We start from the raw sequence: 114,887 nt of genomic DNA, 5'->3' as shown, positions 1-114,887 counted from the left end.
CCGGCGGGCGCCCACCACGACCTTTGGGACGTGGTGGGCGCTTTGCGTATGTCGTACCCCCCGGGCGGGGGATCACCGGGCCGGCGCGTGGTCGGCAGATGGTGCCGGCTCGCGGTCGGTGGCCCGGCGCAGTGCGGCGACGTGGCGCTCCCGGGGAGGCCCGGCGAGCAGGTGGCCGAACGCGGCCAGCAGGCCGAGCCCGCCGATGATCAACCAGTGCCGGTCGCCGAGGTACTGCAGGCTCACCCCGCCGAGCGTGGGTGCCACGAACGCCGCGGCCGGGAACGTCAGGTAGAAGACCGACTGGTACCGCGCACGCAGCTGCGGCGGTGCCAGATCCGCGTTGATCTGCGCGTTGGGCGGGGCGGCGAGCATCGAGCCGACCGTCCAGACGACCGCCGCTCCCAGGTAGACGGCCAGTTCGTCGGCGACGGCGAGCACGCCGAAGCCCAGCGCGAGCAGGGCGGTGGAGGCGGCCAGCACGACGTGCTTGCGGTGCCGGTCGATCAGCCGGGGCACGAACAGTTGCCCGAGCACGATCAGCGCTCCGCCGAGCGCCACCACCAGCCCGTACGCCGACGGGCCCAGACCGTCCGCGCGCATGGCCAACGGCATGATCGTGGAGGTCTGCAGCGTGAGCACGGCCAGTACGAAGGTGAGCCCGACGAAGACCAGGAAGGTCCGGTCGGTGAGCGCCGTGTGCAGGCCCGGTCGCCGGGGCCGGACCGCACCTGACGCCGTCCGGGTAGGCGGGGGCAGGTCGACCGTCGGCGCGGTCCGCCGCAGGGTCTCCGGGACCTTCCAGGCGATCACGGCGGCAGCGGCCAGGGTGGCGCCCGCGTCGACCAGGAAGAGTGCGGTGAAGCTCGCCTCGGCCAGCACCCCGGCGAGCAGCGAGGCGACCGCCATGCCCAGGTTGAACGCCCAGAACTGGAGGTTGAACGCGCGTGAGCGGCGCTCGGCGGGCACCACGTCGACGATCGCCGCGACGAAGGCGGGGCTCGGCATCGAGTGCACCACGCCGACCAGCGCGGAGAGCACCGCGATCAGCACGAGGTGTCGGCTGAAGGCCAGCGCCACCATCAGACCGGCGGTGACCAGGTGCGCGGCGAGCAGGGTCGCCCGACGACCCCACCGGTCGGCCAGCACCCCACCGAGCAGCACACCAGCCGCCCCGCCAGCCCCGTACGCGCCGACCACCGTGCCGGCCAGTGACTCGCTGGCCCCGCGGGCGTCGGTGAGGTACAGCGACAGGAACAACATGGCGAACGCGCCGGCCCGGTTGATGAGAAGGCCGGCCCAGAGGTACCAGAAGGTGGCGGGGAGCCCACCCGCGGTGTCGTGCCACCAGCGCCGCAGGGCGTGCACCCGACCTCCCGACAGTTCGGTTTCCTAACCGTTTCTCCTGAACGGTAGGAACTCGGGCCCGGTCCCGCCAGTCGATTACCTGATCATGGGCGGTTCGTCACAGCGACGGGGCCACCGGTCAGGCGGTGGCCTCGGCGGGCTGCGACGCCGACGGACGGGTGGTGCTCACCGGTGCCAGTGCCTCGCCGGAGCGACGCAGCGCGGTCGCGCGACGCTCGCGCGCCGGGCCGGACACCAGGTGGGCCACCGCGGTCAGGACGCCGATGGCGGCGCACCCGTACCAGAGGGTGTCGTTGCCGGCGTGCTCGCGCACCAGGCCGCCGAGGATCGGCGCGCCCGCCCCGGCGATCTGCCAGGAGAGGGAGAAGACGCCCTGGTAGCGGCCGCGCAGCTCGGCGGGGGACAGTTCGGCGATCAGGGTGGAGTTGGACGGCGAGTTCAGCATCTCGCCGACCGTCCAGATCAGCACGGTCAGCCCGTAGAACCAGGGGGTGCCGGCGAAGGCGGTCAGCCCGAACCCGACGCCCATCACCACGGCGGCCAGGGCGAGCACGTGCGAGCGGCTCCGGCCCCGGATCAGTCGGGGCACGAAGAGCTGACCGACCACGATCAGCACCCCGTTGAGCGCGATCACCGTGCCGTAGGTGGCCGGGCTGAGGCCGTCGTCGGCCATGGCGATCGGCAGCATCGAGATGTGCTGGAGGAACACCAGTGCGGCGAACAGGTTCAGCGCCACGAAGCCGAGATAGACCCGGTCGGTGAGGATGGTGCGCAGGGCGCCGCGCGGGGCGTTCGCCCCGGGGGTGACGGCGATCCCGTTCTGCCGGGTCTCCGGCACCTTCACGAAGATGATCAGCGCGGTGACCAGCATGGTGGCCGCGTCGACCACGAACAGCAGCAGGTAGTCGGCCTGGGCGGCGAGGCCGGCGAGGATGGCGGCGCAGGCGAAGCCCAGGTTGATCGCCCAGTAGTTGAGCGAGAAGGCGCGCAGGCGGTCCTTCGCCGGCACCACGTCGATCATCATGGCGCCGAACGCCGGCCGGGCGGCCTCGGCGAACATGCCGAGCAGGAACGCACCCAGCGCCACGGCCCAGAGCTCCCGGGCCAGTCCGAGGCCCAGCATCATGGCGGCCGCGCCCACGTGGGCGGTGAGCAACGTGGGTCGCCGACCCCACCGGTCGGCCAGTGTGCCGCCCGCGGTGGTACCGATCGCGCCACCCACGCCCCACAGGCCGAGCACCAGGCCGGCCTGGGAGGCGGAGAAGCCACGTTCCTGGGTCAGGTAGATGGCGAGGAAGACGAGGACGAACGAGCCGAGCCGGTTGATCAGGGTGCCGGTCCACAGGTACCAGAAGGTGGTCGGCAGGCCGCCGGTGGTGTCCCGGAACCAACTCCGCATCGTCCGCACGTGGCGCCCCCGCTTGCAAGTAATGACCGATGTGACTACAGCGCCTTACAACCCTAGTGGTGGGCGGATCCGCAGGTCACCCGCTTTTTCACGTGGTGGTCGTCACGACGGGTGCCCGCGTGTTCCGTCTCCGGGTGGGGCAGGATGATCGGCATGACTGCGAGCGAGGGGCCCACCGTCGGGACGCTGGTCCTGCTGCGACACGGTGAGAGCGACTGGAACGCCAAGAACCTCTTCACCGGCTGGGTGGACGTCGACCTGACCGAGAAGGGCGAGGGTGAGGCACGCCGCGGTGGCGAGCTGATGCGCGAGCACAGCCTGCTGCCGGACGTCGTGCACACCAGCGTGATGCGCCGGGCGATCCGCACGGCCGAGCTGGCGCTCAACGCCGCCGACCGGCACTGGATCGCGGTGCGCCGGTCGTGGCGGCTCAACGAGCGGCACTACGGCGCCCTGCAGGGCAAGAACAAGAAGCAGACCCTGGACGAGTACGGCGAGGAGCAGTTCATGCTCTGGCGCCGGTCGTACGACACCCCGCCGCCGCCGATCGCCGACGACGACGAGTGGTCGCAGGTGGGCGACCCGCGGTACGCGCTGCTGCCGACCGAGCTGATGCCGCGCACCGAGTGCCTCAAGGACGTCGTCGAGCGGATGCTGCCGTACTGGTACGACTCCATCGTGCCGGACATCCTGGCCGGCCGGACGGTGCTGGTGGCCGCGCACGGCAACTCGCTGCGCGCCCTGGTCAAGCACCTCGACCAGATCTCCGACGAGGCGATCGCCAAGCTGAACATCCCGACCGGCATCCCGCTGCGCTACGACCTCGACCCGCAACTGCGTCCGCTCACCCTGGGCGGCACGTACCTTGACCCGACCGCCGCCAAGGCGGCCGCCGCCGCCGTGGCCAACCAGGGCCGCTGAGGCGAAAACGACGGCCCCCGGGGATCCCGGGGGCCGTCGTTCTGCCTGGATCAGCTCGCCGAGGGCGAGGTCTGTCCGGTGATCAGGTAGACCACGTGCTCGCCGGCGTTGACCGCGTGGTCGGCGAAGCGCTCGTAGAAGCGCCCCAGCAGGGTGGCGTCGATGGCGGTCTCCACCCCGTACGGCCAGTCGTCGCCGAGCAGCACCGCGAACAGGTTCTTGTGCAGCTCGTCCATCGCGTCGTCGTCGCGGTCCAGCTCGCCGGCGAGGTCGGCGTCGGGCTTCGCCAGCACCGACCCGATCTTCACGGCCATCCGGTCGGCGATGTCCGCCATCTCGGTGAAGATCGACCGCAGCTCCGCCGGTACGGCCGGCGAGGGGTGCCGGCGCAGCGCGGTCTTGGCCACGTGGTCGGCGAGGTCACCCATCCGCTCCAGGTCGGCGGCCACGTGCAGTGCGGTGATCATGGCCCGCAGGTCGGAGGCGACCGGCGCCTGCCGCGCGAGCAGGTCACAGACCCGCTCCTCCACGTGCCGGTAGAGGTCGTCGATCTCGGCGTCCCGCTCGATGACCGTCTCGGCGGCCTGCCGGTCGGCGGTGAGCAGGGCCCGCGTGGCCTGGCGCATGGCGGCGCGGACGCCCTCCGCCATGTCCACCAGCAGTTGGCTGACGATCTGGAGGTCGGCCCGGAACTCGTCGCGCATCATCACGTCCTGTGGTCGGTCGCCGCCGGCGGGTGCCGGCGCAGGGGTTGTGCAGGTGCGACGCCAACGGTAGGTGGCGCGGAACGGACCCCGGATGAACCCCGGTGAACGACGCCAGACGCAAGGGTGAACATTCGCGAAAGTGAGGGTGATTCGTCCCGGTCTGTGTGGTAGCCAGGTTAACAATGACCCTACGATCGCCGGGTGGAGTGGGCGGTGGCGGTCGTGGTGGCCGTGGCGTTGGTGGCCGGGTTGGCCGCCGGTCTCCTGCTGCCCCGGTTCCTGCCGACGCGGGACGGTCGCTCCACGTCATCGGGGAGCGCACGCTCCCGCTGGAGCAGGGGGAGGCCCGCGATAGCCGACGAGCAGCAGGCCGGGCTCGGCCGCCGGACGATCGACTCGCTCCGGGCCGGTGTCGTGGTGCTGGACAACGACGACGAGCCGGTGCTGATCAACCCGGCCGCACGCGCGATGGGTCTGCTGCGCACCGGCAGCACGCCAGGTTCGATCGCCGCGCACCCGTTGATCCGTACTCTCGCCGGCCAGGTGCGGCGCACCGGGGTGCGGCGCGAGATCGAGCTGGACCTGCCCCGGGGTCGCGACAGCGCGGGGGAGAACCCGCTCGGCGTGCACCTGCGGGCCATGGGTCTCGGCAGCGGCTTCATCGCCGTGGAGGCGGTCGACGTGACCGAGTCGCACCGGCTGGCCCGGGTGCGACGTGACTTCGTGGCCAACGTCAGTCACGAGCTCAAGACCCCCATCGGGGCACTCCAGCTGCTCGCCGAGGCGCTGCTGGACGCCACCGAGCCGGCCGACGCCTCGACGCCCGACCTCTCCGAGGACCTGGTCGCCGCCCGCCGGTTCGCCGAACGGATCCAGCACGAGTCGACCCGGCTGGGCCGGCTGGTGCAGGAGTTGCTGGAGCTGACCCGGTTGCAGGGCGCCGAGCCGCAGCCGCCACCGGAGCCGGTCGCGCTGGACTGGGTGATCGCCGAGGTGGTCGACCGGACCCGCACCGCCGCCTCGGCCCGGGGCGTCGAGGTGACGGTGACCGGCGAGCGCGGCCTCACCGCGTACGGCAGCGACACCCAACTCGCCACTGCGGTGGCGAACCTGGTGGAGAACGCCATCAACTACTCGGGCGAGGACACCACGGTACGGGTCACCACCCGTGGCGACGACGAGCACGTCGAGATCGCCGTCGCCGACCAGGGCATCGGCATCGCCCCGACGGACGTGGACCGGGTCTTCGAACGGTTCTACCGGGCCGACCAGGCCCGCTCGCGTGCCACCGGCGGCACCGGGCTCGGCCTGGCCATCGTCAAACACATCGCGAGCAACCATGGCGGACGGGTGGAGGTGTCGAGCACTCTTGGTGGTGGATCGACGTTCACCCTCCGGCTGCCCGCCAGTCCACCGGACGACCTGCTGGCGACACTGCCGCCGGCTGGGATCGATGCCGGTCCGGCCGAGCTACGGCAGGTCTGACAGCTATGAAAGGAACCCCCCGTTGAGCCGCGTTCTGGTGGTCGAGGACGAGGAGTCGTTCTCCGACGCCCTGTCGTACATGCTCCGTAAGGAGGGCTTCGAGGTCTCGGTCGCTGCTACCGGCACCGACGCCCTCACCGAGTTCGACCGAACCGGCGCGGACATCGTCCTGCTCGACCTGATGTTGCCCGAGATGTCGGGCACCGAGGTCTGCCGGCAGCTCCGGCAGCGCTCGGCCGTACCCATCATCATGGTCACCGCCCGGGACAGCGAGATCGACAAGGTGGTCGGGCTGGAGATCGGCGCCGACGACTACGTCACCAAGCCGTACTCGCCGCGGGAGTTGGTGGCCCGGATCCGAGCGGTGCTGCGCCGGCAGAGCCCCGAGGTGGCCGAAGCGGGTGCCCCCACGCTGGCCGCCGGGCCGGTGCGGATGGACATCGAGCGGCACGTGGTGACCGTCGAGGGCGGCGCCGTGCAGTTGCCGCTCAAGGAGTTCGAGCTGCTGGAGCTGCTGCTGCGTAACGCCGGTCGGGTGCTGACCCGGGGTCAGCTCATCGACCGGGTCTGGGGCGCCGACTACGTCGGTGACACCAAGACGCTGGACGTGCACGTCAAGCGGCTGCGCTCCAAGATCGAGCCGGAGCCGTCCGCGCCGCGCTTCATCGTGACCGTCCGGGGTCTGGGCTACAAGTTCGAGCCGTGATCGGCGTAACCGAAGGGGCCCGCGCTCAGCGTGGGCCCCTTCGGTGTTTCCGTCTGGGCAGGCTTTCAGGCGCCGTCGGCGGGGTGCGGGGCGACCATGCCCTGCTTCGTGCGCGCCGCACACAGCTCGGCCAGCCGCTCGTAGGCGGGCGCGCCGATCAACGCCGTCAGCTCGGGCCCGTACGACAGGTACATCGGCTCGGCGCCGACGTGCGCGTCCGTCGAGGAGGTGCACCACCAGTCCAGGTCGTGCCCGCCGGCGCCCCAGCCTCGCCGGTCGAACTCCGACAGCGTCGAGACCAGGACCTTGGTGTTGTCCGGTCGCTTGACCCAGTCCTGGTCCCGCCGGATCGGCAACTGCCAGCAGACGTCCGGCTTGTACTCCAGCGGGTGCACCCCGTCGCGCAGCGCCTGGGCGTGCAGCGCGCAGCCACCCCCGCCGGCGAAGTCGGCGTCGTTGAGGAACACGCACGGCCCGTCGGCGTTCTGGGTGGCGGTCCGGCGGGCCGGGTTCTTGCCGTCGATGGTGTCCTCGTCGGTCCAGTTCCTGAACCCGCGCCGGAAGTGCTGCCAGGTCGACGGGGTGAGCCGCTTGACGGCGTTGCGGACCCGCTTCTCGTCGTCGGAGTCGGTGAAGAACGCTCCGTGCGAGCAGCAGCCGTCCGCGGACCGGCCGGCGATGATGCCGTGGCAACCTCGGCCGAAGATGCAGGTCCAGCGGGAGAGCAGCCAGGTCAGGTCGGCTCGGATCAGGTGGGTCTCGTCAGCCGGGTCGGCGAACTCGATCCACTCCCGGGGAAAGTCCAGCGGCACCTCGCGGCTGCGCGGGTCGCCCGGGTCGTCCACCAGCACGCGGAGCTCCATCGTCACCCGGCCCAGCGTACGCCCGGTGACCTCCACGGGCCGGCGAGCCGCGCAATCATCTTGCACCTAGTGTCTTCACCATGCGACTGGGTGTCCTCGACGTCGGATCCAACACCGTGCACCTGCTGGTGGTGGACGCACACCACGGCGCGCACCCGTGGCCGGCGCACTCCGAGAAGGTGGTGCTCCGGCTCGCCGAGCAGATCGGCCCGGATGGCGCGCTGACCGACGCGGGCGCGGACGGCCTGGTCAAGGCGGTCGGCATGGCCAAGGCGGCGGCCGCCGGGCTGGAGGCTGACGACCTGATCGCGTTCGCCACCTCCGCGGTCCGCGACGCCACCAACGCGGCCGAGGTGCTGGCCCGGGTCCGCGAGGAGACCGGCGTACGCCTGGCGGTCCTCTCCGGAGCCGACGAGGCACGGATGACGTTCCTTGCCGTGCGGCGCTGGTTCGGCTGGTCGGCGGGGCGCCTGCTGGTGCTGGACATCGGCGGCGGCTCGCTGGAGATCGCCGCCGGGATCGACGAGGACCCGGACGTCGCGGTCTCCCAGCCGCTCGGTGCCGGCCGGCTGACGCGGGAGCGGCTGCGGGTCGACCCGGACAGCGCGGCGCCTCCGTCCGCGGAGGCCGTCGAGAAGCTGCGGGAGTACGTGGACGGCCGGCTGGACAAGGTGGTCGACCAGATGACCGAGGTGGGTTGGGACCGGGCGGTGGGCACGTCGAAGACGTTCCGCACCCTGGCCCGACTGGCCGGGGCGGCGCCCTCGGGGGCCGGGCTCTGGGTGCGGCGCAGTTTGACCCGCGCCGGGTTGCGGCAGGTCATCGGCTTCATCCGGCACATCCCACCGGCGCAGTTGATGGAGCTGGAGGGGGTCAGCGCGGGCCGTGCCCACCAGTTGCTGGCGGGCGCGGTGGTCGCCGAAGCGGTGATGCGCCGCCTCGATCTGGACTCACTGGACATCTGCCCGTGGGCGCTGCGGGAGGGGGTCATCCTCCGCCGGCTCGATCAACTCGAACCGATGTGATCGCCTCGGGCGGTTACGGGTGGTTTGCCAGCGCTCGTCACGTTGGCCCTTCGTCCGCCGGGCTACCCTGGCTGATGTGACTTCCCGCGTTCCGGTGCTCCTGTCCAGCTCGTCGGTCTTCCCCGAGCCGACCGCGGCGGCGTTCCAACTGGCCGCGGCGCTCGGCTACGACGGCGTCGAGGTGATGGTCTGGACCGACGTGGTCAGCCAGGACTCCGGCGCGCTGCGCGGCCTCTCCGCGCACTACGGCGTGCCGGTGCTCTCGGTGCACGCGCCCTGCCTGCTGGTCACCCAGCGGGTCTGGAGCCCGGACCCGTGGGCGAGGCTGCGCAAGGCCGCCGAGCTGGCCGAGACACTGGGTGCCCCGACCGTGGTGGTGCACCCACCGTTCACCTGGCAGCGCGACTACGCGCGCAACTTCACCGAGGGCCTCGCGACGGTCGCGGACCGGTTCCCCGGGCTGCGCTTCGCGGTCGAGAACATGTACCCGGTGCGGATGGCGGGCCGGCAGTTCGTCCCGTACGTGCCCGGATGGGACCCGACCGACACCGGCTACCCGTCGTACACCCTGGATCTGTCGCACTGCGCCGCCTCGCACAGCGACCCGCTGGAGATGGCCGACCGGATGGGTGCCGGGCTGGCCCACGTGCACCTGGGCGACGGCACCGGCGAGGGCCGCGACGAGCACCTGGTGCCCGGGCGGGGCACCCAGCCCTGCGCCGAACTGCTCTCGTCGCTCGCCGGGCGGGGCTTCACCGGTGCGGTGGCGGTGGAGGTGGCCACCCGGGGCGCCAAGAGCCGCGCGGTCCGTGAGGCGGACCTGCGCGCCGCGTTGGAGTTCGCCCGCCAGCACCTGACCGCGCCGTCGCCGGTCGACGCCTGACCCCACGCCGGCGGCGGATCGGGGTCGGACGTCGAGGTGGTTGGGCTAGCTGACCGGGGTGAGCGAATCGGCGCCCGCGGTGGGTTGCGGAGCGACCGTCACCTGCTCGCCGACCGCGGCCCGCTTGCGGGCTCGGTGCGCTGCCACGTGCGAGCGAGTGGCGCAGCGCTCGGAGCAGAACCGCCGGCAGCAGTTCGACGACGTGTCCAGGTAGACGTTGCCGCACCGCTCGTCGGCGCAGACACCGAACCGGGCACTGCCGTACTCGCAGAGCCAGACCGAGAGCCCCCAGACGGCGCCGGCCAGGTACTCGGCGCTGACCGACGCGCCCCGGCTGGTCACGTGCATGTGCCAGTCGCTGGAGTCGTGCCCGGAGATGCGCGGCTGGACCGGGAACGCCTCCAGCAGGGCGTTCAGCTCGGTCACCGCCTGGGCGTCCCGCCCCGAGGTGCCGTACTCGAAGACGTCACGCAGCCGCTTCTGCGCCCGCCGGAAGATCGCGACATCCCGGTCCGCGACCTCGTCGCGCATCCAGGCGTTGTCGTCGGGGAAGATGGCCCGCAGGTCGTCGAGGTCGTCCAGGCGGGCGTTGACCAGGTCAACGCCGGTCCGGGCGTACGCGTCGAAGTTCACGCCCCCAACGGTAGACGACTCAGGGGGCGCGCGGCGCGTCGATGTAGTGCGGCAGGAACCGCGCGTAGCCGTCGGTGATCAGGCTGGCGCTCTCCCGTACCCCCACTCCTGCCGACTCGCCGTCGACGATCCAGCTGCCCAACACCATCCGATTGCCGTCGAACTGCGGCAACGCCCGGAATTCCTGGTAGCACCAGCCCTCGTCGCCGTAGATCCCCGGGTTGGTGATCTCCTGCTCTCCGGTGACGATGCGTACCGAGCCGCCCTCCCGGCCGAGCAGCGGCTTCGCCACGTACCGCGACATTCCGCGCGGCGAGTCGAGGTACGCCGGGAGCAGGTACTCGTGGCCGGGGTACAGCTCCCACAGGACCGCGAGCAGCGCCTTGTTCGACAGCAGCAGCTTCCAGGCCGGTTCGATCCAGGTGGTCGGAGTCCCCGGGTCCAGCGCGGGCCGCCCGTACGGCTCGGCCAGCATCCACTCCCACGGGTAGAGCTTGAAACAGGTCGTCACCGGGCGGTCGGCGGCGTCGACGAACCGGCGGCCGTCCCAGCCGATCTCCTGGATGGGCAGCAGCTCGACGGTCAGCCCGGCCTGCCGGGCGGTCTCGGCGAGGTAGCCGGCGGTCATGTGGTCCTCGCCCGACTCCTCCTCGCTCGACCAGAGCACGTGCACCCGGGGGTCGTGCAGCCCGGCCCCGACCTTCGCCCAGGCGCCGACCAGCCGCTCGTGCAGGCTGTTCCACTGGTCCAGCTCCGGCCGGGTCTGCTCCAGCCAGTACCACTGGATGATGCTCGCCTCGACCAGCGCGGTGGGGGTGTCCGCGTTGTACTCCAGCATCTTCGGCGGCCAGCTGCCGTCGTAGACGAGGTCGAAGCGCCCGTAGAGGGTGGGCGGGGCCTCCCGCAGCGACCGGGCCACCGCCTCGGCCGCCCACTCCGGAATGCCGAACTCGGCGTACCGGTGGTGGGCCACCACGTGCTCGGCGGCGGCCACCGACATCCGGTGCAGTTCCTCGGTGGCCTCCTCCAGCCGCAGCACCTCGTCGAGGTCGAAGGCGTACGCGGCGGTCTCGTCCCAGTACGACATGATCCCGCCGTCGGGCAGCTCGGTGTCGACGTAGACCAGCCCCTGGGCGCGGATGGTGGCGTCCCAGTCGGGCCGTGGTGTGACCGTCTCGCGGCGCACCTCAGCCCCCGCAGGAGGCGAGGTGGGTGCCGAACCCGCCCCGCTCGGGCAGGGCCGCGGCCGTCGGCTCCGGGGCGGCGCGACCGGCGGCCGGGTCGGTGACCCGCATCGCCAGGGCCACCGTGTCACCGCCGCCGGCCGGCCCGAGGGCGCAGTCGTCGTCATCGTCGTCGTCCGAGGTCATGTTGCAGCCGGAGAGGGCGAGCGCGAGGGCGGTGAGCGCGCCGAGCTGCACGGAGGCCGACCGGAGCCGGCGGCGGGGGCGTTGGTCCACGGCATCGTTGTAGCCGATGGACGCCACCGCCGCCGCCCCGCCCCGGAAGAAGTGTCGGTGCGGCGGCTCCCGGCTGCCCCTCGGCGGGGGTCCCAGCAGGGGCGATACGCTCGGCTCATGCTCCGTTCCGTCATCCTCGCCGCCTCCCGGTCATCCCAGGTCGAGCGGCTCGTCGCGACCGCCCCGTTCACCCGGGACGTCGTCCGCCGGTTCGTCGCCGGCGCCGCCACCGACGACGCGTTGCGCGCGACCCGCGAACTCGTCGACGACGGTCTGGCGGTCACCCTCGACCACCTGGGTGAGGACACCGTCACCCCCGAGCAGGCCATCGCCACCCGGGACGAATACCTGAAGCTGCTGAAGATGCTCGCCGGTGCGGGGCTCACCCCGGCCGCCGAGGTGAGCGTGAAGCTGTCGGCCCTCGGCCAGATGTTCGACGAGCAGTTGGCGTACGACAACGCGCGGGCGATCTGCGCGGCGGCCGACGCGGCGGGCACCACGGTCACCCTGGACATGGAGGACCACACCACCACCGACTCGACGCTGGAGGTGCTGGGCAGGCTGCGCAAGGACTTCCCGTCGACCGGCGCGGTGCTCCAGGCGTACCTGCGCCGGACCGAGTCGGACTGCCGGGAGCTGGCTCACGCCGGGTCGCGGGTGCGGCTGTGCAAGGGCGCGTACAAGGAGCCGGAGTCGGTGGCGTACCAGTCCACCCGTGAGGTGGACAAGTCCTACGTCCGCTGCATGAACATCCTGATGTCCGGCGACGGCTACCCGATGCTGGCCACCCACGACCCTCGGATGATCGCGATCGGCGAGGACCGGGCCCGCTGGTTCGACCGGGGGCCGGAGCGCTTCGAGTTCCAGATGCTCTACGGCATCCGCCCGGAGGAGCAGGCCCGGCTCGCCGGTGAGGGCTACACGGTGCGCACGTACGTGCCCTACGGCGACGAGTGGTACGGCTACCTGATGCGCCGGCTCGCCGAGCGCCCGGCGAACCTGGTCTTCTTCGGCCGCGCCCTGATCTCCAAGAAGTAACCGCGCGAACCGGCCGACGGGCCGGCGGCGACCCACTGCGGTCCCGCCGGCCCGTTCGCGTATCCGGCTTGACGGCGTTGGCTAATAGGGTTAGCTTTATGGCTATGACAACTAGCCAGGTGCGGCGGGACGGCGGACACATCGCGTACGAGGTGCACGGGGAGGGCCCACTGGTCGTCCTCTCGCACGGCATGGGGGAGAACCGGGCGAGCTTCCGGCACCTCGTGCCGCTGCTGGTCGCGGCCGGTCACCGGGTCGCCTCGGTCGACGTTCGGGGCCACGGACAGTCCAGCGTCGGCTGGCCCACGTACACCCCGGCGGAGGTCGGGGCCGACCTGCTGGCCGTGGTCCGCGACATCGACGCCGGCCCGGCGGTTCTGGTCGGCAGTTCCTCCAGCGCGGCGGCGGTGGTCTTCGCCGCGGCCGAGGCACCCGACCTGGTCTCCGGCATCGTGCAGATCGGCGCCTTCGTCAGCCAGCCGAAGCTCAACCCGCTGATGCGGATGGCGCTGGGGGCCGTGGTCCGCAGCCCCCGACTGTTCGGGATGTTCCACAAGACGCTCTTCCCGGTGCACCGGCCCGCCGACGATGCCGCGTACCGCCGGTCGATGGTGGCCAACCTGCGCGAGCCCGGCCGGATGGCCGCGACGCGCGGCGTGGCCGAGCCGGTCGACCCGCACTGGACCACCCGGGCCCGGGAGGTCCGGCAGCCGGTGCTGGTGCTGATGGGTACCAAGGACCCGGACTTCCCCGACCCGGCGGCGGAGGCGCGGGCGGCCCGCCGGCTCTTCGGCACCGCCGAGGCGAGGATGATCGAGGAGTCCGGGCACTACCCGCACGCCGACCGGCCGCAGCGGACCGCCGAGGAACTGCTCGGCTTCGTGGCGGTGTGCACCGGTGCCTAGGGTCGGTCTCAACCAGCGGGCCGTGGTGGCCGAGGCCGCCCGGCTGGCCGACGAGGTCGGTCTCCAGCAGCTCACCCTGGCCGCGCTCGCCGGCCGGCTCGGCGTCGCGCTACCCAGCCTCTACAAGCACGTCCGGGGCGCGGACGCGCTGATCCAGAAGCTGTCCGCGCTGGCCACCGCCGAGCTGGCCACCGAGCTGACCACCGCCGCCGCCGGCCGGGCCGGCGGTGACGCGCTCCGGGCGATGGCCGACGCCTACCGCGACTACGCCCGCCGGCACCCCGGCCGCTACCCGGCCACCCAGCGGGTGCCCGATCCCGCCGACCCCGAGCACGTCGTGGCGGGCGAGCGGGCGGTCGGCGCCATCTACGCGGTGCTGCGCGGGTACGGGCTCACCGGCGACGACGCGGTGGACGCCACCCGGGCGTTGCGCAGTGCCCTGCACGGGTTCGTCTCGCTGGAGGCCGCCGGCGGCTTCGGCCTGCCCCGCGAGGTGGACCGCTCGTACCACCAACTGGTCGCCGGCCTGGACGTCTCGTTCCGCTCCTGGCCGGTCGACGCTCCGTGACCAGGTCGTCCGGTCCGCGCAACGGTTCGACCGGCCGGGTCGGCCTCGCCCGATCGACCGAATGGTCGTACCCTTCGGCGGGTGATTGACGGGGTGCAGCAGCCGGCACCGCGGCGGCTCTGGCCGCTGTGGACGGTGCTCGTGGTGGTCGTCCTGCTGCTCGGCTGCGGCCTGCCGGCGCTGCTCGTGGTCGGCGTGGTCCGCGAATCCGGCGGCCGTCCCACGGTCAGCCGGATCGACGCCGCGGCGAGCGACGACCCGGCCACCGCCGTCGCGCGAGGGTTGGCCGACCGGATGACCGCCCAGCTCCAGCGGCAGTCCACGGCACTCCTCGGTGGCGACCGGGCGGGCTTCCTCGCCGTCGCCGACCCGGCCGCGCACACCGACCTGCGCCGGCGCTTCGCCGCGCTGCGCGCGCTGAAGCTGACCGTCTGGCGGGCCGAGCCGAGCGGCCTGCCCGCGCCGGTCGTCGGCAAGCCGGGGGAGTGGCGGCTGCTGGTGCGCTTCCAGTACTGCTTCGTGACGCCGGACTGCCGGCCCAGCCCGGTGCTGATCGGCACCCGCTGGCGGGAGAACGGCGACCAGCCACGACTGGTTGCCCTGGAAGAGTCCCGATCGGCGGAGACCGGCACCCGCCCGTGGGAGATCAGCGACCTCGCCGTGGCGATCGGCCCGCGGACCATCGTGGCCACCACCCCGGCGCTGCGCGGCAAGCTGCCCGGCCTGCTCGCACAGGCCGAGGCGGCGGCGAAGGTCGCCGACGGGTACGTGGTGGCCGGGTCCCCACCGGACCGGTACCGGATCTTCTACGCCGGCCGCGCCGAATGGCAGCGCTGGTACGGCGGCGGCAGACCACAATGGACCGGAGGCTACGCGGTGACCGTCGGTGGCGGCCACCACGAGGTGGTGCTCAACGCCGAAGGGCTCGCCAGCAGCAGCGCCGACGACCTGCTCCGGCACGAGCTGACCCACGCCGCCTCGCTGCCCGAGCGCGGCTACCCGGGCAGGATGACCTGGTGGCTGGTGGAAGGGCTGGCCGAGCTCGCGGGCGCCGGCGGGCAGCCGGTCGACCGGTACGAAGGGCTCGCCGAGGTGCGGAAGCTGGTCCGGGGCGGTTGGGACGGCCGGCTGGAGGGCGTCACGCCCGCCGACGACGCGCCCGCCGAGCGGGTCGGCGGCAGCTACGGCGTCGGCTACCTCGCCGTCCGGCACCTCGTCGACCGGTACGGGCCGCAGCGGCTGCTCACCTTCTTCGAGGCCGTGGTGCACGAGCGCAAGGCCCTCGACGTCGCCGCCGGGGAGGCGTTCGGCGAGCGGTGGTCGACGTTGCACGACGAGTGCGTGGCGTACGTCCGCGCCGCCGCCGGCTGAGGGCACCTGGTCGCCTACCGGGTGCGCCGTACGATCGATGGGTGCGCCGCCCCACGTCGCCGCGTCCCGTCAGCGCCACGCGGCCCCGCCTGCTCGTCGCCCTGACCGCCGTCGCCGTCCTCACCGCCACCACCGCCGCCTCGTGCGGGGACGAGCAGCCGCCCGTCGCGCTCGCCTCGGCCGCCCGCAGTCCCGTCGCCGAGGTGATCGACGCGCCGGCGACGGTGACCGCCCGGGCCGCTGCCACCCTGACCGCTCCCGCCGACGGCACGCTGTCCGACCTGCGCGTCCAACCCGGACAGCGGGTGAAGCGCGGCCAGGTTCTCGCCACGGTCGACTCGCCCTCCGCCCAGCAGCGGCTTCGCCAGGCGAGGGAGGCGCTCACGACCGCGAAACGAGCCGGTCGGGGTGTCTCCACCGGTGACCTGACCGGCAGCCGGCGCGGCACCGACAAGGCCGCCGACGAGGCGTTCGACGCCGCCCGGAAGGCCGCCGAGAAGATCGCCGACCCGCAGGTGCGTGACGCGCTGCTGACGCAGGTGACCTCCGCCCAACGGCAGTACGCGGCCGCCGCGCGCAGCGCCGACCAGGCCGTCCGCGCGGTGCAGCGGGGGCTCAGCGGACTGAACTCCGCCGTCGGCGCGCTGTCCGCGGCGCAACGACTCCAGGCCCAGCAGGCGTACGACCTGGCGAAGGCGACCGTCGACGCGCTGACCCTGCGGGCCCCGATCGCCGGGGTGGTGCAGCCGGGCGGCACCCGCGCCGGCGGCGGATCGACCGGTGACCTGGCCGGGCTGCTGGAGCAGGCCGGTGGCGCTCAGGCAGCGGGGATCGACCCGTCGGTGCTGGCGCCCGGCCAGGGCGGGCCGCCCGCCGGGGTGGACGACGCGGTCGTCGTCGGTGGCCGGGTCACCGCCGGCACGCCCGTGCTCACCGTGGTGGACACCGGTCAGCTGGGGCTGCTCGCCGAGGTGGACGAGACCGACGTGCTGCTGGTCCGAACCGGCGTGACCGCCACGGTCGAGCTGGACGCCGTGCCCGGCGCCACCTATGACGCCACGGTCCGCTCGGTCGACGTGCTCCCGACGAACTCGGCGCAGGGTGGGGTGACCTACCGGGTACGCCTGACGCTGGAAGCGGGCAGGCTCGCCGAGAACGAGCCGGCCCCGGTGCCGCGCCCGGGAATGAACGCGATCGTGCACCTGCGGGTACGCGAGGCCGCCGACGCGGTGACCGTCCCCGCCTCGGCGGTGTTCTCGGCCGACGGTCGGGACGCGGTCTGGGTGGTCCGCGACGGGAAGGCGGACCGGGCGCCGGTGACCGTGGGTGTGCAGGGGTCGGATCTGGTGCAGATCCTCGACGGCGTGCAGGCGGGCGACCGGATCGTGGTGCGCGGCACCGACCAGGTGCGTGACGGCCAGGAGGTGCGGTGACCCGACCCGCCGCGCCGGACGGCGAGGGCGTCCCCGCCATCGAGGCGGTGGACGTGTCCCGCACGTACCAGTTGGACGGCGTGTCCGTCGAGGCGCTGCGTGGGGTGTCGCTGGTGGTGCAGCCGGGTGACTACGTGGCGCTGGTCGGGCCGTCCGGCTCGGGCAAGTCCACCCTCATGCATCTGCTGGGCGGGCTCGACCGGCCCAGCGGCGGCCGGCTGGTGATCGGCGGGCGGGACGTGGGTGCCCTCTCCCCGCCGGAGATGGCCACCCTGCGCAACGAGACGATCGGCTTCGTCTTCCAGGCGTTCCACCTGCTGCCGAGGACCTCGGCGGTGGAGAACGTGGCGTTGCCGCTGGTCTACCGGGGCGTACCGGCCCGGCAGCGCCGGGAGCGGGCGGCGGCGATGCTCGGCCGGGTGGGTCTCGGGCATCGGCTGGACCACCGGCCCAACCAGATGTCCGGTGGTGAGCAGCAGCGGGTGGCCATCGCCCGCGCCCTGGTCACCGAGCCGACGGTGCTGCTGGCCGACGAACCCACCGGCAACCTCGACAGCGTCACCGGGGCGGCCGTGCTGGAGCTGCTGGAGCAGCTGAACGTCGAGTCCGGGGTGGCGCTGGTGATGGTCACCCACGACCAGGAGGTGGCCGCTCGGGCCCGTCGCCGGATCACCATGCGTGACGGCGTGGTGGTGGCGGACAGCGCCGGCGACGGCTCTACGGACCTCCATGATCTACCGCCGTTCGTTGATCACGGTCGACCTGCGACACTGGTCGCCGCTCCCAGCGCGGAGCCTCGGTCCGTGTCCGGAAGCGGCCCGGGGCACCCGTCCGGTGGCTCCGGTGGCGCCGCTGGAGCCACCGGGCGCCTTCCGCGCCCGCCGGCCACCGGCAGCGGCACCGACCACGCCGGCAGGGCGACCGGTGGCGGGAGCGGGTCGTGAGGGTCGCCGAGGCGTGGCGGGTGGCGCTGGACGCGTTACGGGCCAACCGGTTGCGCAGTGCGCTGACCATGCTCGGGGTGATCATCGGGGTGGCCTCGGTGGTGCTGCTCGTGGCCATCGGCACCGGCACCAAGCAGAAGGTGGAGCAGCAGGTCGAGGGGCTCGGCTCCAACCTGCTGCTGGTCGTCCCCGGCAGGATCGAGGTGGGCAACGCGCCGGTGGTCTCGCCGCTGACCCTCAAGGACGCGGACGCCGTCTCCCGGGTGGTCGGCGATCCCGAGCGGGTGGCGGTCACCGTCGCCTCCGGGGCGACCGCACGGGCCGGCGCCCGCTCCGACTTCACCACCGTGCAGGGCGTACTGGAGACCACGCCGGCGGTGTTCACCCGGTCGCTGGCCCGAGGCCGTTACCTCACCGGCACCGACGTGGACACCAGCCGGCGGGTGGCCGTGCTCGGCGACTCGGTGGCCCGCGCGCTCTTCCCCGACCGTGACCCGCTCGGGCAGCAGGTGACGCTGGCCGGCGTGCGGTTCCGGGTGATCGGCGTCTTCGCGCCGCTCGGCCAGAGCCTCGGCGTCGACCGGGACGACGAGGTGCACGTGCCGGTGACCGCCGCGCAGCGGCTCTGGGGCACCCAGCGGGTCGACGGCATCGCGGTGAAGGCGCCGGACCGGGAACGGATCGACGAGCTGGGCGAGCGGATCGTCGCCGAGCTGAGCCGCCGGCACCCGGACACCGAGTTCAGCGCGGTCACCCAGCAGCAGATCCTCGGCGTGCTCGGTGACATCCTCGGCGTACTCACCGGAGTGCTGGCCGCCATCGCCGGCATCTCGCTGCTCGTCGGCGGGGTCGGCGTCTCCAACATCATGCTGGTCAGCGTCCGGGAGCGGACCCGGGAGATCGGCCTGCGCAAGGCCGTCGGCGCGCGCCCCCGCGACATCGGGGTGCAGTTCCTGCTGGAGGCGGTGCTGCTCACCACGATCGGCGGCCTGACCGGGATGGCGCTCGGCGTGGGAACCGCGCTGCTAGTGGACGCGCTGTCACCGATTCCGGCGGCGATCACGTGGTGGTCGCTGGCGCTCGCCTTCGGCGTGTCGGCGGTGGTGGGCATCGTCTTCGGGGTGGTTCCCGCGCAGCGCGCCGGTCGGCTCGACCCGGTGGTCGCCCTGCGCGCCGAGTGAGCCCCGACCGCAAACGGACGGCCGGCGCAGGCGGGGAGATACCGGGAGCACGGATCGGGTGAACCAGCGGCCGAAACATGATCAGTTGTACGAAGGGATCGCGCCGGTCACAGCCGCCCCGCTACCGTACTGGTAACACGCGCGTCGCCGGCCCGGCCCGGAGCATCCGTCGGGTTGGCACGCGCCGGGCATGGGATGGGTCGGTGAGCCATGGCCGGGTCGCAGTCCGACGGACGGCTGTCGGAGGTCAAGTTCCTGACCGTCGCGGAGGTGGCGACGGTCATGCGGGTGTCGAAGATGACGGTCTACCGCCTGGTGCACAGCGGTGAGCTCACCGCTGTCCGGGTCGGCCGGTCATTCCGGGTGCCCGAGCACGCGGTGCACGAATATCTGCGGGGCGCTTTTCAGGAAACCGCCTGAGCCACCGCCCCGTCCGTCGAGCGTGACGTAACGGGCATCGGTAGGGCACCGGCGGGGCCGCGTTGGTCCGGCTGACCCTCTGCGGCTACCCTGGAGCCCGACCGAGACCCCACCGGTGCGCCCCGCCGCCCAGACTGGTCCGGTCCGTTGTCCGCATGCGGTCGCCGTCGCCACCTGCGTGGTGTCATCCGGTCCGCCCCGCACGTTGTATCGAAAGGCTGTCGTATGGGCTCGGTGGTCAAGAAGCGCCGCAAGCGCATGGCTAAGAAGAAGCACCGCAAGCTGCTGCGCAAGACCCGCGTCCAGCGTCGCCGTCTCGGCAAGTGACCTCCGCCGGGCCAGCGGCCCGGCATCCGGCGTCACTTGCCAAACTGTCGATCCCCGGAGGCTCAGGTGATCAGGCCGTGGTCGTCCCGGCTCGATCCCTCCTGCCGGGGTAGGTGCCTCAGATGACCCCCGGCAGCACCTCAGGTGCTCCGGGGGTTGTCGTCGTCACCGGGGTCGGCCGCTACCTGGGCGCCCACGTGGCTGCCCGACTGGCCGCCGACCCGCGTATCGAGCGGGTCATCGGGGTGGACGCTCCGGAGCCCGGCGCCGAGTTCACCGACCTGCTCGACCGGGTCGAACGGATCCGCGTCGACTCCGGCTCGCTCGGCGGGCTGCTCGCCGACCTGGACGTCGACGCGGTGGTGCACCTCGCGCTGGTCAGCGCTCCCGACCCGCAGCACGGTGGCCGCTCGGCGATGAAGGACCAGAACGTCATCGGCACCATGCAGCTGCTCGCCGCCTGCCAGCGCGCCCCCCGGCTGCGCAAGCTGGTGGTCCGCTCGTCGACCGCCGCGTACGGGGTGTCGTTCCGGGACCCGGCCGTGTTCACCGAGGAGACCGAGCCGCGCGAGGTGCCACGCGGCGGCTTCGGCCGCGACATCCTCGACGTCGAGGGGTACGTCCGCGGCTTCCGGCGCCGTCGGTCCGACGTCACCGCGACGGTGCTGCGCTTCGCCCCGTTCATCGGCTCCACCGCCGACACGACGTTGACCCGCTACTTCTCGCAGCCGCTGGTGCCCACCGTCTTCGGTCGTGATCCCCGGTTGCAGTTCCTGCACATCGACGACGCGTTGGAGGTGCTGCACCGGTCGATCGTGGAGGACCACCCCGGCACCTACAACGTCGCCGGCCCGGGGGTGCTGTCGCTGTCCCAGGCGATCCGGCGGGCCGGTCGGGTGGCCGTGCCGGTGCTGGAGCCGGGCCTCTCCGGTGCCGCCGCGCTGGCCCGCAGCATGGGCTTCGGTCGCTACGGCCTCGACCAGGTCGACCTGTTCGTGCACGGCCGGGTGGTCGACACGACCCGGTTGGAGCAGGAGTACGGCTTCACACCCCGCTCCACCGCCGCGGCCTTCGACGACTTCATCCGCGCCCACCACGGCGGTGTGGTGGTCACCCGGGGCCAGTTGGCCGCCGCCGAACAGCTCGTCCTGGACGGCATCCGGCAGGTCCGCGCCGCCGTGCGGGAGCGGTCGTGAGCGCGAGGAGTGAGCCGGTCCTGCGAGCCCCGCAGTCGGGAACCGAGGTGGCGTCGTGACCGGGCCGGGGGAGGGACGCGACCCGGCGGGTATCGGCCGGTTCGACGTACCACCGGGGCCGACCGCACCGGACGCGGAGCCGGCGCGGCGCAACGGACACCGACCGGCGGCCGGGGCCGCGCCGATCCCGCCGCAGGCCGACGAGCCCGACAGGCCGGCCGCCGACCAGCCCGACACCGCGTCCACCGACGGGACCGGCACCGGGAGCGGGCCGGGTGGCACCGCACCGGCCGTGCCGGACCGGCCGGGGGACCAATGGGACCGCAGGGTCGCGAACGGCCTGGCGTTCCTGCGTCGGCGACTCTCCGGCGACTACGAGGTCGACGAGTTCGGCTTCGACCCGGAGCTGACCGACGCGGTCTTCCACCCGCTGCTGCGGCTGCTCTACCGGGACTGGTTCCGCACCGAGGTCAGCGGCGTGGAGCACGTGCCCCTGGACGGGCCCGCCCTCGTGGTCGGCAACCACTCGGGCACCGTGGCGCTGGACGCGTTGATCCTCTCGGCGGCGTTGCACGACAAGCACCCCGCCCACCGCTACCTGCGCCTGCTCGGCGCCGATCTGGTCTTCCGGATGCCGGTGGTGTCGGAGATCGCCCGCAAGACCGGCGGCACGGTGGCCTGCAACCCCGACGCCGAGCGGTTGCTCGGCGGCGGCGACCTGGTCGGTGTGTTCCCCGAGGGCTTCAAGGGCATCGGCAAGCTCTACTCCGACCGGTACAAGCTGCAACGCTTCGGCCGGGGCGGGTTCGTCTCGGCGGCGCTGCGCACCGGCACCCCGATCGTGCCGGTCGCCATCGTCGGCGGCGAGGAGATCTACCCGATGCTCGCCGACATCAAGCCCCTCGCGAGGCTGCTCAAGCTGCCGTACTTCCCGGTCACGCCGACCTTCCCGTGGCTCGGGCCGCTGGGCATGGTGCCGCTGCCCAGCAAGTGGCTGATCCAGTTCTGCCCGCCGATCCCCACCGCGCACCTCACCGACTCGGCGGACGACCCGCTGGTGGTCTTCAACCTCGCCGACCAGGTGCGGGAGACCATCCAGCAGACCCTGCACACGCTGCTGGAGCGACGTCCCGACCCGTTCGGCCCCTGAGCCGGGTCAGCCGGGGCGACGGCGGCGCTGCAGCGCCAGGCCGGCGGTCACCGCGCCGGCCACCAGGCCGGCCGCTGCGGTCGACGGTACGGCGATCTTGACCGCGCGGCGGCCGGTACGGAAGTCCCGCACCTCCCAGCCGTGCTGCCGGGCCTGTCGCAGCAGGGTGCCGTCGGGGTTGACCGCCACCGCCCGGCCCACGGCGGAGAGCAACGGCAGGTCGTTGGCCGAGTCGCTGTAGGCCGCGCACCGGGTCAGGTCCAACCCTTCCACGGCGGCGAGCTGGGTGACCGCCTCGGCCTTCGCCGGCCCGTGCATCAGGTCACCCACCAGCCGTCCGGTGTACGCCCCGTCCAGCACCTCGGCCACCGTGCCGATCGCACCGGTCAGGCCGAGTCGAGCGGCGATCACCCGGCCGATCTCCACCGGGGCGGCGCTGACCAGCCAGACCCGCTGACCGGCGTCCAGGTGACGCTGGGCGAGCTGGTGGGTGCCGGCCCAGATCCGGGGAGCCATCAGCTCGTCGAAGATCTCCTCCGAGAGGCGCTCCACGTCGTCCACCCGCCAGCCCTCGACGAAGGCCAACGCGGCCTCCTTGGCCTGGGACATGTCACCGGCGTGCTCCCGTGCGAGCAGCCGGAACCGGAGCTGCTGCCAGGCGAACCGTGCGAGGTCGGTGGTGGTGAAGTAGTTCCGGGAGGCGAGCCCGCGCGCGAACCAGTAGATCGACGCGCCCTGCATCATCGTGTTGTCCACGTCGAAGAAGGCCGCGGCGGCCGGGTCCGGCACGGGTACTGTCGCCGGCGCCAGGTCGGTCTCCGCCCATCCGGCGGTGTGACCGTGCGCGTCGGTGCTGACCGTCACCTTGCGGCTGCGCGCCACGCGACTCCCCTCCCTCGCCGGATGCCTTCAGCGAGGGTAGCCGGCATGCGTGGTCGATCGGCCGGGCACAGAGCGAACTGTGCCACGGCCGACTGACCTGCGGTATGTGGAAAAGGCCGGGCTGGGTGCCGGTCGGTCAGCGGGCGCCGGGGCAGGTGGCCGGGACGGGGCCGAGGGCGTCACTGCCCGTCGGCGCCGGCAGGCCGCATGCGATCGCCGCGCGCAGCGCGTCCGAGCGCTCCCGGATGCTGTCCAGCAGCACCAGCGACCGCCCGGTCCGCTCCCGGTCGGCCCGGGTTGCCCCGTCGACCAGGTTGCCCACCGCCCGGCGCTGGCCGGTGACGAAGGTGTTGAGCGTGTCCAGGCTCGTCGGTTCTGCCCGCTGTACCGCCGCGGCGGTGAGCAGGCGGACGCCCTGCCGGGTGTCGGCGTCCATGTCGTCGAGGACCGCGCTGTAGCCGATCCGGTCACCGCGTAGCTTGGCGGCCTCGCCGAGCCTGGTCCGGGCGAAGTCCAGGAAGAGCTGACCGCGGCTGATGTCCGAGCTGGCCAGGGCGAGCTGGGCGCGTTCGGTCGAGCGCTTCATGCCGTACAGGGCGTCGCCGGGAACCGCGTTCTCGCTGGCGGCGGAGATGCCGGAGACGGCGATGGCTCCGGCGGCGACGCCGATCAGGATCGCGCCCCGGGCGCGGGCCCGCCGGGCGGTGACCGCCGGCAGGAGCGAGCCACGCGTGCTGGCCGGACGCGTGGCGGCCGGTTCGGCGGCCGCCGGGGTGCCCAGCCCTTCCCGCTCGGCGGTGGCGAGCAGCATCGCCCGCAGGCCGGTGCGGAAGTCGGGGTTCACCTCGACAGCCGGGGGATCGACGCTGAGTCGTTGACCCACTGCGACGAGCGGCGCGAGCTGGCCGTCGACCCGGGACCGGACATGGTGCCGCCGGCCGCCGTTGGCCTCGTCGAGAAGCTGCGCGAAGCGCTCGGCGCGCCGGCGGGAGAAGAGGATGTTGTCCACCGCAGGCACCTCCTCTCGCTGGTCACGGCCGGTCGGCCGCCGTCGTTGCCAGCGACCGGGCGGCAGTGTGACACCACGGAGGTGAGGCCCCGTCCGGCATGCCGGTCGGACCTCGGTGACCCGGGCCTGCCGGGGCAACCACCGGTCGCACCCGGAGAAACGCGGCGGACCGTGCACGGGTTACGGGCCTGGCGGGGCGGAAATCACAGAAAGTGATCGTTGTCACCGGCGGGACCGACCTGGACTGCCCGGACGTCCATCGACGTCCATCGGTCCCGCCGAAAGAAACTACGGCTGGAAACCGTCGGGCAGGAGTCGGGCCAGCGCGCGGACCGCCCGGTACTGGAGGGCCTTGATGGCGCCCTCGTTCTTGCCCATCGCACGGGCCGTCTCGGCGACCGAGAAGCCCTGGAGGAACCGGAGCACGATGCACTCCTGCTGCTCCGGGTTGAGCTGCTTCACGGCGGTGAGCAGCGCGACGTTGGTGATGTGCTCGACCACCGCCGCCTCCGGGCTGCCCTCGGGGCCCCGGTCCTCCCGGTCGGCGTCGAGGACGTCGCCGGTGGTGACCTCCAGCCGGTACCGGCCGGACTTGAAGTGGTCCGCGACGAGGTTGCGGGCGATGGTCACCAGCCAGGCGCCGAGGTCACGGCCCTGCCAGGTGAAGCTGCCGATGCGCTTGAGCGCCCGCAGGAAGGTGTCGGAGGTGAGGTCCTCGGCGAGTTGGCGGTTGCCGACCCGGAAGTAGACGAACCGGAAGACGGTGTCCACGTACCGGTCGTAGATCAGGCCGAACGCCTCGGACTCGCCGGCCTGCGCCCGCTCGACGAGCGTCCAGACCTCGGTGGCCGGGTCGGACGGGTCCGGTCGACTCGGGAAGCCGGTCGGGGTCGTGGTGGACGGCACCGCCGGGATCACCGCCGTCTCGCCCGCCGACGGATCCGTGGTCGCCGCCGGTGTGTCGTCAACCCGACGGCCCTGGACCGGCATGGTCGGACGGGCCGGGACGGCGACCCGGCCGCCGGCCGGTTTCGCGTTCCCACCGGGCACCGCCGGTCGTGGCGGTGGCTCGTTGTGGTGCGGCCGGTTGCGGATCCGCTGGGCCGCGCCGTCGCCCCGTACGGCGGTGCCGTGTGGTTCGTCGAGCGGAGCGCGCGCGGCTGGCCGCTCGTTGACCTGGGCGCGTGGCGTCGGACCGGTCAGGCCGACCGGGCGTTCCGCGTAACCGAAGGTGGTCACCGCGACGCCCCCGTTTCGTCGGTCGCCGGACGGGCCGGTCTGCGGGTCGTTGGTGCGGACCGACCGGGCTTCCGGTCGGGCAGGACGGTTCCGGGGTGTGCCGACGGGCGGCAGTTCCCCTTGAGGTGCTGGTCCAATGCGCTCACAGGCACGGGGGCCTCCTCGGGCTGAGGGGTGTCGACTCACGGCAAATGGGGTGAGCCGACCCGAGTGATGATAGGGCCAACGTCACCCGCGCGTGGCAAGTCCGTTACACAGGGCGGAAGTATTTCCCCGTCTGTCGCACCGTCGGCGGACCGGTTGTCCGTCGTGTGCGATTGACTTTGGATCGGCTCGGTGATCCAGGATGGATCCCCTGGTTGGGGGCGCGATGCCCGTTCGGCCGACCCGACCCGACGGGTCGGCGGTGGGTGCCCGGCCGAACCGCCGGCAGGCGGGGTCATCCGTCCCATCCGTGGGACCTGATCGGATCGTCGGCGGCACAGTGGTCGGTCCCGCAGACGGGACTGGGGAGGCGTCGTTGTGCGGCCCCTGCCCCGACCGTCGGGCGTGGCCTGTCGCCGCCCGCTGTGCCAGACTCGATCACCGTGCAGGACGCAGCGGAGAACCCCGCGCCGAACCTCGCCGACCGGGTCCACCGGGCGGCTCTCGACCACGGTGACCGGGCCGCGCTGCACTGGCGCGACCAGACTCTCAGTTGGTCCGAACTGGACGCCGCGGTCGACGCCGCCGCCCGCGGCCTGGCCGCTGCCGCGCCACCCACCGACCCCGGCGGTACGCCACCCCGCGTCGCACTCGCCCTGCCCAACAGCCCCGACTTCGTGGTCGGCTGGCTCGGCGCCCTGCGCGCCGGGCTGATCGCGGTGCCGGTCAACCCCGGCTTCACCGCGCCGGAGTTGCGGCACGTGCTGGCCGACTCCGGTGCGTCGGTGCTGATCGGCACCGACCGGGTCCGGGAGCTGGTCGCCGAGGTGGCCGCCGAACTGCCCGCGCTCGCCGCCGTGCACGAGACGCCGCCGGGACCGGCCGCCGACACACCCGCTCCGGCGCTCGCGCACCGGGGCGGTGACGACCTGGCCGTACTGCTCTACACCTCCGGCACCGAGGGCCGACCCAAGGGCGCGATGCTCTCGCACCGCGCGCTGCTGGCCAATCACGAACAGGTCGACCGGATCGAGCCGCCGGTGGTCGGTCCCGAGGACACCGTGCTGCTGGCCCTGCCCCTGTTCCACGCGTACGGGCTCAACTCCGGGCTCGGCGCGGTCGTCAACCACGGCGCGACCGGCGTGCTGCTCGACGAGCTGGGACCGACGGCGGGGCTGGACGAGATCGCCCGGCACCGGGTCAGCGTGCTGGTCGGCGTACCGTCGATGTTCCTGGCCTGGGCCGGTGCCGACGGGGTCCGCGCGGCGACGGCGTCGGTGCGGGTGGCGGTCTGCGGAGCGGCGCCGTTGGAGCCCGCGGTCGCGGCGCGCTTCACCGAGGCGAGCGGTCACCCGGTGCACGTCGGGTACGGCCTCACCGAGACCGCGCCGGTGCTCACCTCCACCCTGGTCGGCCGGGTGGCCAAGCCCGGTTCGATCGGCCGGCCGCTGCCCGGTGTGCGGCTGCGCCTGGTCGGCGCGGACGGGGCGGACCTGTGGCGCGACGGCCTGGCCGTCCCCGAAGACGACCCGGATGAGCTGGACATCTCCGACGTGGCGCCCGGCACCGACCCGGGGCAGGTCGTGGTGTGCGGCCCCAACCTCTTCTCCGGCTACTGGCCCGACGGGCGGGACGGCCCCGACGGCGACGGCTGGTGGGGCACCGGCGACATCGCGTACGCCGACGAGGACGGGGACCTCTTCCTGGTCGACCGGCTCGGCGAGCTGATCCTGGTCAACGGTTTCAACGTCTATCCGCACGAGGTGGAGCTGGTGCTCGCCGGGCATCCCGGGGTGGCCGAGTCGGCGGTACTGGGTGTGCCGCACCCGCGGACCGGCGAGACTGTGCGGGCGTACGTGGTGCCGACGCCGGGGCGACCGGTGACCGGCGAGGACCTGCTCGCCCACTGCGCACGGAACCTGGCCCGGTTCAAGTGCCCGACCGCGGTCGAGTTCGTCGACGCCCTGCCGCACTCGGCGATCGGCAAGGTACGCAAGACCCAGCTCCGGTCGGCGACGCCGGCCGACGCCGACACCCGCACGGAGGTAACCGATGTCCACTGACGCCCGGCTCGCCCTGATCACCCGGCCCGGGTGCCACCTGTGCGACGACGCCAAGGCGGCGCTCGACCGGGTGGTGGCGGTCACCGGGGACAAGTGGGTCGAGTGGGACGTGACCGGCGACGACGAGCTGGAGCGGGAGTACGGGGACCGGCTGCCGGTGGTGATGCTCGACGGCAAGGAGCACGGCTACTGGCGTGTCGAGGAGGACCGGCTGCTGCGGGACCTGACCACGCCGCAGCTCTGAGTGGTGCCTATGGTGCTCTGATGACCCCTGCGCACCCCCACCTGGTGTGGGACTGGAACGGCACCCTGCTCAACGACCTCAGTCTGGTGGTGGCCGCCACCAACGCCGCGTTCGCCAGCGTGGGCGGGCCGGCCGTCACCTCCGACGAGCACCGGGTGCGGTTCCGCCGGCCGATCGCCGAGTACTACGCCGAGGTGCTCGGCCAGGCCGTGGACGACGACGAGTTCGGCCGGCTGGACCGGATCTTCCACGACGCGTACCGCAGCGGGTTGACGACCTGCGAGCTGGCAGCCGACGCGCGGACCGCCATGGCCGCCTGGACGGGCAGTCAGAGCCTGCTCTCCATGTGGTTCCACGAGGAACTGGTGCCCACCGTGCACACCTACGGGCTGACCGGCCACTTCACCCGGGTGGACGGGCTGCGGGCCGCCGTGGGCGGCGGCCGCAAGGCCGAGCCGCTCCAGCGGCACCTGGCCGAGCTGGGCGTCGACGGCGACTCGGTGGTGCTGATCGGCGACTCCATCGACGACGCGGACGCCGCGCTCGCGGTGGGTGGCCGTGCGGTGCTCTACACCGGCGGGTTCACCGACCCGGCCCGGCTGCGCGCCTCCGGTCACCCGGTGGCCGACACCCTCACCGACGCGGTCGCCCTGGCCCGGGAGGTCAGTTCCGCAGGTAGGTGAGGACGGCCAGCACCCGCCGGTGCTGCTCGGTGTCGGGCGGCAGCGTGAGCTTCGTGAAGATGTTGCGCACGTGCTTCTCCACGGCGCCGTCGCTGACGACCAGGGCGCGGGCGATGGCGATGTTCGACCGCCCCTCGGCCATCAGGGCGAGGACCTCGCGCTCGCGCGGGGTCAGCTCGCGCAGCGGGTCGTCCCGGCGGCGCCGGGCGAAGAGCTGGCCCACCACCTCCGGGTCGAGCACCGTGCCGCCGGCCGCCACCCGGCGCAGCGCGTCGAGGAACTCGTCGATCGCGGCGACCCGGTCCTTGAGCAGGTAACCGATCCCGCCGCCGGCGCCGCCGGTGGTGGCCAGCAGGTCGTCGGCGTACGAGACCTCGACGTACTGGGACAGCACCAGGATCGGCGTACGCGGCACCAGCCGACGCGCCTCCACCGCCGCCCGCAGCCCCTCGTCGGTGTGCGACGGCGGCATCCGGACGTCGACGATCGACACGTCGGGCCGGTGCTCGACGACCGCCTCCACCAGCGCGTCGCCGTCCCCGACGGCGGCCACCACGTGGTGCCCGCTCTCGGTCAGCAGCCGCACCAGCCCCTCCCGGAGCAGGACGGCGTCGTCGGCGATCACAATGCGCATGGCTGTGTTGTCTACCACGTCCGGCCCGCCTCGCGGGCTCGGTGCGGTGCCCAGCGGGCCTGCCGGCTCACAGGGGAAGGTCCGCGCGGATCTCGGTGGGCCCACCGACCGGGCTGATCACGGCGAGCTCGCCACCGGCGGCCCGGACCCGGTCGGCGATGCCGACCAGGCCGTGCCCCTTGGCCAGGTGCGCGCCGCCGTGCCCGTCGTCGCCCACCGACACCCGGAGCTGGCTGCCGTGCCGGGAGACGGCCACCACGGCTTCGGTGGCGCGGCTGTGTTTGGCGACGTTGGTCAGCGCCTCGGCCACCATGAAGTACGCGGTGTTCTCCACGGCCGGGTCGAGTCGCCCGCCGGGCGTGCCGAGCTGCGGGTCGACCTGTAGCTCGATCGGGATCAGCCCTCGGCCGGCGAGGGCGGCCAGCGCGCTGGGCAGCCCCCGGTCGACCAGGATCGGCGGGGCGATGCCCCGGGACAGCGCCCGCAGCTCGGCCAGCGTGTCGCGGGTCTGGGTGACCGCCTCGTCGATGGTCCGCCCGGCCGCCTCCGGGTCGGAGGCGAGTTGCAGCCGGGCCCGGCTGAGGTCCATGGCCAGCCGGACCAGGCGCTGCTGGGGGCCGTCGTGGATGTCGCGCTCCAGCCGGCGCAGCGCGGACGCCTCGGCGGAGACGGCCGCCCTCTTCTGCTCCTCCAGCACGGTGATCCGGTCCCGCATCTCAGCGACCCCGGTCAGCATGGCGCGGGCGAAGCTGGCCTGGAGCAGCGCGCAGCCCCGGACCACGATCGGCAGGGTGATCAGGAAGAACACGCCGACCGCGGTGGTCAGCCCGATCCGGGCGGTGGTCGAGTCGCCCAGGCCGAGCAGTTGGGCGAGGTCGCCGTCGCCGTCGCCCTGGCCGTGCGGCAGCGTCCAGTCGTACGCCCAGTAGAGCGAGCCCGCGACCGCGGCGGCCCACCAGACCATCGCCACCACGAACGTGAGTACCGCCACGATCAGTCGCAGGATGCCGTGTGCCAGATCGAGCCAGGACTGGGCGTCCCGCATCGGCACGAAGATCCGCCGCCAGGCGTTCGCGCCGGCCTCCGCCATCCGGTAGTGCGGCCGGATCCGGGGCTGCCGGAGTACGGCGGGCAGCCGCAGCCGCTCGATGTCGGCCAGCCCTCGGGCGGCGTACAGGGTGCCGCTGAGGATGGGCAGGCCGATCACCGTGACCACCAGCCCCACGCCTACCGCGAGACCCACGACGAGGACGACGAAGCTGGCCACGGCCAGGGGAAGGCCGAGCAGCACGTACCCGGAGTCGACGAAGAGCTGGCGGGGGATGCTCGGTACCAGCGTCTGCTGGTCGCTGGTGGCGGCAACGGCGGTCATGTCCAGAAGGCTAGGCACCGCCACTGCCACCTCCCATCCCGAAGCCCTGTCTTTCTCCCGTAGTGCTGTCCCTACCCCTGCTCAAGGGCTCGGGAGGGTGGGCGCGGGATTGGTCAGAGAAGTCGGGATTGAGCAATAATCGCGCCGACGGTGCAGGTGGTGGCACGGTTGGATCGATCTTGTGGAATGGAGGTGCTGGTGGGGTCGCGTCACGCAGCGGCAAGATCGCGATTTGTGCACGTCTTCACAAGCGCCTACTCTCTAGTTCCGACGCGCCCTGCTAGCACAGCCGGCAATCTCGGTCGCCAGCGGGAGTCCATAAGCGGCCCACCAGCGGAGTTGGCCGAGGATCGCACCGCACGGAGTCTCATGAGTCAGCATCGTCACCCAGGCGCGTCCGGCCGCGCCGGTGCCGTACCGGCGCTCCCGGACCTGCCCGAGGCGACCGTCGCTCGTCTTCCGGAGTACCTGCGCGCGCTGCACAACCTCGCCGACGCCGGGCACGAAACGGTCTCCAGCGAGGGTCTCTCCGCCGCCGCCGGGGTCAACTCCGCCAAGCTCCGCAAGGACCTCTCGCACCTCGGCTCGTACGGCACCCGGGGCGTCGGCTACGACGTCGCGTTGCTGATCGAGCAGATCGAGTATGTGCTCGGGCTCACCCAGCACCGGGCGGTCGCCCTGGTCGGCGTGGGTAATCTCGGTCACGCTCTGGCCGGCTACGACGGGTTCGCCGGCCGGGGCTTCCGGATCGCCGCACTGCTCGACGCCGATCCCTCCCGGGTGGGCGAAGAGATCAACGGCCTGGTTGTACGCCATGTCGACGAGCTTCCGGCGATCGCCGCGGCCGAGTCCATCTCGATCGGCGTGATCGCCACCCCGGCCGCCGCGGCCCAGCGGGTCGCCGACCAGCTGGTCGCGGTCGGCGTGACGAGCATCCTCAACTTCGCGCCGTGCGTACTCTCGGTTCCGGAGGGGGTTGACGTGCGCAAGGTCGACCTCGCCATCGAGCTGCAGATTCTGTCCTTCCATGAGCACCGCAAGGCGTCGCTGACCGCGCTGCCCGCCACCGGCGGCTCCGCCCTCACCGCCCTGCCCGGCGGGCTCGCGGCCACCGACACCCAGGAGGCGATCGGCACGTGAAACTGCTTGTCGTCGGCGCGTCCTACCGGACCGCCCCGGTCGCCACGCTGGAGCAGCTGGCCGTGCCCCCCGCCGACCTCACCCGCACCCTGGACCGCCTGGTCGCGCAGCCGTACGTGACCGAGGCCGTGCTCGTCTCCACCTGTAACCGGGTGGAGGTCTACGCCGCCGTGTCCGGTTTCCACGGCGGGCTCGGCGACATCTGCGCCGTCCTGGCCGAGCAGGCCGGTTGCGCGCCGGCGGCGCTCGCCAGCCACCTCTACGTGCACTACGACGCCGCCGCCGTGGACCACGTCTTCCGGGTCGCCAGTGGGCTGGACTCGATGGTGGTCGGCGAGGCGCAGATCCTCGGCCAGCTGCGCGACGCGTACCACTGGGCCACCGGCGCCGACTCGGCCGGCCGTCTGCTGCACGAGCTGATGCAGCAGGCGCTGCGGGTCGGCAAGCGGGCGCACGCCGAGACCGGCATCGACCGGGCCGGCCAGAGCGTCGTCACGGCCGCGCTGGAGCTGGCCGCGGGGCATCTCGACGGTGACCTCGTCGGCCGCCCGGCCCTGGTGGTCGGGGCCGGCGCGATGGGCTCGCTCGGGGTGGCCACGTTGTCCCGGCTGGGCGCGGGGCCGCTCACCGTCAGCAACCGGGGCGCCGACCGGGCCGTCCGGCTGGCCGAGTCGTACGGGGCGAACGCCGCGCCGATGAGCGAGCTGGCCGACACGCTCTCCACAGTGGACATCGTAGTGGCCGCCACCGCGTCCACCGAACCGGTCCTCACCCGAGCGGTGGTCGACGCCGCGCTCGCCGGGCGCGACCGGGCCAGTGGCCCGCTGGTCCTGCTCGACCTGGCCGTCCCGCGCGACGTCGAGGAGGGCGTCGCCGAGCTGCCCGGCGTCGAGGTGATCGACATCGACCGCATGGCGACGCTGCTCGCCGACGGTCCGGCCGCCGCGGACGCCGCCGCCGTCGAGCGGATCGTGCTCGGCGAGGTGGAGAGCTTCCTCACCTGGCTGCGCGGCGCCGACGTGGCACCCACCGTGGCCGCGCTGCGCGGCCGGGCCGACGACGTGGTCACCGCCGAGCTGCGCCGGCTCGCCCAGCGTCGCCCCGACCTGGGCGACGACCTGCGCGCCGAGGTGGCCCGCACCGTGCACCGGGTGGTGCAGCGGCTGCTGCACCAGCCCACCGTCAAGGTTCGCCAACTGGCCGCGGAGCCCGGCGGCGACCAGTACGCCGCCCTGCTGCGCGAGCTGTTCGACCTCCAGGTGCCGCAGACCTCGCCGGTGGACACCGTCCCCGAGGTGGTGGCCCCCGACCTGGGCGCCGCGTTTACCGGCATCGAGCAGACGCTCGGCGCCGACACCACCGACCCGAACCCGCCCACCGGAGGTGCGCGATGACCGCCCCACTGCGCCTCGGCACCCGGGGCAGCACCCTGGCGATGGCCCAGTCCACCCAGGTCGCCGAGGCGTTGACCGCCGCGACCGGCCGCCAGGTCGAGCTGGTCGAGGTGGTCACCGCCGGCGACCGCTCCAGCGCGCCGGTGCACCGGCTCGGCGTCGGGGTGTTCGTCTCCGCGCTGCGTGACGCGCTGGCCGCCCGGACCATCGACTTCGCCGTGCACTCCTACAAGGATCTGCCCACCGCGTCCGCCGTCGGGCTGCAGATCGCGGCGGTGCCGGCCCGGCAGGACCCGCGCGACGCGCTGATCGCCAGGGACGGCCGGACGCTCGCCGAGCTGCCGCCGGGTGCCACCGTGGGCACCGGCGCGCTGCGCCGCATCGCCCAGTTGCACGCACTGGGCCTGCAGCTGGAGGTCACCCCGATCCGCGGCAACGTGGACACCCGCCTGGGGCGGGTGCTCGGACCCGAGGCCGACCTCGACGCCGTCGTACTGGCCCGGGCCGGGTTGGCCCGGATCGGTCGGGCCGACGTGATCACCGAGACGCTGGACCCGATGCTGATGCTGCCCGCGCCCGCCCAGGGCGCGTTGGCCGTGGAGTGCCGGGTCGACGACCAGGAGCTGGTCGAGCTGCTCGCGGTGCTCGACCACGCACCGTCGCACGCCGCCGTCACCGCGGAGCGCGCGTTGCTGGCCACCCTGGAGGCCGGGTGCAGCGCACCCGTCGCCGCCTATGCGGAACTCGCCGAAGGTGACGACGGCGATGAGATCTACCTGCGCGGGGCGGTGATCAGCCCGGACGGCACTCGTGACCTCCGGCTGTCCCGCACCGGAACGCCCGCCGACGCGGCGGAGATCGGTAAGGCACTCGCCGCCGAACTCCTCGACCTCGGCGCCGACTCGATCCTCGGCCACGAAGGACACACCGGCTCGGGGACCCAGCAATTTGGGAGCACAGAATGACCCGCACCCGTAAGCCCGTCGGCCGTATCGCGTTCGTCGGGGCTGGCCCCGGCGACCCCGGCCTGCTGACCCGTCGGGCGCACGACGCCCTGGTCGACGCCGACCAGGTGATCTACGACCGGGGAGTCCCGGAGTCGTTGCTCGCCGTCGTCCGCGCCGAGGCCAGGGACGACGCCGAGTTCACCCCGGCCGAAGGCGCGCCGGGGGACGTGGCGAAGGTGCTGATCTCCGCGGCCCGATCCGGGTTGAACGCGGTGCACCTGGTCGCCGGCGACCCGTTCGGCCACGACTCGGTGGTCAAGGAGGTGCAGGCGGTGGCCCGCACCGCCGCCCACTTCGAGGTGGTCCCCGGCGTCGGCCAGGCCGAGGGTGTCGCCACGTACGCGGGTGTCCCGCTGCCGGGCGTGCGTACCGCCGCCGACGTCGAGGACGTCAGCGTGCTGGACTTCGAGGCGCTGGCCGCTGCGGTCGGCCGGGGCTCGCTCGCGCTCGCGGTCGACGCCGGTGACCTCGCCGCCGTCCGGGACGGCCTGCTGGCCGCCGGGATCGACGGCACCACCGGTGTCGGGGTGACCGGCGACGGCACCGGCGAGACCCAGTACACGACCACGTCGACCGTGGACAGCTTCGTGGCCGCCGCGCTCGGCTTCACCGGCCGGGTGGTGCTCACCGTCGGCGCCGGGGTCGGCCAGCGCGACAAGCTGAGCTGGTGGGAGAACCGCCCGCTGTACGGCTGGAAGGTGCTGGTCCCGCGCACCAAGGAGCAGGCCGGCGCGATGAGTGCCCGGCTGCGCGCGTACGGCGCGATCCCGTGCGAGGTGCCGACCATCGCGGTCGAGCCGCCGCGCACCCCGGCGCAGATGGAACGGGCCGTCAAGGGCCTGGTCGACGGCCGGTACGCCTGGGTGATCTTCACCTCGGTGAACGCCGTCCGCGCGGTCTGGGAGAAGTTCGCCGAGCACGGGCTGGACGCCCGGCACTTCGGCGGCGTCAAGATCGCCTGCATCGGTGAGGCGACGGCCGACGCGGTCCGCGCGTTCGGCATCCAGCCGGAGCTGATCCCCGCCGGGGAGCAGTCCTCCGAGGGCCTGCTGGCCGAGTTCTCGCCGCACGACGAGATCCTCGACCCGGTGGGCCGGGTGCTGCTGCCGCGCGCCGACATCGCCACCGAGACGCTCGCCGCCGGGCTCACCGAGCGCGGCTGGGAGGTCGACGACGTGACCGCGTACCGGACGGTGCGGGCCGCGCCGCCGCCGGCCGAGATCCGCGACGCGATCAAGTCGGGCGGGTTCGACGCGGTGCTCTTCACGTCATCTTCCACTGTGCGGAACCTCGTCGGCATCGCCGGGAAGCCGCACGCTCGGACCGTTGTTGCCGTGATTGGGCCCAAGACGGCGGAGACCGCGACGGAGTTCGGCCTGCGGGTCGACGTCCAGCCACCGCACGCCTCGGTGCCCGACCTGGTGGAGGCGCTCGCCGCCTACGCCGTCGAGCTGCGCGAGAAGCTCGCCGCCATGCCGGCGAAGCAACGTCGCGGCTCGAAGGTGCAGGGGCCGACCGCCCTCCGCTTCCGGTAGTCGTCCGAGGAGGACTCGCCATGCCGTACCCCGAGATCCGGCCCCGCCGGCTGCGCCGCACCCCGGCGGTGCGCCGGCTGGTGTCCGAGACCAGGGTCGACCCGGCCGAGCTGGTCGTGCCGATGTTCATCCGTGAAGGGCTGACCGAGCCCCGGGCCATCGCGTCGCTCCCGGGGGTGCTCCAGCACTCCCGGGACTCGCTGCGCAAGGCGGCGGTCGAGGCGGTCCAGGCCGGCGTCGGCGGGATCATGCTCTTCGGCGTGCCGGAGCAGCGGGACCCGACCGGGTCCGGCGGCATCGACCCGGACGGCATCCTGAACGTCGCCATCCGCGACGTGGTGACCGAGGTGGGCGACGCCACGGTGGTGATGAGCGACCTGTGCCTGGACGAGTTCACCTCGCACGGGCACTGCGGTCTGCTCACCCCGGGCGGCGAGGTGGACAACGACGCGACGCTGGAGGCGTACGCCGAGATGGCGGTGGCCCAGGCCGCCGCCGGGGTCCACGTGGTCGGGCCGTCCGGGATGATGGACGGCCAGGTCGGCGTGGTCCGCCGGGCGCTCGACGCCGCCGGGCACCAGGACGTGGCCGTGCTCGCGTACGCCGTGAAGTACGCCTCGGCCTTCTTCGGCCCGTTCCGGGACGCGGTGGAGTCGGCGCTGGAGGGCGACCGGCGTGCCTACCAGCAGGACCCGGCCAACCTGCGCGAGTCGCTGCGCGAGGTGGAGCTGGACGTCGCCGAGGGCGCCGACATGGTGATGGTCAAGCCGGCGCTGCCCTACCTCGACGTGGTGTCGGCGGTGCGGGCCGCGGTGGACGTCCCCGTCGCCGCCTACCAGGTCTCCGGCGAGTACGCGATGGTCGAGGCGGCCGCCGCGAACGGCTGGATCGACCGGGAGCGGGTGATGCTGGAGACGCTCACCTCGATCAAGCGGGCGGGCGCGCAGATCATCCTCACCTACTGGGCGGTCGAGGCCGCCGGGCTGCTGCGCCAGCGCTACTGACCGGTCCGTTCGCCACCACCTTGGGTTGCACCGGGGTGGCCGCTGCCTCAGCGGCGGTCGGGGCGGCCGGAAGTCGCCGGCTGGTCAGCCAGGCGAGCGCCAGCAGCACGGCGGACACCGCCAGCGCGAGCCGGGTGGCCTGCGCCAGCTCTGGAGCGAAGCCCGCACGGGTGACCGGGTCGAGGCGGGTGGCGGCCGTGATGCCCCCGCCGCCCAGATCCGACGCAAACCGGTCGGTCAGCCAGGACAGCGCTGCGGCGATCAACGCCGTACCGACGGCGACCGACGTGTGCGACACCGTGGTGAGCAGCGTGGAGCCGGACGGCAGGTCGTCCGCGGACAGGGACCGGCTGGCGGCGGTCATCGTCGGCATCAACGTCGCACCCATGCCCAGGCCGATGACCGCGCCGAGCGCGGCGAGCAGCGGGTACGACGTGTCCGCGTCGAGCACCAGCACCCGGGCGACCGTGCCGACCACCGCGGTCGCGATGCCGAGCCCGACCACCCGACGCGCGGAGACCCGGTCGACCAGCCGGATCGCCACCTGCAGCATCAGCCCGGTGGTTAGCGCCTGCGGAATGCCGATCACGCCGGCCAGGGTGGCGGAGTCACCGCGTACCACCTGCACGTACGCCGGGATGATCAGGAACGAGCCGAAGTACCCGGCGGCGAAGAGCGCCACCGTCGCCGCGCCTGGGGCCATCCCGGGCGCACGCAGCACGGCCAGGCGCAGCAGCGGCTGTCGTACCCGGTTGGCCCGCCAGGCGAAGGCGGCCACCAGCGCGGCGCCGAGCACGAGTGGCAGCAGCACGGACGCGGTGACGACTCCGCCGCGTTCACCGGTGACGCTGAGCCCGTACACCGCCAGCGCCAGACCGGGGCAGAGCAGCAGCAGCCCGACGACGTCCAGCCGCACCGGTGGTCGTCGCGGGTCGGCGACGGGCAGCACCGACCGGCCGAGCAGCACCGCCAGCAACCCGACCGGCAGGTTGATCCAGAAGATCCACCGCCACGACGCGTGATCGAGCAGCAGCCCACCGAGCACCGGCCCGATCAGCGGTCCGACCAGGACCGGCAGACCGAGCAGGCTCATCATCCGGCCGCGCCGCTGCGGCGGCACCGCGGCCAGCGCGACGGCCATCCCGACCGGGTTGAGCAGTCCGCCGCCCAGCCCTTGGAGCACCCGGAACGCGATCAGTGAACCGACGTCCCAGGCGGCCCCGGCCAGGACGGAGCCCGCCGTGAACAGCAGCAGCGCGGTCAGATAGGTGCGGCGGGCGCCATAGCGGCCGATCGCCCAGGCCGCGGTGGGCATCACCGCGACCAGGGCGAGCGCGTAGCCGCTGGTGACCCACCCGATCGTGGTGAGGTTCGTGCTGAGGTCATCGACCAGCTTCGGCAGGGCCACCACGGTCACCGTCGTGTCGATCACCGCGAGGAGACCACCCAGGGTCAGGTACCAGCCGAGCCGCCGTGCGGACGCGTCCACGCCGGCTGCCTCAGGGCCGGGCCCGGCGGGCGGCGCGCAGCGCCTCGGCCCACCAGGTCAGCTCGGTCAGCGCGGTGTCGGCGGCCTGGCGAAGCGGCTCGTCGTCGACCAGGTGGCCGGCGCGGTCGAGCCGTTCCCAGGGTGCCCGGAGCACCACGCCGGAGCGGGTGATGGTCTCTCGCGTTGTCATGCCTCGGACGCTAGGACTTGAACCAATGGTGAAGTCAATGGTGGCGGGGAGTGGCGATACGGCAGGGGCTGATCAGGGCCGCCCGCTCGCCGCGCGGGTCGCACAGAACCGCCACCTACCACCGCCACCCACGATCACTACTGACCGCTGGTCTCTAACGAACGAGCGGCCCGTCGTGCAGGCAGTGCTGCACGACGGGCCGCTCAGACCCGCGAACGACCGGAAGCTTGCAGCGCTTCCGCGCCGCCTCGATCGCCGGTCAGTCGTCGTTGGTGATGGTGCCGACGCCTAGCGGGTCGGCCAGCCGCAGACCGGGCACGCCGGCCACCAGCAGCGTCAGCTTCTCGTCCGACTCCCGCTTCCGGTCACCGCGCACGGTCACCGGGAATGCGACCGACGTCTGCCCGGCGGCCAGCACCTTGCAGCCGACGTACGGGTCGAAGTCCGAGCCAGCCTGCGCCGTGAGGCCGACGGTGGTGGCGCAGAGCAGCACCGGCTGGGACAGCGGCCGGGACACGGTGGCGGTGAAGGTGAGCTGCCGGGTGCCCTTGTCGCCCTCGACCACCGTCGTGTCGGCGACGGTGAGCGCCGCACGGGACCGGAACCGGGCCACCTGCGGGTCGTGGTCGCTGGAGCCGCGCGACCCGTCGCCGGTGAACTCGGCCGGCCAGTCGGCGTTGATGTGCGCCGCCCGCACCTGCACCAGGTCTCCGTAGAGCGCCTCGTTGACGAACAGGTGGTCGAGCGTCTGCGCCTGCCCCTCGAAGCTGTAGGAGTAGGCGGCGGACGGTACGTCCGCGACCAGGTTGTCCCACAGGTTGTGCAGGCCCGCCTCGTAGAGCGGGGCGAGCTGGTCCGAGGGGGTGGGCTGGCTGCCGGTCGCGATCGGGTCGTCGGGACGGGGGAAGACGTTCAGGTCCCCGCCGTAGACCACCCGGGCGTTCGAGTCGGCCGCCTCGATCGCGGTGACGATCGCCGCGCCGTACGTCGCCTGCTCCCGACGCTGCCCGATCCGGCCGTCCGGGCCGGAGGAGTAGTGGTTGCTGAGCGCGTACAGGGTGAACCGCTCGGACGAGCCGGGTGCGGCGGCCACGCTGAACTTGCCGAGCTGGGGAGCGCGGGTGAAGACGTTGTTGCCGTCCTTGCCGGTGGAGGTGTCCACGTCGCCCGGCAGCACCGCGTTGAGGGCCTTCGGGTTCTGCACGTCGGCGTTGGTCGGCAGTCCCGGCGCGCGGTACTGGACGGTCGGCGCCGAGCCGAGCAGCGGGTCGGTCGCCGTCGCGGCCGCCAGCGAGAGCCGGTCGGTGCGGTAGAGGAACGCCGCGGTGATACCGCGGGCATCCGCACCGGTCCGGTCGTACGCGGCCGCGTAGGCCGGCCCGCCGGCCGCCGCCACGGCGAGCGCCAGCTCCTGGATGCTGTCCGGCGCGCCGTCGGCGTCGTTCGTGTCGCCGCAGGCGAGCGCCGCACCCGAGACGGTGCAGATGTCCTGGTCCTCGGCCTCCTGCACCAGGATCAGGTCCGGCGCGTGCAGGTCCTTGGCGATCTGGTCGGCGAGCGACGTCAGGTGCTCGCGGTAGTCCGCCTCGCTGGCCGGCACGTAGTCGAACGGCGGGCTGACCCCGGTGCAGCCGGCGTTGCCGGCGAAGTCGCAGCCGTCGAACGGGTCGTCCCGGTAGTCGTACAGGTTCTCCACGTTGTAGGTGGCCACCGCCACCTCCTGCGACCGGTCGGCCGGCTTCGGCGGGTTGTTCTTCGACGGGTCGGCCCCGCCGTCGAACTCGGCCCGCTCGACCTGGACGCCGTACTTCTCGAAGGAGTAGTAGACGCCGCCCACCGCGTCGGCGCGCAGCGTGTCGAAGGTGTGCGCCGGCGGCAGCAGCGCGGTGCTGTCTCCGGTGGTGCCCTTCACGCCCATGCTGCCGAGCAGCACCCGCTGCCCGTTGCCGTCGTCGAAGCGGCGGGTCGGGTCGTTGTCCAGCGGGTGGGAGTCCCGGAACACGCGCCGGGCGTACGGGTCGGCCCGGTCCAGCAGCGGGTCGTCCCGGTCGATCACCCACAGCTCCGCGTCGGCGGTGGAGGCGAACACGTCCCGGCCGCTGACCGCGCCGCTGCCCGCCCGCACCCGGAGCCGGGCGCCCTCGTGCCGCTCCCAGAAGCGCTGCGCCTCGGTCAGCTCGACCGGCGGCACCGCGTCGGTGACCGCCACCGCGCTGTCCACGTCGAGCCCCGTGGTGATGCGGCGGACCAGTGAGGCACCGGAGAGCTGGGTGAAGGTGAAGTACTCCGACACGCGGGCCCGGAGCACCACCTCGTCGCCGACCGTCGGCACGTAACCGCCGATCAGCGAGGTGAACGTGCCCATGAACACGAAGATGCCGTCGGAGCTGGTCGGGTCGCCGTCGGTGTCGCCGGTGCGGCTTTGGAGGAAGAACCCGTGCTGCTCCGCCCCCGCCGAGGTGCGGGCCAGGGTCAGCTGGGTGATCACGCCGCGTACGTCGTACAGCGTGCTGCTGGTGCCGTTGCCGCTCGCCGGTGCGAGCGGCGACCGGTCGGCCTGGCCGGACTCGGCGTCGGTGGTCGTGCCCTGCACCTCGCCGACGGTCATCTCCCGGGTCACCTGCACGGTCAGCGCACAGCTGGCGGTGCCGCCGCCCGCGTCGGTCGCGGTCACCGTGACGGTGTACGCCCCGGCGGCGAGGTCGGCGCTCGCGCCGACGGTGGCGCGGGCGGTGCCGCCCACCGCGTCGGCGGGGGTGAGCGCGGAGCGGGTGATCGAGCCGGTGGCCGGGGTCGGGCTGACCGCGGTCACCGCCAGGTCGACGATCGTGTCGTCGGGATCGGTGGCGGTCACCTCGCGGGTCACCGCCGTGCCCGCCGCGGTGACCAGGGGGCCGCCGCAGTTCAGGGTGGCCGGCGTGTCGACCGGCCCGCCACCGTCCACGGTGTGCGTGCCGAGCCCGTCGAAGGTGTCGACCGGGAAGCCGGCCCACTGTGTCGCCGGGTCGAACGCGTCCGACGGGTCGGTGTCGCCGGAGGTGACCGTGGGCAGCCGGCGCAGGGTGTTGTCCGCGGTGCTGGTGACGCCCGCGCCCCACTCGGTGCCCGGGTCCACGCCCACCTGGCCGATCGAGTCGAGGATGGTGGTGCCCCGGCGCAGCACGATCGCGTCGTCGCCGTTGAACAGGCTCGCCCCGGTGGTCTGGTCGGCCTGGGCGAGGATCGCGGGGCCCGCCGAGGCGCTGGCGAACACGAACGCGTCGCCGGCCGCCACCGTCCCGGCCAGGGCGATCGTGGTGGCCGTGGCGGAGCCGTTGAAGAAGAGCTGGAGCTGGTAGCCGCCGCCGCTGAGGTCGACAGCGGTGCCGGTGCCGTTGAACAACTCGATCGCCTTGTTGTTCGACGAGCCCTCGACGTACTCCGAGATGAACAGGTCGGTGGGCGCGGCGCTTGCCGCGGTGGGTGCGACGCCGACCGCCGTGATGGTCACGGCGGCGGTGGCGGTCGCGAGCGCGGCTAGTGTGCGGCGCGGGCGCATGGGGCCTCCACGATGGGTGGATGGGAGTCAACGCACGTTAAGGTGCGCGACTGTCCACCGTCCATCCCCCATTGGACAGTTTCGTGAATTCCTCAGCGTGGCGGGTCGAGGCGGTGCACCAGCTCGGCGACGTCGACGCTGTATTCGCACCAGTCGCGGTCGGGCCGGTAGCCCAACTCCGCGTTGACCTTGAGCATCGCCTCGTTGGCCTGCGCGTTCCAGGTCTGCACCTCGGCCAGCTCCGCCTCCGCGGAGCGCAATTCCAGCAGCATCCGGGCCTTGATCGCCCGATCGATGCCGTAGCCGCGGTGGTCCTGCGCAACGATCGTGTCGTACTGGTCGGCGCGGGTCGGGTGCTGTGCCGGCACCACCACCTCGGTCAGGCCGGCCACCTCACCGCTCTGCTCGTGCCGGGCCAGCACGATGTACGGCTTCATGCCCCGCCGGTGCAGGGTGTCGAGGCTGTCCCGCAGCCGCTGCGGGTCGTACGAGCTGGGGCGCAGCTCCCCGTCGTCGACGTCGCGCACCTCGGCCTTGGCCCGCGCGTACGCCTCGATCAGGTCGTCCGGCGGCCCGCCGGGGAAGAACTCCAGGTGGTAGCCCGCCCCGATGCCGGTGGCCATCCCGGCCAGCTCGGCCCAGTCGACCGTGGAGAGGTCGAGCACGCTGCGGGTCTCCACGTACTCCCGGGTGAAGCCCATCGACTCGTAGAAGGCCACCGCCGGCGTGTCACCGACGACCTCGACGCCGATCGACTGGAAGCCCTCCTGGTAGACCCGGCGGGCGGCACGCAGCACCAGGTCACGGCCGAGGCCGCTGCGCCGCATCGACGGGTGCACCAGCACCTCCAGCACGCCGATGTCGCCGAGGAGCAGCACGTGGACCTGCCCGAGGACCTCGCCCGGCTCACCGGGACCGGTCGGCTCGGCCTGGGCGACCCAGGAGATCCGCCGTTCGCCGGGCATCACCTCGGCGAGGTATTCCCGCAGGGAGTCCTCGCGCCACGGCGGGTCCTGCGGCAGATCGACCGCCAGGACCGCGTTCAGCGTGTCCAGCAGCGACGCGATCTCGGCGGACGACGCGGTCCTGGGGTCCCACTCGCGCACCATCACCCGTCTAGCTTGCCGCTAACCGCTGCCCGGGGGAAGTGTCCAGTTCTCCAATGTATGTGAACGATCACTTCACGTGCGGCTGGCCCGTCCGTACCGGTTTGCGGTATCGAAGACGTCCTGGGCGTACCGGCGCACGTCGTTGTACGACAGGATCGCGTTCCACCAGTCGCCCGGGATGCTGAGGTTGCGGCCGCCCTTGCACAGGTAGTTCCCCGCTGCCAGGGCGGCGTCATCGAGGTCGTGCGGGTCCTTGGCGCCGTCGTTGTCCGCGTCCGCGCCGATCTCCTGCCAGGTCGTCGGGATGAACTGCATCGGCCCGATCGCCCGGTCGAAGGTGTTGTCCCTGTCGAGCAGCCCGCGGTCCGTGTCGATGATCCGCATCCGGCCGTCCTGCCCGTCCAGCGGCAGGCCGATGATCTGCGGCAACGCCTTGCCGTCCTGCCCCAGCCGCGCGCCGTTGGCCGCGCCGTGCCCGGACTCGACCTGCCCGATCGCGGCCAGCGTGGTCCAGCTCAGCGCGCAACTGCGGTTGGTCTGGGCGAGGACCAGCTCCGCGTAGCCGTACGCCTGCATGGCCGCCGGCGGGACGCCGACCTTGGCACCAACCTGCTGTGCCCAGCCGGCCAGGGCGTCCGAGGGTCGTCCACCGGTGACCGGCCCGACGGCCGGCCCGGTCGGCAGCGCGCCGGTCGGGAACGGCCCCGTGGGCAGGGGGCCGGTGGGGACCGCGCCGCTGGGCAGCGGCGCCCCGGAGGGCGTGAGCGGCGGAACGTTCGGGTCCGGGGCGGCGGAGGCGTCGGCCGCAACCGGCCTGGGGGCGCGGATGGTGGCCGGGACGACCAGCGCGCCCGCCGCGGCGGTCGCGGCCACCAGGGCGAGCAGGAAGACCCCGGGCAGGGTGAGTCGGCCGCTGGGGCGGCGTGCCCAGGAGCGCGTCGCCCGGGCCGCGCTCGTCACCGTCTGGCGTGGCGGTGGCAGACGGACCGCGTGCGCGAACGGCATCCGGCGTCGCCGGCCGGGGGAGGGGACCGGCACGGGCGCGATGGCGATGGCGTCCACAGTGGTCGTCGCCGGGTCGGCGGCGGGGGCGTCGACCGTCGTGTCGGCCGTAGGGGTGTCGGCCTTGTCGGCGGTGGGGGCGTCGGTCTTCGTGTCGACCGCAGGGGTGTCAGGCTTCAGGTCGGCGGTCGGAGCGTCGGCCTCCATGTCCCGGGTCGGAGCGTCGGCCTCCGTGTCGCCGGTCGGGGTGTCCGCCTTGGAACCGGCGGCGGCCGGGCCGGACTCGACGGAGGTGGCCGGCGGTGCGGCGGTGGCGTCGGCCGATTGGGTCGGAGCGTCTGTGGCGCGGCCGCTCAGCCAGGGGCGGCGGGGGCGCGGCACAGCTCGTGGCGCCGGATCGGGCGCGGCCCCCGACCCGTCGAGCGGGCCGTCCAGCGGCGCTGCCGGTCGTAGCGGTCGTACACGCGTCTGGTCCTCGCCGTCCACCACCCGTCGAGTATTACCCATGTCCCGCCGAGCGTCAGGTCCACGTACCCTGGGTGCCATGCCCAGGTACGAGTTCCGCTGCCGCGCCTGCGGCGACACTTTCGAGGTCAACCGCCCGATGGCGGCGGCCGGCGCGCCGGCCGTCTGCCCGCAGGGACACGCCGACACCGTCAAGCTGCTGTCCGCGGTCGCGGTGACCGGTCGCGGCGCGGGCGGCCCGGGTGGCGGCACCACGGCTCCCGCCGGTGGCGGCTGCTGCGGCGGCGCCTGCGGCTGCTGATCCGGCGGATTCGCGGCCGGTTGGTGGGCCACCCTTGCCGGGACCGGGTACGAGTGGCACCTTGAGGCGGCACCTGCCCGGCCGTTCTCACGATGTGTGACCGCTCGGACTCAGGCAGCATGAACCCGACGTCACGGGCGGAGGTTCCACGCATGTCGCCACGGATCCAGCTCCCGAGCGGTTGGGTGACCTTCGTGTTCACCGACATCGAGGGCTCGACCCGGCTGGCCCAGCTGCTCGGCCCGGACTACCGCCCGGTGCTCGCCGAACACCGACGACTGCTGCGCCGGACGCTGGCCAGCACCGGTGGCGCGGAGCTGCTGACCGAGGGCGACTCGTTCTTCCTGGCCTTCGACGACGCGGCGGCGGCGTTGACCGCCTGCCTGACCGCCCAGAGGGCTCTGGCCAACCACGACTGGCCCACCGCGGAGGCCGCGCCCCGGGTCCGGATGGGCCTGCACACCGGCTACGCCGAGCCGCGCGACGGCGAGTACGCCAGCCCCGAGGTGCACCGGGCGGCCCGGGTGGCCGCTGCCGCGCACGGCGGGCAGGTGTTGTGTTCGGCGTCCACGGCGCGCCGCGCCGATCCGCTGCCACCCGGGGCCACCCTGCTCGACCTGGGCCTGCACCGACTGCGCGGCTTCGACGACCGGGAACGACTGTTCCAACTCGTCGCGCCCGGTCTGGAGCGGCAGTTCCCCCGCCCCCGCACCGCCGACGCGGTGGCACACAACCTGCCCACCCAGGTCACCTCCTTCGTGGGCCGGCAGGCCGAGCGGGCCGAGCTGGGCCGGCTGGTGGAGGGCCACCGTCTGGTCACCGTGCTGGGCGCCGGTGGTGCGGGCAAGACCCGGCTCGCGGTGGAGCTGGCCAGCGGGGTGGTCGAGGCGTACCCCGACGGGGTCTGGTTCGTCGACATCGCCGCGGTGACCGACCCGGGGTTGGTGGCGTTCGCCATCGCCGCGGTGCTCGGGCTGCGACCCGAGCCGGGCCGACCGATGCTGGACACCCTCGTCGAGTACGCGGCCGCCCGCCGGATGCTGGTCGTGCTGGACACCTGCGACACGCAGCCGGCAGCCTGCGCCGAGGTCATCTCGCGGTTGCTCTCCGGTGGGGAAGGCGTGCGGGTGCTGGCCACCAGCCGAGAGTCGTTCAGCCTGCCCGGTGAGGTCGTGTGGCGGATCCCGCCGCTCTCGGTCGACCCGAGCGCGGACGGCGCGGAGAGCGACGCCGTGGCGCTGTTGCTGGACCGTACGGCGGCGGCGCGCGGCGGCCGGCCTCCCGACCCGGCCGAGTCGGCCGACCTGCGCCGGGTGGTGCAGCGGCTGGACGGGCTGCCACTGGCCATCGAGCTTGCCGCCGCGCGGCTGCGGGTGCTCTCCGTCGGTCAGCTCGCCGAGCGGCTCGACGACGTGCTGGGCACACTGGACGCCGGCCGGGAGGACCCGGATCCACCGCCGGTGGAGCGGGGCTGGTCGGGCAACCAGCAGGACACCGTGGACCTGGTGGCGGCGGCCGTCGGAATGTCGCCGCCCACTCCGGCGAGCAGGGCGGTGCAGCGCTCCGCCACCGAACGGCACCTGACCATGCAGGCCACCGTCACCTGGTCGTACCGGACGTTGGGGCCCAGGGCCGCTCGGCTGCTGCGCTGGCTGGCCGTCTTCGCCGGGCCGGTGGACCTGGCGACGGTGGAGTGGCTGCTCGGGGACGACCCGCTGGACCCGCTCTCGGTGCTGGTGGACAAGTCGATGGTGCTGGCCGAGCCGCGTGCCGCCGGCAGCACCTACCGGATGCTCGACCCGATCCGGGCGTACGCCGCGCGGCGGCTGGCCGAGGCGGGCGAGGAGCAGGCCGCCCGGAACCGGCACGTGGCCTGGTCGGCGCATGCGCTGGAACGGGCTCACCTGGGCCCGGACGGGGGGCCGGTGACGCTGTCGCTGTACGCCCTCGACCCCCTGGCCGGTGAGCTGCGGGCCGCGCTGCGCTGGTGCGCCACCGGCGGCAGCGCCCGCGCCGGCCTCGGCCTGGCCGGCGGCCTGGACCAGTGGTGGCGCGAGCGAGGGCTGGCCCGGGAGGGTCGGCTCTGGCTGTTCCGCTTGTACGGGCGCATCGCCGAAACGGGCGAGCGGATCCCGGAGGCGGAGCTCGCGGCGGCGTACCACATGCATTCGCTGCACGCCGGCGCGGACGGCGAGTTCGCCGAGGAGCTGCGCTTCTCCCAGCGGGCGGAGGCGGCCGCGCGGCAGGCCGGTGACGCCGGGCTGCTGGCCCGGGTGCTCGCCGGGCGGGCCGCGCCGCTGATCGACATGGGACAGTTCGCCGAGGCCGAGCGGGTGTGCCGGGAGGTCATCGACTGGGCGCACGGGCAGGACGTGGTCGGCGAGGCGCTGTTCGCAGTGTTCAGCCTTGCCGAGCTGCTCTGGCGGCGGGGCGCGCTGGAGGAGGCGGCGGACCTGTTGGGTGCGGTCCGTCCGGTGGAGGCAGCCCGGCCGGGGGAGCGGGGCCGACGCTCGGTCGACATGCTGCTCGGCATGGTCGCGCTGGCGCGGGGCGACGTGATCGCCGCGCACGAGCACCTGCTGGTGGCGCTGCGTTCCCGCATGGGGCACGGCTATCACGGCCGGGCGTGCGACACGCTGAACGCGATCGCCGTGCGCTGCGCGGCCGGCGGGGACCGGCTGACCGCCGCCCGGCTCTTCGGGGCGGCGCAGGCCACCCGGGCCAGCATGCGAGCCACTCCGGGCATCTACGGCGGCTACTGGGCTGACGAGCAGGCGAAGCTGCGGGAGGCGCTGGGCGACGCGGCCTTCGACGACGCGTACGGCGAGGGCGCCGAGTTGGGGTTGGACGAGGCGGCAACGCTCGCGCTCGACGTGGAACACCCGGACCTGGCAGCGGACTCCACCCGGTTCAGCACCGGGCTGTCCCAGCCGGTGCAACGCCGCCCGGAATCAGACCGCCACCCCGCCACCCGCACCGAACGCGCCTGACCCACCCAACCCGCCCCACCCTCCTGGAGGCCGGGAGGGTGGGGGTGGGGTGGGGTTAGTTGTTGAGGGCTGCTTGGCGTTCGGCGTTGGCCTTCATTCGGGCGGCGCGGTCGATGTCGGCCTGCTGGACGGCTGCCACCGAGCCGAAGATGCTGACGGCCTGGTAGTACGTCCAGGCAAGGCTGTAGCAGGCCGGACGGACGACCGTGTTGTAGGTGGCGCAGACCCGCTTGAGATCCTCGTAGAAGGCACTGTCCAGGCGGGACTTGTTGGCGGAGAACTGGCCGACGGACTTGTAGTTGCGGTAGCCGAAGTCGTGCCGGTAGCAGCCCAGGTTGAAGGTGAACCCGAGGGGATTGTCCGGGCTGGACGAGCAGTAGTCGGTGGACCAGTCGAAGGCGTACTCGGCCCAGGGTGCCCGGTTGATCCGGGCGTTGTTCCAGGAGCTGTAGCTGGACGCGCTGGTCTGGGTCCAGCTGGAGAGCACGGACAGCCGCTGTTGGGGGGTGACGGCGGCGGCGGGGGAGGCGACGGCGAGGGTGGCGAGCAGCGCGAGCGCGCCCGAGGCGAACAGGGTGGCGAGACGTCGGGGCACGGGTTACCTCCGCGGGGGTGAGCGGGTGGGGCGGTAAGTTACCGGCGGGTCACCGGATGTCGATCAGTGTCGATCAACTGATCAACTCATCGGTATGCCTCTCGCCAACTATTGGTTACATACGTTGAAACAGACGAATGCCCCGGGTGCGCGTGGCACCCGGGGCATTCGTCGAGGTCGTACGGTCAGCGCAGAACGAAGGCCGGCGGGCTGACCGGGCTCTCGTTGGCCGACCGGTCCAGCGCGGTCACCCGGTAGGTGTACCGCTGGCCGGCCACCGCCGTGGTGTCCACCCAGGACTGCTTCTCGCCGGGCGTGGCCCGGACCGTGTCGACCAGGTGCGCGGCGTCCGCGGTGCCGCACCGACCGCCCAGCGTGGTGCCGTCGAACCGGTAGATCGCGTACGAGGTGGCGGTGCCCAGCGGTCCGACGCCGTCAGCCGGCTGGTGCCAGGTCAGCCGCACTCCGTCGGCCTCCCGGGCGGCCTTGGTGACCACCGGGAAGAGCAGCGGCTTTGCCGGCAGGTGGGGCATGGTCGGCACCAGCGCCGGGCGGGAGTAGTGCTCGGCGGCGTAGATGTCGGTGGCGCCGAGCCGGTTGGCCCGCACCTGGACGGCGGAGAAGTGCACGTTGCCCTGCACCTCCGGGTACGCCCGGTTGAGGGTCAGGTGGTCGGACAGCTCGCGCGGGTTCATCCAGAACGACCCGTACGCCGGGTCGCCGCTCTTGTAGTCGGCCTGGCCGATGTAGAGCTGGACGCGGGTGCCGCGCACCGTCTCGGCCCACCACGGGACCAACCGGGCGTAGTCCGCCGCCGGGTACTGGCCGATGTACCAGTAGAGCTGGGGCACCACGTAGTCGATCCACTCCTGCTTGACCCACGTGCGGGTGTCGGCGGAGATGATGTCGTACGACTGGCTGCCGGTGGTGTCCGAGCCGAGCCGGTCGACGGCCTTGTTGCGCCAGATGCCGAACGGGCTGACCCCGAACTTCACCCACGGCTTCGCGGCCTTGATCTTGCCGTTCATCTCCTGGATCAGCAGGTTGATGTTGTCCCGCCGCCAGTCGGCCCGATTCGTGAAGCCCCGGTTGTACGCCGCGAACGTGGCGTCGTCCGGCACCTGGTGGGTGCCGCTCGGGTACGGGTAGAAGTAGTCGTCGAAGTGCACGCCGTCGATGTCGTACCGCTTGACCGCGTCCATCATCGCGGTCTGGACGAACTCGCGGACCTCCGGGATGCCGGGGTTGTAGTAGAGCCGGCTGCCGGCCACCCCGGCCGGCGGGTAGGCGAAGGTCCAGTCCGGGTGCTGCCGGGCCGGGTGGCCGGGGGCGAGCAGGTTGAGGTCGGCGCCGGCGCCGCCGGGGGCGGGCATGGAGACCCGGTACGGGTTGAACCAGGCGTGGAACTCCAGGTTGCGCTTGTGGGACTCCTCGACCAGGAAGGCCAGCGGGTCCCAGCCCGGGTCCTGGCCGCGTACGCCGGTCAGGTACTCCGACCAGGGCTCGTACGGCGAGGGCCAGAGCGCGTCGGCGGTCGGCCGGACCTGCACCACGACGGCGTTGTGGTTGAGGCGCTCGGCGAGGTCGAGCAGGCCGCGGTACTCGGCCTGCTGGGCGGCGATCCGGTCCGGGCTGGTCTGGGACGCCTTGCTCGGCCAGTCGATGTTGACCACCGACGAGATCCACATGGCCCGGAACTGCCGTTTCGGGGTGGCCGGGTCGGTGGTGCAGGTGGTGGGGGTGGGGGTGCCCGCCGCGTCGGGCGCGGCGCTGGCGGGGGTGGCGGCGACGAGCGTGCCGAGCAGGGCTGCGACCAGACCGGCGGCTCCGAGCCGAGTTGCCTTCATGCGGTGTGTCCCTTCGTTGGGGCTCCCGGGTGTTCGGCGCGGCACTCGGCAAGATTCGCCGCAGGCTAACTGCCGCTGGAAGGAAATTTTCACACTCGGGTCGTTCCCGCAAGGGTTCCCGCCCGGTCGATTCGCCCGCCGGATATCGGGGCGTCCCGCACCGATCGTCGGATTGCCCGCAGTGACCCACATCGCACTCACTGTGCAGGCCCGCTCACGCGGTTGACAGCTCGCGCCCCTGGGTAGCAGCCGGTCACCGGCCGCCACGGTGGTGGTCGCACGGTGGGAGGGGTGAGCGCGTGTCCGTGCTGCGGACCAAACCGATCAAGGACGTGATAGCCCAGGGCGACGCGGACGGCACCGACGGCCGGCTGGGGCTGAAGAGGCGGCTCGGCGCGGTCGACCTCACCGGCTTCGGCATCGGCATCGTGATCGGCACCGGCATCTTCACGCTGACCGGGATCGAGGCCCGGGACAGCGCCGGGCCGGGCGTCGTGATCTCCTTCGCCATCGCCGGCGTGGTCGCCCTGCTCGCCGCGCTCTGCTACGCCGAGCTGGCCTCCAGCGTGCCGACCGCCGGCAGCGCCTACACCTACGCGTACGCCACCATGGGCGAGATCGTCGCGTGGATCATCGGCTGGGACCTGCTGCTGGAGTTCGCACTCGGCGCGGCCGTGGTGGCCCGAGGCTGGTCCGGCTACCTGGCCGAACTGCTCGACCTGCCGACCCGCTGGTTCGGCGAGGAGGGCAGCACGGTCAACATCGGCGCCATCGCCATCGTGCTGATCCTCGGCGTCGTGGCGATCGTCGGCATCCGGGAGTCCGCCCGGATGACCAACCTGCTGGTACTGGTCAAGGTGGCCATCTGCGTCTTCGTGGTCGTGGCCGGGCTCTTCTTCGTCAAGGCCGCCAACCTCAGCCCGTTCATCCCGCCCGCCGAACCCGCCGGTGGTGGCGACGACGGCATCAAGCAGCCCGTCACGCAGGCGCTCTTCGGGCTGGAACCGTCGGTCTTCGGTTTCGTCGGAGTGCTCAGCGCCGCCGCCGTGGTCTTCTTCGCGTACACCGGCTTCGAGGCGGTCGCGAACCTCGGTGAGGAGACGAGGAAGCCCAAGCGGGACCTCACCCTGGGCCTGCTCGGCACGCTGCTGATCTCCACCGTGCTCTACATCGGCGTCTCGCTGGTCGTGGTGGGCATGGTGCCGTACACCGAGATCGACCGGGGTGCCCCCATCGCGTCGGCCTTCGAGGCGGTCGGCGCCGGGTGGGCGGCCGTGCTCGTCTCCATCGCCGCGGTCGCCGGCCTGACCAGCGTCATCCTGGTCGACCTGGTGGCGATGGGCCGGATCGGCTTCGCCATCGCCCGGGACGGGTTGATCCCGCCCTCGATCGCGGCGGTGCACCCGCGCTGGGGCACCCCGTACCGGATCTCGGCGGTCATGACGGTCGGGGTCGCGCTGCTGGCCGGCTTCCTGCCGCTCTCGGCGCTGGCCGACCTGGTCAGCATCGGCGCGCTCTGCGCGTTCGTGCTCGTCTCGATCGCGGTGCCGATCCTGCGCCGCAAGCGCCCCGACCTGGAGCGGCCGTTCCGGGTGCCGTTCTCCCCGGTGCTGCCGATCGTCTCCGCGCTGGCCTGCTTCTACCTGATGCTCAACCTGTCGGTGGAGACCTGGCTGCGGTTCCTGGCCTGGATGCTGCTCGGCGCGTTGATCTACTTCGGCTACGGTTACCGCCGCAACCGGCTGGCCCGACACGACCCCGCCGTGGCCCCGGCCCCCCGCGAGCCGGCCGCCGACAGCTGACCCCGTACGTGGGAGAGGGCCCCCGGTGCACCGGGGGCCCTTTCCGTGTGACACGTCAGGGGCGGGACTGCGGCGTCGCGGTCGGGCCCTTCACGACCGGTTTGCCGTCGACCCACGTGACCTCGTCCAACCAGGTCTGGCGGCCCGGGTCGGTGCTGCCCTCCTGGCCGGGCGGCCAGGCGTGGTACAGCAGCCAGGTCCTGCCGTCCTTCACCACCATCGAGGCGTGGCCCGGGCCGGACGCGGCGTCGTTGGTCTTCAGGATCGGGTTCTCGGCGGCCTTCACGCACGGACCGGTCGGGCTCTCGCAGACCGCGTAGCCCTCGGCGTACCCGGCCCGGTCGTAGGCGTTGGCGGCGAAGAAGAGGTACAGCCGGCCGTCCTGCCGGTGGAAGAACGGCCCCTCGATCAGGGTGCCCTCCCACGGCTCGGTCTGCTTGAGCAGCTTCGTCGGCTCACCGACCAGGGTCAGGCCGTCGTCGGCGAGACGCTGCGACCAGAGCCAGGTGTCCACCCCGATCGCGTTGCCGTCGTTCTTCCACAACAGCCAGAGGCTGCCGTCGGTGTCCCGGAAGGGGCTGGCGTCGATCGCCCCGCCCAGGTCCGCCTGGCAGATCAGCGGGCCGGACGCGTCGTCCCGGTACGGCCCCTGCGGCGCGCTGGCCACCGCCCGCCCGACACACTGCCTCCCGGACTCCCGGCCGGCGACGGTGTAGTAGAGCAGGAACCGGTCCGGGGCCAGTTGGATGGCCTCCGGCGCCCAGGTCTTGCCGGCGTCCGCCCAGTCCGGCAGCGTCGGCAGGGCGTCCCCGGCCTCGGTCCAGTCGACCAGGTCCGTGGACGTGAGCACCGGGACGTTGCGGCCGCCGGCGTTGGTGTGGAACAGGTACCAGGTGTCGCCCACCCGGATCGCCTGCGGATCGGGGGCGTCGGTCCTCACGACCGGGTTGGTGAACATGCTGGGGTCGCTCCCGCTGCTCGTGGGGGTGGGTTCGCTGCCGTCGGTGCAGCCCGCGACGAGCAACGCGGCGGCGATGATGATCGCCGCCGCGCCGCGTCGCCGGGTGGTCGTGCGGGTCATCCCTTCAGACCGCTGCGGGAGACACCCTGGATGATGTGCCGCTGGGCCAGCACGAAGAGGATCAGCACCGGCAGGCTCGCCAGCACCGCGCCCGCCATGATCACCGGGTAGTCGGTGACGTACGAGCCCTGGAGCAGGCCCAGGCCGGGCGGCAGCGTGAGCTTCTCAGGGCTGAACAGCACGAAGATCGGCCAGAGGAAGTCGTTCCAGTTGGTGAGGAACGACAGCACCGCCAGGGTGGCCAACGCCGGCTTGGACAGCGGCAGCACCACCCGGAAGAAGATCTGCCACTGGTTGGCGCCGTCCAGCGTGGCGGCCTCCTCCAGCTCGTTGGGGAGCGAGAGGAAGAACTGCCGCAGGAAGAAGACGCCGAACGCGCTCGCCGCGCCGGGCACCACCACCACGGCGAGGGTGTCGATCCAGTTGAGCTGGTCGACGATCAGGAAGTTCGGGATGATCAGCGAGGTCGGCGGGATGAACAGCGTCCCGACGATCAGCGCGAAGCTCACCCCGCGCCCCCGGAACCTCATCCGCGCCAGGGCGTACGCGGCCATCGAGGCGGTCACCAGCACCAGCAGCGAGTGCAGCGTGGCGGCCAGCATGCTGTTGAGGAACCAGCGGAGCACCGGGTTCGCCGCGTTGTTGAGGATCTGCTCGTAGCCGTAACCGGCGAGCGGGTTCGGCAGCCAGCTCGGCGGGATCTGCTGGGCGGCGGTGTAGGTCTTCAGCGAGGTGATGACCATCCACACCAGCGGCATCAGGAAGATCAGGGCCAGCGCCACCAGCGTGGCGTAGAGCACGACCCGGCGTAGCGCGGTGGCCGAACCGCGGGTGGTCGGCGTGGGCGTCGTCATGGCGGTCCCCTCAGTCTTCCCGGTAGCGGAAGAGGCGGAAGTTGGCGATGCTCACGACGGCCAGCATCAGGGCGAACACGATGCTCATCGCGGCGGCGCGACCGGCGTCGTTGTCCCGCAGGCCCTCCTCGACGATGAACCAGACCACCGTGCGCGTCTCCGTGCCGGGCGCACCCTGGGTGATCAGGAACGACTGACCGAACATGTTCGCCGAGGCGAGCACGGTCGTGGTGATCACGAAGAGCAGCACCGGGCGCAGCCCGGGCAGCGTGACGTTGCGGAACCGCTGCCAGGCGCTCGCGCCGTCCATCCGGGCCGCCTCGTACAGCTCCGGGGAGATGTCCTGGAGACCGGCCAGGTAGATCACCGCGTTGAAACCGGAGGTCCACCAGACGGTGACCCCGACCAGCGAGATCCACGCCCACGGCATGTTGGTGACCCAGGGGGTGTCCGACGGCAACCCCACGACGCCGAGGAGGCGGTTGACCAGGCCCAGGTTGGCGTCGAGCAGGAACCGCCAGAGCAGGCCGATCACCGCCACACCCAGCACGTACGGCGCGAAGTAGATCGCCCGGAAGAAGGTCCGGCCGGGGAAGGAGCGATTCAGCAGCAGCGCCAGCCCGAGCGGTACGACCACCAGCAGCGGCACCGACAGCACCGTGAAGATCGCGGTGGCCCGCACGCTCTCCCACCAGTCGCCGTAGACGGCGGAGTCGCTGGAGAAGAGCTCCTTGTAGTTGTCCAACCCGACGAACGGCCGGTTGGGCAGCTGGAAGTCCCACTGGTGCACGCTGAGCCACACGCCCAGGATGATCGGCAGCAGGCCGAACACCCCGAACAGGATCAGGTAGGGGGCGAGGAACAGATACGGCGTCGCCCGTCCGGTCCGGCCCGCCGAGGCGCCCCGGCGGGGAGCCTTGGCCGCCGAGGGCGGCGCGTCACCGCGCGCCGCCCCGACCTCGATCACGTCCGCCACGGGTTATCAGCTCCCGTACTTCTTGCGGTTGTCCTCGAGCTGCTTGTTGGCCTTCGCCACACCGTCGTCGAGCGCCTGCTTGGGCGACTTCTTGCCCAGCGCGGCCTCGTTGAAGGAGTTGTAGAAGGTCGTCATGACCTCGCCGAGACCCGGAGCCGCCGGCGGGAAGGCCGCGTACTCCAGCTCGGGGGCGAGCGACGAGATCTCCGGCAGGGCCTTGAACTCGGCGCCCTCACGGACGGCCTTACGGGCCGGCACCTGGCCGCCCTTCGCCCAGTCCAGCGAGTGCTCGCTGAGCCAGTTGATGAAGACCTTCGCGCCGGAGACCTTGTTGGCGTCGTTGGCCCGCTGCTTCACGATGGTGAAGTTGTGCGAGTTGGCCCACGCCGCCGGCTTGCTGCCGATCTGGGGGAGCGGCGCGACGCCCCACTGCACCTCGGGGCTCTTCTTCAGATCGTTGATCTGCCAGATGCCGTTCCAGGTGAAGGCGTTCTTGCCGCTCTTGAACGCCAGGTAGTCGGCGTCCTGACCGACGTTGGCCGGCGAGAAGCCCTGCTTGATCATGTCGACCAGCCAGGTGCACGCCTCGACCGCCGGGTCCGAGTTGAAGGTGGCCTTCGCCACGTCCGCGTCGAACAGGGTGGCGCCCCACTGGTTGAGCAGCGAGTAGAAGGTCATGCCGCCGGTGAACTGGAACGGGCTGACCCAGAAGCCCTGCACGCCGGCCTTCTTCAGCTCGGTCAGCGCGGCCGTGTACTCGTCCCTGGTCGCCGGCGGCTTGTTCGGGTCCAGGCCGGCCTTCTGCATGACGGTCTTGTTGTAGTAGAAGCCCAGCGGGTGCATGTCCAGCGGGATGCCGTACCGCTTGTTGTTGTAGAGCCCGCCCTTCCACACCGTGGGGGCGAAGTCGCCCTCGGCGAGCTCCAGGTTCTTGGCCACGTCGTCCAGCTCGGTGATCACGCCGCGGGCGGCGAAGGTGGCGAGCTGGTCCATGTGCATGACCGCGATGTCCGGGCCGTTGCCGCTGGAGGCCGCACCGGGGAGCTTGTTGTAGTAGTCCTCCCACTGGTATGTGGCCACCGACACCGCGATGTTCTTGTGCTCGGTGTTGAACTGGTTCACCAGCGTCTTGAAGATCTCGCCGTCGCCGCCGGTGAAGCCGTTCCACAGCTTCAGGTCCACCTTGGGGCCGGTGTACTCCTTGCCGCCGTTGCCGGCCGCCGGCCCAGAGGTGCTGTCACCGCCGCCGCAACCGGCGAGGGTCAGCGACGCTGCGGCACCGAGTCCGAGACCGAGGCCGAGCAGGCGACGCCGGCTCATGTCGTTCTGGATCATGCTGGTATCTCCTTGAAGGGGGGACGGGATGAATTGTGCCTGGTCAAACTCGGTGCGACCTCAGGCGTTTGCCGGGCCGAAGCGCAGCACGCTCCAGGACACGGCGGGCAGGCGCACGGTGCACCGCCCGCCGTCGGGGGTGGGGGTGGGCATTTCCCGGGGCGTCACCCGGTCGGGCTCGGCCTCGGTGTTCATCGCCGACGGGTCAGACCCGGCAGCGAGGCTCAGGAAAGACAGACCGGACATGCCCGGCAGGCCGCGCAGGTCCAGGTCGAGGGGCAGGTCCTCCTCGCCGCGGTTGACCGCGAAGACGGTCAGCTCGCCGGTCTCCTCGTCGTGCACGGCGACCGTGTCGAGCACCGGCACGTCTCCGTACTTCTTCGTGTCGTAGCGCGGCGACACCGGCTCGGTGCGCAGCACGGTGCCGCGGGCGTACCGGGCGGTCAGCGCGAACGGGTGGAAGATGCTCTGCCGCCAGGCGGGACCGCCGTTGCGGGTGCGGATCGGGGCGATCACGTTGGCGAGCTGGGCCTGGGCGGCCACACCGACCCGGTCGGCGTGCCGGAGCAGGGTGATCAGCAGGTCACCGACGACCACCGCGTCGACCGCCGTGAAGTCGTCCTCGATCAGCGCCGGCGCCTCGACCCAGCCGCGCCGGTCCAGGTCGGCCTGGAGGCGGGACTCGTACCAGACGTTCCACTCGTCGAACGAGATCTTCAGCTTGCGCTTGTGCCGCTGCTTGGCGGCCACGTGGTCGGCGGTCGCGACGACCTCGGTGATGAAGTTGTCCATGTCGACGGCGGAGGCCAGGATGCTGGCCCGGTCGCCGTCGGACGGGTCGTAGTAGGTGTGCGCCGAGATGTAGTCGACGTGCTCGTAGGTGTGCTCCAGCACGGTGGCCTCCCACGCGGCGAACGTGGGCATCCGCCGGTTGGAGCTGCCGCAGGCGATCAGGCTGATCGACGGGTCGATCATCTTCATCGCGCGGGCGGCCTCGGCGGCGAGCCGGCCGTACTCGTCGGCGGTCTTGTGGCCGACCTGCCACGGGCCGTCCATCTCGTTGCCCAGGCACCACAGCCGCACCCCGTACGGGTCCTCCGCGCCGTGCTTGCGCCGCAGGTCGGACAGCTCGGTGCCGCCCGGGTGGTTGGAGTACTCCAGCAGGTCCAGGGCCTCCTGGACGCCACGGGTGCCCAGGTTGACCGCCATCATCGGCTCGACACCGGCCTCGGCGGCCCAGGTCATGAACTCGTCCAGCCCGAACGCGTTGGTCTCGATCGTCTTCCAGGCCAGGTCGAGCCGGCGCGGCCGGTCGCCGACCGGGCCCACCCCGTCCTCCCAGCGGTAGCCGGAGACGAAGTTGCCACCCGGGTAGCGGACCACGGAGACGCCCAGTTCCCGGGTCAGCTCCAGCACGTCCCGGCGGAGGCCACGGGAGTCGGCGTCGGGGTGGCCGGGCTCGTAGATGCCGCCGTAGACGCACCGCCCCATGTGCTCGACGAAGGAGCCGAAGAGACGTCGGTCGGCCGGGCCGATCGCGAAGGCCGGGTCGATCGTCAGCTGAGCGGTCCGCAAGGGTGCCACCTTTCCTCATTGCCGGTGCCGGGTGATCGCGGTCACCGCTCTCACCCGGTATCCGTCGTTTCTACAACGTTGTAGGCAACGTTGTAAAGACCTGGTTCCGAGGTATGGTGCGCTGGGTTACCTCGGGGAGGTTGCGGCGTGCGAAACAGGCTCAAGGATGTGGCCGAACGGGCCGGGGTCTCGGTGAAGACCGTCTCCAACGTGGTGAACGGCTACGTCCACGTGCGTCCGGACACCCGGGCCCGGGTCGAGGAGGCGATCGCCGAGCTGAACTACCGGCCCAACCTCTCCGCCCGCCACCTGCGCAAGGGCCGCACGGGCGTGATCGCGCTGGCCGTGCCGGAACTGGACATCCCGTACTTCGCCGAGCTGGCCCGCCACGTGGTCACCGCAGCAGCCGAATTCAGCTGGACGGTGCTGATCGACCAGACCGGCGGCGGTCGCGAACAGGAACGCGTGGTGGCCTCCGGCATCACCGACCACCTGATCGACGGGCTGATCTTCAGCCCGTTGGCGCTGACCGCGGAGGACCTGACCGGCCTGGACGGCACGCCGATGGTGCTGCTCGGTGAGCGGGTCGACCACGGCCCGGCGGACCACGTGGTGATCGACAACGTCGGCGCGGCCCGGGAGATCACCGACCACCTGATCCGGCTCGGCCGCCGTCGCATCGCGGCCATCGGCTCGCAGCGCACCCCCGAGGGCGCCAGTGCCCGACTGCGGCTGACCGGTTACGCCGACGCCCTGCGCGCCGCCGGCCTCGACTACGACGAGGCCCTGGTGGCGCCCGCGCCGGCCTGGCACCGCGCCGACGGCGCGGCCGCCATGCGCGGCCTGCTCGCCTCCGGGGTACGCCCCGACGCCGTCTTCTGCTTCAACGACACACTCGCCCTGGGCGCCCTGCGCGCCCTGCACGAGGCCGGCCTGCGGGTGCCCGAGGACGTTGCCGTGGTCGGCTTCGACGACATCGAGGACGGCCGGTTCTCGATCCCCACCCTGACGACCGTCGCCCCGGACAAGGCCCAGATCGCCCGGCTCGCCGTCGAGTTGCTCGCCGAACGCCTCGACGGCGACCGCTCCGCCCCCGCCCGCGAACTCTCCGCCCCCTACCGCCTGGAACTCCGCGAATCCACCCAGTCCCCCTGACCGCCTGCCCCACCCGGGGAATGGCGGTGGAGGAGACGCGGGGAGGGTCAGTCGAAGAAGCGGGCCAGGTGGGTTGGGGGTGCGGGGTCGGCGTCTGGTGGCAGGGGGGTCAGGTCGGCGAAGATCGAGGCGCCGTCGCAGCCGGCGTGCAGCGGATACCAGCGTGGGGTGCCCGGCGGCCGCAGTTGGCAGATCCCCTTGAACGTCTGCACGTCCATCAGCCGGACGTGGGTCGGGTCCGCCACCGCGTTCACATGCCCCCACCAGGGGCTCATCACGTGCAGCACCCCACCCGGGCGGAGCACCCGGTGGCACTCGTCCACCAGCGGCAGGAAGTCGAGCAGGTGCTCCAGGATGTGCACCGCGAAGAGGACGTCCACCGAGTTGTCGGCCAGCGGCAGCGAGCCGGAGAGGTCCGCCACCGCGTTGACTCCCGGCGCCGGGTAGATGTCCAGCCCCAGGTTGCCCGACCACTGCTTGGTCGGGCCGCAGCCGAGGTCGACCACCACCGGCTCACGCCCGTCGACGCCGACCCGGCACCACACGCCGTAGACGCCGGCCAGCCGCCCCACCAGGTCCCGGACCAGTCGCAGCTGGCCGGGCTCGGCCACCTCACCGCTGACGTGGGCCACTCCCCGGTCGAACCGCACCTCGACCGCCAGGCCGCGTAGCCGGTCGTCGTGCCGGACCTGGTCCGCCCACGCCTGAGCGAGGAAATCGTCGATCGCCCGCAGCCGGTCGGCCGAGGGCGGAGTCTGTGCCAAAGCGACCATTCGGGGCCACCTCCCGCCGCGCGATACCCGCATCCGCGCTCGGTATGCCCCGCTCGTCAGCCGCGTCGGCGGGTCGGCGTGCCGCCCTGGTCGGCGTGTCGCAGTCCCCAGGGCAGGACCGCGTCGAGCGCGCTACCTCACAGTCATAAAAATGCCTCTGAGGTATCAGGCTCAACAGCGACTCGTGCCCGTCGGGCCGGTCAGCCGGAGAGGGTGCGGCGGCCAGGTCGACCGCCACCGCGCATCCGCTGGCGGGGCGGTGGGGCGGCCGGCTTCGGTCGCTTGAGGTGGTAGCGGTGCAGCTCGTTGTTGCCGGGCAGGGACGGGTCCTCGCTCATCGCGACCAGTTCCCAGCCCTGGTCGCCGGCCCGGTTCAGGTGGGCCAGCGCAGTGTCGCCGTACGGCGTCACGTCGACCATCGAGCCGTCCGGGCCGTACCAGACGAAGACGACTTCCCAGCCCAGGTCGTTGGTCGCCGCCTGACGACGACGGACCAGCAGTGCGTACTCCCACTTGAGCATGGCGTCATTCTCACCCCGCGGCGGCCCGCCGGCACGGATCAATCCTCGGCGATCCGCCCGCCGTCGACCCGCAGCCGACGGTTCGTCTCGATGGCGGCCAGCATTCGCCGGTCGTGGGTGACCAGCAGCAGCGTGCCCGGATAGCTGGCCAGCGCCGATTCGAGCTGCTCGATGGCCGGCAGGTCCAGGTGGTTGGTGGGCTCGTCGAGCACCAGCAGGTTGACCCCGCGCCCCTGGAGCAGGGCCAGCGCCGCGCGGGTCCGCTCGCCGGGGGAGAGGGTGGCCGCCGGCCGCGGCACGTGTGCCGCGCGCAGCCCGAACTTGGCCAGCAGGGTCCGCGCGTCCGCCGGTGACATGTCCGGTACGGCAGCCTGGAACGCGTCGACCAGCGGCGCGTCGCCGAGGAACAGCCCACGGGCCTGGTCGACCTCGCCGACCACCACCCCGGGCCCCAGCGAGGCGGTCCCGGCGTCCAGCGGCAGCCGGCCGAGCAGCGCGGCCAGCAGGGTGGACTTGCCCGAGCCGTTCGCCCCGGTCACCGCGACCCGGTCCGCCCAGTCGATCTGAAGGTCGATCGGGCCGAGGGTGAAGCCGCCCCGGCGTACCACCGCGCCGCGCAGCGTGGCCACGACAGCGCCGGCGCGGGGTGCGGCGGCGATCTCCATCCGCAGCTCCCACTCCTTGCGGGGCTCCTCCACCACGTCGAGCCGTTCGATCAGCCGCTCGGTCTGCTTCGCCTTCGCCGCCTGCTTCTCGGTCGCCTCGCTGCGGAACTTGCGGCCGATCTTGTCGTTGTCGGTGGCCTTGCGCCGGGCGTTCTTGACGCCCTTCTCCATCCAGGCGCGCTGGGTACGCGCCCGCGCCTCCAACCCCGCGCGCGTGTCGGCGTACTCCTCGAAGTCCGCGCGGGCGTGCCGGCGGGCCACCTCGCGCTCCTCCAGGTAGGCCGCGTAACCGCCGCCGTAGTGGTGCACCTGCTGCTGCGCCAGGTCCAGCTCCAGCACCCGGGTCACCGTGCGGGTGAGGAACTCCCGGTCGTGGCTGACCAGCACCGTGCCGGCCCGCAGCCCGGTGACGAACTCCTCGAGCCGCTCCAGCCCGGCCAGGTCCAGGTCGTTGGTCGGCTCGTCGAGCAGGAACACGTCGTAGCGGCTGAGCAGCAGCGAAGCCAACCCGGCCCGGGCCGCCTGGCCACCGGAGAGCCCGGTCGTCGGATGGTCCAGGTCGACCGCGAGCCCCAGGTCGGCGGTGACCTGTTCGGCCCGTTCGTCCAGATCCGCGCCGCCCAGCGCGAGCCAGCGCTCCAGCGCGTCGCCGTACGCGTCGTCGGCACCCGCCGCTCCGGCGGTCAAGGCCTCCGTCGCCGCGTCCAGCGCGGCCTGCGCGGCGGTCACCCCGGTCCGCCGGGCCAGGAACCCGCGCACCGTCTCGCCCGGCCGGCGCTCCGGCTCCTGCGGCAGGTGTCCGACGCTCGCGGTGGGCGGGCTGAGACGAACGCTGCCGGCCTCCACCGGCAGCAACCCGGCGAGGGTACGCAGCAGCGTCGACTTCCCGGCGCCGTTCGGCCCGACCAGGCCGACCACGTCGCCGGGAGCGACGACCAGATCCAGTCCGGCGAAGAGTGGGCGGTCACCGTGCCCGGCGGCGAGGTCCTTGACGATCATCGTGGCGCTCATCAGGACGGCAGCCTATCCGGCCGCCCGCATACGACCGGGCGGCAGCGGGCAGACTCAACGGCGTGGTGACCACACTCGCGATCGACTGCGGCGGCGGGGGCATCAAGGCATCGGTGCTCGACGAGGCCGGCACGATGCGGGCCCGGCCGCTGCGGGTGCCGACGCCGTACCCGCTGCCGCCCGCGCTGTTCGTCCAGACCCTGCTCGACCTGGGCCTCCGGCTGCCGACGGCCGACCGGCTGACGGTCGGCGTGCCCGGGATGATCCGGCACGGCGTGGTGGTGACCACTCCGCACTACGTCACCCGCAACGGCCCGCGTACCCGGGTCGACCCGGACCTGCTCGCCGAGTGGTCCGGCTGGGACGCGCGGGGCGCCCTGGCCGACGCGTTCGGGGTGCCGGCGCTGGTGCTCAACGACGCCGAGGTGCACGGTGCCGGGGTGGTCGCGGGCACCGGCTGCGAGCTGGTGCTGACCCTCGGCACCGGGCTGGGCAGTGCCCTCTTCGACGGCGGGGTGCTCGCCCCGCACCTGGAGCTGTCCCACGCGCCGGTGCGCTGGGGCACCACCTACGACACGTACGTGGGAGAGCCGGAGCGCCGACGGCTCGGCGACGCGTTCTGGTCCCGACGGATCCGGCAGGTGGTGGACGGGCTCCGTCCGGTGTTCCGCTGGGACCGGCTCTACCTGGGCGGGGGCAACTCCCGGCTGATCCGGCCCGAGCAGCTGGCCCGGATGGGGGATGACGTGGTGGTGGTGCCGAACACCGCCGGGATCGTCGGCGGCGTCCGTGCCTGGGAGCTGGCCGCCGGGCGCCGGGACGCCCGCACCTGACCCGCCCGGGGGGCCGAATCCGACCCGATCCCGACCCGGGGAACAGTCGCCAAACGGCCGGTGTTGTGCCAGCGTCGGAACAGGTGACGGCGCGACCCGAGGAGGTGGGCAGATGGATCTTCTGGCGGACTACCGGCGGGCGACCATGTTCTTCGAAGCCGGTGACCCGAGCGGAGCGGCCCGACTGCTGGAGCCGATCGTGGACGCCGAACCCGGCAACGCGGCGGTACGGCAACTGCTGGCCCGGGCGTACTTCCAGTCGGCCCAGCTCAACAGGGCCGAGGAGCAGCTGCGGGAGCTGGTCGACCGGGACCCGAGCGACCACTACGCGCACCACGTGCTGGGTCGGACGCTGGAGCGGCTGAACCGGCACTCGGACGCGCTGCGGCACCTGCGGATCGCCGCCGCGATGTACGCGGCCAACGACGACTACCGGGTCGCCCTCGAGCGGGTGGAGACCCGCCTGGGCGGAACGCGCTGAGCGCGGACCGGTGACCTGCACGGGGCGGCCCTTCGGGGCCGCCCCTTCGTCGTCGCGCAGGCGGGCCGCCGGGCGTGCCTAGGATGGCGGACATGGGACCTGACCGGCCGGGGGCTGCGGCATGAAGCTCAAGCTGGACCTGCACGAGATCTTCAACAAGGGCCAGGACATCGACCGCGCGTTGCGCGGGATCATGGACGAGGCGGTGGCGAAGAAGGCCACCCTCGTGGAGATCATCCCTGGTAAGGGGTCGGGCCAGCTCAAGAAGCGGGTGCTGCGGTTCCTCGATCAGAAGGACGTCAAGCAGCTCTATCACCGGGTGGAGAAGGACTCCAAGAACTTCGGCCGCCTCTTCGTGCACTTTCGCTGGAAGTAGAGGGTGTCTGGTGTCTCCCATGGTGGACAGAAGCGACGTCGAGGCGGCTGCGGCTCTGGTCGGGGGGCGGGTCCGGGAGACGCCGGTGCTCACCGTCGACGGCGCCGATCTGGGCGTGCCGGGGCAGCTCAGCCTCAAACTGGAGTTGCACCAGCACACCGGCTCGTTCAAGCCGCGCGGCGCGTTCAACCGGATGTTGCGGGGCCCGCTGCCCCCGGCAGGGGTGATCGCCGCGTCCGGCGGCAACCACGGCCTCGCCGTCGCGTACGCGGCCCGCTCGCTGGGCGTGCCGGCGGAGGTCTTCGTGCCGGTGACCTCCTCGCCGGTGAAGGTGCAGCGGCTGGCGGGGCTGGGCGCCCAGGTGCGGCAGGTGGGCCAGCACTACGCCGAGGCGTTGGCGGCGAGCACCCAGCGGGCAGAGGAGACCGGGGCGCTGGTCGTGCACGCGTACGACCAGCCGGAGGTGGTGGCCGGTCAGGGCACCGTCGGCCGGGAGCTGGAACGGCAGCTGGACGGGATCGACACCGTGCTGGTGGCGGTCGGCGGCGGCGGGCTGGTGTCCGGCATCGCCACCTGGTTCGACGGGTCGGTACGCGTCGTCGCCGTCGAGCCCGAGCAGATCCCCACCCTGCACTCCGCCCTCAAGGCCGGCCGGCCGGTCGACATCGAGGTGGGCGGCATCGCCACCGACTCGTTGGGCGCCCGCCGGATCGGCGAGATCGCCTTCGACACCGCCCGCCGGACGGGGGTGGTCTCCGTGCTGGTCCGGGACGAGGACCTGTTGCGGGCGCGCCGCCTGCTCTGGTCGGAGCTGCGGGTCGCCGCCGAGCTGGGTGGCGCCGCGGCGCTGGCCGCGCTGGTCGGCGGCGCGTACGTGCCGCAGCCGGGGGAGCGGGTGGCCGTGATCGTCTGTGGCGGCAACACCGACCCGAGCGACCTGGGCCCGGCCGCCCCGCACTGACCGTGCCCGCTCGGTACGCACAGCCGGTGGTCCGCCGGAGAAATGACTCCTTCGGACCACCGGCTCCGTCCGTCAGAGGGGATAGGTGCGGGCGACCGCCAGCATCTCGGAGCTGTGTGACCCGACGATGCCGACGGCCGGCGGCCGGGGGCGGAAGCCGGGCAGCGCGTCGAGCCCGTCGCTGGCGTCCATCGCCCGCAGCGCCACCTGCCCGCCGATCGGCCGCAGGGTCAGCGTGACCTCGATGCCCTCGGCCGGCGGGGCGTGGAAGACGAGCCCGAAGCCCCACCTGCCCGCGCGGGGCTCCACCGGCACCGACCGGCCGGCCACCTCGGCCCGCAGCACGGTGGCGGTCGACGTGTCGACGTGCAGGGTGGCGAGCCGGGCCACCCGCTGCGGGGTGAGCCGCAGCCGCAGGGTGCGCTCGCCACCGGCGGCGCTGTCGGCCAGCACCTCCAGCTTCGGCGCCGGCAGGCTCGCCGGCTGTGCCGGCCCGGCACGCAGCTCACCGTCGCCGAGCCCGGGGAAGTCGTCGCCGACGTCGGTCACCCCGTCCACGTAGCCGTCCGTCCACGGCTGCGGATCGGTCTCGTGGCTCAGCCAGCGGGCCTGGCCGGTGCCCGCGTCCATGGCGTACATCAGGTGGGTGGGCGCGGGGTGGGCGGCGTCGAACCGGTCCACGGCCAGCCCGACACCGGCGAGCACCACCGCCGCCAGAGCGGCGGCCCCGGCCGGGAGCACCGCGAGCCGCCGGGCCCGCAGCGCCCGCATTCCGCGCTGGCCGCCGGCCTGCGGGTGCAGCAGGTCGACCACCGGTAGCGCGGCCAGGCCGAGCAGCACGGCGACCAGCGCGGCCACGCCGCCCATGGCCATGCCCAGCGCGGGGAAGAGCAGCACCACGGTCGGCAGCAGGATGACCACGCCGACCGCGCCGGCCACGGTCACGGCCACCACCGGCCACGGCCCGGTCTGCCGGGTGCGCAGCGCGACCAGCCCGCCGAGGGCGCCGGCCAGCGCCGGCAGGGTGGTGAGGTACGCCCCGCCGGGCACCGCCACGGCGAGCAGCACCCCGAGCAGGGCCAGCCAGGCCAGCCCGCCGACGGCGAGCGCGGCCGGCCCGATCCGGCGACGGGTCAACGCGTACCAGGTGAGCAGGATGGCGGCGGCGAGGGCCAGCACGGCCAGGCGGTACCAGGTCGGCCGGTACGGGTCGAGCAGTTCGGCGTACCCCGGCCGGATCGCGGTGATCGCCATCCAGAGCAGTTGCGCGGCGAGCGGCGCGGCAACGATCGGCACCAGGGCCAGTCCGAAGCCGGCGGCCAGCCGGCCGGTGCTGGCCCGACCCCGGCGACGGGTCAGCCAGCCCAGCGCGGCCACCGCGAACACCGCGAGCAGGGCCAGCGGCAGGGTGAGCCAGCCGGGGTAGCGGACCAGCCCGCCGGGCACCGGAAAGTAGGTGGCGTCGTGCCCGGAGCGCAGGTCGCCCAGGTCGGTGCGGCCGAACTCCCGGGCCAGGCCCAGCGCGTTGTCCCCGTGCTGCTGGAGGCTGCCCCGGTCCATCGCCGCCGGGGTGTCCAGCGGTGTGTGGTAGATCGCGCCACCGTCGATGTACGCCGAGTTCAGCCCGACGAACCTCTGGTCCAGGAACGCGGTGAAGTCGGTGTCGTTGGGCAGCGCGCGGTAGATCTCCACCGCGAAGGAGGTGCCGACCGGGTGCGGGGCGGCGCGGCCGAAGACGTCCACCAGCTTCGCGTTGTTCCGGGACGTCTCGAACATGATCACCGGGCCGGTGGAGCCGCGCGCCTCCAGGTTGAGCACCACCCCGCCGTCGTTGGCCAGGGGGTGGCTGGCGGCGAACGCGGAGGCGCCGCAGAGGCACGCCTCCTCGGCGTCGGTCAGCACGAAGACGATGTCGTTGCGCGGCCGCGGGCCGGCGGCCAGCGCCCGGGCCACCTCCAGGATCGCGGAGGTGCCGGCCGCGTCGTCGTTGCCGCCCGGCCCGGTCTGCACCGAGTCGTAGTGGGCGGCCAGGAAGACCCGTCCCGTCGGGGCGGTGCCGGGCAGCCGGGCCACCACGTTGCGTACCCGGGCCAGGGTCGCCCCGCCCGCCGCTCCGCTGAGCTGACCGGCCTCCGGGGCGACCGTGTCCTGCACCTCGGTCTCCAGGCCCAGTCCGCGCAGCCGCTGCTCAAGGTGTGCGCGGACCTGGTCGTTGGCCGAGCTCCCGGCGACGTGCGTCCGGGCCGCGATGACCTGGACGTCGGCGTACGCCCGTCCGGCGCTGAACTCGTCCGCGGGTGCGTCCGCCGACACCGGCGCCGGGGTGCGCAGGTCGAGCAGGCTGCCGGCGCCGACGGCGACCAGCGCGACGAGGGCGGCAGCCGCAGCCGCGAGGCGCCGGCGGGGCCGGGTCAGCGCGCGGTCGGCGAGGGGTACGTCCGGACCCGGCCGGGCCGGCCTGCCCGTCGTGACGGGGGTGGGGGGTGCGCCCACGGGAACTCCTCGGGGGGTGGTGGGGCCTGGGGTGGCACCATCCTGCCCTCCGGCGGCTCCGGGCGGGACGGCCGGACGTCCGAGCGTCGACCGCCGCCCGGTTTGTCCTTCCGCGGGCAGTGATCCGGCCCATCCCCGGCCGCGCCGAGGCCGTCGTGTTGTGCGCGACCGTTGTCTAATACAGGATCAGCAGGGCACTCGGAAGGAGCCCGACATCACCAGCGATCTCCCGCGTCTCGCGGCGGTGACCCGGCCGCACCGGGGACCCGGCCTGGCCGGTTCCTCCGTCGTGCCGTACCCGCACGGCGGTCTGTCGCGGCACGCCAACCTGCCGCCGGGCGAACGGTTGCGGGTGCTGCTGGTGGAGGACGACGAGGGCGACGCCTTCCTGGTCGGTGAGCTGCTCGCCGAGACCAACTCGATGATCGACCTGCAGGTCGCCACCAGCCTGAGCGAGGCGCGGCGGCGGATCACCAACGTCGACTGCGTCCTGCTCGACCTGGGTCTGCCGGACGCGCAGGGGCTGGACGGGCTGCGCCAGGTGCTGGAGATGTCCAGCGGCGCGGCGGTCTGCGTGCTGACCGGCCGTTCGGACGAGCACCTGGGCATCGTGGCCGTCGCCGAGGGCGCTCAGGACTACCTGGTCAAGGGTCAGGTGGACGGGGTTCTGCTGACCCGGGCGCTGCGCTACGCGGTGGAGCGCAAGCGCGCCGACGAGAACGCCCGCCGGCTGCGCGAGGTCGAGTTGCGCCAGGCCGAGTCGGCTCGGCTCGAACGCGGTCTGCTGCCCCAGCCGCTGATGACGACCGACGAGGTGGCGGTGCACACCTTCTACCGGCCGGGTCGGCACGCCGCCCTGATCGGCGGGGATTTCTTCGACGTGGTGCAGACCCGTCCGGACCGTCTCGACCTGATCGTGGGGGACGTCTGCGGGCACGGCGTGGACGAGGCCGCGCTCGGCGTGGAGCTACGGGTGGCCTGGCGGGCCCTGGTGCTCGCCGGGGTGCCGGACGACGAGGTGCTGCCCGCGCTGGAGCAGGTGCTGATGAGCGAGCGCCGACTCCAGGAGATCTTCGCGACGGTGGCCACGACCCGACTGGACCTGGACGCCAACCGGGCCACCGTCCGACTCGCCGGGCATCCGCCGCCGCTGCTGCTCTCCGGTGGCCGGGTCGTCCCGGTGCCCGCGCCCGGCGGCCGGCTGCTGGGCGTACGACCCCGCCGGCCGACCGCCTACGACCTGGAGTTCGACACCCATGACTGGTCCCTGCTGATGTACACCGACGGCCTGATCGAGGGGCGGGTGGGCACGAGCGACGAGCGGCTCGACGTGCCGGGCCTCAGTGGGTTGCTCGACGAGCCGGCGAACCGCCAGGTGTCACTGCCCGAGCTGCCGGCCTGGCTGGTCGGCCGGGCGGAGCAGATCAACGGCGGCCCCCTCGCCGACGACGTGGCCATGCTGCTGGTGACCCGGGGCGGTGGCCGGTGACGCCGGTGGTCGGCGGCTGGAGTCTGCGCCGCCGGGTCATCACGCTGCTCACCGTCGTGGGCGTGCTGCTGATCGGCCTGGCCGGCGCCGAGGCGGCGATGGCCGCCCGCAACCGCACCCAGATCGACGCCATCCTGAACAAGACCGGCCCGCTGCGGGTGCAGGCGCAGGAACTGCTCAACGCGGTGCTCGACCAGGAGACCGGGGTCCGCGGGTACGCGGTCAGTGGCGACCCGGCCGACCTGGACCCGTACCGGGCGGGGCTCGACCAGGAGAAGAGCACCGTCGCCGCGATGCGGATGCTGCTCGACGACTATCCGCAGATCAGCCAGGAGCTGCAGACCGTCGAGGAGCGCACCGAGCAGTGGCGGCGCAACGTGGCGGAGCCGGTGATCACCATCACCGACCAGCGCGGCACCAGCGCCGGCCAGGCGTTGGTGAACGACCAGGCCAGGCGGCAGTTCGACCAGGTCCGGTCGGCGGTCGACGACCTCCAACAGGAGATCCTGGCCGCCCGGGAACAGTCCGCCGACGATGTGCGCAACAGCAGCAACGTGCTGGTCGTGCTCCTGATCGTCGCGGCGCTGGTGGTGGTCGTCGCCGGCGCGGTGCTGCTGCTCTCCCTGGACCGGATGGTGGTCCGGCCGCTCATCGGGCTGGCCGATCAGGTCCGCGAGGTCGCCGAGGGCGACTACCAGCACGGCATCTCCACCACCGGCCCACCGGAGTTCATCCGGCTCGGCGAGGACGTGGACGCGATGCGCCAGAAGATCGCGTCCGACCTGGCCGAGGTGCGGGAGGCCCGCGAGCGCATCGAGTGGGTCAACACCCAGCTCCAGAAGCAGGCCGAGGAGCTGACCCGGTCCAACCGCGACCTGGAGCAGTTCGCGTACGTGGCCTCGCACGACCTCCAGGAGCCGCTGCGCAAGGTGGCCAGCTTCTGCCAGCTGCTGCAGCGCCGCTACGCCGGGCAGCTCGACGAGCGGGCCGACCAGTACATCGCCTTCGCGGTGGACGGCGCGCAGCGGATGCAACGGCTGATCAACGACCTGCTCGCGTTCTCCCGCATCGGCCGTCTCACCACCGGCTTCGTCGAGGTCGACCTCAACAAGGTGATGGGCGACGTGGCCGCGCAGACCGAGGCCGCCCGGCAGTACGCCGACGCCGAGCTGACCTGGGGCGAGCTGCCGGTGATCCAGGGCGAGGAGCCGCTGCTCACCAACCTGCTGGCCAACCTGGTCAGCAACTCGGTCAAGTTCCGCCGCCCGGACGTACCGCCGAAGGTGCACATCTCGGCGCGGCTGGTCGGGGCCGAGTGGGAGATCAGCTGCCAGGACAACGGCATCGGGATCGAGCCGGAGTTCGCCGACAAGATCTTCGTGATCTTCCAGCGGCTGCACTCGAAGGACGCGTACCCGGGCACCGGCATCGGACTGGCCATCGCCAAGAAGATCGTGGAATACCACGGTGGCCGGGTCTGGGTGGACACCGACGTGCCGGAGGGCACCACGATCCGGTTCACCCTCCCGGCGCAGCGCGAGGACGTCGAGGCGTCCGCTGCGGGCGCGGAGTCGCCGGAGGAGCCTCAGCCGTCCGTGGCGGGTGACGCGACCCCCGCGGACGAGGCACCGGCCGCCATGCCGGAGCAGTCCGCCGGGGCGGACCAGCCGGACGAGGCCGACGGAGCTCGCGGAAGCGGTAGAACGGGTGACATGAGGGAGACGGTGGGATGACCGCGCCGGCGGACGGCAAGAGCCCGATCGAGGTCCTGCTCGTCGAGGACGATCCGGGTGACGTGTTGATGACCCAGGAGGCGTTCGAGGAGCACAAGCTGCGCAACCGGCTGACCGTCGTGTCCGACGGGGCCGAGGCGCTCGCCTACCTGCGGCGGGAGGGCCAGTACGCCGACGCCGTGGCGCCCGACCTGATCCTGCTCGACCTCAACCTGCCCCGCCGGGACGGCCGGGAGGTGCTGGAAGAGATCAAGAAGGACGAGGAACTGCGCCGGATCCCGGTGGTGGTGCTCACCACCTCGCAGGCCGACGAGGACATCCTGCGCAGCTACCAGCTGCACGCCAACGCCTACGTGACCAAGCCGGTGGACTTCGAGCGCTTCATCTCCGTGGTCCGCCAGATCGACGAGTTCTTCGTCAGCGTGGTCAAGTTGCCGCCGCGTGGCTGACACCCTGCTCGACGACGTCGGTGACCTCCTTCGGGAGGCCGCCGACCAGGTCGTGCTGCCGCTGTTCCGCAAGCTCGACGACGCGGACGTGTCGGAGAAGGCGCCCGGTGAGGTGGTCACCATCGCCGACCGCCGGGCCGAGGAGCTGATCTCCGCAGGGCTGCGCCGGCTGCGGCCGGGCTCGATGGTGGTCGGCGAGGAGGGCGTCGCCGACGATCCGGGGCTGCTGCGACACCTGCGCGACGGCGGTGACGTCTGGCTGGTCGACCCGGTCGACGGAACCGCCAACTTCGCCGCCGGTCGCCGCCCCTTCGCCCTGATGGTGGCGCTGCTGACCGACGGTCGACCCGCCGCGGGGTGGATCCTCGACCCGCTGGCCGAGACCCTGGCCGCCGGCTGGGCCGACGACGGGACCCTGCTCAACGGCCTGCCGCTGGGCGATCCCGGTACGGTGCCGTCGCTGGGCGAACTGCGCGGCGCGGCCATGACCCGGTTCCTGCCGCCGGAGGCCCGGGACCGGGTTCGCGCCGGCGGCCGGCGGCTCGGCGAGCTGCTGCCCGGCCAGCACTGCGCCGGCCGCGAATACCTGGACATCATCACCGGTGAGCAGCAGTTCACCCTCTTCTGGCGGACCCTGCCGTGGGACCACGCCCCGGGCACCCTGCTGGTGCGCGCGGCCGGTGGTGTCGCCCGCCGGTTCGACGGCGTCGACTACCACCCCGCCGACGAGGGGCGGGGCCTGCTCGTCGCGGCCAACGAGCAGGTCTGGGCAGAGGTGCACGAGGCGCTGCTCGGCTCCTGATCCGCGCACTCCGCGACGGCGGCGGCACGCTGCGTCGACACCCGAGCGGCCGGGCGGTCACGGGGCTGGTCACCTGCGCTCGGTCCGGTATCGTGACCGGCGGTCTCCGCCAGCAGGCCGCCGACCGGCGCCGGCGGAGACGCCGCCGCGCAGTGGTCCACCGGGGGCCGGCGGTCGACGGAAGGACGCTTTCGTGCCCAGGACCAGGCTCAGCCAGCAGCACGCCCGCCGTGTACTGCTCCCTCTGCTCGCCGCCCTCGCGCTGGTGCTCTCCGGCGGCGCGGTGCCCGCGTACGCGGAGCCCGGTGAGGGTGGCACCAAGAAGCTGCAGGACGCGCTGGAACTGACCGCCAAGGGCCACATCGAGGCCAAGGCCAAGCTTGACAACTCCAAGCGCCGGCAGACGGCCCTCACCGGCGAGCTGAAGACCGTCGAAGCCCGCCTGGTGGGGCTCACCGCCCAGGTCGGCGAGGTGGCCGCGCAGTCGTACCGGGCCGGTCGGCTCACCCCGGCGTCGATGCTGCTCAACACCGCCACGCCGCAGGCGTTCCTGCAACGCGCCGCCGACCTCGACCTGATGGCCCAGCGGGACAGCAAGCGGCTGCGCGATCTCACCGACGCCCGGCAGCAGGCCCAGCAGGCCAAGGTCGCCATCGACGCCGAGGTCCGCGAGCAGCAGAAGCAGCTCGCCGTGATGGCGAAGAAGAAGAAGGAAGCCGAGGCGGCGCTCGCCGAGGTCAGCTCGGGCAGCAGCAACGGTTTCAGCGGCGGCAGCTCCGTCTCGGCGAAACCGGCGCCGCGCAACTCCGATGGTTCGTGGCCGTCGGAGTCCTGCTCGGTCAATGACCCGACCACCTCCGGCTGCATCACCCCGCGCACCCTCAACGCGCTCAAGCAGACCCAGGCGGCCGGTTACAAGCGACACGTCTCCTGCCACCGCAGCGGCGGCGGCGGTGAGCACCCGAAGGGGCGGGCCTGCGACTTCGCGGCCGCCACCAACGGCTTCGAGGACCGCAACGCGACCGGCGGCGACAAGGCGTACGGGGACAGCCTGGCCGCCTGGCACGTGCGCAACGCCGACCGGCTGGGTGTGCTCTACGTGATCTGGTACCGGCAGATCTGGCACCCCGGCACCGGCTGGCGCGCGTACAGCGGCAGCGGCAGCCCGGCCGCGAGCCACACGAACCATGTTCATCTCTCGATGTACTGACCCGAAGGGCCAGCTTCGCTGCGTACCATCGCGACGATGAACACCCCACCGTCCGACGTAGCGGCCCCGCCGGCTTCCTCGGCCTCGTCCGTGCCGGTCACCGGCCGGGCGCTGCCGAACGGCCTGGCCGCCTTCCTGGTCTTCTTCTCCAGCGGCGCCGTGCTGGTGCTGGAGACCGTCGCGCTGCGCCTGGTCGGCCCGTACGTCGGGGTGACCCTCCAGGTGACCAGTTCGGTGATCGGCATCGCGCTGGCCGCGATCGCGTACGGGGCGTGGTCCGGTGGCTGGCTGGCCGACCGGCGTGACCCCCGGGGCCTGCTGGCGCCGGCGCTGGTGCTGGCCGGCATCGCCACCGCGATCACCCTGCCCGTGGTCCGCTACGCGGGCGAGGTGCTGCGCGGCGGCGCGGCCAGCGCGATCCTGCTCTTGGTGGCACTGGCCGTGTTCGTGCCGGCGGCGCTGCTGGCGGCGGTCACCCCGCTCGTGGTGAAGCTCCAGCTCGCCGACCTGCGCCGCACCGGTCAGGTGGTCGGCCGGCTGTCCGGGATCGGCACCCTGGGCGGCATCACCGCCACCCTGCTCACCGGCTTCGTGCTGGTCGCCGCGCTGCCCAGCACGGTGATCCTGCTCGCGCTGGCGGTCGCGCTCGGCGTGGCCGGCCTCGGCCTCGGCTGGTACCTGCGCCGGCAGGCGCCCACCGAGCTGCCTGGCCCGGCCCGGGCCAGGGCCGCGCTGGCCGTGCTCGGCCTGGCCGGGGCGGGGCTGACCACCGTGGCGCCGAACCCGTGCGACATCGAGACGGCGTACCACTGCGCCCGGGTGACGTCCGACCCGGCCCGGTCGAGCGGACGGACGCTGCTGCTCAACTCGGCCCAGCACTCGTACGTGGACCTGGCCGACCCGAAATACCTGGAGTACGCGTACACGAAGTGGATCGGCGCGGTCGCCGACGTGGTCGCGCCGGCCGGGCAGCGGCTGGACGCGCTGCACCTGGGCGGCGGCGGGTTCACCGTGCCGCGCTACCTGACGGCCACCCGGCCGGGCACCGACAACGTGGTGTTCGAGATCGACGGTGGGCTGGTCGAGCTGGGCGAGCGGGAGCTGGGCGTACGCCAGGGCCCGGAGCTGCGGGCGGTCGTGGGTGACGCCCGGATGCTGGTCGTGGGCGAGCCGACGGACAGCCGCGACCTGGTGGTCGGCGACGCCTTCGGGCACCTGGTGGTGCCGTGGCACCTCGCCACCCGGGAGATGGCCGCCGAGGTTCGGCGCGTGACCCGCCCGGGTGGGGTGTACGTGCAGAACGTCATCGACTATCCGCCGCTGCGGTTCATCCGTGCCGAACTGGCCACGGTGGCCACCGAGTTCGCGCACCTGGCGCTGATCGCCCCGCCGGAGGCGCTCGCCGAGGAGCAGGGTGCCAACTTCCTCATCGTCGGCTCCGACGCACCGTTGCCACTGGAGGCCATCCGGGCCCGCCTGGACGAGGTCGACAAGCAGGTGAGCCTGCTGTCCGGCCCGGAGCTGACGGACTTCATCGGCGCGGCGCTGGTGCTGACCGACGACTACGCCCCGGTGGACCAGCTTCTCGCGACCGCCTGAACGGGTGAATCCGTGACCGATTCCGATACTTCAGGTGTAGCCGGCCCGCACGTGGGCAACAACGGCCACCATGGGTGGTGGGGACCGGAACAGCGCACAACTCCTCGATGAGCGGTACCGGCTCATCGAGCAGCTCGGTGCCGGCGGCATGTCGGTGGTCTGGCGGGGCTACGACGAGGTGCTCGGCCGTCAGGTCGCGGTGAAGGTGCTGGCATCCCGGCTGGCCAGCGACCGGGCCTTCCGGCACCGGATCCGGATCGAGGCGCAGGCCGCCGCGCGACTCTGCCACCCGAACATCACCAACGTGTACGACTACGGCGAGTCCCAACAGGTCGGCCTGACCGTGCCCTACGTGGTGATGGAGCTGGTCGACGGTGGCTCGCTGGCCAGCCGGCTGGGCCGGGAGGGCCGGCTGCCCTGGCGGGAGGCGGTGACCATCGGCGCGGAGGTCAGCTCCGCGCTGGCCACCGCCCATGCCCGCGGCGTGGTGCACCGCGACGTCACCCCCGGCAACGTGATGCTCACCTCGACCGGGGTCAAGGTCGTCGACTTCGGAATCTCCGCGCTGGTGGGGGAGAGCGAGAAGGGCCCGGACGGCGCGCTGCTGGGCACGCCCGCGTACCTCGCCCCCGAGCGGCTGGACAACGGCCAGGTCTCCCCGGCCACCGACGTGTACGCCGTCGGGCTGCTGCTCTACCGGATGCTCACCGGCCGGCTGCCGTGGCAGGCCAGCACGACCACCGAGATGCTGCGCGCGCACATGTACAACGAACCGGAGCCGATGCCGGAGGTGTCGGGGCTGCCCGACGAGGTGACCGACCTGGTGCGGCGCTGCCTCGCCAAGCAGCCCGGGGACCGGCCGGCCACCGCCGAGCTGGCCCGGACACTCGCCGACGCGGCCGGGATGCTGGCGGCGGTGCCGGTCTCGCCTGCCGGGCCACTGGACCCGGTCGCGCTCGCCAGCGCGGGCACCACGATTCTGCCCTGGTCGGCGGAGACCGACGCGCTGCCGTTGTCGCGTACCCGCAATCGGACCCGGCGGGAGAAGCGGCGCCGGCGGGTGGAGGCCGGCGTGGCCGCCGCCGGCCTGGTCGCGGTCACGGCGGGGATGTGGGCGTTCACCTCGCGCAGCCCGGCCAGTGGCGGGGACCAGTCGCCGACCGAGGCCCGGATGGGTCTGCCGACGGCGGCGCCCTGCGAGGTGGCGTACGCGCTGCGCACGGACTCCGGCACGGACTTCGCCGCCGAGCTGACCCTGACCAACACCGGGGACAGCGAGCTGCGTGACTGGACGATGAGCTTCACCTTTCCCGGTCAGCAGACGGTGACGACGGCGGAACCGACCCAGGTGCACCAGCAGGGGAGCATGGTCCTCGTCCGGCCGGCGGCCCAGCGCGCCACCCTGGCGTCCGGTGCGGCCGAGAAGTTCACCCTGGCCGGGAAGTACAGCGGGGCGAACCCGCTGCCGGTGGAGTTCCGGCTCGGTGACACGGCCTGCGGCGTACGCGTCTCGGGGGTGGCTGGCACGGCTCCGTCCACCGTCGCGCCGAGCAAGGCGCCCACGACGAAGGCGGCCACGACGAAGGCTCCGCCGAAGGCGGCGTCCGGCGGCCGCTCGGGTTCGGGTGGCTCCGGCTCTGGCGGTGACACGACGAAGGCCAAGCCCGAGGTCCCCGGCAAGGGCAAAGGACCGGGTGGTTCGGGAAAAGCGGGAAGGTGACCAAGGGTAAGGGGAAGGGGCACGGCGGCGGCGGGAACTGACGCCGTTCAGCGCTGCCCCGCGAACCGTTGCACCTGGTCGATCCCACCCTCGACGACGAGCACCCCGCCCTGGGCGAGTGCCGTGTTGTCCGAGGCGTACTGAAAGCGCTCGCCCGGCAGCTTGGCACCGATCACCCGGACCCCGTAGCGCTCCTCTGGACGCAGGTCGAGCAGGGTTCGCCCGGCCAGGGAGTCCGGCACCCGGACGGTGGCGATCGCGAAGCTGTCGTCGAACTCGATGAAGTCGAGCAGCCGGCTGACGATCAGGTGTGCCACCCGCTCGCCGGTCTCCGCCTCGGGGAAGATCACGTGGTGCGCGCCGACCGATGACAGGATCTTGGCGTGCTTCTGCGAGGTCGCCCGGGCCCAGATCTGCGGTATGCCCAGCTCGGTCAGCGCCAGCACGGTGAGCACGCTCGCCTCCACCGAGGCGCCGATGGCCACCACCGCCCGCCCGAAGCTGGCGACGCCGAGCTGCCGCAGTGCCCCCTCCTCGGTCGCGTCGGCCTGGACCACCCGGTCGAGCTGTGCCGACCAACGCTGCACCTGTTCCGGGTTGCGGTCGACGGCCAGCACCTCGCGGTCCATCCTGCTCAGCGACCCCGCCAGGTGGCACCCGAACCGGCCCAGCCCGATCACCACGACGCCACGGCCGTCCGCTCGCTTGGCTGACACCCCGGCCCTCCTCTCTGCTAGCCGACAACGGGTTGTTCCTGGGGATAGCGGTAGAGCCGACGCCGGGTGTTCAGGGCGATCGCCGACCCGAGGGTGAGCGGCCCGACCCGGCCGATGAACATCAGCACGGTCAGGGTCAGTTGGCCGCTGGCCGGCAGCGTGCCGGCCAGGCCGATGGTCAGGCCCGTGGTGCTGAAGGCGGAGGTGACCTCGAACAGGGCCGCGACGAAGCGGACCCCCTCGGTGAGCAGCAGCAGGGTCATCGTCCCGGCCGTGACCAGGGCGACGCTGAGCAGCGCCACGGTGATCGCCTGCCGCTGGCTCGCGGTGGCTACCCGGCGGTGCCCCACCGTCACGTCGGGCTCGCCGCGCAACTCCGCCCAGATGGTGAACGCCAGCAGGAAGAACGTGGAGACCTTGATCCCGCCGGCCGTGCTGGCACTGCCGCCGCCGATGAACATCAGCACGATCAGCAGCGGGTAGCTCTCCTCCTGCAGAGCGGCGATGTCCAGCACGCTGAAGCCGCCGGTGCGGCTCAACGCGATCTGGGTGAACGACGCGAGCACCTTGCCCCGGGCGTCGTACGGGCCGATGGTGCCGTCGTTGGTCCACTCCGCAGCGAGCAGACCGGCGAAGCCGATCAGCAGCAGCGCGGCACTGCCCCAGATGGTCAGTTTCGTGGCCACCGCCCACCCCGCCGGCCGGCGCCACTCGCGGGCAGCCTCGAACAGGGCGGGAAACCCGAGCCCGCCGACGATCGCACCGAACGCCAGCGGTAGCGACACCCACGGGTCACGGTCGAAGGCCAGCAGGCCCTCCGAGTAGAGCGCGAAGCCACCGTTGTTGAACGCCTGTACGGCGTGGAAGACGCCCGACCAGAGGGCCCGCCCGGGTGTGTAGTCGTAGACCAGCCAGAGTCGCCCGGCGACCAGCGCGGTCATCACCGCCTCGCAGGCGAAGACGGTCACCGCGATCCGGCTCAGCAGCCGGCCCACGTCACCGATGCCGAACTCCGCCGTCTCGGCCTGCACCAGCAGCCGGTTGCGCAGCCCGAGCTGGCGGGAGACCACGAGGATGACCAGCGCCGCCACGGTGAGGATGCCGAGGCCACCGAGCTGGGTGAGCACCGTGATCACCACCAGTCCGCCGCCGGACCAGTAGTTGGGCGTGTCGGTGACCGCCATGCCGGTGACCGACACCGCCGAGGTGGCCGTGAAGAGCGCGGTGACCAGCGGTGGGCGCTGATGGTCGACGGTCGCCCAGCGCGCCATCAGCAGCCCGGTGCCGAGCAGGATCGGCACCAGGAAACCGAACGGCACCAGCCGCACGGGATTGCGGAGAAACCGGCGCACCAGACAATCTTCCTTTTCCGCTCGGGGTCGGGAGCGGGAACGCGCATTCCGGAGATTCATCTGCCGGCCAGTCATCGACAAACTCCCGGCCAATCGGGGGCGATCTGCTGGAGCCGTGACCCGACGACAGGAGCTGGCGTTGCGACGTACCCTCTCGACCCTCGGCGTGGCCGGCGCGTTGCTCGCCGCCGCCGTGGCCGTACCGACCATGGCCACCGCCGACGCGGCGACCGAGGCGGACCACTCCCGCGCGTCCGAGCGGCCGATCGTCATCGGTCACCGCGGCGCGAGCGGCTACCGGCCCGAGCACACGCTGGAGGCGTACCGGCTGGCGATCCGGATGGGCGCCGACTACATCGAGCCCGACCTGGTCTCCACCTCCGACGGGGTCCTGGTCGCCCGGCACGAGAACGAGATCTCCGGTACGACCGACGTGTCGGCGCACCCGGAGTTCGCCGCCCGCAAGGCGACCAAGACCATCGACGGTGTCGCGGTCACCGGCTGGTTCACCGAGGATTTCACCCTCGCCGAGCTGAAGACGCTGCGGGCCAAGGAGCGGCTGCCGCAGGTGCGGGTCGCGAACACCGCCTTCGACGGTCGCTTCGAGGTGCCCACCCTCCAGGAGGTCATCGACCTGGCCCGAGCCGAGGGGCGGGCACGGGGCCGCACCATCGGCATCTACCCGGAGACCAAGCACCCGAGCTACTTCGCCTCCATCAAGCTGCCGCTGGAGGAGCCGCTGGTCCGGGTACTCCGGCAGAACAGGCTGGACCGTAAGAACTCGCCGGTCTTCGTCCAGTCGTTCGAGACGGCCAACCTGCGCAAGCTCAACCGGATGATCGACGTCAAGCTGGCCCAACTGCTCGACGCGACCGGCCGCCCGTACGACTTCACCGTGGCCGGTGACACCCGCAGCTACCAGGACCTGGCCAAGCCGGCCGGGCTGAAGTGGATCGCCGCGTACGCCGACGGCATCGGGGCGAACAAGAACCTGATCGTGCCCCGGGACGCCGCCGGCGCGCTGCTCGCCCCGACCAGCGTGGTGCGCGACGCGCACCGGGAAGGGCTGCTCGTGCACTCCTGGACGTTCCGCGCGGAGAACCAGTTCCTGCCGGTGGACTTCCGGATCGGTACCGACCCGAACGGACGCGGCGACATCACCGCCGAGTACGAACTCTTCCTCGGCCTGGGCCTGGACGGCGTCTTCACCGACCAACCGGACACCGCCGTCGCCGCCCGCGCCGGCCTCGCCGAAAACTGACCTCGGCCCGGAGCTGATCCGCTCCGAGCCGACCGCCGGGCCGACCACGCCCGGCCCGAGCGCTGGCCCGTCGCCCGTCACCCGGACGACGGGCCAGCGGCACGTCCGGGGCGCCTCGAAGATCGCGCTCGATCCTGGAAGTAGTGGTGTCGCGGTGCGGTCGAGCCCACTACATCCACGATCGAGCACGATCGGGGGCGCGGCAGTGGGGAGGCCCTGGCGAAACGGGGCGGATGGCGCGGGACGACACAGAGACCGCGTGGTCCGTGGGGATTCGAGCCATCGGGGGCGCGGGCTCTCCGGTGGTGGTGCGGCCCGTTGTAACCTCCGGCCACCTCATTCCTGTTACTTGTGTGTTTCCGCCACATAGCTCGTGGGTGACGTCACTTCTAGCGTGAGCCGACACGAAGAAGTTCTCTCCCTCCGAGTCCTCATGTGGAGTCGCAATGACGGTCCGGACGACGCGGCGGGTGTTCCTCTCCGCCGCCACGATGATGGCCGCGGCGTTGGCCGCCACGGCCTGTGGCAGCCCGCAGGACACCGCCACCGGCGGCGGCGACAGCGCCGCACCGGTCAAGGTCGGCCTGGTGTACTCCCAGTCGGGAGCCCTGGCCAGCTACGGCAAGCAGTACATCGAGGGGTTCAAGGCGGGGCTCGACTTCGCCACCCAGGGCACCGGCAAGGTCGGTGACCGGAAGATCGAGCTGACCGAGGTCGACGACGCGGGCGACCCGGCCAAGGCGGTCTCCGCTGCCAAGGACCTGATCGGCAAGGGCACGAAGATCATTGCCGGCTCCACCGCCTCTGGCGTGGCGCTCCAGGTCGCGCCGATCGCGGCGCAGAACAAGGCCCTGTTCATCTCCGGGCCGGCCGCCACCGACGCGGTGACCGGTGCGAACAAGTACACCTTCCGTTCCGGCCGTCAGTCGTACCAGGACGTGGTGACCGCCAAGTCGTTCATCGGCGACCCGGCGGGCAAGAAGGTCGTGGTCTTCGCCCAGGACGGCGCGTTCGGCGACGCCAACGAGGCGGCCGTCAAGACGGTCATCGGCGGCGCGGGCGCCACCGTGAGCAGCGTCCGGGCCCCGGCCAGCGCCACCGAGTTCACCCCGTTCGCCAGCCAGATCAAGACGGCCAAGCCGGATCTGCTCTTCGTCGCCTGGGCCGGCACCACCGCCCCGGCCATGTGGCAGAGCCTCGACCAGCAGGGCGTGCTCTCCTCCACCACGGTCGTCACCGGCCTGGACATCCGCTCCTCCTGGCCGACCTTCGGCGCCGCCGGGACGAAGATCTCCTTCCTGTCGCACTACTTCGACGGTGCCAGCGACACCGAGGCCAGCAAGGCGCTGAAGGCCAAGGTGAGCACCATCGACCTGTTCCACCCGGACGGCTTCGCCGCCGCCCAGATGGTGGTCCGCGCCGTGCAGGAGGGCGGGGACGACGTCGACAAGATGGTGACCGCCCTGGAGGGCTGGAGCTTCGACGGGGTCAAGGGCAAGATGACCATCCGGGCCGCGGACCACGCGCTGCTCCAGCCGATGTTCCAGGCCAAGCTGACCGGCAGCGGCACCGCCTTCACGGCGACCGCGCAGAAGAGCCTCACCGGTGACGAGACCGCGCCGCCGGCCGTGGCCATGAAGGGCTGACCCATGCTCGCCACCCGCGGTCTGACCTGGCGGATCGGTGAGGTCGCCATCGTCGACAACGTCTACCTCGACCTGGCGCCCGGGGAGTTCCTGGGCGTCATCGGGCCGAACGGTGCCGGCAAGACCTCACTGTTCAACCTGATCACCGGCCTGCGCCAGGCCACGGAGGGCCGGATCACCCTGGACGGGCAGGACATCGGAGCGCTCCCGCCGCACCGGCGGGCCCGCCTCGGGCTGGGCCGTACCTTCCAGGCGTCCTCGGTCTTCGGCTCGCTGAGCGTGCGGGAGAACGTCCGGCTCGCCGTGCAGGCGCACCGCGGGGGCTCGATGAAGCTGTGGCGGCGGGCGGCGGCCGACCGGGAGGTGGCCGCCGCCGCCGACACGGCGCTCGACCGGGTCGGTCTCGCCCACCGGGGTACGGCGCTCGCCGGCACCCTGGCCCACGGCGAGAAACGCAAGCTGGAGATCGCCCTGCTGCTCGCCGGTGAACCGCGGGTGATGCTGCTGGACGAACCGATGGCCGGGGTCAGCGCCGAGGACGTGCCGGAGCTGGTCGCCGTCATCAAGTCGCTGACCGGCGACAGCGGCCGGGCGGTGCTGATGGTCGAGCACCACATGGACGTCATCCTGGAGTTGGCCGACCGGATCGCCGTCATGCACCACGGCGCGCTGCTGGCCTGCGACACCCCGGAGACGGTGATGGCCAACCCCACTGTGCAAGAGGCGTATCTGGGGGAGTCCCTGTGAGCGCGAGGAGTGAGCCGGGCTTGCGAGCCCCGCAGTCGCGAACGGAGGCAGCTCGATGACGGAGCCGATCCTCAACGTGGAGGACGTGTCGGTCCGGATCTCCGGGCTGCACATCCTCCAGGGCGTGTCCTTCACGGTCGCACCCACCGGCGTGACCGTCCTGCTCGGCCGCAACGGCGTCGGCAAGACCACGACGCTGCGCGCGATCGTCGGCCTCACCCCGCCCGCCGGGGAGGTGCGCGGCACCATCCGGATGGGTGCGCAGAGTCTGCTGGCCCGCCCCACCCACCGGCTGGTCCGCGGAGGGCTCGGTTACGTGCCCGAGGACCGCTGCGTGTTCGCCGGCCTCACCGTCGCCGAGAACCTGCGGCTCGCCGAGCGGCGCGGCACCGAACCGGCGTACGACAAGGTCTTCGCGCTCTTCCCGGAGCTGGACCGGCGCGGACGGCAACGGGCCGGTTCGCTCTCCGGCGGGCAGCAGCAGATGCTCGCGATCGGGCGGGTGCTGCTCAACGACAACCGGCTGCTGCTGGTCGACGAGCCGACCAAGGGGTTGGCGCCGAAGGTGGTGACCGAGGTGGCCGAGGTGTTGGAACGGGTCGCGGATTCGGTGCCGGTGCTGCTCGTCGAGCAGAACCTGGCGGTCGTACGCCGACTGGCCCGCGACGCGGTGGTGCTGGCCGCCGGCAAGGTGGCCTGGACGGGCGAAGCCCGCGAACTGCTGTTGGAGACCGCGCTGACCAAGTCGCTGCTGGGTGTGGGCTCGGCGGAGGTGTCGCACTGATGGGCACCGTGATTCTGTTGACGTTGACCGGGCTCGGCCTGGCGGCGCTGTACTTCCTGGTCGCGTCCGGCCTGTCCCTGGTCTTCGGCCTGGCCGACGTGCTCAACTTCGCGCACGGGCTGTTCCTCGGCGTGGGCGCGTACGGGACCTGGTGGGCGGCGGGCAACCTGCCGGGCGCCGGCTCCGACGGGTTCGGCTTCGTGCTCGCGGTCGCCTTCGGGGTGGCCGCCGGCACGCTGGTGGCGATCCTGGTCGAGCTGGTGCTGATCCGCCCGCTGTACTCCCGCACCATCGAGCAGGTGCTGGTCACCGTCGGTCTGTCGCTGGCCGGCGTGGCGTTGCTCCAGGCCACGTGGGGTGCGGACGCCCGGCCGTTCCCGCGCCCCGACTGGACCCGGCAGGTGACCGGGATCCTCGGCGCTCAGGTGCCCAACGGCGGCCTGCTGCTCATCATCGCGGCGGTGCTGGTGCTCGGCGCGATCCTGGCGTTTCTGCGCTGGACCCGGTACGGCCTGGTGATCCGGGCCGGTGTGGAGAACCGGGAGATGGTGACGGCGCTCGGCATCGACGTGCGCAAAGCGTTCACGCTGGTCTTCGCGATCGGTGGGGCGGCGGCCGCGCTCGCCGGTGCGCTCGGTGGGGTCTACTTCGGCACCGTCTCGCCCGGCCAGGGCGGCTCGCTGCTGATCTTCGCGTTCATCGTGGTGGTGATCGGCGGCATGGGCTCGGTGGTCGGCTCCGCGTACGCGGCGGTCGTGGTCGGGCTGGTGCAGCAGTTCGTCAACTACTACGGCACGTCCGGGCTGGGCGACATCTGCGTGGTCGGGCTGCTGGCCGTGGTCCTGCTGCTGCGCCCACAGGGCATCGCCGGAAAGGTGGCAACGGCATGACGAACTCCGTGGTCGACGCGCCTCCCGCGCAGGTACCCGCCGAGCTGAGCCCGCAGCGGGGGCGGTGGCACCGGGTCCGCCCGTTCCTGCCGCTGGTCGCGCTGGTCGTGCTGGCGATCCTGCCGTACTCGACGATCTCCCTTCCGGGGATCTTCGAGGGGCCGCTCAACTCGCCCGGCACCCTGCAACTGCTCGCCATCTGCCTGATCTTCGGTGGGCTGGCCGCCGGGTACGACCTGCTCTTCGGGCGGACCGGGATGCTCTCCTTCGGACACGCGCTGTACTTCGCCGCCGGCGTGTACGGCACCGACATCCTGGTCACCCGGGCCGGCCTGCCGCTGTGGCAGGCGGCGCTGCTGACCATCACCGGCGGCACGATCCTCGCCGCGCTGCTCGGCGCGGTGGCGCTGCGGACCGTGGGCATCGCGTTCGCCATGGTCACGCTGGCGTTCGCCCAGGTCGGAGCGATCCTGGTGGCACGCGACTTCGGTGGGCTGACCGGCGGCGAGGAGGGCCTGCCGCTGGACGTGTCCGGCCTGCCCGCCGGGCTGGTCGGGGTGACCAACACCGTCAACCTGTACTGGCTGGCGTTGGCGTACCTGACCGTGGTGGTCTTCGTGGTGCACCGGGTGAGCGGTTCCCCGACCGGTCGGGTGCTCGCCGGGCTGCGTGACGACGAGCGGCGGATCGGTGTGCTCGGGCTGGACCCGTACCGCTACAAGCTGGTGGCGTTCACCCTGGCCGGCGGGTTGGCGTCGGCGGGCGGGGTGGTCTACGTCCTGATCGTCGGCGGCGCGTCGCCGCACATCACGTCGTCCGAGCTGACCCTGTCACTGCTCGTCATGGTGGTGCTCGGCGGGCCGGGCACCCGGTGGGGCCCGGTGCTCGGCGGCGTCCTCTACATGTACCTGGACCACCGCCTCACCGCCTTCGGCACGAGCGATGCGGTGGACAACCTGCCGGCCGTCCTCAGCCACCCGCTGAGCCAGCCGCTGTTCGTCCTGGGCACGGTGTTCATCCTCGCGGTCTACTTCTTCCCCGGCGGCCTGACCAGCCTGGCCCCGCGCCTGTCCCACCTGACCCGCTCCCTCCGCCCCCCACGCCACTGACCCCGGGGTTCCGCGCCCGGGGAGGCGCTGACGACGCAGGGGCGGCGGCCCCCCGTGTGGCCGCCGCCCGCCGCGCCGTGGATCAGCCGTTCAACATCTCGTACGCCATCGCCGGCGCCTTCGTCACGGCGGTGCCGGTCGGCACGGTGATCTTCGGCGTGGTCCCGTAGTCGGCGTAGTTGACGACGTAGTCGTACGCCTTCGCCTTCCCGGCGGCCGGGATCTTCAGCGTCAGCGAGGCCAGGTGCTTGTCCGCACCGACCACCGCGGTGAACGGCACCTGCTTGGCTGCCTCGCCGAGCGCCGCCGCCTCGCCGTCCTCCAACGCCTTCGCCGCTTCCGCGTCGCTCACGTCGATGAACCCGACGTACCGCCCGGGGCTCTGCTCCTCGACCGAGGTGGCCGCCTGAATGAGCGGACCGGCGTTGCCCTGGTCCACGCCGTCGTAGGTCGGCATGGCCGCGCTGTCGGCCAGCTTCGTGCGGTCCAGACTCATCCACTTGTCCGGAAACTTCGGCAGGCCGGGGCGGCCGCTGAACTTCGCCTTCACCCAGTTCTGGTCGTCGATCACCAGGAACGACATCTTCACGACGATGCCGTCGGAGTCGGGCGGCATCGAGGTGTTGAGCTCGAACGCCTTCGCCTCCGGGTCGATCCGGCCGCTGAGCGTGCTGGACGAGTCCTTGCCGCTGAACCGGAACGCCCCCTCGGTGCCATCCGGAACGGCGTCCAGGAGCGCGTCCTTAGGGCTGGGGGTCGGACCGGTCCGGGGTGCCGCGGCTGGGTCGTTCTTCGGTCCGCAACCCCCGAGGAGGGTGGTCGCGGCCAGTACGGCGGCGACCGTGCCGACCATCCGTCGGATGGTGCCGGCGCTGCCCGTTGCCTGTGTCATCGCACTTCTCTTTCTCGCTGCGTGGCCTGTGCCGATGACGATGCTGCGGGCCGGCACGGCGGTATCGCTGCCGATATGCTGCCGTCCGGCTGCCGGGCACTGCCGTCCGGCGACCCTCGGGGGTGTCAGGAGCGGAAACTCGCATGTCAGGAACGCTGCGTTTCGAGATCCTCGGGCCTCAGCGGGCCTGGTACGCCGACCGGGAGATCGATCTCGGCCCCGGCAAGCAGCGCGCGGTGCTGGCCGTGCTGCTGCTCTCCGCCGGCCGTCCGGTGTCCACCGGGCAGATCATCGAGGCGGTCTGGCCCGAGGAGCCGCCCGCGAACGGCCCGAACGTGGTGCAGAAGTACGTGGCCGGGCTGCGCCGGGTGCTGGAGCCGGACCGCTCGCCGCGTACGCCGGGGCAGGTGCTCAGCCTGACCGACGCCGGCTACCTGCTCCGGGTCGGCCCGGAGTCGCTCGACGCCGTCCGCTTCGAGCGGGGCATCCACCGGGCCCCGCAGCAGCGCGCCGAGGGGCGTGCCGCCGACGCGTTGGCCGAGCTGACCACCGCCCTGGGTCTCTGGCACGGCGAACCGTTCACCGGGTTCACCGGGCCGGTCTTCGAGGCCGCCCGGCAGCGGCTGGTGGAGCTGCGGGCCGTGGCGCTGGAGACCCGGGCCGAGCTGACACTGGAGCGTGGGCGGCACCGCGAGCTGGTCGGGGAGCTGAGGGAGCTGGTGGCCGAGTTCCCGGTCCGGGAGCGGCTGCGGCACCAGCTCATGCTCGCGCTCTACCGCAGTGGCCGGCAGGCGGAGGCGCTCGCCGCGTACCGGGAATTCGGCGACCTGCTCCGCGAGGAGTACGGCATCGAGCCGGGCGAGGTGCTCCAGGAACTGCACCGGCGCATGCTCCGCTCCGATCCGACGCTGGCGGTGCCGACGACCCCGGACGATCCCGAGCCGCCCCGGCCCGCGCCCGTCGAGGCCCCCGAACCGGTTCTGCCGACCGCCGTCCCCGTGCCCGCCCTGCCGTTCCTGACCCCGCTACCCGCGCCGCCACCCGCGCCGCCACCCGTGTCCCCCCGACGGCGTCCGAGGCCGCAGCCGCCGCGCTGGGCGAGTAGGACCGTCACCATCGTCGGCACCGCGCTCGTACTGCTCTCCTTCGGCTGCCTGACCTGGCTGGTGATCCTGGCCTACGCGGCCTGGCGGCGAAGCTGGCTTCTCGCCGTCGCCGGCGTCGGCTATCTGGCCCTGGTCACCGTCGAGGTGAACCTTCTCGACGTCGAGAGCGCGGACGAGATATCCGACAACCAGGCGGTGGTCTTCTGCGGCCTGGCCCTGGTCACCTGGCTCGTCGGTGCGGTGCACGTGGTCCTGCTCAGCCGGGGGCTCTGGGCGGCGATCACCGGCGGCCCGGGCAGCGCCCGGGGTCGCGCGGAGGAGGAGCGGCGCATCCGTCGGGAGCACGCCCGCTACCTGCTCTACCACTACCCGGCCGCCCGAGCCGAGCTGCACCTGGGCCGGCCCGACGTGCCCCGGACCTTCGACGACGGCGGCCTGATCGACGTCAACGCGGTCCCGGAGCAGGTGCTCACGGGCCTGCCCGGCCTGACGCCCGAGCAGTGCCGGCAGGTCGTGGTGGACCGGTGGCTGCGCGGTCCGTACGCCTCGATGGAAGAGCTCGCCGCGCGCTGCCTGCTGCCACCGAACGCCACCGAACCCCTCCGCGACCTGTTGCTCTTCCTTCCCCCGGCGCCGTCGCCCCGGCCGGACGAGGCTCGAACGGCCGGATCGTGACCGGAACCTCCCGCGCGAACCGGGGTCTGCGCGCCCGCCGCTGGTAGAAATGCCGGATGGGCGACGAACGGGCGGCGGTACGGGAGCAGGCCGAGGCGGTGCTGCGCCGGCTGGCCGGTGAGCACGCCCGGTTGCGCGAGGACCAGTGGCGGGCGATCGAGGCGCTGGTCGTGGACCGGCGGCGGGTGCTCTGCGTCCAGCGCACCGGCTGGGGCAAGTCGGCGGTCTATTTCGTGGCCACCGCGCTGCTGCGCGCCCGCACCGGCCTGGCCGGCGCCGAGGAGCCAACCGGCCCCACGGTCATCGTGTCGCCGCTGCTGGCACTGATGCGCAACCAGGTCGAGGCGGCCGCCCGGGCCGGCATCCGGGCCCGCACGATCAACTCGGCGAACCTCGACGAGTGGAACGAGATCACCGCGGAGATCCAGGCCGGCGCGGTGGACGTGCTGCTCATCAGCCCCGAGCGGCTCAACAACCCGGACTTCCGCGACGGCGTACTGCCGAAGCTGGCCGCGACCACCGGGCTGCTGGTGGTCGACGAGGCGCACTGCGTCTCCGACTGGGGGCACGACTTCCGACCGGACTACCGGCGGCTGCGCACGTTCCTCGCCGAACTGCCCGAGCGCACCCCGGTGCTGGCCACCACCGCCACCGCCAACGCCCGGGTCACCCAGGACGTGGCGGAGCAGTTGGACGACGCCCTCGTCCTGCGCGGCACGCTGGACCGGGAGTCGCTGCGCCTCGGCGTGCTCGACCTGCCCAGCCCGGCGCACCGGCTGGCCTGGCTCGCCGACCACCTGGACCAGCTGCCCGGCTCCGGCATCGTCTACACGCTGACCGTCGCGGCAGCGGGGGAGACGGCCGAGTTCCTGCGGTCCCGGGGCTACCCGGTGGCGTCGTACACCGGGCAGGTCGAGGACGCCGACCGGCGGGCCGCCGAGCAGGACCTGCTGGACAACAAGATCAAGGCGTTGGTGGCGACCAGCGCGCTCGGCATGGGCTTCGACAAGCCCGACCTGGGTTTCGTGGTCCACCTCGGCGCGCCGCCGTCCCCGATCGCGTACTACCAGCAGGTCGGCCGCGCCGGCCGCGCCGTCGAGCACGCCGAGGTGCTGCTGCTTCCCGGCGTCGAGGACGCCGCCATCTGGCGCTACTTCGCCTCGCTGGCGTTCCCACCCGAGCAGCAGGTCCGGGCCGTGCTGGCCGCCCTGCACACCGACCGCCCGCTCTCCACCCAGGCCCTCGAACCGCTCGTCGACCTGCGCCGGGCCCGCCTGGAGCTGATGCTCAAGGTGCTCGACGTGGACGGCGCGGTCCGCCGGGTGCGCGGTGGCTGGCTCGCCACCGGCGAGCCCTGGGTCTACGACGAGGCCCGGTTGCGCCGCGTCGCCGAGGCGCGCACCGTCGAGCAACAGGCCATGCGGGAGTACGCGACCACGTCCGACTGCCGGATGCGGTACCTCCGGGAGCGCCTGGACGACACCGGGGCCGCCGACTGCGGCCGGTGCGACCGGTGCGCCGACCCGCTCTTCACCCCGGACGTGTCGACGGCTGCGCTCGGCGCCGCGCAGACGTTCCTGGGCCGACCCGGTGTCGAGATCCCTCCGAAGAAGCTCTGGCCGACCGGTCTGGACGCGGTGGGCGTACCCCTGAAGGGCCGGATCTCCCCGGCGGAGCAGGCGCTGCCCGGCCGGGCGGTCGGGCGCCTCTCCGACCTGGGCTGGGGTGGGCGGCTGCGCGACCTGGTCGGCCCGGAGGCGCCCGACGCGCTCGTGCCCGACGACGTGGCCGGCGCCGTGGTCGAGGTGCTGAAGGCGTGGGCGCACGGCGACGACCCGTGGCCCCGCCGACCCGTGGCGGTGGTCGCGGTCGGCTCCCGCCAGCGGCCCCGGCTGGTGGGCTCGCTGGCCGAGCGGATCGCCGCCGTGGGCCGGCTGCCGCTGCTCGGCGAGGTCACCCCGACCGGCCCGGGCGGCCCCGGCGGGCCGCGCGGCAACAGCGCCCAGCGGGTACGCGCGCTGCACGACGCGTTCACCGTGCCGGCCGGGTTGGCTGCCGAGCTGGCCGAGCTGGCCGGTCCGGTGCTGCTCGTCGACGACCTGGTCGACTCGGGCTGGACGATGACGATGGTGACGCGCGAGCTGCGCCGGGCGGGCGCGCCGGACGTGCTCCCGCTGGCCCTTGCCGTGGCCGGCTGAGCCCGTGGCTCGCTGGCGGCCGAAAAGTTCCCGGCCCCGACGGATTGCGACCGTCGCCACGCGGTCCCGGTGTCGGCCGGGTCCGGCCCGGAGCGGCGGTACCGTGGGCGGCATGACCGAGCAGCCCGTCACCCGCGCGTACGTCACCGCCGGGGTGACCTGTGCGCATCGTGTGTGGGCGGCCATCGAGCAGGCCCGTCACGTGCGGGACGCCGGCGGTGCCTGACCGGATCTCCGCCGCGCCGGACCGGAGCACCCTCCGGCTGGCGCTGGTGGTCGGCGGGCTGGTGCTCGCGGTGCTGCTCGGCTTCGGCCTCGGCCGGATGAACGCCGGTGGCGCCACCGGCGGTGGCTCGGCGCTGGCCGCCGATCACACCCACGCTCCGGGCACCGAGCCGCACGACCACGGCAGCGCCACGGGCACCGACCAGGGCGCGGGCGGTGAGCCGGGTGGCCTGTCGGTCAGCTCCGCCGGGTACACCCTTGCCCCGCTGGTCACCGAGTTCCCGGCCGGTCGCGCGGGGCAGTTCCGGTTCCAGGTGCGGGACACGCAGCGCCGGCCGGTCACCCGTTTCGCCGTCGTGCACGACAAGCCGCTGCACCTCATCGTGGTCCGCCGGGACCTGACCGGCTACCAGCATCTGCACCCGACCATGGCGCCGGACGGCACCTGGTCCGTGCCGCTGACCCTCGCGCAGCCCGGCGTCTGGCGGGCGTACGCCGACTTCACCGTGGTCGCCGACGACGGCGGTCAGACCGCGGTGACCCTCGGCGCGGACCTGGTCGCGCCCGGTGGCTACCAGCCGCGTGCACTGCCGGCGCCCGTGACCTCGACGACGGTGGACGGGTTCACGGTCGGCTACCAGGGCACCCCGCAGCCCGGGGCCACGGTGCCACTGACCTTCCGGGTCGACGGCGCCACCGGCGCCGCGCCGCTGGAGCGGTACCTCGGGGCGTACGGGCACCTGGTGGCGCTGCGCGAGGGCGACCTGGGCTACCTGCACGTGCACCCGGAGCCGGAACTGGTGGACGGCCAGGTGAAGTTCTGGCTGACCGCCCCCGGCCCGGGCCGCTACCGCCTCTACCTGGACTTCCAGGTGGCCGGCGCCGTCCACACCGCCGAGTTCACCGTCGCGATCTCCTGACCCGCCGGTCAGCGGGGAGTCAGCCGGCGCGGCGGATGGGACGGCGCGCCAGGTAGCGGAGCAGGTCGCGGATGTGGTGCTTCTCCTCGGCGGGAACGGCGGGGTCGGCCAGCCGGTCCAGGATCGCCCGGACGTCCGCCTCGACCGGGCCCTCGTCGTTGCGGCGGCGGGAGACCGGGCCGGCGTCAGGCAGCCCGAGCGCCCGGAACGCGGCCGCCACCGGCAGATCCAGTGCGGCGCAGAAACCACGCACCTTGGCCAACTCGGGGTAATCCTGCCAGTCGCCCGCCAGCCATCGGAACACGGTCGAGCGGCCCACACCGGTGTGGGAGGCGAGGTCGGTCACGGTCCATCCGCGTTCCTCGCGGGCGTCATCGATGGCGCGCCGTACGAAGCGGGCGAAGGCCATCTGCGGCGTAACCTCTGCGGAGCCCATCCTTGCGGGTCTTCCCCTCCCGGCCGGAGCACTGGGGCGGCGGTGCGCCTTCCGAGGGTAGTACGGCCAGAGCCGGAAACAATTGACTGACCGCACAAACTGTCCCGTGGACGGGACTTTTTCTCGGGCATGATCCGTACCGACCGAAACCGGCATCGAGCGATCATCGTCGTTGTTCCACTAAGCTCGGTGCCCGTCCCGGCATGGCGCGCGTCCGCCTGCCGCGTCCGACCGGACCACTCCCGAGGAGCACCATGGCCGACTCGAGCCGCCCGCGCCCGTACCAGCCTGGTTCGGTGAGTCTCTTCTTCGTCGCCAAGGCCGGCGTCTTCGCCGCCGCGTTCTGGATCTGGCTGCTGGTCCTGGTGCTGCGCACCGACTCAGCGACCGGTGCGCACGTCCTGGCCGCCACCGGCGCGATCACCACCACGCTGGTCGGGGTGGTGCTGGGCGTGCGGATGGCGTTGCAGCACAACGCCGCCGTCCGGCACGCCGAGATGAAGAAGCTGCTGGTCGACATCTCCTGGAACGCCTTCGCCGCCGCCGGCAACGCCGAGAGCGGGGGCCAGGTGGTGCCGTTCCCGACCGGCCCGGCCGACGGCGACTGGGCCTCCCAGCGGACCGGCGGCGAACGGGTGTCGGCCTTCGACCGCGGCGGGCGGGAGCGCGGCAGCAACGGCGAGCGCCGCCGCTAGCCGACCACCGGCGTCCGCCGTGTCGTCAGGCGGCGGGCGGCTCGCCGGTGGCCAGCAGCGTCTGCAGTCGGGGCGTGACCCGCCACTGGTCGACCAGCTCGCCGTACTCCGCGCGCTGCTCGTCGGTGGCGGCGGTGCCGGTACGACGTGCCCGGATCAGCAGGTTGCGCGGGGTGTGCTGGGAGTCCACGAACTCCACCACCTCGGCCCGGTACCCGTGCACCCGCAGCAGCCCGGCCCGCAGGGCGTCGGTGAGCACGTCGGCGAAGCGTTCGCGCAGGATGCCCTGGCGGGTCAGCAGCTCGTACGGGGACGGGGCCGGGTGGGCGCGTAGCTGCTTGGCGAGGTCGTGGTGGCAGCAGGGCGCGGCGAGGACCCAGCGGGCCTCCCAGCGCACCGCGCGGGCCAGCGCCTCGTCGGTGGCGGTGTCGCAGGCGTGCAGCGCGAGCACCAGGTCCGGCGCGGGGTCGACGACGGCGTCGGCGATCGTGCCGGCCACGAACGTCACCCGGTCGGCCCAGCCCAGCCGCTGCGCCAGCTCGGTGTTGCGTCGCCGCTGGTCCTCCCGGACGTCCACGCCGACCAGCTCGACGTCGAGCCCTCGACCGGACAGGTAGCGGTACGCGGCGAAGGTCAGGTAGGCGTTGCCGCACCCGAGGTCGACCACCCGCAGCGGGCCGGTCAGGTCGTCGGGCAGGGTCGCGGCCAGGGCCCGCAGGAACGCGTCGACCTGGCGGCGCTTGGCGGCCGAACCGCCGATCTCGGCGAAGATCTCGTCGCCCGGGTCCAACAGGTACTCCTTCGCCCGGTCGTTCCCACCCGGCGTCACGGCCGGTCGCGCCGTCGCGGCGGCCCGGTGCACCTGCGCCTCGCCCGACTTGGTCACCCGCAGCTGGAGCGTCGCGTGGGCCGTCTCCACGTGCCAGTTGCCGAACGGCTCGGCCAGCAACTCGTCGACCGCGGCGGCCGTGTCCGGACCGGGGGCGACGTTGCGGGTGTACGGGCGGGCGCCGTCGGAGGTGGCGATCTGCAGTCGGGGTCCGGCCTTGAGTGTCACCGGCCGCAGCTCCGCCCGGACCACCGCGGGGCGGCGGTTGCGGCGGCGCCCGGCGGCGACCGCCCGGGTCAGCGCGGGGTCGAGCAGCAGCGCCCGGACCTCGGTGAGGGCGGCGTCCAACGATTCGGGCATCGTTCCATCTTCCGGAAGTGGGGTGGGACGGGAACATCCCCCGTACCGCGCGGGGCGGTGCGGGGGATGTCGGGTGTCGCTGTGGGTCAGTCCGCGGTCGCCTCGGCCGGCGTACCCGCGCCGGAACCGCCACCACGGCGGCGCCGGCGGCGACGCGGCTTCGACGGCTCACCGTCGGCGGCGGCGGCCGGCTCGGCCGGGGCCGCGTCGGCGGAGATCACCGCGGTCGGCTCGCCCGCGACCGTCTCGCCGGCCCGGCGGCGACGCCGGCGGCGCGGGGTACGCGTGCCCTCCTCGTCGGCGGCTGCGGCGTCCGGGAGTGCCTCGGCGGCCGGCGTGCCGGCACCGGTGCGGTCCCGGCGGTCGTCGCCGCGGCCACGGCGCTCGCCCCGGCCCTCGCCACGGCTCTCACCGCGTCGGGAGCCCCGACCACCGCTGTCACCCCGGCGGGAACGCGTCCCGCCCAGGTCCTCCTCGATCTCGGCCGACAGCCCGGCCCTGGTCCGCTCGGCGGTGGGCAGGGTGCCGGCGACATCGGTGGAGATGTGCAGGTCGGTGTAGAGGTGCGGGGACGTGTGGTACGTCTCCGGCGGCTCGGGCATCTCCAGACCGAGGGTCTTGTCGATGATGCGCCAGCGCGGCATGTCGTCCCAGTCGACGAAGGTCACCGCGACACCGGTCGCGCCGGCCCGGCCGGTACGACCGATCCGGTGGGTGTAGGTGTCCTGGTCTTCCGGGCAGTCGTAGTTGATCACGTGGGTGACGCCGGTGACGTCCAGCCCGCGGGCTGCCACGTCGGTGGCGACCAGGATGTCGATCTTTCCGGCCCGGAACGCCCGCAGCGCCCGCTCGCGGGCACCCTGACCGAGGTCACCGTGCACCGCGGCGACCGCGAACCCACGGAAGTCGAGGTCCTCGGCCACGCGGTCGGCGGCCCGCTTGGTGCGGGTGAAGATCATGGTCAGCCCACGCCCCTCGGCCTGGAGGATCCGGGCCACGATCTCGACCTTGTTCATCGAGTGGGTGCGGTAGACCAGCTGCTGGGTCTGCGGCGACGGGCCGGTCTCGGCGGTGTGCCCGGCGTGGATCGTCATCGGCTGGCGCAGGAAGCGCCGGGACAGGGTGACGATCGGGTCCGGCATGGTGGCCGAGAAGAGCATGGTCTGCCGATCCTCCGGCAGCATCGCCAGGATCTTCTCGACGTCGTCGAGGAAGCCCAGGTCGAGCATCCGGTCGGCCTCGTCGAGGACCAGCGCGTGCACGCGGTCGAGCCGCAGGTGCTTCTGCTTGGCCAGGTCGAGCAGCCGGCCGGGAGTGCCGACGAGCACCTCGACGCCCTTGCGCAGCGCGTCGATCTGCGGCTCGTACGCCACGCCGCCGTAGATCGGCAGCACCCGGACGCCACGCGTCCGGCCGGCGGCGGCCAGGTCCTTGGCGACCTGGATGCCCAGTTCACGGGTGGGGACGACGACCAGTGCCTGCGGCACGCCGTCGCTGCCCTCGCTGGGCGCGAAGACCCGCTCCAACAGCGGTACGCCGAAGCCGAGGGTCTTGCCGGTGCCGGTGGGCGCCTGGCCGATCAGGTCGACGCCGCGGAGCGCGATCGGGATCGCGTACTCCTGGATGGCGAAGGCGCGGGTGATGCCGGCCGCGGCCAGCGCCTCGACGGTCTCCTCGCGGGCGCCGAGTGCGGCGAAGGTGGGAGCCTCGGGTCGAACCGGGGCGGTGGGGGCCAGTTCCTGGCCGTCCATCAGATCTTGAGTCAGCTCGCTCATGTGGATGTGGGGGTGCCCTCTCGTGGGTGCGCCCCGTCATGTCCTCAGGGCGCGTTCGGTATGACGCGGGCCACACGGTCGGGGGCAGACTGCCGAGCCGGACCGGGCCGCACGCGCGCCGCGGGCTGAGCTTCGATCAGATCGGCGCCCACGGCAACTGCTCTATGCTACCTGAACAGGCAGGCACCCGTCCGGATTCCCTGCCGGGCGCCGGCCACGCGGGGCCGCCAGATGTGACCTGCGTCACGCAAACCCTTGCCGTCGTGCCGTACCCCGCACGGGCCACGCCAGCGGGGCCGCGCGCGGTAGCCTGCGCTCGTGTCCGCGCCGACCACCCCCGGTCCCGCCGTCGCCGACCTGCTGGGCCTGGTCGCCTTCGGTGAGTTGCTCGCCTTCGAACGGATGGCCGGCGACGCCCGGCTCGCGCCCGACCTGCGCCGCCGCGCCGCACTGAACGAGATGGCCGCGGCCGAGATCGCCAACTACCGCCGGCTCGCCGACCGGCTCACCTCGCTGGGTGTGCCGCCGGAGAACGCCATGGCGCCCTACCTGCGGCCGTTGCAGGCCTACCACGACTCGACCGAGCCGCGGGACTGGGCGGAGGTGGTGACCAAGGCCTATGTCGGCGACGCCATCACCGACGACTTCATCCGGGAGATCGCCGGCGCGCTGGACGAGCCCGACCGGGATCTGGTGCTGGACGTGCTGCACGACTCCCGGTACGCGGAGTTCGCGGCAGCGGAGATCAGGGTGGCCGTCGCCGCCGACGCCCGGGTGGCCGACCGGCTCTCCATGTGGGCCCGGCGGCTGGTCGGGGAGGCGCTGTCCCAGGCCGGCCACGTCGCCGCCGAGCGGGCCGCGCTCACCGCGCTGATCGCGCAGGGCGACCGGGTCGACGTGCCGGGTCTCTTCCGGCGGCTCACCGCCGCGCACACCACTCGGATGGCCGCCGTCGGGCTCAACAACTGACCGACCCGTCCCCGGGCCGCGGTGCCGGCCCGCGGCAGGTGGGCCTGCGCCGACCTGCCGCGATGGCCGGACCGGTCAGCGGACGGTGAAACCGACCGCCCGGGGCGACGCCTCGGCGATCTCGACGTACGCGACCTTCTCGACCGGAACGATGACCCGCCGGCCCTTCTCGTCGGTCAGGGAGAGCGTGCCGCCGTTGCCGGCGAAGGCGTCGGTCACGATCTGCTCGATCTCGGCCGGCGACTGCGCGCTGTCCAGAACCAGCTCGCGCGGCGCGTACTGCACGCCGATCTTGACCTCCACTGTGCCTCCTCAACTGGGGCGAAAGAACCGCCCTGCGAAGGCTATCCGATCACGGGGTCAGCGGTCAGGCTGACTCACCTTGCAGCGGGAAGCTCGCGATGCCCCGCCAAGACAGCGCGGCCACCAGCGCCTCGGCCTCGGCCTTGGGCACCTGCCGCCCACCGGCGAGCCAGAACTGCGCCGCCGTCTCGGCCGCGCCGACCAGCCCGGAGGCGAGCAGCTCGGCGTGTGCCCGGCTCACCCCGGTGTCGGAGATGATGGTGTCGGTGATCGCGGCGATGCAGCCCTGCTCGACCCGCTCGACGCGTTGCCGCACCGCCGGGTCGTTGCGCAGGTCGGACTCGAAGACCAGCCGGAACGCCTCGCTCTCGTGGTCGACGAAGTCGAAGTACGCCCGCACGGACGCGCCGACCCGTTCCTTGTTGTCGCTGGTGCCGCGCATCGCGTCGTGCACCTTGGCGACGATGGCGTCGCAGTGCGTGTCCAGCAGGGCCAGGTAGAGGTCCATCTTTCCCGGGAAGTGCTGGTAGAGCACCGGCTTGGAGACCCCGGCCCGCTCGGCGATGTCGTCCATCGCCGCGGCGTGGTAGCCCTGCGCGACGAACACCTCCTGCGCCGCCGCCAGTAGCTGCTTACGGCGTGCGGAACGAGGCAGGCGGGTGGGCCGGCCGGCGGTCTGCGCACCGTTTCCCGCAGCGGTCATGGGATCCTCCGAGTTGTCCGTACGAGCCGGCATTTTCCCCCCACACCGGGCGACGCCCGTGACCCCCGTCGTGGAAATGGCCCGCCGCTGTAACTTATCGCCACTGTCAGCACACGGTAGCCTCAGCGAGGGCGACCAAGGAGCGCGCGGTGAGTGAAACAGGGCAACCCGGAGTCCCCACCCCGGGAGAGCACGGCGACGACGCGGGTCAGCACGACGACCCGGGCCGTCCCGTCAGTGGGTGGGCGCCCCCGACGGGCGGGTGGTCTCGCGCCGCCGAGCACGAGGGTGCCCGGGAGCAGACACCGCGGTGGCAACCCGACCCGGCGTCCGGCTGGCGCACCTCGTCCGCGCAGCACGGCGACCTGCCGCCACCCGTGGCCGGGCTACCCGGCGAGCTTGAGCCGCCGACCCGCGTCAACGGTCACCACGCCAACGGCCACCACGCCAACGGCGTCCGCCACGCCGGCGCCGACGCCAACGGCGTCCACCACCCCGGTGTCGAGCCCTCGGCGGGCCGGCCCGCGCCGGTGAGCGCGCCGCCCGGGCTGACCGGAGAGGACCGGCCCGACCAGGCCGGCGACCGGCTGGTGGTGCCCGCCCAGCGTCCCGCACCGCCGCTGGAGCAGGCGGCGGGCGAGCCCGACACCGGCCCCGCCCGGCACTCCACGGCGGACCCGGGCGACGGCCGCAGCGCCCGCTGGGCCGATCCCGGCCCGCCGACCTCGGCGCCGCCGGCCGTCCAGGTGCCACCCGTCGGCACCTCCGCCTCCGGTTTCGAGGTCCCGCCCGGCTTCCACGCGCCCACCGCCGACCGGCTGTCCGCCGACGACCCGCAGGCCGCGCGCGGCTGGCGCGACCCGCTCACACGCGACCCGCTCACACCGGACGCGTCGGCTGAGCCGGGCTCAGCGGACCGGGCCGGGCACGCCGAAGGCTCCGAGCCGGGTCGCGCTCCCGGCGGTGACCCGCCCCGGGCCGGAGAGTCCTCGGCCATCGAGCCGGACTGGTCCGGGCCGAGCTGGAACCGCCCGAGCTGGGGCAGTGGCTGGGCACCGCCCTGGTCGAGGCAGGAGGGCGAGCTGACCGGCCGTCCGGCCCGGGCCGAGCCGGCGCCGGGCTGGGTCGCCGAGCCCAACCGGCCGTACGAGCCGGCACGTGTGGAGTCGCCCCGCCCGTACGAGCCGGTGCGCGTCGACCCGCCGCGGGGGCACGACATTCCCCGCGACGAGCCTGAGCCCGAGGCGTCTCCGGAGCGCGGAGCGGCCGAACGCCCCTCCTGGGCCGGCGGACGCCCTGCGACGACGCCCACCAGCACACCCCCGGCCTCCTCCACGGCCGGGCCGGCCGACCGGCCCTCCTGGGCGGGCGGGCCGCCAGCCGAGCCGACCAGCGCGCCGCCTGCGGACCGGCCCTCCTGGGCGGGTCCCGCGTCGACCGTTGCTCCGTTGGCCGATCGGTCGCCCGCAACTGGCGACCCGGACCCGACCCCGACCAGCGGGCCACCTGTCCCGCGCGCCGCGCCGTCCCCCGAGCGTCCGTCCTGGGCCGGCGGCTCCGCCCCGACCAGCGGCCCACCGGCCGACCGGCCGTCCTGGGCCGGCTCCGCGTCGAGCGGCGCCCCGCGCGCCGACCAGCCGTCCTGGTCCGGCGGTTCGGACCCGGCGCCCATCAGCGGTCCGCCGTCGCGGCCGTCGTGGTCCGGCGGTTCGGACCCGGCACCGACCAGCGGTCCGCCGTCGCGGCCGTCGTGGTCCGGCGGTTCGGACCCGACGCCCATCAGCGGGCCGCCGTCGCGGCCGTCGTGGGCTGGCGGTTCGGACCAAGCATCGACCAGCGGGCGGCCGTCCTGGGCCGGCGGTTCGGCCCCGGCGCCGGCCAGCGGGCCGCCGTCGCGTCCGTCCTGGGCGGGCGGTTCGGCACCGGCCAGTGGCCCACCCTCGCGCGGCGGTGATCCCATGCCCAGTGCGCCCCCCGCCCAGCGTCCGTCCTGGGCCGGCTCCGCGCCGACGGAGGCACCGGCAGCGGCGCCGACCGAGCCGCCGGCGGGACCACCTCCGGTGCCGACCGACGCGCCACCGGCCCCGGCAGGGCCGGCGCTGGCGGCGGAGCGGCCCTCCTGGATCGGCGGCTCTCCGACGACTCCGACGAGCGCGCCGGGAGCCGAACGACCCGACTGGTCCGAGGGACGCATCCCGGTGTCCCCGGCCGAGCGCCCGTCCTGGCCCGCCAGCCGGTCGACGAGCATGCCGACCGCGGGCGACGCGGCTGAGCCGTCCGGCCCGGCGCGGCCCGAGACCCGGTCGGCCGCGCCGTTCCGGCTCCGGCCGGAGGCTCCCGAGCCGTCTCCCGTCGAGTCGTCCCGCGCAGCTCCCTCTGCTTCCGGTCCGTCACCGGCAGCCGCCCCGCCGACCTCGACCGGTGCCGTCCCGGCCTCCGCCACGAGCGGGTCCGGACGTCGCGACCGGCCCTCATCCGCGCCCGCTCCGACGAGCGCCCCTCCCTACGCGGCTCGCCGATCCGCCCCCGACCCGGCGTCCCCGGCCGAACCGGCCGACGACGACCGGCTGCCGGACCCGTCGTCGGCGGTGCTGCCGCAGCGCGTCCCTGCGGAACCGGACGTGCCCGTCGTGCCGGAGCCGCCAGCCGTGGAGCCACCCGCCGAAACCCCAGAGCTAGCCCGCATCGCCACCCACCTGCGCCGCGACGACGAACCCGCACCGCTGCGGGAGCGCCCTGAGGGCTTCGACGTCAACGCCATCCTCGACGCCGTTCGGGGGGTGGCCGGCGTCCGCGACGCGGCGCTGCGCCGTACCCCGGCTGGCGCGCACAGTCTCCGGCTGGACCTGGCCGACGGTGCCGACCCTGCCGAGGTCAGCCGACAGGTGGCCCGACTGCTGCAGGATCGGATGGGGCTCGCCGCCGCACCGCAGAACCTGCCCGGCCTGCCCAGCACGCCGGTGCCGCCGGTCCGCCGTCGGGCCGCCGAGCCTCGGCCGGCCGAGCGGCGTTCCCCGGAGCCGCGGAGCGCCGAGTCCCGCGACGCCGGCGCGGAGCCGCGAACCGGCGAGATCAGGGCCGGCGGGTCGCCCATGGTCGGTCGACCGTCGGGCAGTCGCGTCGAGGCCACGCCCGTGGTCCCTGAGCAGGGGGCCGAGGGCGAGCGCCGGCGCCGGTCGAGCGCACCGCACCGGGGTCGCGCCACCGTGGAGGAGCCGGGCTCGGTCTCGGCCGCGCCCGCAGGGGCGGCAACCGGCAGCCCGGCGACGGCCGGCACGTCGTACTCCGGTGGTCAGGTGACCACGACGGAGTCGGCGCCGTCCCGACCGCTGGACACCGGCGGCGCGCCGGGGCCGCGGGTGGTGATCGACCACGTGCAGGTCAGCACGTTCGGTCTGGACGCGAACGTGGAGGTCCGGCTGCTGGCCGGTGGCGAGAGTGCCGCCGGGTACGCCACCGGGCCGGCCGTGGACGGCTACGTGCTGCGGCTCTGCGCGGTGGCCGCGGCGGCCGCCGTGGACGAGTTGCTGCGCGGCGCCGAGAACGCCGAGCGGGGGCGCTGCTTCGTGGAGCACGCGGCGGTGGTGCCGTTCGGCAACTGCGAGGTGGCGACCGTGGTGGTGCTGCTGGTCTGTGACGGCTGGGTCGAGCAGCTCGCCGGCTCGGCCCTGGTCGCCGGTGACCCCCGACAGGCGGTGGTCCGGGCGACGCTGGCGGCGGTCAACCGGAGGCTGGAAGCGCTGCTGTCCTGAGTGGTCCGGGGCAGACTGGAGCGATGAAGCGCGCCACCCTCTGGCCCGATCATCTCCTTCCCGACGACCGGGTCCCGCCACCGTGGCCGGGTCGCGAGGTCCGCCTCGACGGCCTGGTCACGTACGTGCGGGACACCCCGGCCACCGCCGCCGCCGCGGAGCCGGCGCTGTACGTGCACGGGCTGGGCGGTTCCTCGCAGAACTGGACCGACCTGGCCGGGCTGCTCGCCGACCGCCTCGACGGCCAGGCCATCGACCTGCCGGGCTTCGGCCGCAGCGAGCCGGGCCGCCGCTACACCATCCCGGCCTTCGCCGATCTGGTGATCCGCTGGATCGAGCACTCCGACCGTGGGCCGGTGCACCTGTTCGGCAACTCGCTGGGCGGCGCGGTCGCGGTCCAGGTGGCCGGGCTCCGACCCGACCTGGTCCGCACCCTCACCCTCATCTCCCCGGCGTTGCCGTTTCTGAACTTCCGGCGCTCGTTGCAGGGGCGGATGCTGCCGGTGCTGGCCATACCGCGCGGTGAACGGTTGGTCGCCAAGCGGCTCAACCAGCTCGCCCCCGAGGTGATGGCCCAGCAGGTCATGGAGGCGTGCGTCGCCGACCTCAGCCGGATCTGCGACCAGCGCCGGGCCGAGGCGCTGGAGGAGATCCTGGTGCGCTACGAGGCCGAGCACTACGCCGCCGCGTACGTCCGGACGTTCCGCGGCCTGGTCTCCAGCTTCGTGCGGGCGTACCTGCCGGGGCCGGGCTCGCTGTGGCGGCTGGCCGAGGCGGTGCGCGCGCCCACCCTGGTGGTGGGCGGGCTGCAGGACCGGCTGGTCGACGTACGGGTCGCGCCGCAGACCGCCCGGGCCATCCCGGACAGCCGGCTGCTGATGCTCGACGGGGTCGGCCACGTGGCGCAGCTGGAGGTGCCCCGGCTGGTGGCCCGGGCGGTGGTGGGCCTGCTCGCCGAAACGGGGGAGACCGTCCGGCGGCCCGATCTGGCAGGCTGAACCGGATGTCCACCTCCGCCCGCCGCCCCGGTCATCTCCAGCGGCGCTTCGCGCCGGTCGCCCTGCTGATGGCCGTGCTGCTGGCCCTCGGCGCGGCGGTCTCCGTGACCGCCGAACGGCCGGCCGGGCGTGGCGCCGCCGACCGGTTGACCGCCGAGGAGTTTCCCACCGCGCCGCCACTGGTGGCCGCGCCGCTGCCCCTGTCGCCCACGCCGTCGGCCGACGCGTCGCCGGTCGCACCGTCGAGCCCGACGCCGGTGCTGCGGCTGCCCGGGGCCGTGCCGACTTCCGGCACCGGCCGGTTCGGTTACGACGAGCGCGGCGGCCCGGTGCTGGGTCGTGCGGGTGAGCTGCGGCGCTATCGGGTGGCGGTGGAGTCGGGCAGTGGCGAGGACGCCGCCGCGTTCGGGCAGGCGGTCCAGACGGCGCTCGCCGGGCCGGGCAGCTGGGTCGACAGCGGTCGGCTGCGGTTGCAACAGGTCCCCGGCGGCTCGCCCCGGGACTTCACCGTCTACCTGGCCACCGCTCGTACGGCGGGCCGGATGTGCGCCGCCGGTGGGGTGGACATCCGGATCGGCGGCCGGCCGTACACCTCCTGCCGCGCGCCGGGCAAGGTGATCATCAACCTGGATCGGTGGCGGCTGTCCGTGCCGCACTTCGTCGGTGCGGGTGTGCCGCTCTCGGTCTACCGGACGTACGTGGTCAACCACGAGGTGGGCCACCAGTTGGGGCACCGGCACGAGCGCTGCCCGGGTGCTGGTCGGCCGGCGCCGGTGATGATGCAGCAGACCCTCTTCCTCAACGGGTGCCGGGTCAATCCGTGGCCGTACCTCGACGGTCGCCGCTACGCCGGCCCCGCGCTCTGACCGCCGACCTGCTTCCCTTATAAGAGGCCTTGCGTAATTGGCGGTAAAAGCAGGGAAATGCCCGATTGATCTGGCACGCTGAGGGTCATGACGCCGTCGTCCCCTTACGGCCCACCCGAGCCGTCCGGCCGGTCCGGTCCACCGACGCCGTCGGGCACGAGGCCCGCGCTGGTCCGGATGTACCGGCGGCGCCGCCGTACCCTGCTGCTCGGTCTGGTCCTGCTCGCCGTCGGCGCCGGAGTGGCCCTGACCTGGGGCGGCGACCCGCCGGGCGAGGCACCCGCGCACACCCAGGGGCGAATGGGCCACGGCGGGGGAGCCGGTGCCCACCCGGCGCCCACCAGCTACCCGTCGGTCGGCGCGGGACGGTTCACGGCAGCGGACGGCGAGAGCCCGGTGCACGGCGAGGACGGGCCACTGCGCAGGTACCGGGTCGTGGTCGAGCGCGGCACCGGCCAGGACGCGGATGCCTTCGCCGGCACGGTGGACGAGGTGCTGACCGACCCCCGCAGCTGGATCGCCTCGGGTGAACTGCGGGTGCAGCGGGTGGCCGACGCGGGGGCCGCGGACTTCACCATCTACCTGGCCACCCCGGTCACCTCCGAGCGCATGTGCGCCGAGGGTGGGCTGACCACCGAGCGCTACACCTCCTGCCGTCTTCCGGGCCAGGTCATCATCAATCTGGCCCGCTGGATGGAGGCGGTCCCCGACTACGGCGCCCCGCTGGAGACGTACCGCACCTACGTGATCAACCACGAGGTGGGCCACGAGTTCGGCGAGGAGCACGAGGCCTGCCCGGGGCCGGGCGAGCCCGCGCCGGTGATGCAGCAGCAGACGTACGGCCTGGAGGGGTGCGTCGCCAACGCCTGGCCGTACCTCGACGGCCGTCGCTATGCGGGGGACATCGTCCCCTGATCGACGCCTCCGTCGGTTATTCCCGCTCCCGCATCGCGGGCCACGTGTCCTCCCTCATGGCCGTGCGTTGCCCCCGCGAGCAACAATGGCGCGGTTCACACCGCCGATCCCGGGGAGTCCACCGTGTCGTTGCCCCCGCTCGTCGAGCCCGCCGCCGAGCTGACCGTTGACGAGATCCGCCGCTACTCCCGCCACCTGATCATTCCCGACGTCGGGGTGGCCGGGCAGAAGCGGTTGAAGAACGCCCGGGTGCTCTGTGTGGGCGCCGGTGGCCTCGGGTCACCCGCCCTGATGTACCTCGCCGCGGCCGGGGTCGGCACGCTCGGCATCATCGACTTCGACACCGTCGACGAGTCCAACCTCCAGCGCCAGATCATCCACGGCGTGTCCGACGTCGGCCGGTCCAAGGCCGAGTCCGCCGCCGCGTCGATCCGCGAGATCAACCCGCTGGTCAACGTGGAGATCCACAACACCGCGCTGGACCGGGAGAACGTCCGCGAGATCTTCGCCCAGTACGACCTGATCGTCGACGGCACCGACAACTTCGCCACCCGCTACATGGTCAATGACGCGGCGGTGCTGCTCGGCAAGCCGTACGTCTGGGGCTCGATCTACCGCTTCGACGGTCAGGCGTCGGTGTTCTGGGCCGAGCACGGCCCCTGCTACCGGTGCCTCTACCCGGAGCCGCCGCCGCCCGGCATGGTGCCGTCCTGCGCCGAGGGTGGCGTGCTCGGCGTGCTCTGCGCGTCGATCGGCTCGATCCAGGTGAACGAGGCGATCAAGCTGCTCACCGGGATCGGCGAACCGCTGGTCGGCCGGCTGATGGTCTACGACGCCCTGGAGATGGAGTACCGCAAGATCAAGGTCCGCAAGGACCCGAACTGCGCGCTCTGCGGCGAGAACCCGACGGTCACCGACCTGCTGGAGGACTACGAGGACTTCTGCGGCGCGGTCTCCGACGAGGCCCAGGAGGCGGTGGTCGACTCGACCATCACCGCTCTGGAGCTCAAGGAGTGGCAGGACGCCGGCAAGGACATCTTCCTGGTCGACGTCCGGGAGCCGGCCGAGTACGAGATCGTCCGGATCCCCGGCGCCACCCTGATCCCCAAGGGCGACATCATCTCGGGCGACGCCCTCGCCACGCTGCCGCAGGACCGGCAGATCGTGCTGCACTGCAAGTCGGGTGTCCGCTCGGCGGAGGCGCTCGCCGCGCTGAAGGCCGCCGGGTTCCGCGACGCCGTGCACGTGCAGGGCGGCGTGCTCTCCTGGATCAAGCAGATCGACCCGTCGCTGCCCGCGTACTGACCGACCGGCACCGGGGCGGCTCACATGGCCGCCCCGGTGCCGGTGTGGCCCGCCGACCTTGACCGCCGCCGGATCGACGCGGACGGCTCCGAGTAGCCCTCCGTCCGGAGCGACGCAGCCATCCCCGGCTGGCCGATTCCCCGAGGCGGGATCGCGTCTGCGCAGGTAGCGTCTCCGCCGTGGTCGACTTGGAAGCCGCGATCGGGTTCGTCGTGGCGCACGGAGACGCGGTCGAACGCGCCCGTCTCTCCTGGCTCCGCAATGGCACGCCCGTGCCGGCCGAGGTGCTGGAGACGGCCGAGGTCGGCCAGGCGCCCGACGGCGGTTGGCCCGCGACGTGGGGCGGCGACGTCGCCTCGATCGACGCCACCTGCTTCCGGCTCGCCGAGTTGGACGACCTGGGGGCGCTCGGCCGTCCCGCCGCGCGCCGGGCACTGGACTGGTTGGCGTCCCGGCAGCAGGCCGACGGGAGCTGGGACGAGGACCCGTCGCTGGCCGGGTCGGCTCCGGAGTGGGCACGGCCCGGCGATCCGGAGGCGGGGCTCTTCGTCACCGCCAACGCCGCGTTCTGGCTCACCGTGGCCGGTCTGGACGCCCGGGCCGCCGGGCCGCTCGACCACCGGGTCGGCGGGGTGTACGCCGGGGTGGTGCAGGGGGCGGCCCAGTCGCTCGCCGCGCGGCTGCGCCCGGACGGCAGTTGGCCGTCCTTCCTGGCAGCCGGCTGGTTGAGCGCGGCGGTGCTGCACCGGCAGGACATGTTCCAGGAGTCGGCGCGGATCCAGGTGGTGCTCGCCGAGCGGTTGACCGCGATGTCCCCGGGGGACGTGGCGTGGCTGGCCGCCACGCTGCGCCGGGTCGGCATCGACCCGCAGGACTGGATCATGGTGCGGGCACTGCGCCGGCTGGCTGAGACGCAGCGCAGCGACGGTGGCTGGGAGAGTGACGACGGGCACCAGTTCGACGTGCACTCGACGCTGTCCGCGATCCGGGCCTGCCGGCCGGCGCCGACCGGCTGAGACGCGGCCCGGCACCGCTAGCGCAGGTGCCCGTCCCCGGTGACCACGTACTTGGTGCTGGTCAGCTCCGGCAGGCCCATCGGGCCGCGGGCGTGCAGCTTCTGCGTCGAGATGCCGATCTCCGCGCCGAAGCCGAACTCGCCGCCGTCGGTGAACCGCGTCGAGGCGTTGACCATGACCGCCGCCGCGTCCACCCGGGCGACGAACTCGCGGGCCGCGCCCGCCGAGTCGGTGAGGATCGCCTCGGTGTGCCCGGTGCCGTAGCGCCGGATGTGCGTGACGGCCGCGTCCAGCGAGTCGACCACCGCGACGGAGATGTCCGCGGAGAGGTACTCGGTGGCGTAGTCCTCCTCGGTGGCCGCGACCACGGCGGCGGAGTAGCCGGCCACCTCCGGCGAACCGTGCACGGTCACCCCGGCCTCGGCGAACGCCGCCAGCATCGGCGGCAGGAACGCGTCCGCGATGCCGGCGTGTACCAGCAGCGACTCGGCGGTGTTGCAGGTGGACAGTCGCTGGGTCTTGGCGTTCAGCGTCACCGCGACGGCCTTCGCCACGTCCGCGGCGGCGTCCACGTAGACGTGGCAGTTGCCCACCCCGGTCTCGATGACCGGCACGGTCGACTCCTCGACCACGGTGCGGATCAGCGACGCGCCGCCGCGCGGGATGAGCACGTCGACGAGCCCCCGGGCACGCATCAGCTCCTTGACCGACTCCCGGGAGCTGGCGTCGAGCAGCTGCACCGCGTCGGCCGGCAGCCCGGCGTCGGCGACCGCGTCGCGCAGCACCGCGACCAGCGCGGCGTTGGAGTGCGCGGCCGAGGACGACCCGCGCAGCAGCGCCGCGTTGCCGGACTTGAGGCAGATCCCGGCGGCGTCCACGGTCACGTTGGGCCGTGCCTCGTAGATGATGCCGACCACCCCGAACGGCACCCGGATCTGGCGCAGCTCCAGGCCGTTGGGCAGGGTCGAGCCGCGGACCACCTCGCCGACCGGGTCGGGCAGCGCGACCATCTGACGCAGCGCGTCGGCGATCCCGGCCACCCGGCCCGCGTCGAGTGCGAGCCGGTCCAGCACGGCCGCGGTCAGCCCGGCCTCCCGGCCGGCCGCCAGGTCCGTCGCGTTCGCGGCCAGGATCTCCGGGGTACGCGCCACCAGCGCGTCGGCCATCGCGGTCAGCGCGGCGTCCTTGGCCGTGCGCGTCGCGACGGCCAGTTCCGCCGCGGCGTCCCGCGCCCGTCGGGCCTGCTCGACGACGCTCATCCTGCACTCCTCACGTGTTGACACGCTGCCCTTGGTCACAGCAGTACGAGGTCGTCGCGGTGGACGACCTCCCGTTCGTACGCCGGGCCGAGCGCCGCGGCGAGTTCCGAGGTGGAGCGGCCGAGCAGCCCGGGCAGCTCCACCGCGTCGTAGTTGACGAGCCCTCGGGCGACCGGTGCGCCGGCGGTGTCCACCAGGTCGACGGGGTCGCCGGCGGTGAACGTCCCGTCCACGGCGGTGATGCCGGCCGGCAGCAGCGACTTGCGCCGCCCGACGACGGCGGCGACCGCGCCGGGGTCGAGGTGCAGCCGCCCCCGGGGCGACGTGGCGTGGGCCAGCCAGAACAGCCGGGCCGCCGGGCGCTGCCGCTGCGGGTGGAACAGCGTGCCGACCGGCTCGCCGGCCAGCGCGGGGGCGGCCAGGTCGGCGGCGGTGAGCACCACGGGGATGCCGAAGCCGGTGGCGATCCGGGCGGCCTCGACCTTGGTCACCATGCCGCCGGTGCCGACGCCGGAGCGGCCCGCCCCGCCGATGGTGATGCCGGCGAGGTCGGCCTCGTCGCGGACCTCGGTGATCCGGGTCGACTGCGGGCGGGCCGGGTCGCCGGTCCAGAGCGCGTCCACGTCGGAGAGGAGCACCAGCAGGTCGGCGTGCACCAGGGCGGCCACCAGGGCGGCCAGCCGGTCGTTGTCGCCGAAGCGGATCTCGTCGGTGGCCACCGTGTCGTTCTCGTTGACGATCGGTACGGCGCGCAGGTCGAGCAGCTTGCGCAGGGTGCGGTACGCGTTGCGGTAGTGCGCCCGACGGGTCACGTCGTCGACGGTGAGCAGCACCTGCCCGACGGTGAGCCGGTGTCGGGCGAAGCTGGCCGCGTACCGGCCGATCAGCAGGCCCTGCCCGACGCTGGCGGCGGCCTGCTGGGTGGCCAGGTCGCGCGGGCGTCGGGTCAGCCCGAGCGGGGCCAGGCCGGCGGCGATGGCGCCGGAGGAGACCAGCACCACCTCGCGGCCGTCGGCGGCGAGCCGGCCGAGGGCGTCGACGAGCGCGTCGACCCGCTCTTCGGCCAGCCCGCCGGTGGCGGTGGTCAACGAGGAGGATCCGATCTTGACGACGACCCGTCGGGCCGTCGTGACTGCGTCGCGCACCCGCCCATTCTGCGTGGTCCGTGCGGCGTGGCCCGGCTGCGTTCCCATATCGTGGCCGACTGTGACTCCGGACGAGTACGTCGAGGCGGTGCTGGACCTGGTCGAGCGGATCCCGCCCGGACGGGTGATGTCGTACGGCGCCGTCGCCGACGCGCTCGCGGAGCGCACCGGCCGCGCCTCGGCCCGGCTGGTGGGCGCCATCATGGCCCGGCACGGCGGCTCGGTGCCCTGGCACCGGGTGGTGACCTCCGCGGGCCGGCTGCCTCCGGGGCACGAACGCGAGGCGCGGGCCCGGCTGCGGGCCGAGGGGGCGCCGCTGCGCGGCGAGGGCGTGGACATCCGGGTGGCGGGTTGGTCGCCGGAGGAGGGGATGTGACCGGCGCCATAACGTGAGTAACATTCGGCCCCATGAACCCGCCGCCGGGTGACGCCGGCTCGCCCGCCGTCGGCCCGCTGCCCCGGCCGGTGCACGCCGGATACGCGCTCGGCTCCCTGGCCACCGGCGCGTTCGGCACGGTGCCCGGTCTGCTGCTGCTGCCGTACCTGACCGACACGCTGGGCGTGGCCGCCGGGGTGGCCGCCCTGCTGGTGCTGCTGCCCAAGGCCTGGGACGTGCTGGTCAACCCCGTCGCCGGGCGGATCTCCGACCGCACCCGGTCGCGCTGGGGCGCCCGCCGGCCGTACCTGCTCATCGCCGGCCTCGCGCTGGCCGTGCTCTTCGCGGCCATCTTCGCCGCGCCCTTCGGCAACGGCCCCGCCGCTGCGGCGTACGTGGCGTTCGCCTTCCTCGCCACCGCCACCGCGTTCGCCTTCTTCCAGGTGCCGTACGTGGCGATGCCCGCGGAGCTGACCGACGACTACGCCGAACGCACCCGGCTGATGACCTGGCGGATCGCCGTGCTGGCCCTGGCCATCCTGGTCTCCGGAGCGGTCGCCCCGCTGGTGGTGACCGCCGGCGGCGATGGCGTGCCCGGGCACCGCTGGATGGGGCTGTTCGTGGCGGTGCTGATCGCCCTCGGCGCCCTCGGCGCGTTCCTCGGCACCCGGTCCGCGCCGACCGGCACGGTCGGCGGCAGCGAACCGACGCTGCGCGCCCAGCTCGCCGTGGCCGGAGCCAACCGACCGTTCCGGGCGCTGCTGATCTGCTTCGTGGTGCAGTCCGCCGGGGTGGCGACCATCCTGGCCGGCGTCAACTACTTCGCCGGGCAGATCCTGCGCGACGAGAAGAGCGGGCCGACCCTGCTCTTCGTCTGCTTCGTCGGGCCGGCGCTGCTGGTGATGCCGCTCTGGACCCGGGTCGGCGCCCGGCTGGGCAAGCGGGCCGCCCTGGTCGTCGCCGCGCTGATCCTCGCCGCCGGTGCGCTCGCCCTGGTGGCCGCGCCGGTGCTGCCGCCGGTCGCGGTCTACCTCGTGGTCGCCGTGCTCGGCGTCGGCTACGCCGGCCAGCAGGTGTTCGCACTGGCCATGCTGCCGGACTGCATCGCGTACGACACGGCGCGTACCGGCCGACGGCAGGCCGGCGTCTTCACCGGCCTCTGGACCGCCGGGGAGACCTTCGGCCTGGCCCTCGGCCCGGGGATCTACGGCCTGGTGCTCCAGCTCAGCGGTTACGTCTCCTCCGACACGGGAACGGCCGCCGCCCAGTCCGACACCGCCCGCCTCGGTGTCCTGCTCGGCTTCACCGTCCTGCCCGCCCTCCTGGTCGGCCCGCCGGTCCTCCTGCTCCGCCGCTACACCCTCACCCCCGCGGTCCTCGCCGCCGCAACGCACGACCGCCGCGTCGAAGCCGCTGACCATCACGAGAAGGGCACCATGACTCCATGATCGACGAGAGCAGGGTCGAGGGCGGGGCGCTGTCCCGCGACGGGGTGGCGGCGGAGGTCGCGCTCGCGGAGGTCCGGGCGTTGCGGGCGGGTGACCGGCCCACCCACGGTGGGCGGCTGTTCGCGTACGTCTACGACCCGGCGGTGCCGGGGCTGGACGACCTCGCCGCCGCCGCACACCGGGAGAGCGCGCACGTCAACGGGCTGGACCCCACCGCCTTCCCGTCCCTGCTGGCGATGGAGAACGCACTGGTCGCCGCGGCCGGCCGGGTGCTCGGCGGTGGGCCGGGGACGACCGCCCCGGACGTGGTCGGCAGCGTCACCAGCGGCGGCACCGAATCACTGATCCTCGCCGTCAAGGCCGCCCGCGACGCCCACCCGGAGTTGACGGCGCCCCGGATCGTGGTGCCGGCGAGCGCGCACGCGGCGTTCGCCAAGGCGGCGCACTACCTGCGCGTGGCGCTGGACGTGGTGCCGGTCTCCCCGGACACGCTGCGCCCCGACCCGGCCGCGATGGCCGCCGCGATCCGCCCGGAGACGGTGCTGGTGGCCTGCTCCGCGCCGTCGTACGCGCACGGGGTGGTGGACCCGGTCGCGGAGATCGCGGCTGCGGCGGCCGACGCCGGGGTGCGCTGCCACGTGGACGCCTGCTTCGGCGGCTGGACCCTGCCGTACCTGCGCCGCCTCGGTGCCCCGGTGCCGGCGTTCGACTTCGCGGTACCCGGTGTCACCTCCATCTCGGTCGACCTGCACAAGTACGCGTACGCGCCGAAGGGGGTGTCGGTGCTGCTGCACCGGGACGCCGCGCTGCGCGCCCCGCAGTACTTCGCGTACGCGGACTGGCCCGGCTACACGATGATCAATCCGGTGATCGCGTCCACCCGCTCGGGAGGGCCGATCGCCGCCGCGTACGCGACCCTGCGGCATCTCGGCGACTCCGGCTACCTGGCGCTGGCCGAGCGCACCCGGGACGCGGTGGCCGGGCTGGCCGCCGCCGTGCGCGGGGTCGACGGGCTCCGGCTGATGGCCGAGCCGGAGTCGACGGTGGTCTGCTTCACCGCCACCGAGGGTGGCCCCGACCTGTTCGTCCTCGTCGACGAGTTGACCGCGCGCGGCTGGCACACCCAGCCCCAACTGTCGTACGCCGGCCTGCCGGCCAGCGTGCACCTCACGGTGACCGCCGCGGTCGCTCCCCGCGTGGCCGAGTTCGGGCCGGACCTGGTCGACGCGGTGGCGGCGGCCCGGGCGGCCGGCCCGGTCCGGCTGCCCGGGGAGCTGGCCGCCCTGGCCGGCGCCCTCACCCCGGACGCGCTCACCCCGGAGCTGGTGGCCGGCCTGGCCGCCGGGCTGGGTCTGGGCGCCGAACCGGCCGCCGGAGAGGACGGCGGGTCGACGGCCGGCCCGCTGCCGGAGCGGATGGCGCTGGTGAACACGCTGCTCGACGCCGCGCCGCCCGCGTTGCGCGAGCGGCTGCTGGTCGAGTTCGTCGGCCTTCTGCAGCGTCCCTCCTGGTAGTCCCGCCACCCCGGCAGTCGGCACGCCATCGCCGAGGATGGCGTGCCGACCGACTCAGCGGTACGTGATCCGGACCAGGTTGTCGGGCTCGTAGACCTCCTCCACGACGTCGACGTCGGCGTCCATCGCCCGGGCGTCCACGTCGGCCTGTCCCGTGCCGACGCGGGCGCCCGCGGCCACCCGGAAGCCCAGCGTGAGCCGGATCTCCCTCCCGGCGGCGAGCCCGTCAAGGTCACAGGTCACCGGCTGCTGCGTCGTCTCCGGGTCGTTACGGCAGGCCTTCCAGCCGTCGCCGTCCGCGCGCACCGCGGCCGGCAGGCCGAGTCGCAACCCCACGCGGGCGGCCGGACCGTTGCCTCCGTTGCGGATCGCGACGGTCACCGTGCCGGTCCGCGACCCGTCCGGTGCGTCGGCCAACACCAGATCGCCGGCGGTGACGACGAGGTTGATGTCGTGCCGGTTCGGACCGAAGGTCGTCGGTCCGGAGACCTGGGCGAAGGCGTCCCCGTTCCAGCGGTAGCCGCGCCACTGACGCTGCGACCACTCGGCGGCCCAACCGCCCCCGGGGGCGATGTCGCCGACCTCCACGCGCACGGTGCCGTCGCCGGCCACGTCGAGCGCGAACAGCCACTGCGGCTTGTCCTTGGTCGTCGCGGCCACCCGACCCAGCGTGACCACCTTTCCCTTCCCGTCCCGGTCGAACGCGACCACCTGCATCGGCCCGCCGGTGCCGAGCACGCACTGCACCAGCGCCACCGTCTCCACCGCGCCGTCCCCGTCGACGTCACCGTGGTCGAGCGCCAGGAGCCAGTTCACGCCCTCCCGGGCGTCCGCCGTGAGCCGTACGCCCGACGTCGGGCAGCCGCGTCCGGCCCGCCACGCCGGCAGGGTCACCGGCCCGCCCAGGAGCTGCGACCGGCTGATCCGGCCGTCGGGCACGGTCGAGGTCGGGCTGGCGCTGGTCGCGGCGGGGCTGGCGGTCGGGCTGGGTGTGGCGCTCGGCGTCGGCGGCACCGGCACGCTCGGCGTGGGCTCGACCGGGCCCGGCCGGAGCTCCGGGTCGTCCATCGCCGCGTACCCGACGGCCGACCCGGTGAACAGCGCGAGCACGGCGGTGGCGGTCGCCGCCATACGGCGACGGCCCCGGCCTCGTGCCGCCCGTCGGACGGCGGCAGGTCCGGGCACCTCGACCTCGGCCAGCACGGTACGGCGGTAACGGGCGAACTCCTCGGCGAGGCCGAGGGTCTCCTGCTCAGACATCCCGCACCTCCTCGTTGGTGTCGCGCAGGTGTGTCGCGAGAGCCGCCCGGCCCCGGTGCAGCCAGGACTTGACCGTCCCCTCGGCTACGCGTTCCTGGGCGGCGATCTCGGCGATCGACAGGTCGGCGAGGTAGTGCAGTACGACGGCCCGCCGTTGCTTCGGGGGCAACTGCGCCAGCGCGGCGTCGACGGCGACCCGGTCGGGGCTCGGCCCCGCGACGTGCGTCTCCCGCTGTCGCAGCAGCCACGCCTGGGCTGTCCGCAGCCGCCGCCAGCGGTTGTGGCCGAGGTTCCAGGCGACCCGGCGCACCCAGGCCAGCGGGTCGTCGTAGCGGGCCAGCCGGTCCCAGCGGGCGTACGCCCGGCAGAACGCCTCCTGGACCAGGTCCTGCGCCTGCCCACGGTCGCCGGTGTACGCGGTCAGCTGCACCACCAGCCCGCGGAAGTGGGCGTGGTAGAAGTCGTCGAAGACCAGCTCGGCCGGCGGGGGGACCGTGGTTCCCGGTGGCTCCGGTGGAGGCCCGCCCACCCGTACGTCTCTCGTCACAAGCACTCGTCCTCCCCGTGGTGGCCGCGGGTGGTGTGTCCCGCCGGCACCCGTCACACCACCGGACGTGCCGGCCGGTTGCGCAGGACCGGTGGGGGCGCTGTGTCGGGTGCGGGACATCTGGACCGCGGGGCGGCGCGGACGATCGGTCGACCACCGTGCACGGGCGGGCCCGGCCGCGGGTGCCGGCCGGGCCCGATCGGCGGGTCAGGAGACCACCCGCACCTCCAGGTGGCTGTTGCCGTAGGCCAGGTCCCTCCAGTGCCGGTCCTGGTCGTCGAAATGCACCACCCGGACGCGGGGCTTGTCCAGTGCCGCCGGATCGACCAGGAGGTGGAAGGTGTACGCCCGGCGCTCCCCGGACCGCAGGCCGGCGGTGCGGCAGTCGGTCCCCGACTCGTCGGCTTTCCGCCACGGTACGCAGATCGACGAGTCGCCGCTGTCCAGCGTGCCGATGAAACCCAGTTCGGCGAAGCCGACGTACGCCACGTCCACCGGTCCGTTGTTCGTCACGGTCAGCGTCAGGGTGCCCGGACGCTTCCCGTCGGTGCCGACCGGCCCCAGCACGAGGTCGCCGCCGGCCAGCGCCAGATCGGTCAGCCGGGTGTCCTTGCCGAAGGACCTCGGCCCGTCGCTCTGGGCGAACCGGTCGTCGGTCCAGCGGTACGTCCGCCACTGCTTCTGCGCCCAGTAACTGGGCATCGAGCAGCAGGGCTGGATGTCCGCAACCTGCGCCCGCACCTCCCCGTCGTCCGTGACGGCGGCGTCCGTGATGTCGTCGAGCCCGTCCCCGGTGCGAACGACCCGAGCCATGGTCACGATCCGACCGCGCCCGTCGCGGTCGAACGCGAGGAGTTGTTTCGCCGAGCCCTCGCCGGACCGGCAGGTGACCAGGGCAACCGTCTCGGTGGCGCCGTCGCCGTCCAGGTCGGTGTAGCCCAGGTCCAGGTCCGCCAGCGTCGGCCTGGCCTCGGTGGGCGACGGGGGCCGCAGCCGGACGTCCGACGTGGCGCAGCCTGTCGCGTACGAGGGCCAGGCCGGCAGGTCGACGCGGGCGGCCAGCAGCTGGGCCCGGCTGATCCGGCCGTCCGGCGCGGCCGGGCTCGTGGACGTGGTCGTGCTGGGAGTGAGCGGTGCGGGCGACGTCGGTGGCGGAGCGCTCGTCGGCGCGGTGGTCGGTTCCCCGGTCGCCGCCGGCGCCGGAACCGACCGGTCGCCACGCAGTGCGGCGTTGGCGACGACCGGTGCGACCGCCAGGGCGACCGCCGTCACCGCCGCGGCAGCGACCATCGTCCGACGGCGCCGACGAAGGGTGCGGCGGGCCTCGTCAGGTCCCGGACCGGCGACCCGGGCGACCGTCTCGGCGCGGTACACGGCGAACCGGTCCCGAAGCCGCGGGTCGATGTCAGACATTGCCCACTCCCTCGATGTTCTCGTCGAGCAGCCCCGCCAGCGCCAGGCGGCCACGGTGCAGCCAGGACTTGACGGTTCCCTCGGCCACCCCCTCCTGACTGGCGATCTCGTTGACCGACAGGTCGGCGAGGTAGTGCAGGATGACGGCCCGTCTGTGGTTGGCGGGCAGCCGGGCCAGCGCGGCGTCGATCGCCACCCGGTCGGGCGTCGGACCGGCCATCGCGGCCTCCGTCCGCCGTTGCCGCAGCAGATGGTTGCGAGCGGTCCGCAGCCGCCGCCAACGGCTCCGGGCCAGGTTCCAGGCGACCTGGCGGACCCACGCGACCGGATCGTCGTACCGGGCCAGTCGGTCCCACCGGGCGAGGGCGCGGCAGAACGCCTCCTGCGCGAGGTCCTGAGCCTGGGACAGGTCGCCGGTGTAGGCGCCGAGCTGGGTGGTCACGTTCCGAAAGTGCGCGTGGTAGAAGTCGTCGAAGCTCAGTTTCGCCGGGTGCTCCCCGTCCACCACGGCAGTCGCACCCGGCGGCTCGTCGGCGCGGGCTCTCGTCATCGCTGTCACTGCCCCTCCCCGTTCGCCGTCGGGGCCGTGCCCGAGGCGGTCGTAACACTCGCCATTCCGCCGGGGGGTTGCAGCCCCACCGCCGAGCCGGCACCGGTGCCGGTTGTGGCCGTCCTGTGGGGTGACTGCGACGTCGGGACCGCGCCCCGACGGGCGTCGCC

At 73.2% G+C, this 114,887-nt stretch carries 100 protein-coding genes and 1 pseudogene; 59 read left to right on the top strand and 42 right to left on the bottom strand.

From position 1 onward, the window contains the following. Positions 1 to 72: 72 nt before the first annotated feature. Positions 73 to 1,368, bottom strand: a complete 1,296-nt coding sequence (locus M8C17_RS27350) for an MFS transporter (RefSeq protein ID WP_252419428.1) — start codon at positions 1,366 to 1,368, stop codon at positions 73 to 75. A gap of 118 nt (positions 1,369 to 1,486) precedes the next feature. Beyond that, positions 1,487 to 2,776, bottom strand: coding sequence for an MFS transporter (locus tag M8C17_RS27345; protein ID WP_252419427.1), 1,290 nt, complete (start codon positions 2,774 to 2,776; stop codon positions 1,487 to 1,489). A gap of 153 nt (positions 2,777 to 2,929) precedes the next feature. Here M8C17_RS27345 and M8C17_RS27340 point away from each other — a divergent pair, with 153 nt between their 5' ends. Continuing rightward, positions 2,930 to 3,697 carry a phosphoglyceromutase gene (locus M8C17_RS27340; protein ID WP_074314836.1) on the top strand — a complete coding sequence of 256 codons (768 nt, stop codon included), beginning with the start codon at positions 2,930 to 2,932 and terminating at the stop codon, positions 3,695 to 3,697. A gap of 50 nt (positions 3,698 to 3,747) precedes the next feature. Here M8C17_RS27340 and phoU read toward each other — a convergent pair whose 3' ends face one another. Continuing rightward, positions 3,748 to 4,401, bottom strand: coding sequence for a phosphate signaling complex protein PhoU (phoU, locus tag M8C17_RS27335; protein ID WP_252419426.1), 654 nt, complete (start codon positions 4,399 to 4,401; stop codon positions 3,748 to 3,750). A 204-nt stretch (positions 4,402 to 4,605) separates the two neighbouring features. Here phoU and M8C17_RS27330 point away from each other — a divergent pair, with 204 nt between their 5' ends. After that, complete coding sequence (locus M8C17_RS27330; protein ID WP_252419425.1) at positions 4,606 to 5,889, top strand: cell wall metabolism sensor histidine kinase WalK; 1,284 nt, start codon at positions 4,606 to 4,608, stop codon at positions 5,887 to 5,889. A gap of 22 nt (positions 5,890 to 5,911) precedes the next feature. Beyond that, positions 5,912 to 6,595, top strand: a complete 684-nt coding sequence (locus M8C17_RS27325) for a response regulator transcription factor (RefSeq protein ID WP_039906992.1) — start codon at positions 5,912 to 5,914, stop codon at positions 6,593 to 6,595. A 65-nt stretch (positions 6,596 to 6,660) separates the two neighbouring features. On the opposite strand, the gene M8C17_RS27320 is transcribed toward M8C17_RS27325, so the two are convergent. Then, positions 6,661 to 7,458 carry a hypothetical protein gene (locus M8C17_RS27320; protein ID WP_252419443.1) on the bottom strand — a complete coding sequence of 266 codons (798 nt, stop codon included), beginning with the start codon at positions 7,456 to 7,458 and terminating at the stop codon, positions 6,661 to 6,663. A gap of 80 nt (positions 7,459 to 7,538) precedes the next feature. Between M8C17_RS27320 and M8C17_RS27315 the strand changes: the two genes are divergently transcribed. Then, complete coding sequence (locus tag M8C17_RS27315) at positions 7,539 to 8,483, top strand: Ppx/GppA phosphatase family protein (RefSeq protein WP_252419424.1); 945 nt, start codon at positions 7,539 to 7,541, stop codon at positions 8,481 to 8,483. Between the two features lie 76 nt (positions 8,484 to 8,559). Next, complete coding sequence (locus M8C17_RS27310; protein WP_252419423.1) at positions 8,560 to 9,366, top strand: sugar phosphate isomerase/epimerase; 807 nt, start codon at positions 8,560 to 8,562, stop codon at positions 9,364 to 9,366. A 45-nt stretch (positions 9,367 to 9,411) separates the two neighbouring features. Here M8C17_RS27310 and M8C17_RS27305 read toward each other — a convergent pair whose 3' ends face one another. Genes M8C17_RS27305 through M8C17_RS27295 form a run of 3 tightly spaced genes read right to left on the bottom strand, consistent with a single transcriptional unit; the run spans position 9,412 to position 11,459 of the window. Further along, positions 9,412 to 9,999 carry a CGNR zinc finger domain-containing protein gene (locus M8C17_RS27305; protein ID WP_252419422.1) on the bottom strand — a complete coding sequence of 196 codons (588 nt, stop codon included), beginning with the start codon at positions 9,997 to 9,999 and terminating at the stop codon, positions 9,412 to 9,414. A gap of 19 nt (positions 10,000 to 10,018) precedes the next feature. Then, on the bottom strand, positions 10,019 to 11,185 hold the full coding sequence (locus M8C17_RS27300; protein ID WP_252419421.1) for a glutathionylspermidine synthase family protein: 1,167 nt from the start codon (positions 11,183 to 11,185) through the stop codon (positions 10,019 to 10,021). Between the two features lies 1 nt (position 11,186). After that, positions 11,187 to 11,459, bottom strand: a complete 273-nt coding sequence (locus tag M8C17_RS27295) for a hypothetical protein (RefSeq protein WP_252419420.1) — start codon at positions 11,457 to 11,459, stop codon at positions 11,187 to 11,189. A 117-nt stretch (positions 11,460 to 11,576) separates the two neighbouring features. Here M8C17_RS27295 and M8C17_RS27290 point away from each other — a divergent pair, with 117 nt between their 5' ends. From M8C17_RS27290 to M8C17_RS27240, 11 genes are all read left to right on the top strand, one after another. Beyond that, entirely contained in the window at positions 11,577 to 12,497 is a 921-nt protein-coding gene (locus M8C17_RS27290; RefSeq protein ID WP_252419419.1) for a proline dehydrogenase family protein, read from the top strand. Positions 12,498 to 12,595: 98 nt separating this feature from the next. Further along, positions 12,596 to 13,402, top strand: a complete 807-nt coding sequence (locus M8C17_RS27285) for an alpha/beta fold hydrolase (protein WP_252419418.1) — start codon at positions 12,596 to 12,598, stop codon at positions 13,400 to 13,402. After that, entirely contained in the window at positions 13,395 to 13,970 is a 576-nt protein-coding gene (locus tag M8C17_RS32225) for a TetR/AcrR family transcriptional regulator (RefSeq protein WP_252419417.1), read from the top strand. Before M8C17_RS27285 ends, M8C17_RS32225 begins: the two co-directional genes overlap by 8 nt. An 81-nt stretch (positions 13,971 to 14,051) precedes the next feature. Then, a complete protein-coding gene (locus tag M8C17_RS27275; RefSeq protein ID WP_252419416.1) occupies positions 14,052 to 15,341 on the top strand; it encodes a hypothetical protein in 1,290 nt (429 codons plus the stop codon). Between the two features lie 41 nt (positions 15,342 to 15,382). Then, a complete protein-coding gene (locus tag M8C17_RS27270) occupies positions 15,383 to 16,774 on the top strand; it encodes an efflux RND transporter periplasmic adaptor subunit (protein WP_252419415.1) in 1,392 nt (463 codons plus the stop codon). Then, entirely contained in the window at positions 16,771 to 17,718 is a 948-nt protein-coding gene (locus M8C17_RS27265) for an ABC transporter ATP-binding protein (protein ID WP_252419414.1), read from the top strand. The genes M8C17_RS27270 and M8C17_RS27265 overlap by 4 nt, the downstream gene beginning before the upstream one ends. After that, a complete protein-coding gene (locus tag M8C17_RS27260; RefSeq protein WP_252419413.1) occupies positions 17,715 to 18,899 on the top strand; it encodes an ABC transporter permease in 1,185 nt (394 codons plus the stop codon). Before M8C17_RS27265 ends, M8C17_RS27260 begins: the two co-directional genes overlap by 4 nt. A gap of 210 nt (positions 18,900 to 19,109) precedes the next feature. Continuing rightward, positions 19,110 to 19,319, top strand: coding sequence for a helix-turn-helix domain-containing protein (locus M8C17_RS27255; RefSeq protein WP_007465625.1), 210 nt, complete (start codon positions 19,110 to 19,112; stop codon positions 19,317 to 19,319). Positions 19,320 to 19,544: 225 nt separating this feature from the next. Further along, positions 19,545 to 19,646 carry a 30S ribosomal protein bS22 gene (locus tag M8C17_RS27250; protein WP_007465623.1) on the top strand — a complete coding sequence of 34 codons (102 nt, stop codon included), beginning with the start codon at positions 19,545 to 19,547 and terminating at the stop codon, positions 19,644 to 19,646. Positions 19,647 to 19,768: 122 nt separating this feature from the next. Further along, entirely contained in the window at positions 19,769 to 20,842 is a 1,074-nt protein-coding gene (locus M8C17_RS27245) for an NAD-dependent epimerase/dehydratase family protein (protein WP_252419412.1), read from the top strand. 292 nt (positions 20,843 to 21,134) lie between these two features. After that, positions 21,135 to 21,992 (top strand): lysophospholipid acyltransferase family protein, encoded by an 858-nt coding sequence (locus M8C17_RS27240; RefSeq protein ID WP_252419442.1) that lies wholly within the window; start codon positions 21,135 to 21,137, stop codon positions 21,990 to 21,992. A 6-nt stretch (positions 21,993 to 21,998) separates the two neighbouring features. Here the strand turns inward: M8C17_RS27240 and M8C17_RS27235 are convergent, their stop codons facing one another. From M8C17_RS27235 to M8C17_RS27225, 3 genes are all read right to left on the bottom strand, one after another. Then, a complete protein-coding gene (locus M8C17_RS27235) occupies positions 21,999 to 22,874 on the bottom strand; it encodes an HAD family phosphatase (protein WP_252419411.1) in 876 nt (291 codons plus the stop codon). 136 nt (positions 22,875 to 23,010) lie between these two features. After that, entirely contained in the window at positions 23,011 to 23,892 is an 882-nt protein-coding gene (locus M8C17_RS27230; RefSeq protein WP_374559326.1) for a DUF5667 domain-containing protein, read from the bottom strand. Positions 23,893 to 24,171: 279 nt separating this feature from the next. Then, on the bottom strand, positions 24,172 to 25,122 hold the full coding sequence (locus M8C17_RS27225; RefSeq protein WP_252419409.1) for an ECF subfamily RNA polymerase sigma factor, BldN family: 951 nt from the start codon (positions 25,120 to 25,122) through the stop codon (positions 24,172 to 24,174). Positions 25,123 to 25,709: 587 nt separating this feature from the next. On the opposite strand from M8C17_RS27225, the gene M8C17_RS27220 reads away from it, so the two are divergent. From M8C17_RS27220 to M8C17_RS27210, 3 genes are read left to right on the top strand one after another with little or no spacing between them, the layout of a single operon-like run. After that, a complete protein-coding gene (locus tag M8C17_RS27220) occupies positions 25,710 to 27,329 on the top strand; it encodes an AMP-binding protein (RefSeq protein WP_252419408.1) in 1,620 nt (539 codons plus the stop codon). Next, entirely contained in the window at positions 27,319 to 27,573 is a 255-nt protein-coding gene (locus M8C17_RS27215; protein WP_252419407.1) for a glutaredoxin family protein, read from the top strand. Before M8C17_RS27220 ends, M8C17_RS27215 begins: the two co-directional genes overlap by 11 nt. 20 nt (positions 27,574 to 27,593) lie before the next feature. Beyond that, entirely contained in the window at positions 27,594 to 28,256 is a 663-nt protein-coding gene (locus tag M8C17_RS27210; protein WP_252419406.1) for an HAD family hydrolase, read from the top strand. Here M8C17_RS27210 and M8C17_RS27205 read toward each other — a convergent pair. Continuing rightward, positions 28,237 to 28,890, bottom strand: a complete 654-nt coding sequence (locus tag M8C17_RS27205; RefSeq protein WP_252419405.1) for a response regulator transcription factor — start codon at positions 28,888 to 28,890, stop codon at positions 28,237 to 28,239. The genes M8C17_RS27210 and M8C17_RS27205 overlap by 20 nt on opposite strands. Positions 28,891 to 28,957: 67 nt before the next feature. Beyond that, positions 28,958 to 30,262: a sensor histidine kinase gene (locus M8C17_RS27200; RefSeq protein WP_252419404.1), complete on the bottom strand. Its 1,305-nt coding sequence runs from the start codon at positions 30,260 to 30,262 to the stop codon at positions 28,958 to 28,960. Positions 30,263 to 30,631: 369 nt separating this feature from the next. Between M8C17_RS27200 and M8C17_RS27195 the strand changes: the two genes are divergently transcribed. From M8C17_RS27195 to hemB, 5 genes are read left to right on the top strand one after another with little or no spacing between them, the layout of a single operon-like run. Then, positions 30,632 to 31,402, top strand: coding sequence for a redox-sensing transcriptional repressor Rex (locus tag M8C17_RS27195; protein ID WP_252419403.1), 771 nt, complete (start codon positions 30,632 to 30,634; stop codon positions 31,400 to 31,402). Then, positions 31,399 to 32,796 (top strand): glutamyl-tRNA reductase, encoded by a 1,398-nt coding sequence (locus M8C17_RS27190; RefSeq protein ID WP_252419402.1) that lies wholly within the window; start codon positions 31,399 to 31,401, stop codon positions 32,794 to 32,796. The genes M8C17_RS27195 and M8C17_RS27190 overlap by 4 nt, the downstream gene beginning before the upstream one ends. After that, positions 32,793 to 33,761: a hydroxymethylbilane synthase gene (hemC, locus tag M8C17_RS27185; RefSeq protein ID WP_252419401.1), complete on the top strand. Its 969-nt coding sequence runs from the start codon at positions 32,793 to 32,795 to the stop codon at positions 33,759 to 33,761. The genes M8C17_RS27190 and hemC overlap by 4 nt, the downstream gene beginning before the upstream one ends. Beyond that, entirely contained in the window at positions 33,758 to 35,338 is a 1,581-nt protein-coding gene (locus tag M8C17_RS27180; protein ID WP_252419400.1) for a uroporphyrinogen-III synthase, read from the top strand. Before hemC ends, M8C17_RS27180 begins: the two co-directional genes overlap by 4 nt. A 20-nt stretch (positions 35,339 to 35,358) precedes the next feature. Next, a complete protein-coding gene (gene hemB / locus M8C17_RS27175; protein ID WP_252419399.1) occupies positions 35,359 to 36,342 on the top strand; it encodes a porphobilinogen synthase in 984 nt (327 codons plus the stop codon). Here the strand turns inward: hemB and M8C17_RS27170 are convergent. The 5 genes from M8C17_RS27170 to M8C17_RS27150 form a co-directional block, all read right to left on the bottom strand. Then, a complete protein-coding gene (locus M8C17_RS27170; RefSeq protein ID WP_252419398.1) occupies positions 36,293 to 37,831 on the bottom strand; it encodes a DHA2 family efflux MFS transporter permease subunit in 1,539 nt (512 codons plus the stop codon). The genes hemB and M8C17_RS27170 overlap by 50 nt on opposite strands. 10 nt (positions 37,832 to 37,841) lie before the next feature. Next, positions 37,842 to 38,021, bottom strand: coding sequence for a hypothetical protein (locus tag M8C17_RS27165; protein ID WP_252419397.1), 180 nt, complete (start codon positions 38,019 to 38,021; stop codon positions 37,842 to 37,844). Positions 38,022 to 38,280: 259 nt separating this feature from the next. Beyond that, entirely contained in the window at positions 38,281 to 41,559 is a 3,279-nt protein-coding gene (locus M8C17_RS27160; RefSeq protein WP_252419396.1) for a lamin tail domain-containing protein, read from the bottom strand. Positions 41,560 to 41,651: 92 nt separating this feature from the next. Beyond that, on the bottom strand, positions 41,652 to 42,668 hold the full coding sequence (locus tag M8C17_RS27155; RefSeq protein ID WP_252419441.1) for a GNAT family N-acetyltransferase: 1,017 nt from the start codon (positions 42,666 to 42,668) through the stop codon (positions 41,652 to 41,654). Between the two features lie 72 nt (positions 42,669 to 42,740). Then, on the bottom strand, positions 42,741 to 44,177 hold the full coding sequence (locus M8C17_RS27150; protein ID WP_256483434.1) for a lytic murein transglycosylase: 1,437 nt from the start codon (positions 44,175 to 44,177) through the stop codon (positions 42,741 to 42,743). A 37-nt stretch (positions 44,178 to 44,214) separates the two neighbouring features. Here M8C17_RS27150 and M8C17_RS27145 point away from each other — a divergent pair, with 37 nt between their 5' ends. After that, on the top strand, positions 44,215 to 44,436 hold the full coding sequence (locus tag M8C17_RS27145; RefSeq protein WP_252419395.1) for a zinc ribbon domain-containing protein: 222 nt from the start codon (positions 44,215 to 44,217) through the stop codon (positions 44,434 to 44,436). A 152-nt stretch (positions 44,437 to 44,588) separates the two neighbouring features. Beyond that, entirely contained in the window at positions 44,589 to 47,426 is a 2,838-nt protein-coding gene (locus tag M8C17_RS27140) for an adenylate/guanylate cyclase domain-containing protein (protein WP_252419394.1), read from the top strand. A gap of 55 nt (positions 47,427 to 47,481) precedes the next feature. Here the strand turns inward: M8C17_RS27140 and M8C17_RS27135 are convergent, their stop codons facing one another. Beyond that, positions 47,482 to 48,021 (bottom strand): phospholipase, encoded by a 540-nt coding sequence (locus tag M8C17_RS27135; protein WP_252419393.1) that lies wholly within the window; start codon positions 48,019 to 48,021, stop codon positions 47,482 to 47,484. A gap of 185 nt (positions 48,022 to 48,206) precedes the next feature. Further along, positions 48,207 to 49,868 carry a glycoside hydrolase family 10 protein gene (locus tag M8C17_RS27130; protein WP_252419392.1) on the bottom strand — a complete coding sequence of 554 codons (1,662 nt, stop codon included), beginning with the start codon at positions 49,866 to 49,868 and terminating at the stop codon, positions 48,207 to 48,209. 299 nt (positions 49,869 to 50,167) lie between these two features. Here M8C17_RS27130 and M8C17_RS27125 point away from each other — a divergent pair, with 299 nt between their 5' ends. Continuing rightward, entirely contained in the window at positions 50,168 to 51,670 is a 1,503-nt protein-coding gene (locus tag M8C17_RS27125) for an amino acid permease (protein ID WP_252419391.1), read from the top strand. A gap of 55 nt (positions 51,671 to 51,725) precedes the next feature. Here the strand turns inward: M8C17_RS27125 and M8C17_RS27120 are convergent, their stop codons facing one another. Genes M8C17_RS27120 through M8C17_RS27100 form a run of 5 tightly spaced genes read right to left on the bottom strand, consistent with a single transcriptional unit; the run spans position 51,726 to position 57,491 of the window. Further along, positions 51,726 to 52,751 (bottom strand): glycoside hydrolase family 43 protein, encoded by a 1,026-nt coding sequence (locus tag M8C17_RS27120; RefSeq protein ID WP_252419390.1) that lies wholly within the window; start codon positions 52,749 to 52,751, stop codon positions 51,726 to 51,728. Further along, positions 52,748 to 53,605: a carbohydrate ABC transporter permease gene (locus M8C17_RS27115; RefSeq protein WP_252419389.1), complete on the bottom strand. Its 858-nt coding sequence runs from the start codon at positions 53,603 to 53,605 to the stop codon at positions 52,748 to 52,750. The genes M8C17_RS27120 and M8C17_RS27115 overlap by 4 nt, the downstream gene beginning before the upstream one ends. Before the next feature lie 10 nt (positions 53,606 to 53,615). Continuing rightward, positions 53,616 to 54,581 carry a carbohydrate ABC transporter permease gene (locus M8C17_RS27110; protein ID WP_252419388.1) on the bottom strand — a complete coding sequence of 322 codons (966 nt, stop codon included), beginning with the start codon at positions 54,579 to 54,581 and terminating at the stop codon, positions 53,616 to 53,618. A 6-nt stretch (positions 54,582 to 54,587) separates the two neighbouring features. Next, positions 54,588 to 55,916 carry an ABC transporter substrate-binding protein gene (locus M8C17_RS27105; RefSeq protein WP_252419387.1) on the bottom strand — a complete coding sequence of 443 codons (1,329 nt, stop codon included), beginning with the start codon at positions 55,914 to 55,916 and terminating at the stop codon, positions 54,588 to 54,590. A gap of 60 nt (positions 55,917 to 55,976) precedes the next feature. After that, positions 55,977 to 57,491 (bottom strand): alpha-N-arabinofuranosidase, encoded by a 1,515-nt coding sequence (locus tag M8C17_RS27100; protein WP_252419386.1) that lies wholly within the window; start codon positions 57,489 to 57,491, stop codon positions 55,977 to 55,979. A 147-nt stretch (positions 57,492 to 57,638) separates the two neighbouring features. Between M8C17_RS27100 and M8C17_RS27095 the strand changes: the two genes are divergently transcribed. Then, a complete protein-coding gene (locus M8C17_RS27095; RefSeq protein WP_252419385.1) occupies positions 57,639 to 58,646 on the top strand; it encodes a LacI family DNA-binding transcriptional regulator in 1,008 nt (335 codons plus the stop codon). A gap of 47 nt (positions 58,647 to 58,693) precedes the next feature. On the opposite strand, the gene M8C17_RS27090 is transcribed toward M8C17_RS27095, so the two are convergent. The 3 genes and pseudogenes from M8C17_RS27090 to M8C17_RS27080 all read right to left on the bottom strand — a co-directional run bounded on the left by M8C17_RS27090 (position 58,694) and on the right by M8C17_RS27080 (position 61,616). Beyond that, positions 58,694 to 59,419, bottom strand: coding sequence for a methyltransferase domain-containing protein (locus M8C17_RS27090; RefSeq protein WP_252419384.1), 726 nt, complete (start codon positions 59,417 to 59,419; stop codon positions 58,694 to 58,696). Positions 59,420 to 59,694: 275 nt separating this feature from the next. After that, a pseudogene (locus M8C17_RS27085) lies at positions 59,695 to 59,940 on the bottom strand (hypothetical protein); the annotation flags it as partial. Positions 59,941 to 59,978: 38 nt separating this feature from the next. After that, positions 59,979 to 61,616 carry an ABC-F family ATP-binding cassette domain-containing protein gene (locus M8C17_RS27080; protein ID WP_252419383.1) on the bottom strand — a complete coding sequence of 546 codons (1,638 nt, stop codon included), beginning with the start codon at positions 61,614 to 61,616 and terminating at the stop codon, positions 59,979 to 59,981. Positions 61,617 to 61,678: 62 nt separating this feature from the next. Between M8C17_RS27080 and M8C17_RS27075 the strand changes: the two genes are divergently transcribed. The 4 genes from M8C17_RS27075 (at position 61,679) to M8C17_RS27060 (ending at position 64,267) form a co-directional block, all read left to right on the top strand. Next, complete coding sequence (locus tag M8C17_RS27075) at positions 61,679 to 62,449, top strand: ROK family protein (RefSeq protein ID WP_252419382.1); 771 nt, start codon at positions 61,679 to 61,681, stop codon at positions 62,447 to 62,449. Positions 62,450 to 62,561: 112 nt separating this feature from the next. Then, positions 62,562 to 62,930 carry a M48 family metallopeptidase gene (locus M8C17_RS27070; RefSeq protein WP_252419381.1) on the top strand — a complete coding sequence of 123 codons (369 nt, stop codon included), beginning with the start codon at positions 62,562 to 62,564 and terminating at the stop codon, positions 62,928 to 62,930. A gap of 121 nt (positions 62,931 to 63,051) precedes the next feature. After that, entirely contained in the window at positions 63,052 to 63,306 is a 255-nt protein-coding gene (locus M8C17_RS27065) for a Smr/MutS family protein (RefSeq protein ID WP_007465523.1), read from the top strand. Positions 63,307 to 63,325: 19 nt separating this feature from the next. Continuing rightward, positions 63,326 to 64,267: a threonine/serine dehydratase gene (locus M8C17_RS27060; RefSeq protein ID WP_252419380.1), complete on the top strand. Its 942-nt coding sequence runs from the start codon at positions 63,326 to 63,328 to the stop codon at positions 64,265 to 64,267. Positions 64,268 to 64,339: 72 nt separating this feature from the next. Here M8C17_RS27060 and M8C17_RS27055 read toward each other — a convergent pair whose 3' ends face one another. After that, complete coding sequence (locus M8C17_RS27055) at positions 64,340 to 66,760, bottom strand: M28 family peptidase (RefSeq protein WP_374559306.1); 2,421 nt, start codon at positions 66,758 to 66,760, stop codon at positions 64,340 to 64,342. A 244-nt stretch (positions 66,761 to 67,004) separates the two neighbouring features. Between M8C17_RS27055 and M8C17_RS27050 the strand changes: the two genes are divergently transcribed. The 7 genes from M8C17_RS27050 (at position 67,005) to M8C17_RS27020 (ending at position 75,762) form a co-directional block, all read left to right on the top strand. Further along, positions 67,005 to 68,249 carry a PP2C family protein-serine/threonine phosphatase gene (locus M8C17_RS27050; protein WP_252419379.1) on the top strand — a complete coding sequence of 415 codons (1,245 nt, stop codon included), beginning with the start codon at positions 67,005 to 67,007 and terminating at the stop codon, positions 68,247 to 68,249. Continuing rightward, entirely contained in the window at positions 68,246 to 69,982 is a 1,737-nt protein-coding gene (locus M8C17_RS27045; protein ID WP_252419378.1) for a CHASE3 domain-containing protein, read from the top strand. Before M8C17_RS27050 ends, M8C17_RS27045 begins: the two co-directional genes overlap by 4 nt. Beyond that, positions 69,979 to 70,431: a response regulator gene (locus tag M8C17_RS27040; protein WP_088950306.1), complete on the top strand. Its 453-nt coding sequence runs from the start codon at positions 69,979 to 69,981 to the stop codon at positions 70,429 to 70,431. The genes M8C17_RS27045 and M8C17_RS27040 overlap by 4 nt, the downstream gene beginning before the upstream one ends. Continuing rightward, positions 70,424 to 71,233, top strand: coding sequence for an inositol monophosphatase family protein (locus M8C17_RS27035; RefSeq protein WP_252419377.1), 810 nt, complete (start codon positions 70,424 to 70,426; stop codon positions 71,231 to 71,233). The genes M8C17_RS27040 and M8C17_RS27035 overlap by 8 nt, the downstream gene beginning before the upstream one ends. A 235-nt stretch (positions 71,234 to 71,468) precedes the next feature. Then, positions 71,469 to 72,443: a coiled-coil domain-containing protein gene (locus M8C17_RS27030; protein WP_374559346.1), complete on the top strand. Its 975-nt coding sequence runs from the start codon at positions 71,469 to 71,471 to the stop codon at positions 72,441 to 72,443. 36 nt (positions 72,444 to 72,479) lie between these two features. Beyond that, positions 72,480 to 74,042: a fused MFS/spermidine synthase gene (locus tag M8C17_RS27025; RefSeq protein ID WP_252419375.1), complete on the top strand. Its 1,563-nt coding sequence runs from the start codon at positions 72,480 to 72,482 to the stop codon at positions 74,040 to 74,042. 70 nt (positions 74,043 to 74,112) lie between these two features. Beyond that, positions 74,113 to 75,762: a serine/threonine-protein kinase gene (locus M8C17_RS27020; protein ID WP_252419374.1), complete on the top strand. Its 1,650-nt coding sequence runs from the start codon at positions 74,113 to 74,115 to the stop codon at positions 75,760 to 75,762. A gap of 47 nt (positions 75,763 to 75,809) precedes the next feature. On the opposite strand, the gene M8C17_RS27015 is transcribed toward M8C17_RS27020, so the two are convergent. Together M8C17_RS27015 and M8C17_RS27010 are read right to left on the bottom strand one after the other, a co-directional pair. After that, positions 75,810 to 76,478 (bottom strand): NAD-binding protein, encoded by a 669-nt coding sequence (locus M8C17_RS27015; protein WP_252419373.1) that lies wholly within the window; start codon positions 76,476 to 76,478, stop codon positions 75,810 to 75,812. Positions 76,479 to 76,495: 17 nt separating this feature from the next. Continuing rightward, a complete protein-coding gene (locus M8C17_RS27010; RefSeq protein ID WP_252419372.1) occupies positions 76,496 to 77,830 on the bottom strand; it encodes a TrkH family potassium uptake protein in 1,335 nt (444 codons plus the stop codon). Between the two features lie 139 nt (positions 77,831 to 77,969). Here M8C17_RS27010 and M8C17_RS27005 point away from each other — a divergent pair, with 139 nt between their 5' ends. From M8C17_RS27005 to M8C17_RS26980, 6 genes are all read left to right on the top strand, one after another. After that, positions 77,970 to 79,091: a glycerophosphodiester phosphodiesterase gene (locus M8C17_RS27005; protein ID WP_252419438.1), complete on the top strand. Its 1,122-nt coding sequence runs from the start codon at positions 77,970 to 77,972 to the stop codon at positions 79,089 to 79,091. A 446-nt stretch (positions 79,092 to 79,537) separates the two neighbouring features. After that, the gene (locus M8C17_RS27000; RefSeq protein ID WP_252419371.1) at positions 79,538 to 80,737 is read left to right on the top strand and encodes a substrate-binding domain-containing protein; all 1,200 of its coding nucleotides are present in this window, start codon (positions 79,538 to 79,540) and stop codon (positions 80,735 to 80,737) included. 3 nt (positions 80,738 to 80,740) lie between these two features. Then, positions 80,741 to 81,484 carry an ABC transporter ATP-binding protein gene (locus M8C17_RS26995; RefSeq protein WP_252419370.1) on the top strand — a complete coding sequence of 248 codons (744 nt, stop codon included), beginning with the start codon at positions 80,741 to 80,743 and terminating at the stop codon, positions 81,482 to 81,484. A gap of 55 nt (positions 81,485 to 81,539) precedes the next feature. After that, positions 81,540 to 82,268 (top strand): ABC transporter ATP-binding protein, encoded by a 729-nt coding sequence (locus M8C17_RS26990; protein ID WP_252419369.1) that lies wholly within the window; start codon positions 81,540 to 81,542, stop codon positions 82,266 to 82,268. Next, positions 82,268 to 83,158 (top strand): branched-chain amino acid ABC transporter permease, encoded by an 891-nt coding sequence (locus M8C17_RS26985; RefSeq protein WP_252419368.1) that lies wholly within the window; start codon positions 82,268 to 82,270, stop codon positions 83,156 to 83,158. Before M8C17_RS26990 ends, M8C17_RS26985 begins: the two co-directional genes overlap by 1 nt. Further along, complete coding sequence (locus M8C17_RS26980; protein ID WP_252419367.1) at positions 83,155 to 84,267, top strand: branched-chain amino acid ABC transporter permease; 1,113 nt, start codon at positions 83,155 to 83,157, stop codon at positions 84,265 to 84,267. The genes M8C17_RS26985 and M8C17_RS26980 overlap by 4 nt, the downstream gene beginning before the upstream one ends. 82 nt (positions 84,268 to 84,349) lie before the next feature. On the opposite strand, the gene M8C17_RS26975 is transcribed toward M8C17_RS26980, so the two are convergent. Next, a complete protein-coding gene (locus tag M8C17_RS26975) occupies positions 84,350 to 85,159 on the bottom strand; it encodes a hypothetical protein (protein ID WP_252419366.1) in 810 nt (269 codons plus the stop codon). Between the two features lie 143 nt (positions 85,160 to 85,302). Here M8C17_RS26975 and M8C17_RS26970 point away from each other — a divergent pair, with 143 nt between their 5' ends. From M8C17_RS26970 to M8C17_RS26960, 3 genes are all read left to right on the top strand, one after another. Further along, complete coding sequence (locus M8C17_RS26970) at positions 85,303 to 86,940, top strand: BTAD domain-containing putative transcriptional regulator (RefSeq protein ID WP_252419365.1); 1,638 nt, start codon at positions 85,303 to 85,305, stop codon at positions 86,938 to 86,940. Between the two features lie 56 nt (positions 86,941 to 86,996). Next, a complete protein-coding gene (locus M8C17_RS26965; protein ID WP_252419364.1) occupies positions 86,997 to 89,138 on the top strand; it encodes a RecQ family ATP-dependent DNA helicase in 2,142 nt (713 codons plus the stop codon). Positions 89,139 to 89,356: 218 nt separating this feature from the next. After that, a complete protein-coding gene (locus M8C17_RS26960; protein WP_252419363.1) occupies positions 89,357 to 90,283 on the top strand; it encodes a hypothetical protein in 927 nt (308 codons plus the stop codon). A 19-nt stretch (positions 90,284 to 90,302) separates the two neighbouring features. Here M8C17_RS26960 and M8C17_RS26955 read toward each other — a convergent pair whose 3' ends face one another. After that, a complete protein-coding gene (locus tag M8C17_RS26955) occupies positions 90,303 to 90,719 on the bottom strand; it encodes a helix-turn-helix domain-containing protein (RefSeq protein ID WP_252419362.1) in 417 nt (138 codons plus the stop codon). 254 nt (positions 90,720 to 90,973) lie between these two features. Here M8C17_RS26955 and M8C17_RS26950 point away from each other — a divergent pair, with 254 nt between their 5' ends. After that, a complete protein-coding gene (locus M8C17_RS26950; protein ID WP_252419361.1) occupies positions 90,974 to 91,414 on the top strand; it encodes a hypothetical protein in 441 nt (146 codons plus the stop codon). 25 nt (positions 91,415 to 91,439) lie between these two features. On the opposite strand, the gene M8C17_RS26945 is transcribed toward M8C17_RS26950, so the two are convergent. Further along, on the bottom strand, positions 91,440 to 92,603 hold the full coding sequence (locus tag M8C17_RS26945) for an SAM-dependent methyltransferase (protein ID WP_252419360.1): 1,164 nt from the start codon (positions 92,601 to 92,603) through the stop codon (positions 91,440 to 91,442). An 86-nt stretch (positions 92,604 to 92,689) separates the two neighbouring features. Further along, positions 92,690 to 94,378, bottom strand: a complete 1,689-nt coding sequence (locus tag M8C17_RS26940; RefSeq protein ID WP_252419359.1) for a DEAD/DEAH box helicase — start codon at positions 94,376 to 94,378, stop codon at positions 92,690 to 92,692. Between the two features lie 318 nt (positions 94,379 to 94,696). On the opposite strand from M8C17_RS26940, the gene M8C17_RS26935 reads away from it, so the two are divergent. Then, a complete protein-coding gene (locus tag M8C17_RS26935) occupies positions 94,697 to 95,347 on the top strand; it encodes a ferritin-like fold-containing protein (protein WP_252419358.1) in 651 nt (216 codons plus the stop codon). A gap of 75 nt (positions 95,348 to 95,422) precedes the next feature. On the opposite strand, the gene M8C17_RS26930 is transcribed toward M8C17_RS26935, so the two are convergent. Then, positions 95,423 to 95,650 (bottom strand): DUF3107 domain-containing protein, encoded by a 228-nt coding sequence (locus M8C17_RS26930; RefSeq protein ID WP_030329796.1) that lies wholly within the window; start codon positions 95,648 to 95,650, stop codon positions 95,423 to 95,425. A 64-nt stretch (positions 95,651 to 95,714) separates the two neighbouring features. After that, positions 95,715 to 96,353 carry a TetR/AcrR family transcriptional regulator gene (locus tag M8C17_RS26925; protein ID WP_184178846.1) on the bottom strand — a complete coding sequence of 213 codons (639 nt, stop codon included), beginning with the start codon at positions 96,351 to 96,353 and terminating at the stop codon, positions 95,715 to 95,717. 149 nt (positions 96,354 to 96,502) lie between these two features. Between M8C17_RS26925 and M8C17_RS32370 the strand changes: the two genes are divergently transcribed. The 6 genes from M8C17_RS32370 (at position 96,503) to M8C17_RS26895 (ending at position 105,205) form a co-directional block, all read left to right on the top strand. Continuing rightward, a complete protein-coding gene (locus tag M8C17_RS32370; RefSeq protein ID WP_374559290.1) occupies positions 96,503 to 100,105 on the top strand; it encodes a hypothetical protein in 3,603 nt (1,200 codons plus the stop codon). Positions 100,106 to 100,128: 23 nt separating this feature from the next. Then, positions 100,129 to 101,103: an alpha/beta fold hydrolase gene (locus M8C17_RS26915; protein WP_252419357.1), complete on the top strand. Its 975-nt coding sequence runs from the start codon at positions 100,129 to 100,131 to the stop codon at positions 101,101 to 101,103. A gap of 5 nt (positions 101,104 to 101,108) precedes the next feature. After that, positions 101,109 to 101,969 (top strand): DUF3152 domain-containing protein, encoded by an 861-nt coding sequence (locus tag M8C17_RS26910; protein ID WP_252419356.1) that lies wholly within the window; start codon positions 101,109 to 101,111, stop codon positions 101,967 to 101,969. A gap of 87 nt (positions 101,970 to 102,056) precedes the next feature. Further along, the gene (locus tag M8C17_RS26905) at positions 102,057 to 102,884 is read left to right on the top strand and encodes a DUF3152 domain-containing protein (protein ID WP_252419355.1); all 828 of its coding nucleotides are present in this window, start codon (positions 102,057 to 102,059) and stop codon (positions 102,882 to 102,884) included. A 123-nt stretch (positions 102,885 to 103,007) separates the two neighbouring features. Then, positions 103,008 to 104,189: an adenylyltransferase/sulfurtransferase MoeZ gene (gene moeZ / locus M8C17_RS26900; protein WP_252419354.1), complete on the top strand. Its 1,182-nt coding sequence runs from the start codon at positions 103,008 to 103,010 to the stop codon at positions 104,187 to 104,189. A gap of 128 nt (positions 104,190 to 104,317) precedes the next feature. Then, on the top strand, positions 104,318 to 105,205 hold the full coding sequence (locus M8C17_RS26895; RefSeq protein ID WP_252419436.1) for a prenyltransferase/squalene oxidase repeat-containing protein: 888 nt from the start codon (positions 104,318 to 104,320) through the stop codon (positions 105,203 to 105,205). Between the two features lie 17 nt (positions 105,206 to 105,222). Here M8C17_RS26895 and M8C17_RS26890 read toward each other — a convergent pair whose 3' ends face one another. Beyond that, positions 105,223 to 106,464 (bottom strand): glutamate-5-semialdehyde dehydrogenase, encoded by a 1,242-nt coding sequence (locus M8C17_RS26890; protein WP_252419353.1) that lies wholly within the window; start codon positions 106,462 to 106,464, stop codon positions 105,223 to 105,225. A 35-nt stretch (positions 106,465 to 106,499) separates the two neighbouring features. Beyond that, a complete protein-coding gene (gene proB / locus M8C17_RS26885; protein ID WP_252419352.1) occupies positions 106,500 to 107,657 on the bottom strand; it encodes a glutamate 5-kinase in 1,158 nt (385 codons plus the stop codon). A 13-nt stretch (positions 107,658 to 107,670) separates the two neighbouring features. On the opposite strand from proB, the gene M8C17_RS26880 reads away from it, so the two are divergent. From M8C17_RS26880 to M8C17_RS26870, 3 genes are read left to right on the top strand one after another with little or no spacing between them, the layout of a single operon-like run. After that, positions 107,671 to 107,985, top strand: a complete 315-nt coding sequence (locus M8C17_RS26880; protein ID WP_252419351.1) for an MGMT family protein — start codon at positions 107,671 to 107,673, stop codon at positions 107,983 to 107,985. Between the two features lie 32 nt (positions 107,986 to 108,017). Continuing rightward, complete coding sequence (locus M8C17_RS26875; protein WP_252419350.1) at positions 108,018 to 109,433, top strand: MFS transporter; 1,416 nt, start codon at positions 108,018 to 108,020, stop codon at positions 109,431 to 109,433. After that, on the top strand, positions 109,430 to 110,947 hold the full coding sequence (locus M8C17_RS26870; RefSeq protein ID WP_252419349.1) for an aminotransferase class V-fold PLP-dependent enzyme: 1,518 nt from the start codon (positions 109,430 to 109,432) through the stop codon (positions 110,945 to 110,947). The genes M8C17_RS26875 and M8C17_RS26870 overlap by 4 nt, the downstream gene beginning before the upstream one ends. A 54-nt stretch (positions 110,948 to 111,001) precedes the next feature. On the opposite strand, the gene M8C17_RS26865 is transcribed toward M8C17_RS26870, so the two are convergent. The 4 genes from M8C17_RS26865 to M8C17_RS26850 form a co-directional block, all read right to left on the bottom strand. Beyond that, positions 111,002 to 112,207, bottom strand: coding sequence for a hypothetical protein (locus tag M8C17_RS26865; RefSeq protein WP_252419348.1), 1,206 nt, complete (start codon positions 112,205 to 112,207; stop codon positions 111,002 to 111,004). Beyond that, on the bottom strand, positions 112,200 to 112,760 hold the full coding sequence (locus M8C17_RS26860; RefSeq protein ID WP_374559282.1) for a SigE family RNA polymerase sigma factor: 561 nt from the start codon (positions 112,758 to 112,760) through the stop codon (positions 112,200 to 112,202). The genes M8C17_RS26865 and M8C17_RS26860 overlap by 8 nt, the downstream gene beginning before the upstream one ends. Positions 112,761 to 112,961: 201 nt before the next feature. Next, entirely contained in the window at positions 112,962 to 114,167 is a 1,206-nt protein-coding gene (locus M8C17_RS26855) for a hypothetical protein (RefSeq protein WP_252419347.1), read from the bottom strand. Then, positions 114,160 to 114,726 carry a SigE family RNA polymerase sigma factor gene (locus M8C17_RS26850; protein WP_252419346.1) on the bottom strand — a complete coding sequence of 189 codons (567 nt, stop codon included), beginning with the start codon at positions 114,724 to 114,726 and terminating at the stop codon, positions 114,160 to 114,162. Before M8C17_RS26850 ends, M8C17_RS26855 begins: the two co-directional genes overlap by 8 nt. Positions 114,727 to 114,887: the final 161 nt, after the last annotated feature.

Source organism: Micromonospora sp. RHAY321 (assembly GCF_023896955.1).
GTDB lineage: Bacteria > Actinomycetota > Actinomycetes > Mycobacteriales > Micromonosporaceae > Micromonospora.
This window is presented reverse-complemented; position numbering and strand designations above follow the sequence as displayed.

Excerpts from the sequence above, each read along its gene's own strand:
- M8C17_RS27090 (WP_252419384.1), bottom strand. The coding sequence starts at position 59,419 with ATGGTCGCTTTGGCACAGACTCCGCCCTCGGCCGACCGGCTGCGGGCG.
- M8C17_RS26965 (WP_252419364.1), top strand. The coding sequence starts at position 86,997 with ATGGGCGACGAACGGGCGGCGGTACGGGAGCAGGCCGAGGCGGTGCTG.
- M8C17_RS27105 (WP_252419387.1), bottom strand. The coding sequence starts at position 55,916 with ATGATCCAGAACGACATGAGCCGGCGTCGCCTGCTCGGCCTCGGTCTC.
- M8C17_RS26970 (WP_252419365.1), top strand. The coding sequence starts at position 85,303 with ATGTCAGGAACGCTGCGTTTCGAGATCCTCGGGCCTCAGCGGGCCTGG.
- M8C17_RS26940 (WP_252419359.1), bottom strand. The coding sequence starts at position 94,378 with ATGAGCGAGCTGACTCAAGATCTGATGGACGGCCAGGAACTGGCCCCC.
- M8C17_RS27205 (WP_252419405.1), bottom strand. The coding sequence starts at position 28,890 with ATGCGCATTGTGATCGCCGACGACGCCGTCCTGCTCCGGGAGGGGCTG.
- M8C17_RS26915 (WP_252419357.1), top strand. The coding sequence starts at position 100,129 with ATGAAGCGCGCCACCCTCTGGCCCGATCATCTCCTTCCCGACGACCGG.
- hemC (WP_252419401.1), top strand. The coding sequence starts at position 32,793 with ATGACCGCCCCACTGCGCCTCGGCACCCGGGGCAGCACCCTGGCGATG.
- M8C17_RS26855 (WP_252419347.1), bottom strand. The coding sequence starts at position 114,167 with ATGTCTGACATCGACCCGCGGCTTCGGGACCGGTTCGCCGTGTACCGC.
- M8C17_RS27130 (WP_252419392.1), bottom strand. The coding sequence starts at position 49,868 with ATGAAGGCAACTCGGCTCGGAGCCGCCGGTCTGGTCGCAGCCCTGCTC.
- M8C17_RS27020 (WP_252419374.1), top strand. The coding sequence starts at position 74,113 with ATGGGTGGTGGGGACCGGAACAGCGCACAACTCCTCGATGAGCGGTAC.
- M8C17_RS27080 (WP_252419383.1), bottom strand. The coding sequence starts at position 61,616 with ATGAGCGCCACGATGATCGTCAAGGACCTCGCCGCCGGGCACGGTGAC.
- M8C17_RS27150 (WP_256483434.1), bottom strand. The coding sequence starts at position 44,177 with ATGGGTAATACTCGACGGGTGGTGGACGGCGAGGACCAGACGCGTGTA.
- M8C17_RS27285 (WP_252419418.1), top strand. The coding sequence starts at position 12,596 with ATGGCTATGACAACTAGCCAGGTGCGGCGGGACGGCGGACACATCGCG.
- proB (WP_252419352.1), bottom strand. The coding sequence starts at position 107,657 with ATGGGAACGCAGCCGGGCCACGCCGCACGGACCACGCAGAATGGGCGG.
- M8C17_RS27215 (WP_252419407.1), top strand. The coding sequence starts at position 27,319 with ATGTCCACTGACGCCCGGCTCGCCCTGATCACCCGGCCCGGGTGCCAC.
- M8C17_RS26980 (WP_252419367.1), top strand. The coding sequence starts at position 83,155 with ATGACGAACTCCGTGGTCGACGCGCCTCCCGCGCAGGTACCCGCCGAG.
- M8C17_RS27195 (WP_252419403.1), top strand. The coding sequence starts at position 30,632 with ATGAGTCAGCATCGTCACCCAGGCGCGTCCGGCCGCGCCGGTGCCGTA.
- M8C17_RS27060 (WP_252419380.1), top strand. The coding sequence starts at position 63,326 with ATGGTGGACAGAAGCGACGTCGAGGCGGCTGCGGCTCTGGTCGGGGGG.
- M8C17_RS27155 (WP_252419441.1), bottom strand. The coding sequence starts at position 42,668 with ATGGTGCGCGAGTGGGACCCCAGGACCGCGTCGTCCGCCGAGATCGCG.
- M8C17_RS26995 (WP_252419370.1), top strand. The coding sequence starts at position 80,741 with ATGCTCGCCACCCGCGGTCTGACCTGGCGGATCGGTGAGGTCGCCATC.
- M8C17_RS26985 (WP_252419368.1), top strand. The coding sequence starts at position 82,268 with ATGGGCACCGTGATTCTGTTGACGTTGACCGGGCTCGGCCTGGCGGCG.
- M8C17_RS26890 (WP_252419353.1), bottom strand. The coding sequence starts at position 106,464 with ATGAGCGTCGTCGAGCAGGCCCGACGGGCGCGGGACGCCGCGGCGGAA.
- M8C17_RS27250 (WP_007465623.1), top strand. The coding sequence starts at position 19,545 with ATGGGCTCGGTGGTCAAGAAGCGCCGCAAGCGCATGGCTAAGAAGAAG.
- M8C17_RS26870 (WP_252419349.1), top strand. The coding sequence starts at position 109,430 with ATGATCGACGAGAGCAGGGTCGAGGGCGGGGCGCTGTCCCGCGACGGG.
- M8C17_RS26955 (WP_252419362.1), bottom strand. The coding sequence starts at position 90,719 with ATGGGCTCCGCAGAGGTTACGCCGCAGATGGCCTTCGCCCGCTTCGTA.
- M8C17_RS27180 (WP_252419400.1), top strand. The coding sequence starts at position 33,758 with ATGACCCGCACCCGTAAGCCCGTCGGCCGTATCGCGTTCGTCGGGGCT.
- hemB (WP_252419399.1), top strand. The coding sequence starts at position 35,359 with ATGCCGTACCCCGAGATCCGGCCCCGCCGGCTGCGCCGCACCCCGGCG.
- M8C17_RS26975 (WP_252419366.1), bottom strand. The coding sequence starts at position 85,159 with ATGACACAGGCAACGGGCAGCGCCGGCACCATCCGACGGATGGTCGGC.
- M8C17_RS27065 (WP_007465523.1), top strand. The coding sequence starts at position 63,052 with ATGAAGCTCAAGCTGGACCTGCACGAGATCTTCAACAAGGGCCAGGAC.
- M8C17_RS27320 (WP_252419443.1), bottom strand. The coding sequence starts at position 7,458 with ATGGAGCTCCGCGTGCTGGTGGACGACCCGGGCGACCCGCGCAGCCGC.
- M8C17_RS27315 (WP_252419424.1), top strand. The coding sequence starts at position 7,539 with ATGCGACTGGGTGTCCTCGACGTCGGATCCAACACCGTGCACCTGCTG.
- M8C17_RS26910 (WP_252419356.1), top strand. The coding sequence starts at position 101,109 with ATGTCCACCTCCGCCCGCCGCCCCGGTCATCTCCAGCGGCGCTTCGCG.
- M8C17_RS27070 (WP_252419381.1), top strand. The coding sequence starts at position 62,562 with ATGGATCTTCTGGCGGACTACCGGCGGGCGACCATGTTCTTCGAAGCC.
- M8C17_RS26945 (WP_252419360.1), bottom strand. The coding sequence starts at position 92,603 with ATGCCCGAATCGTTGGACGCCGCCCTCACCGAGGTCCGGGCGCTGCTG.
- M8C17_RS26905 (WP_252419355.1), top strand. The coding sequence starts at position 102,057 with ATGACGCCGTCGTCCCCTTACGGCCCACCCGAGCCGTCCGGCCGGTCC.
- M8C17_RS26865 (WP_252419348.1), bottom strand. The coding sequence starts at position 112,207 with ATGTCTGAGCAGGAGACCCTCGGCCTCGCCGAGGAGTTCGCCCGTTAC.
- M8C17_RS27245 (WP_252419412.1), top strand. The coding sequence starts at position 19,769 with ATGACCCCCGGCAGCACCTCAGGTGCTCCGGGGGTTGTCGTCGTCACC.
- M8C17_RS27200 (WP_252419404.1), bottom strand. The coding sequence starts at position 30,262 with ATGACCGCCGTTGCCGCCACCAGCGACCAGCAGACGCTGGTACCGAGC.
- M8C17_RS26875 (WP_252419350.1), top strand. The coding sequence starts at position 108,018 with ATGAACCCGCCGCCGGGTGACGCCGGCTCGCCCGCCGTCGGCCCGCTG.
- M8C17_RS27040 (WP_088950306.1), top strand. The coding sequence starts at position 69,979 with ATGACCGCGCCGGCGGACGGCAAGAGCCCGATCGAGGTCCTGCTCGTC.
- M8C17_RS27115 (WP_252419389.1), bottom strand. The coding sequence starts at position 53,605 with ATGACGACGCCCACGCCGACCACCCGCGGTTCGGCCACCGCGCTACGC.
- M8C17_RS27145 (WP_252419395.1), top strand. The coding sequence starts at position 44,215 with ATGCCCAGGTACGAGTTCCGCTGCCGCGCCTGCGGCGACACTTTCGAG.
- M8C17_RS27140 (WP_252419394.1), top strand. The coding sequence starts at position 44,589 with ATGTCGCCACGGATCCAGCTCCCGAGCGGTTGGGTGACCTTCGTGTTC.
- M8C17_RS27165 (WP_252419397.1), bottom strand. The coding sequence starts at position 38,021 with ATGACAACGCGAGAGACCATCACCCGCTCCGGCGTGGTGCTCCGGGCA.
- M8C17_RS27160 (WP_252419396.1), bottom strand. The coding sequence starts at position 41,559 with ATGCGCCCGCGCCGCACACTAGCCGCGCTCGCGACCGCCACCGCCGCC.
- phoU (WP_252419426.1), bottom strand. The coding sequence starts at position 4,401 with ATGCGCGACGAGTTCCGGGCCGACCTCCAGATCGTCAGCCAACTGCTG.
- M8C17_RS27120 (WP_252419390.1), bottom strand. The coding sequence starts at position 52,751 with ATGACCCGCACGACCACCCGGCGACGCGGCGCGGCGGCGATCATCATC.
- M8C17_RS27025 (WP_252419375.1), top strand. The coding sequence starts at position 72,480 with ATGAACACCCCACCGTCCGACGTAGCGGCCCCGCCGGCTTCCTCGGCC.
- M8C17_RS27290 (WP_252419419.1), top strand. The coding sequence starts at position 11,577 with ATGCTCCGTTCCGTCATCCTCGCCGCCTCCCGGTCATCCCAGGTCGAG.
- M8C17_RS26925 (WP_184178846.1), bottom strand. The coding sequence starts at position 96,353 with ATGACCGCTGCGGGAAACGGTGCGCAGACCGCCGGCCGGCCCACCCGC.
- M8C17_RS26950 (WP_252419361.1), top strand. The coding sequence starts at position 90,974 with ATGGCCGACTCGAGCCGCCCGCGCCCGTACCAGCCTGGTTCGGTGAGT.
- M8C17_RS27340 (WP_074314836.1), top strand. The coding sequence starts at position 2,930 with ATGACTGCGAGCGAGGGGCCCACCGTCGGGACGCTGGTCCTGCTGCGA.
- M8C17_RS27255 (WP_007465625.1), top strand. The coding sequence starts at position 19,110 with ATGGCCGGGTCGCAGTCCGACGGACGGCTGTCGGAGGTCAAGTTCCTG.
- M8C17_RS27000 (WP_252419371.1), top strand. The coding sequence starts at position 79,538 with ATGACGGTCCGGACGACGCGGCGGGTGTTCCTCTCCGCCGCCACGATG.
- M8C17_RS27210 (WP_252419406.1), top strand. The coding sequence starts at position 27,594 with ATGACCCCTGCGCACCCCCACCTGGTGTGGGACTGGAACGGCACCCTG.
- M8C17_RS26990 (WP_252419369.1), top strand. The coding sequence starts at position 81,540 with ATGACGGAGCCGATCCTCAACGTGGAGGACGTGTCGGTCCGGATCTCC.